The organism is Pseudomonas sp. GW821-FHT11D10 (assembly GCF_058808435.1).
This window is the reverse complement of the sequence record NZ_JBXARR010000007.1, coordinates 57,672-173,014: the sequence shown is the minus strand read 5'-3', so window position 1 is coordinate 173,014 and position 115,343 is coordinate 57,672. Positions and strand designations below refer to the sequence as shown.

88 protein-coding genes, 3 tRNA genes, 1 other RNA gene and 2 pseudogenes (2 of these 94 cut by a window edge) are annotated in these 115,343 nt (G+C 59.1%); 38 read left to right on the top strand and 56 right to left on the bottom strand.

Annotated elements, in window-relative coordinates; genetic code table 11:
- A protein-coding gene (locus AC1RT4_RS20960) for an SIMPL domain-containing protein (protein ID WP_085608062.1) crosses the window boundary here: on the top strand, positions 1-366 show its 3' portion. 351 nt of this gene lie to the left of the window's left edge; 366 of the gene's 717 nt are visible here — the last part of the coding sequence; the start codon falls outside the window, past its left edge; its stop codon occupies positions 364-366.
- Positions 367-439: 73 nt separating this feature from the next.
- On the opposite strand, the gene AC1RT4_RS20955 is transcribed toward AC1RT4_RS20960, so the two are convergent.
- A complete protein-coding gene (locus AC1RT4_RS20955; protein ID WP_493087573.1) occupies positions 440-799 on the bottom strand; it encodes a DUF6124 family protein in 360 nt (119 codons plus the stop codon).
- An 856-nt stretch (positions 800-1,655) separates the two neighbouring features.
- Between AC1RT4_RS20955 and AC1RT4_RS20950 the strand changes: the two genes are divergently transcribed.
- The 9 genes from AC1RT4_RS20950 (at position 1,656) to AC1RT4_RS20910 (ending at position 14,289) form a co-directional block, all read left to right on the top strand.
- On the top strand, positions 1,656-3,257 hold the full coding sequence (locus AC1RT4_RS20950; RefSeq protein WP_493087571.1) for an ABC transporter substrate-binding protein: 1,602 nt from the start codon (positions 1,656-1,658) through the stop codon (positions 3,255-3,257).
- A 260-nt stretch (positions 3,258-3,517) separates the two neighbouring features.
- On the top strand, positions 3,518-5,143 hold the full coding sequence (locus AC1RT4_RS20945) for an ABC transporter substrate-binding protein (protein WP_493087569.1): 1,626 nt from the start codon (positions 3,518-3,520) through the stop codon (positions 5,141-5,143).
- 299 nt (positions 5,144-5,442) lie between these two features.
- Positions 5,443-7,041 carry an ABC transporter substrate-binding protein gene (locus AC1RT4_RS20940; protein WP_493087567.1) on the top strand — a complete coding sequence of 533 codons (1,599 nt, stop codon included), beginning with the start codon at positions 5,443-5,445 and terminating at the stop codon, positions 7,039-7,041.
- Between the two features lie 177 nt (positions 7,042-7,218).
- On the top strand, positions 7,219-8,634 hold the full coding sequence (locus AC1RT4_RS20935; RefSeq protein WP_493087565.1) for an OprD family porin: 1,416 nt from the start codon (positions 7,219-7,221) through the stop codon (positions 8,632-8,634).
- Positions 8,635-8,712: 78 nt separating this feature from the next.
- A complete protein-coding gene (locus AC1RT4_RS20930) occupies positions 8,713-10,308 on the top strand; it encodes an ABC transporter substrate-binding protein (protein WP_007953664.1) in 1,596 nt (531 codons plus the stop codon).
- A gap of 73 nt (positions 10,309-10,381) precedes the next feature.
- On the top strand, positions 10,382-11,392 hold the full coding sequence (locus tag AC1RT4_RS20925) for an ABC transporter permease subunit (RefSeq protein WP_007953665.1): 1,011 nt from the start codon (positions 10,382-10,384) through the stop codon (positions 11,390-11,392).
- A gap of 11 nt (positions 11,393-11,403) precedes the next feature.
- Positions 11,404-12,330, top strand: a complete 927-nt coding sequence (locus AC1RT4_RS20920) for an ABC transporter permease subunit (RefSeq protein WP_007953666.1) — start codon at positions 11,404-11,406, stop codon at positions 12,328-12,330.
- Positions 12,331-12,340: 10 nt separating this feature from the next.
- On the top strand, positions 12,341-13,309 hold the full coding sequence (locus tag AC1RT4_RS20915; protein ID WP_007953667.1) for an ABC transporter ATP-binding protein: 969 nt from the start codon (positions 12,341-12,343) through the stop codon (positions 13,307-13,309).
- The gene (locus AC1RT4_RS20910) at positions 13,309-14,289 is read left to right on the top strand and encodes a peptide ABC transporter ATP-binding protein (RefSeq protein WP_007953682.1); all 981 of its coding nucleotides are present in this window, start codon (positions 13,309-13,311) and stop codon (positions 14,287-14,289) included. Before AC1RT4_RS20915 ends, AC1RT4_RS20910 begins: the two co-directional genes overlap by 1 nt.
- Positions 14,290-14,397: 108 nt before the next feature.
- On the opposite strand, the gene AC1RT4_RS20905 is transcribed toward AC1RT4_RS20910, so the two are convergent.
- From AC1RT4_RS20905 to AC1RT4_RS20895, 3 genes are all read right to left on the bottom strand, one after another.
- The gene (locus AC1RT4_RS20905; RefSeq protein ID WP_064384136.1) at positions 14,398-14,658 is read right to left on the bottom strand and encodes a hypothetical protein; all 261 of its coding nucleotides are present in this window, start codon (positions 14,656-14,658) and stop codon (positions 14,398-14,400) included.
- Positions 14,659-14,803: 145 nt separating this feature from the next.
- Positions 14,804-15,256, bottom strand: a complete 453-nt coding sequence (locus AC1RT4_RS20900) for a hypothetical protein (protein WP_493087561.1) — start codon at positions 15,254-15,256, stop codon at positions 14,804-14,806.
- 247 nt (positions 15,257-15,503) lie between these two features.
- Positions 15,504-17,087 carry a peptide chain release factor 3 gene (locus tag AC1RT4_RS20895; RefSeq protein ID WP_085608055.1) on the bottom strand — a complete coding sequence of 528 codons (1,584 nt, stop codon included), beginning with the start codon at positions 17,085-17,087 and terminating at the stop codon, positions 15,504-15,506.
- Positions 17,088-17,443: 356 nt separating this feature from the next.
- Between AC1RT4_RS20895 and AC1RT4_RS20890 the strand changes: the two genes are divergently transcribed.
- The 5 genes from AC1RT4_RS20890 (at position 17,444) to AC1RT4_RS20870 (ending at position 22,612) form a co-directional block, all read left to right on the top strand.
- A complete protein-coding gene (locus AC1RT4_RS20890) occupies positions 17,444-18,133 on the top strand; it encodes an ABC transporter permease (protein WP_197871818.1) in 690 nt (229 codons plus the stop codon).
- A gap of 21 nt (positions 18,134-18,154) precedes the next feature.
- Positions 18,155-19,048, top strand: coding sequence for a glycine betaine ABC transporter substrate-binding protein (locus AC1RT4_RS20885; protein ID WP_493087559.1), 894 nt, complete (start codon positions 18,155-18,157; stop codon positions 19,046-19,048).
- Between the two features lie 13 nt (positions 19,049-19,061).
- Positions 19,062-19,715 (top strand): ABC transporter permease, encoded by a 654-nt coding sequence (locus AC1RT4_RS20880; protein WP_007953690.1) that lies wholly within the window; start codon positions 19,062-19,064, stop codon positions 19,713-19,715.
- Positions 19,712-20,866 (top strand): osmoprotectant ABC transporter ATP-binding protein OsmV, encoded by a 1,155-nt coding sequence (locus tag AC1RT4_RS20875; RefSeq protein ID WP_007953692.1) that lies wholly within the window; start codon positions 19,712-19,714, stop codon positions 20,864-20,866. Before AC1RT4_RS20880 ends, AC1RT4_RS20875 begins: the two co-directional genes overlap by 4 nt.
- Positions 20,867-21,448: 582 nt before the next feature.
- The gene (locus AC1RT4_RS20870) at positions 21,449-22,612 is read left to right on the top strand and encodes a type III PLP-dependent enzyme (protein WP_007953693.1); all 1,164 of its coding nucleotides are present in this window, start codon (positions 21,449-21,451) and stop codon (positions 22,610-22,612) included.
- Between the two features lie 45 nt (positions 22,613-22,657).
- On the opposite strand, the gene AC1RT4_RS20865 is transcribed toward AC1RT4_RS20870, so the two are convergent.
- The 4 genes from AC1RT4_RS20865 to AC1RT4_RS20850 all read right to left on the bottom strand — a co-directional run bounded on the left by AC1RT4_RS20865 (position 22,658) and on the right by AC1RT4_RS20850 (position 27,470).
- Complete coding sequence (locus tag AC1RT4_RS20865) at positions 22,658-23,533, bottom strand: hypothetical protein (protein WP_493087556.1); 876 nt, start codon at positions 23,531-23,533, stop codon at positions 22,658-22,660.
- 45 nt (positions 23,534-23,578) lie between these two features.
- On the bottom strand, positions 23,579-25,789 hold the full coding sequence (locus tag AC1RT4_RS20860; RefSeq protein ID WP_493087554.1) for an alpha-xenorhabdolysin family binary toxin subunit A: 2,211 nt from the start codon (positions 25,787-25,789) through the stop codon (positions 23,579-23,581).
- A 244-nt stretch (positions 25,790-26,033) separates the two neighbouring features.
- Entirely contained in the window at positions 26,034-26,732 is a 699-nt protein-coding gene (locus AC1RT4_RS20855; protein WP_493087552.1) for a tetratricopeptide repeat protein, read from the bottom strand.
- 57 nt (positions 26,733-26,789) lie between these two features.
- Positions 26,790-27,470, bottom strand: coding sequence for a Fe2+-dependent dioxygenase (locus AC1RT4_RS20850; protein ID WP_007953697.1), 681 nt, complete (start codon positions 27,468-27,470; stop codon positions 26,790-26,792).
- Positions 27,471-27,677: 207 nt separating this feature from the next.
- Here AC1RT4_RS20850 and AC1RT4_RS20845 point away from each other — a divergent pair, with 207 nt between their 5' ends.
- Together AC1RT4_RS20845 and AC1RT4_RS20840 are read left to right on the top strand one after the other, a co-directional pair.
- On the top strand, positions 27,678-30,005 hold the full coding sequence (locus tag AC1RT4_RS20845) for a TonB-dependent receptor (RefSeq protein WP_493087549.1): 2,328 nt from the start codon (positions 27,678-27,680) through the stop codon (positions 30,003-30,005).
- Positions 30,006-30,137: 132 nt separating this feature from the next.
- Complete coding sequence (locus AC1RT4_RS20840; RefSeq protein WP_493087544.1) at positions 30,138-32,666, top strand: PepSY domain-containing protein; 2,529 nt, start codon at positions 30,138-30,140, stop codon at positions 32,664-32,666.
- Between the two features lie 54 nt (positions 32,667-32,720).
- Here AC1RT4_RS20840 and AC1RT4_RS20835 read toward each other — a convergent pair whose 3' ends face one another.
- Genes AC1RT4_RS20835 through ptsP form a run of 4 tightly spaced genes read right to left on the bottom strand, consistent with a single transcriptional unit; the run spans position 32,721 to position 39,869 of the window.
- Positions 32,721-34,262: an alkaline phosphatase D family protein gene (locus tag AC1RT4_RS20835; protein ID WP_493087541.1), complete on the bottom strand. Its 1,542-nt coding sequence runs from the start codon at positions 34,260-34,262 to the stop codon at positions 32,721-32,723.
- 59 nt (positions 34,263-34,321) lie between these two features.
- The gene (locus AC1RT4_RS20830; RefSeq protein WP_493087539.1) at positions 34,322-36,055 is read right to left on the bottom strand and encodes a PTS fructose-like transporter subunit IIB; all 1,734 of its coding nucleotides are present in this window, start codon (positions 36,053-36,055) and stop codon (positions 34,322-34,324) included.
- 11 nt (positions 36,056-36,066) lie between these two features.
- Complete coding sequence (pfkB, locus tag AC1RT4_RS20825) at positions 36,067-37,008, bottom strand: 1-phosphofructokinase (RefSeq protein WP_493087537.1); 942 nt, start codon at positions 37,006-37,008, stop codon at positions 36,067-36,069.
- The gene (gene ptsP / locus AC1RT4_RS20820; RefSeq protein ID WP_493087535.1) at positions 37,008-39,869 is read right to left on the bottom strand and encodes a phosphoenolpyruvate--protein phosphotransferase; all 2,862 of its coding nucleotides are present in this window, start codon (positions 39,867-39,869) and stop codon (positions 37,008-37,010) included. Before ptsP ends, pfkB begins: the two co-directional genes overlap by 1 nt.
- Before the next feature lie 306 nt (positions 39,870-40,175).
- Between ptsP and cra the strand changes: the two genes are divergently transcribed.
- A complete protein-coding gene (cra, locus tag AC1RT4_RS20815; protein WP_074691885.1) occupies positions 40,176-41,171 on the top strand; it encodes a catabolite repressor/activator in 996 nt (331 codons plus the stop codon).
- A 3-nt stretch (positions 41,172-41,174) separates the two neighbouring features.
- Positions 41,175-41,951, top strand: a complete 777-nt coding sequence (locus AC1RT4_RS20810) for a TatD family hydrolase (RefSeq protein ID WP_493087530.1) — start codon at positions 41,175-41,177, stop codon at positions 41,949-41,951.
- Here the strand turns inward: AC1RT4_RS20810 and AC1RT4_RS20805 are convergent, their stop codons facing one another.
- The 5 genes from AC1RT4_RS20805 to AC1RT4_RS20785 form a co-directional block, all read right to left on the bottom strand.
- Positions 41,952-42,341 carry a hypothetical protein gene (locus tag AC1RT4_RS20805; protein WP_007953715.1) on the bottom strand — a complete coding sequence of 130 codons (390 nt, stop codon included), beginning with the start codon at positions 42,339-42,341 and terminating at the stop codon, positions 41,952-41,954.
- Positions 42,342-42,495: 154 nt separating this feature from the next.
- Positions 42,496-44,526, bottom strand: coding sequence for a methyl-accepting chemotaxis protein (locus tag AC1RT4_RS20800; protein ID WP_493087527.1), 2,031 nt, complete (start codon positions 44,524-44,526; stop codon positions 42,496-42,498).
- Between the two features lie 157 nt (positions 44,527-44,683).
- On the bottom strand, positions 44,684-45,517 hold the full coding sequence (gene ampE / locus AC1RT4_RS20795) for a regulatory signaling modulator protein AmpE (protein ID WP_493087525.1): 834 nt from the start codon (positions 45,515-45,517) through the stop codon (positions 44,684-44,686).
- Positions 45,514-46,074 (bottom strand): 1,6-anhydro-N-acetylmuramyl-L-alanine amidase AmpD, encoded by a 561-nt coding sequence (ampD, locus tag AC1RT4_RS20790; RefSeq protein WP_493087523.1) that lies wholly within the window; start codon positions 46,072-46,074, stop codon positions 45,514-45,516. The genes ampE and ampD overlap by 4 nt, the downstream gene beginning before the upstream one ends.
- Before the next feature lie 64 nt (positions 46,075-46,138).
- On the bottom strand, positions 46,139-48,319 hold the full coding sequence (locus AC1RT4_RS20785) for a DUF1631 domain-containing protein (protein ID WP_493087521.1): 2,181 nt from the start codon (positions 48,317-48,319) through the stop codon (positions 46,139-46,141).
- 255 nt (positions 48,320-48,574) lie between these two features.
- Here AC1RT4_RS20785 and nadC point away from each other — a divergent pair, with 255 nt between their 5' ends.
- Entirely contained in the window at positions 48,575-49,423 is an 849-nt protein-coding gene (gene nadC / locus AC1RT4_RS20780; protein WP_007953729.1) for a carboxylating nicotinate-nucleotide diphosphorylase, read from the top strand.
- 51 nt (positions 49,424-49,474) lie between these two features.
- On the opposite strand, the gene AC1RT4_RS20775 is transcribed toward nadC, so the two are convergent.
- The 17 genes from AC1RT4_RS20775 to rlmE all read right to left on the bottom strand — a co-directional run bounded on the left by AC1RT4_RS20775 (position 49,475) and on the right by rlmE (position 65,538).
- Positions 49,475-49,774, bottom strand: coding sequence for a DUF6388 family protein (locus tag AC1RT4_RS20775; RefSeq protein ID WP_493087519.1), 300 nt, complete (start codon positions 49,772-49,774; stop codon positions 49,475-49,477).
- 248 nt (positions 49,775-50,022) lie between these two features.
- Positions 50,023-50,098: transfer RNA gene (locus tag AC1RT4_RS20770), tRNA-Thr, on the bottom strand.
- A gap of 129 nt (positions 50,099-50,227) precedes the next feature.
- The gene (gene pnp, locus AC1RT4_RS20765; protein ID WP_007953735.1) at positions 50,228-52,333 is read right to left on the bottom strand and encodes a polyribonucleotide nucleotidyltransferase; all 2,106 of its coding nucleotides are present in this window, start codon (positions 52,331-52,333) and stop codon (positions 50,228-50,230) included.
- A 194-nt stretch (positions 52,334-52,527) separates the two neighbouring features.
- Positions 52,528-52,797, bottom strand: coding sequence for a 30S ribosomal protein S15 (gene rpsO, locus AC1RT4_RS20760; protein ID WP_011332409.1), 270 nt, complete (start codon positions 52,795-52,797; stop codon positions 52,528-52,530).
- 141 nt (positions 52,798-52,938) lie between these two features.
- Positions 52,939-53,856 (bottom strand): tRNA pseudouridine(55) synthase TruB, encoded by a 918-nt coding sequence (gene truB, locus AC1RT4_RS20755; RefSeq protein ID WP_221615029.1) that lies wholly within the window; start codon positions 53,854-53,856, stop codon positions 52,939-52,941.
- A 4-nt stretch (positions 53,857-53,860) separates the two neighbouring features.
- Complete coding sequence (gene rbfA / locus AC1RT4_RS20750; protein ID WP_007953741.1) at positions 53,861-54,262, bottom strand: 30S ribosome-binding factor RbfA; 402 nt, start codon at positions 54,260-54,262, stop codon at positions 53,861-53,863.
- 158 nt (positions 54,263-54,420) lie between these two features.
- Positions 54,421-56,940 (bottom strand): translation initiation factor IF-2, encoded by a 2,520-nt coding sequence (gene infB, locus AC1RT4_RS20745; RefSeq protein ID WP_207985001.1) that lies wholly within the window; start codon positions 56,938-56,940, stop codon positions 54,421-54,423.
- A 27-nt stretch (positions 56,941-56,967) separates the two neighbouring features.
- Entirely contained in the window at positions 56,968-58,449 is a 1,482-nt protein-coding gene (gene nusA, locus AC1RT4_RS20740; RefSeq protein WP_003221546.1) for a transcription termination factor NusA, read from the bottom strand.
- Between the two features lie 47 nt (positions 58,450-58,496).
- A complete protein-coding gene (gene rimP / locus AC1RT4_RS20735; RefSeq protein ID WP_039769696.1) occupies positions 58,497-58,955 on the bottom strand; it encodes a ribosome maturation factor RimP in 459 nt (152 codons plus the stop codon).
- A 138-nt stretch (positions 58,956-59,093) separates the two neighbouring features.
- Positions 59,094-59,170, bottom strand: a tRNA-Met gene (locus AC1RT4_RS20730).
- A 97-nt stretch (positions 59,171-59,267) separates the two neighbouring features.
- Positions 59,268-59,353: transfer RNA gene (locus AC1RT4_RS20725), tRNA-Leu, on the bottom strand.
- A 22-nt stretch (positions 59,354-59,375) separates the two neighbouring features.
- Positions 59,376-59,759: a preprotein translocase subunit SecG gene (secG, locus tag AC1RT4_RS20720; protein WP_011332406.1), complete on the bottom strand. Its 384-nt coding sequence runs from the start codon at positions 59,757-59,759 to the stop codon at positions 59,376-59,378.
- A 4-nt stretch (positions 59,760-59,763) separates the two neighbouring features.
- On the bottom strand, positions 59,764-60,519 hold the full coding sequence (gene tpiA, locus AC1RT4_RS20715) for a triose-phosphate isomerase (RefSeq protein WP_007953744.1): 756 nt from the start codon (positions 60,517-60,519) through the stop codon (positions 59,764-59,766).
- A 65-nt stretch (positions 60,520-60,584) separates the two neighbouring features.
- Positions 60,585-61,922: a phosphoglucosamine mutase gene (gene glmM / locus AC1RT4_RS20710; RefSeq protein ID WP_493087509.1), complete on the bottom strand. Its 1,338-nt coding sequence runs from the start codon at positions 61,920-61,922 to the stop codon at positions 60,585-60,587.
- Between the two features lie 16 nt (positions 61,923-61,938).
- On the bottom strand, positions 61,939-62,790 hold the full coding sequence (gene folP / locus AC1RT4_RS20705) for a dihydropteroate synthase (protein ID WP_493087507.1): 852 nt from the start codon (positions 62,788-62,790) through the stop codon (positions 61,939-61,941).
- An 8-nt stretch (positions 62,791-62,798) separates the two neighbouring features.
- The gene (ftsH, locus tag AC1RT4_RS20700; RefSeq protein ID WP_011332403.1) at positions 62,799-64,706 is read right to left on the bottom strand and encodes an ATP-dependent zinc metalloprotease FtsH; all 1,908 of its coding nucleotides are present in this window, start codon (positions 64,704-64,706) and stop codon (positions 62,799-62,801) included.
- Between the two features lie 202 nt (positions 64,707-64,908).
- Positions 64,909-65,538, bottom strand: coding sequence for a 23S rRNA (uridine(2552)-2'-O)-methyltransferase RlmE (gene rlmE, locus AC1RT4_RS20695; protein ID WP_007953751.1), 630 nt, complete (start codon positions 65,536-65,538; stop codon positions 64,909-64,911).
- Between the two features lie 101 nt (positions 65,539-65,639).
- Between rlmE and AC1RT4_RS20690 the strand changes: the two genes are divergently transcribed.
- The gene (locus AC1RT4_RS20690) at positions 65,640-65,948 is read left to right on the top strand and encodes a YhbY family RNA-binding protein (protein WP_007953753.1); all 309 of its coding nucleotides are present in this window, start codon (positions 65,640-65,642) and stop codon (positions 65,946-65,948) included.
- A gap of 9 nt (positions 65,949-65,957) precedes the next feature.
- On the opposite strand, the gene AC1RT4_RS20685 is transcribed toward AC1RT4_RS20690, so the two are convergent.
- From AC1RT4_RS20685 to grpE, 8 genes are all read right to left on the bottom strand, one after another.
- Positions 65,958-66,362, bottom strand: coding sequence for a hypothetical protein (locus tag AC1RT4_RS20685; RefSeq protein WP_007953755.1), 405 nt, complete (start codon positions 66,360-66,362; stop codon positions 65,958-65,960).
- A gap of 28 nt (positions 66,363-66,390) precedes the next feature.
- The gene (gene greA / locus AC1RT4_RS20680) at positions 66,391-66,867 is read right to left on the bottom strand and encodes a transcription elongation factor GreA (RefSeq protein WP_007953757.1); all 477 of its coding nucleotides are present in this window, start codon (positions 66,865-66,867) and stop codon (positions 66,391-66,393) included.
- Positions 66,864-70,085: a carbamoyl-phosphate synthase large subunit gene (gene carB, locus AC1RT4_RS20675; protein ID WP_007953758.1), complete on the bottom strand. Its 3,222-nt coding sequence runs from the start codon at positions 70,083-70,085 to the stop codon at positions 66,864-66,866. The genes greA and carB overlap by 4 nt, the downstream gene beginning before the upstream one ends.
- A 126-nt stretch (positions 70,086-70,211) precedes the next feature.
- The gene (carA, locus tag AC1RT4_RS20670; protein WP_493087503.1) at positions 70,212-71,348 is read right to left on the bottom strand and encodes a glutamine-hydrolyzing carbamoyl-phosphate synthase small subunit; all 1,137 of its coding nucleotides are present in this window, start codon (positions 71,346-71,348) and stop codon (positions 70,212-70,214) included.
- Positions 71,349-71,604: 256 nt separating this feature from the next.
- The gene (gene dapB / locus AC1RT4_RS20665; RefSeq protein WP_493087501.1) at positions 71,605-72,411 is read right to left on the bottom strand and encodes a 4-hydroxy-tetrahydrodipicolinate reductase; all 807 of its coding nucleotides are present in this window, start codon (positions 72,409-72,411) and stop codon (positions 71,605-71,607) included.
- A 9-nt stretch (positions 72,412-72,420) separates the two neighbouring features.
- Positions 72,421-73,545 (bottom strand): molecular chaperone DnaJ, encoded by a 1,125-nt coding sequence (gene dnaJ / locus AC1RT4_RS20660; RefSeq protein WP_007953765.1) that lies wholly within the window; start codon positions 73,543-73,545, stop codon positions 72,421-72,423.
- Positions 73,546-73,842: 297 nt separating this feature from the next.
- Positions 73,843-75,759, bottom strand: a complete 1,917-nt coding sequence (gene dnaK / locus AC1RT4_RS20655) for a molecular chaperone DnaK (protein ID WP_493087499.1) — start codon at positions 75,757-75,759, stop codon at positions 73,843-73,845.
- A gap of 102 nt (positions 75,760-75,861) precedes the next feature.
- Positions 75,862-76,431 carry a nucleotide exchange factor GrpE gene (gene grpE / locus AC1RT4_RS20650; RefSeq protein WP_493087497.1) on the bottom strand — a complete coding sequence of 190 codons (570 nt, stop codon included), beginning with the start codon at positions 76,429-76,431 and terminating at the stop codon, positions 75,862-75,864.
- A gap of 240 nt (positions 76,432-76,671) precedes the next feature.
- On the opposite strand from grpE, the gene recN reads away from it, so the two are divergent.
- Positions 76,672-78,345: a DNA repair protein RecN gene (gene recN, locus AC1RT4_RS20645; protein WP_493087495.1), complete on the top strand. Its 1,674-nt coding sequence runs from the start codon at positions 76,672-76,674 to the stop codon at positions 78,343-78,345.
- Positions 78,346-78,420: 75 nt separating this feature from the next.
- Here the strand turns inward: recN and fur are convergent, their stop codons facing one another.
- Complete coding sequence (gene fur / locus AC1RT4_RS20640) at positions 78,421-78,825, bottom strand: ferric iron uptake transcriptional regulator (protein WP_007953774.1); 405 nt, start codon at positions 78,823-78,825, stop codon at positions 78,421-78,423.
- A 97-nt stretch (positions 78,826-78,922) separates the two neighbouring features.
- Here fur and AC1RT4_RS20635 point away from each other — a divergent pair, with 97 nt between their 5' ends.
- Positions 78,923-79,450: an outer membrane protein assembly factor BamE gene (locus AC1RT4_RS20635; protein WP_493087492.1), complete on the top strand. Its 528-nt coding sequence runs from the start codon at positions 78,923-78,925 to the stop codon at positions 79,448-79,450.
- Between the two features lie 62 nt (positions 79,451-79,512).
- On the opposite strand, the gene AC1RT4_RS20630 is transcribed toward AC1RT4_RS20635, so the two are convergent.
- From AC1RT4_RS20630 to AC1RT4_RS20620, 3 genes are read right to left on the bottom strand one after another with little or no spacing between them, the layout of a single operon-like run.
- On the bottom strand, positions 79,513-79,827 hold the full coding sequence (locus tag AC1RT4_RS20630) for an RnfH family protein (protein WP_085608030.1): 315 nt from the start codon (positions 79,825-79,827) through the stop codon (positions 79,513-79,515).
- Complete coding sequence (locus AC1RT4_RS20625; protein WP_003221509.1) at positions 79,820-80,254, bottom strand: type II toxin-antitoxin system RatA family toxin; 435 nt, start codon at positions 80,252-80,254, stop codon at positions 79,820-79,822. The genes AC1RT4_RS20630 and AC1RT4_RS20625 overlap by 8 nt, the downstream gene beginning before the upstream one ends.
- Positions 80,255-80,261: 7 nt before the next feature.
- Positions 80,262-81,665, bottom strand: a complete 1,404-nt coding sequence (locus AC1RT4_RS20620) for a sodium-dependent transporter (protein WP_007953780.1) — start codon at positions 81,663-81,665, stop codon at positions 80,262-80,264.
- Positions 81,666-81,784: 119 nt separating this feature from the next.
- Here AC1RT4_RS20620 and smpB point away from each other — a divergent pair, with 119 nt between their 5' ends.
- On the top strand, positions 81,785-82,267 hold the full coding sequence (gene smpB / locus AC1RT4_RS20615; protein WP_007953781.1) for an SsrA-binding protein SmpB: 483 nt from the start codon (positions 81,785-81,787) through the stop codon (positions 82,265-82,267).
- 50 nt (positions 82,268-82,317) lie between these two features.
- Here smpB and AC1RT4_RS20610 read toward each other — a convergent pair whose 3' ends face one another.
- A complete protein-coding gene (locus tag AC1RT4_RS20610; protein WP_007953782.1) occupies positions 82,318-83,085 on the bottom strand; it encodes an FCD domain-containing protein in 768 nt (255 codons plus the stop codon).
- A 262-nt stretch (positions 83,086-83,347) separates the two neighbouring features.
- Here AC1RT4_RS20610 and AC1RT4_RS20605 point away from each other — a divergent pair, with 262 nt between their 5' ends.
- From AC1RT4_RS20605 to AC1RT4_RS20570, 8 genes are all read left to right on the top strand, one after another.
- Positions 83,348-85,042, top strand: coding sequence for a lactate permease LctP family transporter (locus tag AC1RT4_RS20605; RefSeq protein WP_493087488.1), 1,695 nt, complete (start codon positions 83,348-83,350; stop codon positions 85,040-85,042).
- A gap of 150 nt (positions 85,043-85,192) precedes the next feature.
- Positions 85,193-86,017, top strand: a complete 825-nt coding sequence (locus tag AC1RT4_RS20600; protein WP_493087484.1) for a (Fe-S)-binding protein — start codon at positions 85,193-85,195, stop codon at positions 86,015-86,017.
- Positions 86,014-87,468, top strand: a complete 1,455-nt coding sequence (locus AC1RT4_RS20595) for a LutB/LldF family L-lactate oxidation iron-sulfur protein (protein ID WP_493087481.1) — start codon at positions 86,014-86,016, stop codon at positions 87,466-87,468. The genes AC1RT4_RS20600 and AC1RT4_RS20595 overlap by 4 nt, the downstream gene beginning before the upstream one ends.
- Positions 87,468-88,139, top strand: a complete 672-nt coding sequence (locus tag AC1RT4_RS20590) for a LutC/YkgG family protein (protein ID WP_493087479.1) — start codon at positions 87,468-87,470, stop codon at positions 88,137-88,139. The genes AC1RT4_RS20595 and AC1RT4_RS20590 overlap by 1 nt, the downstream gene beginning before the upstream one ends.
- A complete protein-coding gene (locus tag AC1RT4_RS20585; protein WP_493087477.1) occupies positions 88,136-90,958 on the top strand; it encodes an FAD-binding and (Fe-S)-binding domain-containing protein in 2,823 nt (940 codons plus the stop codon). Before AC1RT4_RS20590 ends, AC1RT4_RS20585 begins: the two co-directional genes overlap by 4 nt.
- Positions 90,959-91,088: 130 nt before the next feature.
- The gene (locus AC1RT4_RS20580) at positions 91,089-91,367 is read left to right on the top strand and encodes a PA2433 domain-containing protein (RefSeq protein ID WP_262158329.1); all 279 of its coding nucleotides are present in this window, start codon (positions 91,089-91,091) and stop codon (positions 91,365-91,367) included.
- 95 nt (positions 91,368-91,462) lie between these two features.
- Positions 91,463-91,852, top strand: a transfer-messenger RNA (tmRNA) gene (gene ssrA / locus AC1RT4_RS20575).
- A 169-nt stretch (positions 91,853-92,021) separates the two neighbouring features.
- A complete protein-coding gene (locus AC1RT4_RS20570; protein ID WP_493087475.1) occupies positions 92,022-93,227 on the top strand; it encodes a DNA cytosine methyltransferase in 1,206 nt (401 codons plus the stop codon).
- Here the strand turns inward: AC1RT4_RS20570 and AC1RT4_RS20565 are convergent.
- From AC1RT4_RS20565 to drmD, 6 genes are all read right to left on the bottom strand, one after another.
- A complete protein-coding gene (locus AC1RT4_RS20565; RefSeq protein WP_493087473.1) occupies positions 93,178-93,606 on the bottom strand; it encodes a very short patch repair endonuclease in 429 nt (142 codons plus the stop codon). The two genes, AC1RT4_RS20570 and AC1RT4_RS20565, sit on opposite strands and share 50 nt — an antisense overlap.
- Before the next feature lie 56 nt (positions 93,607-93,662).
- Complete coding sequence (drmC, locus tag AC1RT4_RS20560) at positions 93,663-94,427, bottom strand: DISARM system phospholipase D-like protein DrmC (protein ID WP_124434064.1); 765 nt, start codon at positions 94,425-94,427, stop codon at positions 93,663-93,665.
- A 1-nt stretch (position 94,428) separates the two neighbouring features.
- Positions 94,429-96,285 (bottom strand): DrmB family protein, encoded by a 1,857-nt coding sequence (gene drmB, locus AC1RT4_RS20555; protein ID WP_493087471.1) that lies wholly within the window; start codon positions 96,283-96,285, stop codon positions 94,429-94,431.
- A gap of 2 nt (positions 96,286-96,287) precedes the next feature.
- Positions 96,288-100,322 (bottom strand): DISARM system helicase DrmA, encoded by a 4,035-nt coding sequence (gene drmA / locus AC1RT4_RS20550; protein WP_493087469.1) that lies wholly within the window; start codon positions 100,320-100,322, stop codon positions 96,288-96,290.
- Positions 100,323-100,513: 191 nt separating this feature from the next.
- Positions 100,514-104,794 (bottom strand): Eco57I restriction-modification methylase domain-containing protein, encoded by a 4,281-nt coding sequence (locus tag AC1RT4_RS20545; RefSeq protein WP_493087467.1) that lies wholly within the window; start codon positions 104,792-104,794, stop codon positions 100,514-100,516.
- Complete coding sequence (gene drmD / locus AC1RT4_RS20540) at positions 104,791-107,916, bottom strand: DISARM system SNF2-like helicase DrmD (protein ID WP_493087465.1); 3,126 nt, start codon at positions 107,914-107,916, stop codon at positions 104,791-104,793. Before drmD ends, AC1RT4_RS20545 begins: the two co-directional genes overlap by 4 nt.
- Positions 107,917-108,546: 630 nt before the next feature.
- Here drmD and AC1RT4_RS20535 point away from each other — a divergent pair.
- Positions 108,547-108,684 (top strand): annotated as a pseudogene (locus AC1RT4_RS20535) (hydrolase); the annotation flags it as partial.
- A 138-nt stretch (positions 108,685-108,822) separates the two neighbouring features.
- Entirely contained in the window at positions 108,823-109,191 is a 369-nt protein-coding gene (locus AC1RT4_RS20530; protein ID WP_493087463.1) for a DUF6124 family protein, read from the top strand.
- Between the two features lie 94 nt (positions 109,192-109,285).
- On the opposite strand, the gene AC1RT4_RS20525 is transcribed toward AC1RT4_RS20530, so the two are convergent.
- Entirely contained in the window at positions 109,286-109,864 is a 579-nt protein-coding gene (locus AC1RT4_RS20525) for a GNAT family N-acetyltransferase (protein ID WP_493087461.1), read from the bottom strand.
- A 143-nt stretch (positions 109,865-110,007) separates the two neighbouring features.
- On the opposite strand from AC1RT4_RS20525, the gene rimJ reads away from it, so the two are divergent.
- Together rimJ and AC1RT4_RS20515 are read left to right on the top strand one after the other, a co-directional pair.
- Positions 110,008-110,595, top strand: coding sequence for a ribosomal protein S5-alanine N-acetyltransferase (gene rimJ / locus AC1RT4_RS20520; RefSeq protein ID WP_493087459.1), 588 nt, complete (start codon positions 110,008-110,010; stop codon positions 110,593-110,595).
- Positions 110,596-110,663: 68 nt separating this feature from the next.
- Positions 110,664-112,097: an ArnT family glycosyltransferase gene (locus AC1RT4_RS20515; RefSeq protein ID WP_493087457.1), complete on the top strand. Its 1,434-nt coding sequence runs from the start codon at positions 110,664-110,666 to the stop codon at positions 112,095-112,097.
- A gap of 65 nt (positions 112,098-112,162) precedes the next feature.
- Here AC1RT4_RS20515 and AC1RT4_RS20510 read toward each other — a convergent pair whose 3' ends face one another.
- Positions 112,163-112,984, bottom strand: a complete 822-nt coding sequence (locus tag AC1RT4_RS20510) for a phosphatase PAP2 family protein (RefSeq protein ID WP_493087455.1) — start codon at positions 112,982-112,984, stop codon at positions 112,163-112,165.
- On the bottom strand, positions 112,981-113,652 hold the full coding sequence (pmrG, locus tag AC1RT4_RS20505; protein ID WP_493087453.1) for a lipopolysaccharide core heptose(II)-phosphate phosphatase PmrG: 672 nt from the start codon (positions 113,650-113,652) through the stop codon (positions 112,981-112,983). The genes AC1RT4_RS20510 and pmrG overlap by 4 nt, the downstream gene beginning before the upstream one ends.
- A 243-nt stretch (positions 113,653-113,895) precedes the next feature.
- Between pmrG and AC1RT4_RS20500 the strand changes: the two are divergent.
- Positions 113,896-114,909 (top strand): annotated as a pseudogene (locus tag AC1RT4_RS20500) (methyl-accepting chemotaxis protein); the annotation flags it as partial.
- Positions 114,910-114,951: 42 nt separating this feature from the next.
- Positions 114,952-115,343: the 5' portion of a methyl-accepting chemotaxis protein gene (locus AC1RT4_RS20495; RefSeq protein WP_371321019.1), read on the top strand. Its footprint extends 472 nt past the window's final position; only the first 392 of its 864 coding nucleotides appear in the window; the start codon lies at positions 114,952-114,954; the stop codon falls past the right edge of the window.

Below are 115,343 nucleotides of genomic sequence, written 5' to 3'. Positions count from 1 at the left end.
GAAAGCGCCGACTTCGCCGCCCTGTCCAAACTCACCGGCGAACTGCTGACCGACCTGAAAATGGGCGGCATGGACTTCGCCATCGCCGACCCGACCCGCAAGGCCAGCGAAGACAAGCTGCTGAAAGAAGCCGTCACCGCCTTCAAGGCCCGCGCCCAACTGGCCACCGACGCCCTGGGCGGCAAGGGCTACAAGATCGTCAACCTGAACCTCAACAGCAACGGTTTCCCGCAACCGTACATGCGCGCCCCGATGATGATGAAAGCCGCCGGCATGGACGCAGCACCGGTCACGCCTGAAGTCGAAGCCGGCACCAGCCAGGTCAGCCTGACGGCGGATGGCTCGATTGAAGTATTGATGCAGTGATTGAGTAACGGCTGAATGAAAAACCGGCGATCAGTGATGATCGCCGGTTTTTTTATGCCCGGGATTGGGGTTATCAGGTTTGCGGATCAACCCGATCCAGAGCGCGGTTCACTGCAAGCTCGGCCAGCATGATGATCTGCTGGATACCCAGCGCCGTACTGCGTTGCGGGCCGCTGAGTTCGTTGGCGAAATTGCTCGCGATGGTACTGGCCGACGCCAGGGATTCGCAGGCGTTGGCCAGCAGGCTTTCGGTGTCGACGTTGGGAGTGACCATATACATCGTGCTCGGGCGCGGTTTGGAAGGGTTGGGGCAGAGATAAAAATCGAGGGCGCGTTTGATGGCTTCGCGGTTGCGGGCGAGGTCTTCGGCGCGCATGGCTTCTTCAAGGGGCGTAGGTGTTTCGAGGGGTGGATCGGGTATCAGCTTATCCATGTAGCAATTTCTCCAGGTTATGGAGCCACTTTTCCCGATCTCACTCGAAGAAGAGGTGGCAGCTATGTACGGGGTGAGATCACCGGTATGGATACCCGGCAGGACATTCGTCCACCCGCACACAGCCGCCATAGAGAATCGCTGACAGTCTAAGCTGGCGGCGATTATGAAGGGGCTCGAACAAGTATCCAAATGAATTGCCGGGATCTCACTCCCGGTCGCTGAATTGGCAGCGACAACCAAAGACTAGAGACCGTACTTCCGACGGACAACCTGAAAACCTTGTGGGAAGGTTCGGTGAATCCCACACATCTTTAAACGTTCGAAAATGGAACGCGGAGCGTCCCGGGCTGCATTCCCACGCGGAGCGTGGGAACGATCAAGCAGTCCGCAGTTACCTTCCGCCTTCCGCCTTCCGCTTCCCACCACTCAACACGATGAGCGTTAGCTCGAGTAAAGCTCTTGATCTTTTGGCCCCTTCGGCAGGCTGAGTGGAGGGATTTATCCGGGGGTGGGAGCGCAGCGACCGTGCGGCGCAGCCGCATGCATCGAGAGGAGGTGCAGCGAAGCAAACCGTAGGCGATGCCCCCGGATGAATCCCGGAGCGAAGGAACCCCGAGCCCCAGCGAGGGGCCGAACGCCGGGGCCCAAGACCTTTGGTTACTTTGGGGCGTTTGCCAAAGTGACCCGCCGTAAGGGCGGAACCCTAAGAAGCCGTTACCGCAGCAACGGATATACACCCAATCACCCCAGATATACCGAGATAGACGCATCCCCTCAAAAAACGATATTTCCGAACACCCCCAAATCCCCGCTAACCTCAAACAACAACCACCTAAAAACCCACGGGCCAGACATGCATAGACCCACCCTAAAACCACTCCTGATCACCCTGGCCCTGACCGCCATAACCCCAATCGCAAACGCAGCAACAACCCTGGTGTACTGCTCCGAAGCCAGCCCCGCAGGCTTCGACCCCAGCCAATACACCAGCGGCACCGACTTCGACGCCTCCGCCGAAACCGTCTTCAACCGCCTCACCCAGTTCAAACGCGGCGGCACCGAAGTCGAACCCGCTCTGGCCACAAGCTGGGACGTAACCCCGGACGGCCTCCAGTACACCTTCCACCTGCGCCAAAACGTAAAATTCCACAAAACCGACTACTTCACCCCGACCCGAACCTTCAACGCCGACGACGTCCTGTTCACCTTCCAGCGCCTGCTCGACCCGGAGAACGCCTTCCGCAAGGCCTACCCCGCCGAATCCCCGTACTTCACCGACATGGGCCTGAACACCACGATCAAATCCGTTGAAAAACTCGACGAAAACACCGTGCGCTTCAACCTGAACAACGTCGACGCCGCCTTCGTGCAAAACCTCGCCATGAGCTTCGCCTCGGTGCAATCGGCCGAATACGCCGCCCAACTGTTGAAGGAAGGCCACGCCGCCGACCTCAACCAGAAACCGGTCGGCACCGGCCCGTTCGTGTTCAAGCGCTACCAGAAGGACGCGCAGATCCGCTACGCGGCGAACAGGGACTACTGGAAGCCCGAGGACGTGAAGCTCGATAACCTGGTGTTCTCGATCACCCCGGACGCCGCCGTCCGCCTGCAAAAGCTCAAGACCGGCGAATGCCAGGTCAGCGGCTACCCGCGCCCGGCCGACATCGAAGTGATGGAAAAAGACCCGAATCTGCGGGTGTTGAAGCAGGCCGGTTTCAACCTCGGCTTCCTCGCCTACAACACCACTCATCCGCCGCTGGATCAGCTCAAAGTGCGTCAGGCACTGGACATGGCCATCGACAAACCGGCGATCATCAAGGCGGTTTACCAGAGTGCCGGGCAGCTGGCGCAAAACGCCTTGCCGCCAGCGCAATGGTCGTTCGATCCGAACATAAAAGACGCGCCGCACGACCCTGTCAAAGCCAAGGCGCTACTCAAGGAAGCCGGGGTTGCACCCGGTACAACCATCAACCTCTGGGCCATGACCGTGCAGCGCGCCTCGAACCCGAATGCGCGGATGTCGGCACAGATGATCCAGCAGGATTGGGAGAAGATCGGTATCAAAGCCAACATCGTCAGCTATGAATGGGGCGAGTACATCAAGCGCGCCAAGAATGGCGAACACGACGCGATGATCTACGGCTGGACCGGTGACAACGGCGACCCGGACAACTGGCTGGGCGTGCTTTACAGCTGCGCGGCGGTAAAGGGCAGCAACTACGCCAAATGGTGTGACCCGGCCTACGACAAGCTGGTGCAGCAGGCCAAGGTATCCACCGATAAATCGCAACGGGTAAAACTGTATCAACAGGCGCAACTCATCCTTAAACAGCAAGTGCCGATCACGCCGATCGCCAACTCCACGGTGTTCCAGCCGCTGCGCAAGGAAGTCACTGACTTCAAGATCAGCCCGTTCGGTCTAACCCCCTTCTATGGCGTGGGTATAAATAAGTAACACCCGGCCCCAATCCGGCGCGCACAACGTGACCAATGCACCGTTTTGGGGCTTCGTTTGCACCGTAAAAACCGGCCGCAAACGGTCAAATGCGTCAGAAGTTATACGGATGCGACATTAAGGTACGTTCGTGCCACGCTTTGACGCCGCCGAGCGCTCTGGATCTTGCATTGGGTATGGGCCCTGCATAAGTATCCGCAGGCACGACTCACGAGGTCGTACCTCACAACTAAAAAATGACAACAAATCATGAGGCCAACATGCTTAAACACGCGGTCATTCCGTTTTTAGTCGGCGCAGGCTTGTTAGCCTCCGCACCTTTCGCCACCGCTGCGACTAACCTGGTGTTCTGCTCCGAAGGCAGCCCGGCCGGTTTCGATCCAGGCCAATACACCACCGGAACCGACTTCGACGCCTCAGCCGAAACCATGTTCAACCGTCTGACCCAGTTCGAGCGTGGCGGTACCGCCGTGATTCCTGGTCTGGCGACCAAGTGGGACATCTCGGATGACGGCCTGACTTACACCTTCCACCTGCGTGAAGGCGTCAAGTTCCACACCACCCCGTATTTCAAGCCGACTCGTGAGTTCAACGCCGACGACGTACTGTTCACCTTCAATCGCATGATTAACAAGGATGACCCGTTCCGTAAGGCATACCCGACCGAATTCCCGTACTTCACCGACATGGGGATGGACACCAACATCACCAAGATCGATAAAGTCGACGAACACACCGTCAAGTTCACGCTGAAAGAAGTCGACGCCGCGTTCATCCAGAACATGGCCATGAGCTTCGCTTCGGTTCAGTCCGCCGAGTACGCAGCCCAGCTGCTGAAGGAAGGCAAGGCTGCCGACATCAACCAGAAGCCGATCGGCACTGGCCCGTTCGTGTTCAAGAGCTACCAGAAAGACTCCAACATCCGCTACACCGGGAACAAGGACTACTGGAAGCCTGAAGACGTGAAGATCGACAACCTGATCTTCGCCATCACCACCGACCCGTCGGTACGTATCCAGAAGCTGAAAAAGAACGAGTGCCAGGTCACCCTGTTCCCTCGTCCGGCCGACCTCAAGGCGCTGAAAGAAGACCCGGCGCTGAAGATGCCTGACCAGGCTGGTTTCAACCTGGGCTACATCGCCTACAACGTGATGGACAAGGTCAAGGGCAGCAACGAGCCGAACCCGCTGGCCGACCTGCGCGTTCGCCAGGCGCTGGACATGGCTGTGAACAAGCCACAGATCATCGACTCGGTTTACCAGGGCGCAGGCCAGTTGGCCGTGAACGCCATGCCGCCGACCCAGTGGTCCTACGACACCACCATCAAGGACGCCAAGTACGATCCTGAGAAAGCCAAGCAGCTGCTCAAGGAAGCCGGCGTCAAGGAAGGTACCGAGATCGTCCTGTGGGCGATGCCGGTTCAGCGTCCGTACAACCCGAACGCCAAGCTGATGGCCGAAATGCTTCAGTCCGACTGGGCGAAGATCGGCCTGAAAGTGAAGATTCAAAGCTACGAGTGGGGCGAGTACATCAAACGCTCCAAAGGTGGCGAGAACCAGGGCATGCTGATTGGCTGGAGCGGTGACAATGGTGATCCGGACAACTGGCTCAACGTGTTGTTTGGTTGCGACTCCCTGAGTGGCAACAACTTCTCCAAATGGTGCGACAAGAAATTCGACGGCCTCGTGAAAGAAGCCAAGCGCACCACCGACCAGGCCAAGCGCACCGAACTCTACAAAGAGGCGCAGCACGTCCTCAAAGATGCAGTCCCTATGACACCTATCGCTCACTCGACGGTGTATCAACCCATGCGCGCCAACGTGCAGGACTTCAAGATCAGCCCATTCGGCTTGAACTCCTTCTACGGCGTCAGCGTCAGCAAATAAAAGAGCCAGCGGCGACGTTTTCAGCGTCGCCGCTGTTTTTTTTGCCGAGAAGTCAGGAATCTGCCTACAGCCTTTTCTAGCCGGTCTTACCAGGTTGGGTTAGGACGTGTTGCCTTTTCCTACGAGTCTTTAGGACTCAGCGCATTTACTGCCAGACCCACGGCCCCTACCGTCGGGTTCTGACCAGTGACTGCGTGGGCTATCGGTTTTGCTGCCGTATTGGTTTGAGCTCGATGCAGCCACAACTTCCCTGGACGGGATCGCGGCGCATTGAAAAACACTAAAAAAGAGGGAGCGTCATGCGCCATACCTTGGTTTTTTCCGCATTGCTGGGCGCCGGTCTGTTGGCCGCCACGTCCGCCAGTTACGCCGCCAGCAACAGCCTGGTGTTCTGCTCCGAAGGCAGTCCGGCCGGTTTCGATACCGCGCAGTACACAACGGCGACCGATAACGACGCCGCCGAACCGCTGTACAACCGACTGGCCGAGTTCGAAAAAGGCGCGACCAATGTCGTACCGGGCCTGGCAACCAGCTGGGATATTTCCGAGGATGGTCTGAAGTACACCTTTCACCTGCGTGAAGGTGTGAAGTTTCATACAACGCCGTACTTCAAACCTACGCGCGATTTCAACGCCGACGATGTGCTGTTCACGTTTAACCGCATGCTCGATCCGCAACAGCCATTCCGTAAGGCTTATCCGACCGAGTTCCCGTATTTCAACGGGATGAGCCTCAACAAGAACATCGCCAAGGTCGAGAAGACCGGGCCGCTGACCGTGCAGTTCACGCTTAACAGCGTCGATGCCGCGTTCATCCAGAACATCGCCATGAGCTTCGCCGCCATCCTGTCTGCTGAATACGCCGACAAACTGCTGGCCGAAGGCAAGCCGAGCGACATCAACCAGAAGCCGATCGGCACTGGCCCGTTCGTGTTCAAGAGTTACCAGAAAGACTCGAACATCCGTTACACCGGCAACCCGCATTACTGGGATCAGAGCCGGGTGAAACTGAAGAACCTGATTTTCGCGATCAATACCGACGCCTCGGTACGCGTGCAGAAGCTCAAGGCCGGCGAATGCCAGATCACCCTGCACCCGCGCCCTGCCGACGTGCCGGCACTGAAGAACGACTCGAAACTGCAATTGATCGAGAAGCCGGGCTTCAACCTCGGCTACATCGCCTACAACGTCCGACACAAGCCGTTCGACCAGCTCGAAGTGCGTCAGGCGCTGGACATGGCGGTGAATAAACAGGGGATTCTCAACGCTGTTTATCAAGGCGCCGGCCAACTGGCCGTGAACGCCATGCCGCCGACCCAATGGTCCTACGACGACACCATCAAGGACGCCGCCTACAACCCGGAGAAAGCCAAAGAGCTGCTCAAGGCTGCCGGCGTCAAGGAAGGCACCGAGATCACCCTGTGGGCGATGCCGGTACAACGTCCGTACAACCCGAACGCCAAACTGATGGCCGAAATGCTCCAGGCCGACTGGGCCAAGATCGGTCTGAAAGTGAAGATCGTCAGCTACGAATGGGGCGAGTACATCAAGCGCACCAAGAATGGCGAGCATGACATCAGCCTGATCGGCTGGACCGGTGACAACGGGGATCCGGACAACTGGCTCGGCACGCTCTACAGCTGCGACGCCATCGGCGGCAACAACTACTCCATGTGGTGCGATCCGGCTTACGACAAGCTGATCAAGCAGGCCAAGGTCGTCACCGACCGTGACCAGCGCACCGTGCTCTACAAACAGGCCCAGCAACTGCTCAAGCAGCAAGTGCCGATCACGCCTGTCGCCCACTCGACGGTCAACCAGCCGCTGAGCGCCAAAGTCGAAGGGTTCAAGGTGAGCCCGTTTGGTCGCAACGTGTTTTCGGGTGTCAGCATCGATTAAACACAAAACCGATTAGCCGCAATGCTGAGGGGGCCGTCTACCCCCTCACGCAAGCGCTTTGCCGAAATTCGCCAATCAGGCCTTTTGCAAACGTTTGCGATGTGTGAATGAGTTCTAAACCAATAACCGGCCAACCCAAAAAAGCCGGCATAAAAAGAAAGTAAAGGAGCTTCACCCATGAAACTGAGCAATACCGCGATATTGGCCTTGGCCATCAGCAGCATCACCGCCACGGCTTACGCGGAAACCCAAAGCCAGGCGTTCACCCCGGTGACCGTCAACGAGAAGAGCGCCCAGGCTGAAGCCACCGGCTTCCTCGAAGGTCAGTCGATCAGCGGCTCGACCCGTAACTGGTACGCCAACGAACAACTGAAACGCGGCGGCAAGTTCACCTATCGCAAGGATGGCGTGGCCACCCCGACCGACCGCCGTATCAACTGGGTGCAGGGCACCATCGTCAAGTACAACTCGGGCTTCACCGAAGGTACCGTCGGTTTCAGCACCGAAGTGGCGGCGTACAACGCCATCGCGCTGGAGCGTGACCGCGAGAACCTGGCGTCCAACAACGGCGGCGCACCGGGCACCCGTCCGGGCGCGGGCAACAACCGTACCCTGACCCGTGAAGGCGGCGAAGCCCAGGGCCAGTGGAGCAAAGTCGGCCTGGCCAACGTCAAGGCGCGTATCTCCAACACCACCCTGACCGCCGGCCGCATGAACTTCAGCAGCCCGCAGGTCGACGTGATCGGCAACCGTCCGCTGCCATCGAGCTTCGAAGGTGTTGCGATCCACAGCGAAGAGCTGAACAACCTGTCCTTCGACCTGGCCTCGTTCGACCGCGTTTCGCCGCGTACCGAAGAAAGCCTGAGCAAGTTCCGCTCCGAATACGGCGCGATCGATGCCGAAGCCGACCACGTTCACACCGGCGGCATCTCGTACCAGCCATTCGCCAGCCTGACCACCAGCCTGTGGGGCACCCAGGCCGAAGACCTGTGGAACCAGTACTACTTCGGCGCCACCCACGTGCTGGGTGACAGCTCGGTTCTGGCTCTGACCACCGGCCTGAACTACTACAAGACCGTGGACGAAGGTAAGAAAAAACTGGGTGAAATCGACAACGACACCTACTCCCTGTCGTTCGGTCTGACTCACCAGGCGCATACCCTGACCTTCTCCTACCAGGAAGTAAACGGTAACGAGTACTTCGACTACCTGCACGAAACCAACGGCATCTACCTGGCCAACTCCCTGCTGTCGGACTTCAACGGCCCGAACGAAAAATCCTTCCAGGTGGCCTACGGTCTGAACATGGCCGAATACGGCGTGCCAGGCCTGAAGTTCAACATCTACCAGGCCCGCGGCTGGGGCATCGACGGCACTCACTACAAGGGTGGCGGCTACGATGGCGTGCAGTCGATGGACGGCGAGCACCACTATGAATACGGCATCGGCGCCTCTTATGCCGTACAGAGCGGTCCTCTGAAAGCCACCACCGTTCGTGCGACCTACACCGCGCACCGTGCGAGCGAAAACCAGGCTGACGGCAGCATCAACGAGTTCCGTCTGGTGACCACCGTTCCATTCAACATCCTGTAAAAACGCCAGCCGACGGCTGACTCAGTGACGAGTCGGCCGTTCGGCTTTTTGTCTTCAACCGATTGCAGAGGGTTCTTGATGAAAATGCTTCCCCTACGTGCGGCCATCGCGGCTGCGTTGCTGAGTGTCGCTGTCGGCGTCTCGGCCAAACCCTTGGTGGTCTGCACCGAAGCCAGCCCGGAAGGCTTCGATATGGTCCAGTACACGACTGCAGTCACTGCCGACGCGGTGGCCGAAACCATCTTCAACCGTCTGGCGGACTTCAAGCCCGGCACCACCGAAGTGATTCCGGCGCTGGCCGAGTCCTGGGACATCAGCGAAGACGGCCTGACCTACACGTTCCACCTGCGCAAAGGCGTCAAGTTTCACACCACCGAATATTTCAAGCCGACCCGCGACATGAACGCCGACGACGTGGTCTGGAGTTTCCAGCGTCAGCTGGACCCGAATCACCCGTGGCACAAGCTGTCGAGCGTGGGCTTCCCGTACTTTGAAAGCATGGGCTTCAAGGAATTGCTCAAAAGCGTCGAGAAAGTCGACGACAACACCGTCAAGTTCACCCTGACCCGTCGCGAAGCGCCGTTCCTGGCCGACATCGCCATGGCGTTCTCCTCGATCTACCCGGCCGAATACGCCGATCAGTTGCTCAAGGCCAACAAGACCGGCGACCTGAACAACAAACCGGTCGGCACCGGCCCGTTCATCTTCCAGCGTTACGCCAAGGACGCCCAGGTACGCTTCAAGGCCAACCCGGACTACTTCCGCGGCAAGGCCCCGGCTGACGCGCTGATCCTGGCGATTGCCACCGACAACAACGTGCGTTTGCAGAAGCTCAAGGCCAACGAGTGCCAGATCGCGCTGTATCCGAAACCGGATGACATCCCGAGCATCAAGAAAGACAGCAACCTGAAAGTCGATGAAATGGACGCGATGACCGTCTCGTACATCGCCATGAACACCACGCACAAGTACATCAGCGACGTGCGGGTGCGCAAAGCGATCGACATCGCCTTCGACAAGGAAGCCTACGTCAACGCCCTGTTCGGCAAAGGCAACGCCTCGGTGGCGGTCAACCCGTACCCGCCGACCCTGCTGGGCTACAACCACGACCTGAAGAACCCGCCACGCGACCTCGACGCCGCCCGCAAGCTGCTCAAGGAAGCCGGCGTACCGGAAGGTACCGTGTTTACCCTGTTTACCCGTAACGGCGGCGGCCCGACCAACCCTAACCCGATGCTCGGCGCACAGATGATGCAGGCTGACCTGGCGAAAGTCGGGATCAAGATCGACATCCGCGTGATGGAATGGGGCGAAATGCTCAAACGCGCCAAGGCCGGCGAACACGACATGGTCTCGGCCGGATGGGCGGGCGACAACGGCGACCCGGATAACTTCCTGACGCCTATGCTCAGTTGCGAAGCCGCCAAGAACGGCGAAAACTACGCTCGCTGGTGCAACGAGAAATTCCAGGCCCTGCTCGACGAAGCACGGGCTAAAGTAGATCCGGCCGAACGCGCCAAACTGTATGAAGAAGCCCAGGTGATCTTCAATCAGGACCAACCGTGGATCAGCATGGCCCACACCCGCATGTTCACCGCAATGCGCAACAACGTAGAGGGTTATCACATCAGCCCTCTGACAACCAATAACTTCGCCACCACCCAGGTGAAGTAGATAAGAAACTCCCGGCGCCCCTGACCCCAGGGTCGCCGGGCACGCCTAACCGGCTGATGAGGTACCACACACGATGTTTAGTTTTATTGCCCGCCGACTGGGGTTATTGATCCCCACGTTTTTCGGCATCACCTTGCTGACTTTCGCGTTGATTCGCATGATTCCCGGCGACCCCGTGGAAGTGATGATGGGCGAACGTCGGGTCGACCCCGAAATGCACGCTCAGGCAATGGAACGCCTCGGTCTGAACAAGCCGCTGTACGCCCAGTATCTGGACTACATCGGCAAACTGGCCCACGGCGACCTCGGCGAATCCCTGCGCACCCGTGAGAGCGTATGGACCGAGTTCACCTCCCTCTTCCCGGCGACCCTGGAACTGTCCATGGCCGCCCTGCTGTTCGCCGGCATCCTGGGCCTCCTGGCCGGGGTGATCGCGGCCCTCAAGCGAGGATCCCTGTTCGACCACGGGGTAATGGGCATCTCCCTCGCGGGTTATTCGATGCCGATTTTCTGGTGGGGCCTGATCCTCATCATGTTCTTCTCGGTGAGCCTGGGCTGGACCCCGGTGTCCGGGCGGATCGACCTGCTCTACGACATCGAGCCGCGCACCGGCTTCATGCTGATCGACACCCTGCTGGCCGATGACATGGGCGCGTTCCTCGATGCCCTGCACCACCTGATCCTGCCGGCCATCGTGCTGGGCACCATTCCGCTGGCGGTGATCGCGCGGATGACCCGTTCGTCGATGCTCGAAGTACTGCGTGAAGACTACATCCGTACCGCCAAGGCCAAAGGCCTGTCGCCGTCGCGCGTGGTGTTCGTGCACGGCCTGCGCAACGCGCTGATTCCGGTACTGACCGTGGTCGGCCTGCAAGTCGGCACCCTGCTGGCCGGTGCAGTCCTGACCGAAACCATCTTCTCCTGGCCCGGCATCGGTAAATGGCTGATCGAAGCCATCGGCGCCCGGGACTACCCGGTTGTGCAAAACGGCATCCTGTTAATCGCCTGCCTGGTGATTCTGGTCAACTTCGTGGTGGACATCCTCTACGGCTTTGCCAACCCACGCATCCGTCATCAGCGCTGAGGTCAATACCCATGAGCACTCCAACTTCCTCAGTAGCCACCGCCGCCACCGCTGTGGATCAAAGTCTGCTGTACCCGTCACCGTACAAAGAGTTCTGGCAGGCTTTCGCCAAGAACAAGGGCGCCGTCGCCGGCCTGCTGTTCATGCTGCTGGTGATTTTCTGCGCGATCTTCGCGCCGTGGGTCGCCCCGCATAACCCGAGCGAGCAATACCGCGACTTCCTGCTGACGCCGCCGGCGTGGCTCGAAGGCGGGCAGATGCAATTCCTGCTCGGCACCGACGAACTGGGTCGCGACCTGCTGTCGCGCCTGATCCAGGGTTCGCGCCTGTCGCTGCTGATCGGTCTGTCGTCGGTGGTGATGTCGCTGATCCCGGGGATCCTGCTGGGTCTGTTCGCCGGTTTCTTCCCGAAAATGATCGGCCCGACCATCATGCGTCTGATGGACATCATGCTGGCCCTGCCATCGCTGCTGCTGGCCGTGGCGATCGTCGCCATCCTCGGCCCTGGCCTGATCAACACCGTAATCGCGATTGCTGTGGTTTCGCTGCCGTCCTACGTGCGTCTGACCCGTGCCGCCGTGATGGGTGAATTGAACCGCGACTACGTGACCGCCGCGCGCCTGGCCGGTGCCGGCCTGCCGCGCCTGATGTTCATCACCGTGCTGCCGAACTGCATGGCACCGCTGATCGTTCAGGCGACCCTGAGCTTCTCCTCGGCGATCCTCGACGCCGCTGCCCTGGGCTTCCTCGGCCTCGGCGTCCAGCCGCCAACCCCTGAGTGGGGCACCATGCTGGCTTCGGCCCGCGACTACATCGAACGCGCCTGGTGGGTGGTGAGTCTGCCTGGTTTGACCATTTTGCTCAGCGTGCTGGCAATCAACTTGATGGGCGACGGCCTGCGCGATGCGCTGGACCCGAAACTCAAGAACGCCGCCTGAGGAGATTCCCATGTCACTGTTAGAAATCAAGAATCTCAACGTTCGCTTCGGCGACAAGAACGCCACCCCGGTCGTCGACGGCCTCGACCTGAAAGTCGACAAGGGCGAAGTCCTGGCGATCGTGGGCGAGTCGGGTTCCGGCAAGTCCGTGACCATGATGGCGCTGATGGGCCTGATCGAGCACCCGGGCATCGTTACCGCCGACTCGCTGAGCTTCGACGGCAAGAACATGCTCAAGCTGAACAACCGCCAGCGTCGGCAGATCGTCGGCAAAGACCTGGCCATGGTGTTCCAGGACCCGATGACCGCGCTGAACCCGAGCTACACCGTCGGTTTCCAGATCGAAGAAGTGCTGCGCCTGCACCTGAAAATGTCCGGCAAGCAAGCGCGCAAACGTGCGATCGAACTGCTGGAAAAAGTCGAAATCCCGGGCGCCGCCAGCCGTATGGACGCCTACCCGCACCAACTGTCCGGCGGCATGAGCCAGCGTGTGGCGATTGCCATGGCGATTGCCGGCGAGCCGAAACTGCTGATCGCGGACGAGCCGACCACGGCACTCGACGTGACGATTCAGGCACAGATCATGGATCTGCTGCTGGCGTTGCAGAAAGAGCAGAACATGGGTCTGGTACTGATCACCCACGACCTCGCCGTGGTGGCCGAAACCGCCCAGCGCGTCTGCGTGATGTACGCCGGTCAAGCCGTTGAAGTCGGTCAGGTGCCGCAGCTGTTCGACATCCCCGCCCACCCGTACAGCGAAGCGCTGCTCAAGGCGATTCCGGAACACAGCCAGGGTGCCGAGCGTCTGGCGACTCTGCCGGGCATCGTTCCCGGCCGTTACGACCGCCCGCAAGGCTGCCTGCTGTCGCCGCGCTGCCCGTACGTGCAGGACAGCTGCCGCGCGCAGCGTCCGACCCTTGACCCGAAAAGCAACAGCCTCGCCCGCTGCTTCTATCCGTTGAACCAGGAGGTGGCGTAATGGCCGTCGTACTTACCGCCCGCGACCTGACCCGTCACTACGAAGTCTCCCGTGGCCTGTTCAAGGGCCATGCGACCGTGCGCGCCCTCAACGGCGTGTCGTTCGAGCTGGAAGCCGGCAAGACCCTCGCCGTCGTCGGTGAATCGGGCTGCGGCAAATCCACCCTCGCCCGCGCCCTGACCCTGATCGAGGAGCCGTCGTCCGGTTCCCTGAAAATCGCCGGGCAAGAAGTGGCCGGCGCCGACAAGGCTCAGCGCAAACAACTGCGCAAAGACGTGCAGATGGTGTTCCAGAGCCCGTACGCGTCGTTGAACCCTCGGCAGAAAATCGGTGATCAACTGGCCGAACCGCTGCTGATCAACACCAACCTGTCGGCTGCCGAGCGTCGCGAGAAAGTCCAGGCGATGATGAAGCAGGTCGGCTTGCGTCCCGAGCACTACCAGCGTTATCCGCACATGTTCTCCGGCGGTCAGCGTCAGCGTATCGCGCTGGCTCGCGCCATGATGCTGCAACCGAAAGTGCTGGTGGCGGACGAACCGACCTCGGCGCTGGACGTGTCGATCCAGGCGCAGGTGCTGAACCTGTTCATGGACATGCAGCAGGAGTTCAACACCGGTTACGTGTTCATCTCGCACAACCTGGCGGTGGTGCAGCACGTGGCCGATGACGTGATGGTGATGTACCTCGGTCGCCCGGTGGAAATCGGTCCGAAGCACGACATCTACGCCCGTCCTCTGCACCCGTACACCCAGGCGCTGTTGTCGGCGACTCCAACCATCCACCCGGATCCGGACAAGCCGAAAATCAAGATCGTCGGCGAGCTGCCCAACCCGCTGAACCCGCCACCTGGCTGTGCGTTCCACAAGCGCTGCCCGTACGCCACCGCGCGTTGCAGCAGCGAAGAGCCGGCCCTGCGCCAGCTCGACACCCGTCAGGTCGCGTGCCACTACGCCGAGCAGTTCCTCGACGGCGCGGCATGAAAAAAACCCGCCCCGTTTCCCGGGGCGGGTTGTTGATGAGTTGACCAAACCCCTTCTGCCCCGATTGCGCATCGATCGGGAAAGAAGGGGTTTTCTTTTGCCCGGAATTTACGTCTGGCTGTCGCCTTCGTCCGGATCGTCGGTGTCCGGCTCATCGGTGGTCGAGTCGTCATCGTCGGCGCTGCCGCCCTGGCCCTGATCGCCCGGCTCGGACTCGGACTTGGCCAGCATCAGCGCGCTGTGCCCCACCTGCCCGCTGGAGGCTTGGGTATCGTGATCCTCGCACTCGGCCCAGGCCGTCGCGGTGCCGAGGGACAGCATCACCATCACTTTCAACAGCAGCAAAACGCGTAGCAACCTGTTTTTCATAGCCGAGTCCATCCTGTTCCAGGTGAGAAATTCATGCTGACCTGACGCTGATTGAAATCTAGTTCCGATCCGCCAGGTTCACCAGATAGGACGCTAACCCATGCCCGGAAATGCCATGAGTGGACAGACTGGTTTTGAATAGGGTTTATGCCGAATGGCAATTTGAAACAGAAGCGCCTTTCCCTGAGAGGCCATTGAATATCCCAGCCCCATAAACCTCAATGTCTGGAAGAGAACCGTTCCGGGCGAAAGCTTTGAAGTCATACAAAACCACGACCTCACCTGCCATGAGATTCAGCTTCAAGAACTTGATACTTCCTGAAACAGGCTCCCAAAATTGACCGGTGCTATCCAGATACCAGGAAGAGACAAACGCCCCTCCTTGCCCAAGTGCTACTTCCTCCCCCTCCACAACAGCGGAAATGTCGTGAACATAGTGAGTTATCTGACTCTCTCTCTCCCCATTGCCCTCCATCCTCAACGCACTGGGGGTTCCGTGATCGATGGAAAGCTCTAAGGTCACTGCAAAAAAATCGGGCGCATTATTAGCCCGCGCAAACACCATTCCAGTGGTGGCTGTGTTCGATTTTTTCGCCATTGCGGTTCACCTGCAAGCCCAAGTGTCTTAATAAATCCCTGCAGTCGGTTATAGGGTTTGCCCTCCTGCACGTCTACTGTCAAAGCCGACAGTAGACGTGCAGCAAATTTGATGGATCAAAGGCATGGGGCCATGTCCTGCATTTCGAATGCGCAGAAAAAACCCGCTGTTTTCACAGCGGGTTTCTGGCGTTTGCTGACAAGTTGGATGAAGGCTTTATCGCCCCGACCGTCCTTACACCTGCTAGTTAGTGGTGCTCACGCGTCGCACGGAATTTCACGTCCGGCCAACGCTCTTCCATCAGGGCCAGGTTGACGCGGGTCGGCGCGAGGTAGGTCAGGTGACCGCCGCCGTCCAGTGCCAGGTTTTCCACGGCCTTGTTGGAGAATTCCTCCAGCTTCTTCTTGTCGCTGCATTCGATCCAGCGCGCGGAGTACACGGTGATCGGCTCGTAGGAGCACTCGACCTTGTATTCCTCTTTCAGACGGCTGGCGACCACATCGAACTGCAGCACACCGACGGCGCCGAGGATGATGTCGTTGCTGCGCTCCGGGAAGAACACCTGGGTCGCGCCCTCTTCGGCCAGCTGTTGCAGACCCTGGCGCAGTTGCTTGGATTTCAGCGGATCGCGCAGGCGTACGCGGCGGAACAGTTCCGGGGCGAAGTGCGGGATACCGGTGAAGCCCAGGGTTTCGCCTTCGCTGAAGGTGTCGCCGATCTGGATCGTGCCGTGGTTGTGCAGGCCGATGATATCGCCGGCGTACGCTTCTTCCAGCTGTTCACGCTCGGAGGAGAAGAACGTCAGGGCGTCGCCGATGCGCACGTCCTTGCCGGTACGCACGTGGCGCATCTTCATGCCTTTCTCGTACTTGCCAGAGCAGATACGCATGAAGGCGATGCGGTCGCGGTGTTTCGGGTCCATGTTCGCCTGGATCTTGAAGATGAAGCCAGAGAACTTCTCTTCCACCGGCTCCACGGTGCGCTCGTTGGCTACGCGTGGCAGCGGGCGCGGGGCCCAGTCGACCACGGCGTCGAGTACGTGATCGACACCGAAGTTGCCCAGTGCGGTACCGAAGAACACCGGGGTCAGCTGACCGTCGATGAACTCCTGCTGGTTGAACTCGTGGCAGGCGCCCTGCACCAGTTCCAGCTGCTCGAGGAAACGATCGTACTCGTCGCCCAGATGCGCGCGGGCTTCGTCGGAGTCGAGCTTCTCGATGATCTTGGTTTCGGTGCGTTCGTGACCGTGACCGGCGGTGTAGACAATGATGTAGTCGTCGGCCAGGTGGTACACGCCCTTGAAGTCGCGGTAGCAACCGATCGGCCAGGTGATCGGCGCAGCCTTGATCTTCAGGACGGCTTCGATCTCGTCGAGCAGTTCGATCGGGTCGCGGATGTCACGGTCGAGTTTGTTGATGAAGCTGACGATCGGCGTGTCACGCAGACGGCAGACGTCCATCAGCGCAATGGTACGTGGCTCAACACCTTTACCGCCGTCGAGAACCATCAAGGCCGAGTCCACCGCAGTCAGAGTGCGGTAGGTGTCTTCGGAGAAGTCTTCGTGGCCCGGAGTGTCGAGCAGGTTGATCATGTGTTCGCGATACGGGAACTGCATGACCGACGTGGTGATCGAGATGCCCCGCTGCTTTTCCATCTCCATCCAGTCGGATGTCGCGTGGCGGTCGGATTTACGGGATTTCACCGTACCGGCCACGGCAATCGCCTTGCCCATCAGCAAGAGCTTTTCGGTGATGGTGGTTTTACCGGCATCGGGGTGGGAAATAATGGCGAAAGTGCGGCGTTTCGCGACTTCGGCGGCCTGTCTGGTCATGGGAAATCGCCTGGCGGTGATTCAAAAAAGGGCGGCGATTATAGCCCAACTCGATTCAATAACCGAACCGTTGAGCACATTAAGGGTGGCCAAATGCTGCCTCAGATGGGAACCTTTTAAAGCACGGAGACGTCCATCCCCTGTTACGACAATTCGTCAGGGGCTGAAAAATCAGCAAGTTAGCCTGACGAGGCTGCGCTCATGGCTCGCTTTCAGACCGCTTTTGCCGGGCTGAAAAAAAGCTGCTTCTCGCGAACGCTGACTTCGGCAACCAGGAATGGCATGCCACGCGGAGCTGCGTTCGCCGACTATAAAAAAGGAGTCCGCCTGTGGCTATCCGCTATGGCAAAGGGCTGATGGGAGGTGCGGTGGTGATCGCGCTCCTGGCCCTGCTGGTCCACTGGATCGGCATCAACACGATCGAACACTACCGCGACGATTTGTTGTTTTACCTGCAAGCTCATCTGATTCTCGTCCTCGCTTCAATGCTGGCTGCCCTGGTCGTGGGCATTCCCGCCGGTATCTTCCTGAGCCGCCCGCACATGGTCGGCCGCGCCGAACGCTTCATGCAGATCTTCAACATCGGCAACACCGTGCCACCGCTGGCCGTGCTCGCAATTGCCCTGGGGATTCTCGGCATCGGCAGCGGCCCGGCGATATTCGCTTTGTTCCTCGCCTCGCTTTTGCCGATTGTGCGCAACACCTATGAAGGCCTGAAAAACGTCCAGGGTTCGCTGAAAGAGGCCGCCGTCGGGATCGGCATGACGCCACGCCAGGTGCTGTGGAAAGTCGAGTTGCCCAACGCCGTGCCGATCATCGTCGGCGGTGTGCGGGTCGCGCTGGCGATCAACGTCGGTACGGCACCGCTGGCCTTCCTGATCGGCGCCAACAGCCTTGGCAGCCTGATTTTCCCCGGCATCGCCCTGAACAATCAGCCGCAACTGCTGCTCGGCGCTGCGTGCACCGCGCTGCTGGCCCTGCTGCTCGATGGCGTGGTCACCCTCGCCAGCCGTCTCTGGCTGGAACGCGGTTTGCGCCCGTCTTAAGGCTTTTGCGAAGGAATGAACATGAAACGACTTAGCTTGATCTTAGGCTGCGCCCTGCTTTTCGCAGGATTTGCCCAGGCGGCAGAAAAGCCGCTCATTCGCCTCGGCGCCCGGGTGTTCACCGAGCAGACCCTGCTCGCGGAAATCACCGCGCAATACCTGCGCAGCAAAGGCTACGACGCGCAGATCACCGGCGGTCTGGGCAGCAACCTGGCCCGCAGCGCCCACGAAAGCGGGCAACTGGACATGCTCTGGGAATACACCGGTGTGTCGCTGGTGGCCTACAACCATGTCACCGAAAAACTCGACAGCGAACAGTCCTACGCCCGGGTGAAAGAACTCGATGCGAAAAAAGGTCTGGTCTGGCTCACACCGTCGAAATTCAGCAACACCTACGCCCTCGCCCTGCCGAAAAAAGTGGCCGAGCAATACCCGCAAATCCACAACATCAGCCAGTTGAACGACGTGTTGAAGGCTGAAGCCAAGACCAATCACCTGGTGGCGCTGGACACCGAGTTCGCCAACCGCTCCGACGGTCTGGACGGCATGGTCAAGCTCTACGACATGAACCTGACCCGCAAGAACATCCGGCAGATGGACGCAGGGCTGGTCTACACCGCGCTGCGCAACGGTCAGGTGTTTGCCGGTCTGGTCTACACCACAGACGGTCGCCTCAACGCGTTCGGGCTGAAGCTGCTGGAAGACGACAAACATTACTTCCCGGACTACACCGCCGCGCCGGTCGTGCGTCAGGCCTACCTCGACGCGCACCCGAAACTCGCCGAGCAACTCAAGCCGCTGGCCGAACTGTTCGACGACGAAACCATGCGCCAGCTCAACGCGCGGGTCGACGTCGATCACGAGAGCCCGTCGAAAGTCGCTGCCGATTTCCTGCGCCAGCATCCACTGAACTAAAGGAGGAAAAGTCATGGAATTTTTGAACGCCTTTTCCCACCTCGACTGGCAGCAGGTGATGCACCTGACCTGGCAGCACATCACGCTGGTCGGCATCGCCGTCAGCCTGGCGATCCTCATCGGCGTGCCGCTGGGCATCCTGATGACGCGCTTCCCGAGCCTCGCCGGTCCCTTGCAGGCCAGCGCCACGGTGCTGCTGACCGTGCCGTCGATTGCGCTGTTCGGCCTGCTGCTGCCGTTCTACTCGAAATTCGGCCAGGGCCTTGGCCCGATGCCGGCGATCACCGCCGTGTTCCTTTATTCACTGCTGCCGATCATGCGCAACACCTACCTCGCCCTGACCGGCGTGGAACCGGGCATTCGTGAAGCCGCACGCGGCATCGGCATGACCTTCGGCCAGCGCCTGCGCATGGTCGAACTGCCGATTGCAGTGCCGGTGATCCTCGCCGGCGTACGCACCGCCGTGGTGATGAACATCGGCGTGATGACCATCGCCGCGACCATCGGCGCCGGCGGTCTCGGCGTGCTGATCCTCGCCTCCATCAGCCGCAGCGACATGTCGATGCTCATCGTCGGCGCGCTGCTGGTCAGTCTTCTGGCGATCTTCGCCGACCTCATTTTGCAGTGGCTGCAACGTTCGCTGACTCCAAAAGGACTCCTCAAATGATCGAACTTCAAAACCTCAGCAAGACCTTCCAAAGCAACGGCAAAGATGTGAAAGCCGTGGACTCGGTAAGCCTGACCGTCAATGAAGGCGAAATCTGTGTGTTCCTCGGGCCATCGGGTTGCGGCAAAAGCACCACGCTGAAAATGATCAACCGCCTGATCAAGCCGACCTCGGGCAAGATCCTGATCAACGGCGAAGACACCACCGACCTCGACGAAGTGACCCTTCGCCGCAATATCGGTTACGTGATCCAGCAGATCGGTCTGTTCCCGAACATGACCATCGAAGAGAACATCGTGGTGGTGCCGAAACTGCTCGGCTGGGACAAACAGAAATGCCACGACCGCGCCCGCGAACTGATGAGCATGATCAAGCTTGAGCCCAAGCAGTATCTGCATCGCTATCCGCGCGAACTGTCCGGCGGCCAGCAGCAACGGATCGGCGTGATCCGAGCGCTGGCGGCGGATGCGCCGCTGCTGCTGATGGACGAACCATTCGGCGCGGTCGACCCAATCAACCGCGAGATGATCCAGAACGAATTCTTCGAGATGCAGCGCGCGCTGAACAAGACCGTGATCATGGTCAGCCACGACATCGACGAAGCGATCAAGCTCGGTGACAAGATCGCGATCTTCCGTGCCGGCAAACTGTTGCAGATCGACCATCCGGACACCCTGCTCGCTCATCCGGCAGACGACTTTGTCAGCAACTTCGTCGGTCAGGACAGCACGCTCAAACGCCTGCTGCTGGTGAAAGCCGAAGACGCGGCGGACAACGCGCCGTCGGTGAGCCCGGAAACCCCGGTGGCCGATGCGCTGGAGCTGATGGACGAGCATGACCGTCGCTATGTCGTCGTCACTGACGCCGAGAACAAGGCGCTGGGTTATGTGCGCCGTCGTGACCTGCATCGTCAGACCGGCACCTGTGCGCAGTTCCTGCGCGAGTTCAACGCCACGGCTGCATACGACGAGCATTTGCGCATCCTGTTGTCGCGGATGTACGAGTTCAATCGTGCGTGGTTGCCGGTGATGGATGCCGAGCGAGTGTTCCTCGGCGAGGTCACCCAGGAGTCGATTGCGGCGTACCTGAGTTCGGGCCGATCGCGCGGAATGAAGACCAATATTGTGTCGCCGGCCGAGGCGGTGGCCTGATCAAAAGCAAAAGGGCTGTTCGACAGCCCTTTTTTTCGACCGCCGGAACCTGAGAGCCGTGATTCTTTTGCCGACGATGAGCCGGCAAGAAATATCAACACATCAGAAGGCTACCCCCGTCCGCTAATGTCAGCCTTGACCGGCAACTTCCCCCTCACCTCCCCTTCTCGCCGCCAACGTCGCCGATGTTGAAGTGATCGTACTTATCCATGACTTGGCGCGCATCCGCTTCGAACGTGCAGTTATTTTTAACACCTGAAAATTATTGCGGAACATCTGACCGTCATCTCGGTCGGCTACAAAGAGTGATATCCGCGACGCACGTCAGAAGCGTGCAAAAACGCGACATTTTTAGTTGATCTCAGGCCCCTCACGCCCTAAAGTTCGCGCCGAACGTCCATGCTGGAAACGATCCATCCGGCTCAAGTACTGACGACGAGACAGCAAGGCCAAGGGCAGCGACCCATGGCCTTTTTGCTTTCGGCGACATGCCTTGGGAAGTAGGCGAACCAAAGTGGGGATACGGAGGGCGTTCATTTGCACCCATTGATTTCACGAGTTTGCCCATAGGAGCTCCCAAGTATGTCGATCCAGGTCGAAGACTATTTCGCGCGCGAAACCTTTCAGAAAATGAAGGCGTTCGCAGACAAACAGGAAACCCCGTTCGTGGTGATCGACACCGCGATGATCGCCCAGGCTTACGATGACCTGCGCGCCGGTTTCGAATTCGCCAAGGTCTACTACGCGGTCAAGGCCAACCCGGCCGTCGAGATCATCGACCTGCTCAAAGAGAAAGGTTCGAGCTTCGACATCGCCTCGATCTATGAGCTGGACAAAGTGCTGAGCCGCGGCGTCAGCGCGGATCAGATCAGCTACGGCAACACCATCAAGAAATCCAAGGACATTCGCTACTTCTATGAGAAGGGCGTGCGTCTGTTCGCCACCGACTCGGAAGCCGACCTGCGCAACATCGCCAAGGCCGCACCGGGCGCCAAAGTCTATGTGCGCATCCTGACCGAAGGCTCGACCACGGCCGACTGGCCACTGTCGCGCAAATTCGGCTGCCAGACCGACATGGCCATGGACCTGCTGATCCTCGCCCGCGACCTGGGCCTGGTGCCATACGGCATCTCGTTCCACGTCGGTTCACAACAGCGCGACATCAGCGTCTGGGACGCCGCAATCGCCAAGGTCAAAGTGATCTTCGAGCGCCTGAAAGAAGAAGACGGCATCCACCTGAAGCTGATCAACATGGGCGGTGGCTTCCCGGCCAACTACATCACCCGCACCAACAGCCTGGAAACCTACGCCGAAGAAATCATCCGCTTCCTGAAGGAAGACTTCGGTGATGACCTGCCGGAAATCATCCTGGAGCCGGGCCGTTCGCTGATCGCCAACGCCGGCATCCTGGTCAGCGAAGTGGTGCTGGTCGCGCGTAAATCCCGCACCGCCGTCGAGCGTTGGGTTTATACCGATGTGGGCAAATTCTCGGGCCTGATCGAAACCATGGACGAAGCGATCAAGTTCCCGATCTGGACCGAGAAGAAAGGCGAGATGGAAGAAGTCGTGATCGCCGGCCCGACCTGCGACAGCGCCGACATCATGTACGAAAACTACAAGTACGGCCTGCCGCTGAACCTGGCGATCGGTGATCGTCTGTACTGGCTGTCGACCGGTGCGTACACCACCAGTTACAGCGCCGTAGAATTCAATGGCTTCCCGCCGCTGAAATCGTTCTACGTGTAAACAGTCCGCAACTACAAAAAGGCCCATCCTTGGATGGGCCTTTTTTTATTCACCAACCCATGCATCAAACTGGTTGATCATTGCAGCAAAATCCTCGGCGATCTCCACAACCAATTCCAACTTGGCATTCAACCTTCCCAAAGTTGTCACATCGGCCGTTTGAGAAAGCTCCTTCTCTACCCTCTCGACACGTTGAAAAACTCCCTCGATAAAGGCACCCATCTGGGCATACAAGGTAGAGAGCTTGTTAAATAGCAGGGTAATGTCAGATTTATATTCCCCGGCTCTGACCTGCGGATCCGTCGAAGAGTACGCAATGTCCCAGACTGGAGTAGTAGCGGCCTCTCTGAACAGCTCTTCAACGACGATTGATTGCGGATGACATTCGCAAGATCGATAGTCCAGAGCCTGAAAAAACGCCGCTTTTAGTCCAAATGAGTTCTGATAGATTGTCGGTATTGGATCTTTCATATTCTGGATCGCGCCTTTCAGGCTCCAGCATTGATTACCCAATGCATTTATCATCAGGACCACCTGTGTTGGCGGAGAACTCCAGACAGGGTCGCGAGAAAACCTGAATAAACCGCAATCGACTTGATCAAGGCGTTTACTCGTCGAAGTCTGACGGGTTATGTCCAATGCATCACCCTTGAACGCCAATAGTTTTTCAACAAGATCGCTGCAAAGCAGCCGCGCGCTTTCAGTACGCCCACCGTAATCGCGCAACATTCTTTGAGTAAAGACAGCTTGATTAATACGAGAGTCGCGGGCGAGCCCTGCACGTCGGTGACCACTCTTTTCACGACGCTCAAACACAAGGGGAATTTTGTCGCAAATCGGGAGCAAGCCATCAAGGAATCGCATATAACGATCCACTACGTGCCGCTGCTCCTGGGTAAACTCATAGGCTTCTAAACTCATATCCATATGAAGGGGTGAGCACTCAGCCCACCCCTTGACTCCTTGTCAGCGGTAGACAGACTTCACATATTCGGTAATTTCAGAAATTTTTCCGATTGCGATCTTGGCACGCTCATCGATGGGTAGGGTCTTGTCGGACACAAAATCACGATCAAGCGCTTCAACATCGTCGACCAGCTTCGAGAACTCATTGACGTACTCCCAACGCCCGTCATCCAGCGCTTCAAGAGCCTCCACCAGACTAATTTTCCCATTGGCCATGGCGAAATCGTTGTCATGTTGATCCCGCTGTGCCCGCAAGCCTGCCGCACGCTCTTGCAAGGTTTTGTAGGCGTCGAGCATATTGAGATAGGAAATGGCATGACCGATTCCCGAAATCAATTTTTTGAGAGTATCCAGAGCGAACTGCGCAATCAGAATCTGAGGTGGCGCCAGCCCGAGCGCCTTTAGATTCTCCAGAGATAACTGCACTTCCTTACCGACTTTTTCAATGCCGGCCTCCTCGATCAAATCAATCGCGTCCAATACCGATTTTAACTGGGTGGTCAGTTCGCTCAGTTTTTCTTCGGCTTTGGCCTTTTGCTCTTGTGCATAGGCCTTATCGTTTTCCAACGTCGCCACCCACTGCTTCGAAAGTGCCCTGTCGAATCGGCCACTAATATCACGCTTCCAGCCAATAAACTTTCCGCTTCGCTCAGACAAGATACCGCGCGCAGTTTGCAGCTCAGCTTCAATTTTCGCGGGAATGTCATCATCTTCCGCCGTATCGACAAGGTCCTCCAACAGCCATTCCAGGTTGTCAGCGCACCTTTCCAGTTTGATATCGATTTCCTGACACTGAACTTTCACGCCATATGTTTTTTCCCTGATAGACCCTGCCAAAGTGTGCATTGTCCCAACGGGCCCAGGCAGATAAGAGAACTTCTGAGAAAGCACCTGCGCAGTAACGTCTGCATCTTGAACCACGCCATTGTGATCCACCAACTGATCCATACTAAAATCTGAAACCGCCAACATAAAGGCACTCCTTGCCTGATACCTTGCATTATCTTCTTCATACTCCCTGTCCGCCGCCCTGAAGACTTCAAGTAGCGGATCAGTGTTTTCTTTCACATCTTCCCAAGGTTTAACTACACGCTTGATGGCATTGATAAGTCGCGACAATTGGGTCGCCTCTTCCACAAGATGAAGATCTTCGACCGACGACACGATAAAAAGACTCAGAGAGTTCCAGACCAGCATGAGATTTTGCGTCGCTACTTCCGCTTCGATAGCAACATAGTTAAGATTCTGAAGATCATCACGCACCCTGTTTAGCGAGCTCAACGTCTGGTTCTTGCTGGCCATCAACTTATTATCAACGGACTGTTCCAGGCGCAATATATTGCGATCACGCCGAATCTTTTCGGCCTTGACGCCTAAAAAAATGCCAACAATTATACCGACAGGGCTCACGATTGCTGAAGCAATTGCCTGTTTGACAAGCTCGTCATATTGTTTGTTAAGCTCATCGATTCGATCGGCACGCTCGTCAATCTGCTTCTGCAGTACTTCGATTTCCGTTGCATAACCGTTCTTGGAGATATGCCCCATACGTTGTTTTATTTCCGGCAGCACCAGAGTACGCATGTCGGCGCCGAAACTGTCCAGATTGTCCCTCACCACTTCGGCCGCCGCATGACATTTTTTAATGTCATCGAGCATGATACCCAGATAGTAACCAATATCATCAACAACACCATCCGGAACTTCGATACTTGGGATATCCGGCATCTGATCTTTGAGCTTCAAATACTCCTCAATAGTATCAATCCCGTGCTCCTTCAGAAAACCTGAAATTTCAAGCTTATTGTAAGTTTCTACAATATCGCCGCCAGTCAAAAGAATCCTTGCGGAAAATACATCCAGATCGGTGCCTGTCTGCATGATCTTTTCCCGCAGCGGCCTCCAGCGCGCAGCATGGTCAAATGTCATTCTAAAGGTCTTCTGGAAATCCTCGACTTTAAGTCCGATTCCGCCACTGTCACCCTCACCGTATCTCAGGTAATCACGGATCGAGCCTATCTCGACAGGCAACGACAAACCCAAAGTTTCATACTTTCGCAGACTGATGATTTGCTCTTTTGTAAGCTGTATCCCGAGCTCCCGATTAAAGGCCTCGCCTTCGTATTCGCCACGTCCAAGAGACGCATTCATAAATATTTGTGGCGCTACTTCAGCGACACCTGACAGCTCGCCAGTAGTTTTGAATTCCATCTGAGACTCCTTGTCTTCACTGGTTATTATTTAGGCTGACACAGCGATAAATGAGCGTTAAAACTTTCCCATCCACACCGTGCAAGCAAACATTAGTCCAGCAAGACGAGCAGCAACAAGCATTCAACTATTAGTATTCAATTCAGAAGACAAAACTAAAAAAAGCATAAACAGCCACAACTGGAAAACACCAGAAAAGTTACTGTTCACAACTTGGAAAGCCTTTAAAAGGCTACGCATTATTTTATGCGGTCAACTCAGATAAACGCTGACCATAAACGCGGGACATCGCGCGAATCTGCGGATGTTGTGAACCCAGCAAGGCTTCACTGCTGACGCGCAGAAAGTTTACGTTGCCCAGCGCCAATGCCTTGCGCAGCCAATGCAGCGAATCATCCACTTTCCCCTCATCAGCGAGAATCGCCGCATAACTGAACTGCCCGCGGAAATCCCCGCCCTCGGCTGAGCGTCGATACCACTCCCGGGCCGCTGTGGGATTTGCCGGACACACTTGCCCTTCTTCCAGATAACGACCGAGCAGATTCATCGATTTGGCATGGCCAAGTTCAGCGGCACGTTGATACAACGCCATTGCCTGAAGATGATCGACCACTGCACCGCGCCCGGTTGCGAGCAGGTTGGCCAGGTTGTACATCGCCCAGTCCAGTCCGCCATTGGTGGCGATTCGATAATGTTTCACAGCATTGGCTGCATCGACTGGGCAACCCCACCCATGCTCATGACACCGGCCGAGCATATTGCGCGCCATTAGATGACCTTGCCCGGCGGCAATTTCAAACCAGCGCAATGCCAGCGCCTGATCCTGAGCAATTCCATGGCCATCGAGCAGAATCTGCCCGAGCAGCGCCTGCGCTTCCAGCACGCCCTCTCCCGCCGCCAGCAGAATCGCCTGAGCCGCGCGGGCCGGGCTTTCTTCAAGCATGGCCGTGAGGCGTTCGCCGTCGAGGACTTCTTCGCGACGTAACCGAAAGTCCGCCACTTACACCTCGACCCAGCGACGCAGCAGGTTGTGATAAGTGCCGGTGAGGCGGATCAGCGAAGGGTGATCGGGCATGTCGTGGGTCAGTTGCTGGATCGCACCGTCCATCTCGAACAGCAACGCGCGCTGGCTGTCTTCGCGCACCAGACTTTGAGTCCAGAAGAACGAGGCATAACGCGCCCCGCGAGTGACCGCATTGACCTTGTGCAGGCTGGTGCCGGGGTACAGCACCATGTCACCGGCGGGTAGTTTTACCCGCTGGGTGCCGAAGGTGTCCTGGATTTCCAGCTCGCCGCCGTCGTAGTCCTCGGGCTCGCTGAAGAACAGCGTGGCGGACAAGTCAGTGCGTACGCGCTCGATGCTGCCCTTGGGCTGACGCACTGCGTTGTCGATGTGGAAATCGAAACTGCCGCCCGCCGTGTAGCAGTTGAGTAACGGCGGAAACACTTTGTGCGGCAGCGCGGCCGACATGAACAGCGGATTTTTCCACAGGCGTTCAAGCATCGCCGCGCCGATTTCCTTGGCCAGCGGATGGCCTTCCGGCAGCTGCAGATTGTGCTTGGCCTTGGCCGATTGATAACCGGCGGTGATCTTGCCATCGGCCCAGTCGGCCTGTTCCAGAGCCTCGCGGATGCGCTGCACTTCTTCTTTCGCGAACAGCCCGGGGATGTGCAGCAGCATGGCAATGTCACCTGATGGCAAAGAGGCGGCAATGGTATTGATTCTTATTGGCTGTGTAAAACCCGCTAGACGAATGAACTGGCAAAAACCGTAAGGTTAAATTGTAAAGAATGTAAATTCAGTGCGAATAACAATGTTTCGCAATTGATACGAATACCTGTTTACCCTATATTCCGCCGCCTCAAATCCTTGGGGAGGGGAATAAAAATGGCACGTCAACAAGCACAATTACCGGTCAGTTCACCACGTCTGCTCGCTTCCGCCATCGGCGTGGCAATCACCGCCGGCTCCGCAGGCCACATGGTGTTCGCCGCCGAAAAAACCGACAGCAAAGCCACCGGCAATGCCATCGCCCTGGACGCCACCGCCATCACCGGCGAAGCCCAGGACTCGACGTCCTACCAGGTCGAGAAAGCCTCCTCGCCCAAGTACACCGCGCCGCTGGTCGATACCCCGCGCTCGGTCACCGTTATCCCGCAACAAGTTCTGAAAGACACCGGCGCCCTGAACATGCAGGACGCGCTGCGCACCGTACCGGGCATCACTTTCGGTGCCGGTGAAGGCGGTAACCCGCAGGGCGACCGTCCGTTCATCCGTGGTTTCGACGCCCAGGGCGACACCTACCTCGACGGCGTGCGCGACACCGGCTCCCAGAGCCGCGAGATCTTCGCCGTTGAAAACATCGAAGTCAGCAAGGGCCCGAACTCCGCCATCGGCGGTCGCGGCGCAGCGGGCGGCAGCATCAACCTGGTGAGCAAGAAAGCGCACTTGGGCAACTCGTTCGACGGTGGCTTCACCTGGGGCTCCGACCAGACCCAGCGCTACACGATGGATGGCAACTACCAGTTCAGCGACACCGCTGCCGGCCGTCTGAATCTGATGAGCCACGAGAGCAACGTCGCCGGTCGCGACAAAGTCGACTACGACCGTTGGGGCATCGCGCCGTCCCTGGCCTTCGGCCTGGGCACCGACACCCGCGTCAACCTCGACTACTACCATCTCGAAAGCAACGACACGCCGGATTCGGGCATCCCTTACACGATTCCGGCCGGTGGTTCGGCTGCGCGCACCAAGTCCAACCCGGACAAGCCGTACGCCGGCGGCGATCACAGCAACTTCTACGGTCTGGATCGCGATTTCCGCAAGGGCCGCACCGACACCGCGACCTTCGCCATCGAGCATGACCTGAGCGACTCGCTGACCCTCAAGAACACCCTGCGTCACGGCACCAGCATGCAGGATTACATCCTGACCCAGCCGGACGACAGCAAGGGCAACGTCAACAACGGCAGCGTCTGGCGTCGTGCGAACACTCGCGTGAGCAACACCGAGACCACCACCAACCAGACCGACCTGTTCGGCAATTTCTACGTCGCCGGCTTCAAGAACAGCTTCTCCACCGGTGTCGAATACACCCGTGAGGAAAGCCAGAAGTCTTCGTACAACGTCAACACCGATACAACGCCGCGCACCACCAACGTGCCGTCCAGCACCAACTGCACACCAGCGATGATCGGCGCGTCGAGCGGCTACAACTGCACCTCGCTGTCGAACCCGAACCCGAACGATCCGTGGAACGGCGCAATCTCGCGCAACTACGCCGGCACCGACACCCAGTCCGATACCTACGCGCTGTATGTGTTCGACACCCTGGAGCTGTCCCAGCAATGGCTGGTGAACATGGGCCTGCGTTACGACCACTTCGAAACCGGCTACAACACTTACAACAACGCTGGCCGCACCACCTCCAAGGGTGATGACACCAGCGAGTTCGTCACCGGTCAGTTCGGCATCGTCTACAAACCGGCTGAAAACGGCAGCATCTACGCGTCTTACGCCACCTCGGCCACGCCACCGGGCAACACCTTGGGCGAAGGCATGGACGGCAACCCGCTGGGCGGCACGCCGGATCGCAATGGCAACCTGCTCAAGAGCGACATGGAGCCGGAAACCACCAAGAACTACGAAATCGGTACCAAGTGGGATCTGCTGAACGATCGCCTGTCGCTGACCGCCGATATCTTCCGCACCGAGAAAGAAAACGCGCGTGTCCAGGTTGATACCACCTCGTACGAAAACGCCGGCAAGACTCGTGTACAAGGTATCGAGTTGTCCGCCAGCGGCAAGATCACCGACAAGTGGCAAGTGTTCGCCGGTTACGCCTACATGGACAGCGAACAGGTTGACGGTGGTGACCTGCCGGCCAACAAGGCCAACAACGGCAACGAGCTGCCTAACACGCCGAAAAACAGCGCCAGCCTGTGGACCACTTACCAGGTCACGCCGAAGCTGACCATCGGTGGCGGTGCGTTTTACGTGGATGACGTGTTCGGCAGCGTGGCCAACACCACCATGGTCGATTCCTACGTTCGCTACGACGCGATGGCGGCGTACAAGCTGAGCAAGAACGTCGACCTGCAACTGAACGTGCAGAACCTGACCAACGAGACCTACTACGACAAGGCCTTCTCGACTCACTTCGCCAACCAGGCGGCGGGCCGTACGGCATTGCTGAGCACCAACTTCCACTTCTGATCGAAGAGGGAAGGACCGAGCCCCGTTCATTCATTTGAACGGGGCTTTTGTGCGTAATAAAGAACGTTTCTCGATAAGCCACGGCATAATGCACGCCGTGAACACAATTTCCGAACGGACAAGGCAAGCGACGTGTTGAAGAAAACCCTGTTCCAGTTGCACTGGTTTTTTGGCATCACTGCCGGGCTGGTGCTGGCCCTGATGGGCATCACCGGCGCTGCCTATTCGTTTCAGGACGAAATCCTCAAAGCCCTCAACCCTTCCGTGTTGCAGGTGGAGAAACAGGTCGCCGGCGTCCTCCCGCCTGCCGATCTAGTGGCGCAGATCGAAGCGGCCTCGGGCAAGAAAGTCTCGATGCTCTCGGTCGAGACCGAAAGTGGCAGCGCCGGGCGCGTCTGGTTCACCCCGCCGAAAGGTGAGCGTCGTGGCGAGATGCGCTACTTCGATCCCTACACCGCCGAGTTCAAGGGCGAGGCCACCGGCCAGGACTTCTTCGGCCTGATGCTGCAACTGCACCGGTTCCTCGCCATGGGCGACACCGGTCGCAACATCACCGGCGCCTGCACCCTGATGCTGCTGTTCTTCTGCCTGTCCGGTCTGTACCTGCGCTGGCCGCGCCAGTGGAACAGCTGGCGCGTCTGGCTGACCCTCGACTGGAAGAAAAAGGGCCGCAGCTTCAACTGGGATCTGCACTCGGTGTTCGGCACCTGGTGCATGCTGGTTTACCTGCTGCTGGCACTGACCGGACTGTCCTGGTCCTACGAGTGGTACAACAAGGGCCTGACCAAATTGCTTTCCGATGCACCGCAAAACGAACGCGTGCGCGGCGGTCGTGGCCCGGCCCCCGAAGGTCCGGCGCCGACTGCCGATTACGCCGCGATGTGGGTCAGCATCTACAGCGCCGCAGGTCCGGGCCTCGCCTCCTACAACATCCGCATGCCGCCAGTGGCCGGCCAACCGGCGACCGTGTTCTACCTGCTCGACAGCTCGCCCCATGACCGCGCGCTGAACCAGATCACCCTCGACCCGGCCACCGGCGTCGTCAAACGCGTCGACCGCTATGCCGACAAAAGCTTCAAGGCGCAATTGCTGACCAGCATTTATGCGCTGCATGTCGGCAGCTATTTCGGATTGGTCGGGCGGATCATCGTCACCGTCGCGGCGGTGTTGATGCCGCTGTTCTTCATCACCGGCTGGCTGCTGTACCTGGATCGCCGACGCAAGAAAAAGCAGATCAAGGATGCCCGCAAAGGCCTCGACCAACCGGCCGGCGATACACCGGCGTGGCTGATCGGCTTTGCCAGTCAGAGCGGTTTTGCCGAGCAACTGGCGTGGCAGACCGCCGGCCAGTTGCAGGCCGCCGGATTGCCGGTGAAGGTGCAGCCGCTGGCGAATGTCAGCGAGCAGGATTTGCGCGAATCGAACAACGCGCTGTTCGTGGTCAGCACCTTTGGCGACGGCGAAGCGCCGGACAGCGCTCGCGGTTTCGAGCGCAAGGTATTGAAGAACGCCTCGACCCTCGACAGCCTCAACTACGCCGTACTCGGACTCGGCGATCGTCAGTATCAGCACTTCTGCGGTTTCGCCCGGCGCCTGCATCAATGGCTGGGCGAACACGGCGGCAAGACCCTGTTCGCCCCGGTGGAAGTCGACAGCGGCGATCCTTACGCCCTGCGTCACTGGCAGACCCAGCTCGGGCTGATCACCGGGCAAGCGCCGGTCGATACCTGGCAGGCGCCGAGCTACGAGAACTGGACGCTGGTGCGCCGCGAGCTGATGAACCCGGACAGCAGCGGATCCCCCGTCTTCCTGCTCGGCCTGACCGCGCCGACCTCCCGCAGCTGGCTGGCCGGCGATCTGGTGGAAGTGCTGCCACGCAACTGCCCGTGGGCGATCGAGCATTTCCTCGACGGCCTCGGCATCCGTGGTGAAACCAGCGTCAAGGTCAACGGTCTGGAAGAGTCGCTGGAAGTCGCCCTCGCCACCCGCCAGTTGCCCGAGCACCGCGCGCATCTGGTGGGCCTGCACGCTCAGGCGCTGGTCGATGCGATGGTGCCGCTGGCGATGCGCGAATACTCGATCGCCTCGATTGCCGCCGACGGTGTGTTGGAGCTGATCGTGCGTCAGGAACAGCATGCCGACGGCAGCCTCGGCATCGGTTCCGGCTGGCTGACCGAGCATGCTCCGGTCGGCGGCAGCATCAGCCTGCGGGTCCGCCGCAACAGCGGTTTCCACCTGCCGAACGCTCCGGTGCCGATGATCCTGCTGGGCAACGGCACCGGTCTCGCCGGGCTGCGCAGCTTGCTCAAGGCACGGATCGCCGACAATCAACAACGTCACTGGCTGCTGTTTGGCGAGCGCAATCGCGAGCACGATTTCCTCTGTCGTGCGGAGCTGGAAGAGTGGTTGATCAATGGCGATCTGGAACGCCTCGATCTGGCGTTCTCGCGGGATCAGGCCGAGAAGATTTACGTGCAGGATCGCCTGCGCGAATCGGCCGGCGAGTTGAAGAAATGGCTGGCGGACGGTGCGGTGATCTACATCTGCGGCAGCCTTCAAGGCATGGCGTCGGGCGTGGATCAGGTGCTCAATGAAGTGCTGGGCGCCGCTGAAGTCGAACGCCTGATCGAACAGGGTCGTTACCGTCGCGACGTTTATTGATTCACCTTGGGTCACTGTGGGAGCAACCTTGCTCCCACAGGTTCAGCGCTGCATTCAGACTGGCTGCAGCTTTTGCTCGAACACCGCAACACCCTCCAGATCCCGCAACACCACGCTCATCTCCCCGCTCTGCCCGTCAATGTTCACCTCACCGAAAAACTGAAACCCGGCAAACGGCGAGGCGTTCTGTACCGCCGGCGCTTTCTCGAACACCACCTGCGGGCCAAAGGTCTTGTCCAGCGGATTGGGGCCGAAACTGCCGGCGTTCAACGGCCCTGCGACAAACTCCCAGAACGGTTCGAAATCCTGGAACGCAGCGCGATCCGGGTGGTAGTGATGCGCCGCGCAGTAATGCACGTCCGCCGTCAGGAACACGAAATTGCGCACCTGTTGCGCGCGCAAAAAGCCCAGCAGCTCGGCGATTTCCAGTTCGCGTCCCTGCGCCGGGCCAGGGTCGCCGTTGGCCACCGCTTCCCAGCGCGCAACACCGGGACTGACCTCGCCATCCGGCACGCCAAGACCGATCGGCATGTCGGCGGCGATGACTTTCCACTGGGCTTTCGAGGCCTTCAATCCGCGCTTGAGCCAGTTCAGTTGCTCACGCCCGAGGAATGGTTTTTCCGCCCCGAGATTGTCGTCGTTGGCGCCGCGATAGCTGCGCATGTCGAGCACGAACACATCGAGCATCGGCCCGTAACTCAACTTGCGATAGATCCGCCCGCCGCCATCGGCGGCCTGCAAACGCATCGGCGAATATTCGAGCCAGGCCTGACGCGCACGGCCGACCAGGGTGTGGATATTTTTTTCCTGATAACGCTCGTCGAGCTGTTTGCCCGGCGACCAGTTGTTGACCACTTCATGGTCATCCCACTGCCAGATCTGCGGCACTTCGGCATTAAAGCGACGGACGTTTTCGTCCATCAGGTTGTAGCGGTAATTGCCGCGATAATCGTCGAGGGTCTGGGCGACCTTGCTCTTGGCTTCGGTGGTGAGGTTGCGCCAGATCCGGCCACCTTCCGTGGTCAGCTGCGCCGGCACCGGGCCGTCGGCGTAGATGGTGTCGCCGCTGTGAATAAAGAAGTCCGGCAGGCGCATACGCATGGCTTCATAGATGCGCATGCCGCCGATATCGGGGTTGATGCCGAAGCCCTGGCCGACGGTGTCGCCGCTCCAGACAAAACGGATATTGCGCCGCGCCGTCGGTGCACTGCGCAAGTGACCGAGCCACGGTTCGCTGGCAACGCCGGTGCGGGCGTCTTTGAAATACACGCGGTAGAAAATCGCCTGATCGGCGGGCAACCCGGTGAGTTCGACGCGGGCGGTGAAATCGCTGCGGGCATCGGCCAGCGCGGAGACGACCCGGCGCGGATGGCGGAACTGGCTGCGGGTGTCCCACTCCACCACCATCTGCGCCGGGCGGTCGGCGCGGCTCCAGATCATCGCGCGGTCACCCTGCAAGTCGCCGGATTGCACGCCGTCAGTGAGTTGCGGTCGATCCTTGACCGACGCGATCACGGCCGGCGCCAGCCCCGGCATCAGCAGTCCGGCGCCGACGGCTTGCATCACGCGCCGGCGACCGGGATTGAAATCGCTCATGGTGTTATCCCTGAAAAAAGGAAAACTTAAGCACCGCTAGATGAAAGGGGTGTGACACCTCAGGCCTTCGCGGGCTCCAGCGCCAGTTCCACGGCCTCCGGCCGCTTGACCAGCGCGTACACAACCGCCGTCAGCAGGCTGCCCGCGACGATTGCCAGCAGGTACAGCAGCGCATGGTTGATCGCATTCGGAATCGCCAGCACGAACAGGCCACCGTGGGGCGCCATCAGTTTGCAACCGAAGTACATCGACAACGCACCGGTCAGCGCACCGCCGGCAATGCTCGCCGGGATCACTCGCAGCGGATCCTTCGCGGCAAACGGAATCGCCCCTTCAGAGATAAAGCAAAGTCCCAGCACCAGCGCCGCTTTACCCGCCTCGCGTTCAGTCTGGGCGAACTTGCGCCGGGCGATGAACGTGGCGATGCCCAGACCAATCGGCGGCACCATGCCGGCGGCCATGGTCGCGGCCATCGGTGCATAACTCTGCGAAGCCAACAGCCCCACCGAAAACGCATAAGCGGCCTTGTTGATCGGCCCGCCGAGGTCGACGCACATCATGCCGCCCAGCAACACACCGAGCAGGATCGCGTTGGTGGTGCCCATGCTATCGAGAAAATGCGTCAACGCCGCGAGCATCCCGGCCACCGGTTTGCCGACCACGTAAATCATCACCAGCCCGGTGAACAGGCTGGCGAACAACGGGATGATCAGAATCGGTTTCAGCGCTTCCAGACTTTGCGGCAGCGCCACGTACCGACTGATCGCCTTGGCCGCGTAGCCTGCGATAAACCCGGCGACGATCCCGCCGATGAAGCCGGCGCCCAGGGTGCTCGCCAGCAAACCGCCGATCATCCCCGGCGCCAGACCGGGACGGTCGGCAATCGACCAGGCGATGTAACCGGCCAGCAACGGCACCATCAATTTGAACGCGGTCTCGCCGCCGATCTGCATCAGCGCCGCCGCCAGCGTGCCCTCTTCCTTGAACGCGGTGATGCCGAACACGAACGACAAGGCGATCATCAAACCGCCCGCCACTACCATCGGCAGCATGAACGACACGCCAGTCAGCAAGTGTTTGTAGACGCCGCTTTTCTCTTGTTTGGCCGGGGCCTTGCCGTCGCTCGCAGCGCTTTCCTGCTTGCCTTCGGCCAGAGCTTTTTTCAGGGTGGCTTCGGACTGCTTCAAGGCGATCCCGGTGCCGCAGCGGTAGATTTTCTTGCCGGCGAAACGCTCGGTGGCGACTTCAATGTCGGCCGCCAGCAGCACCACGTCAGCTTCGGCGATGGCTGCCGCACTCAGCGGATTTCGCGCGCCGACCGAGCCCTGGGTTTCGACTTGCAGGTCATAGCCCAGCCGCTTGGCGGCTTGCTGCAAAGCTTCGGCGGCCATGAAGGTGTGGGCGACACCGGTCGGGCATGCAGTGATCGCGACCAGACGCGGCGCTTGAGCGCTGGTAACCACGGGCGGCGTCTCGGCAGCGACGTAAACCTCGGCCTCGACGGCGCCACGTCGCAGCACGTCTTCGACATCCTGCAGGGCTTGCGCCGGCGCAATCCGAAAGACTTTCTTGCCGATGAACCGGGTCATGTCCACAGGTCCCGTGGCCACCAGCAACACCCACTCGGCGGCTTCGATGGTCGCCGCCGACAACTCGCGCTCCGGGTGCGCAGCATCCACCACTTCGACGCTGGTGCTCCAGCCCTGACGCTGGGCCGCGGCATCCAGCAACCGGGCGCACAGCACACTGGTGACCATGCCGTTCGGGCAGGCCGTGACAATGGCTAACTTCATGACAAACCCTCTTATTGTTCTGTCAGGGGGCGCACGCGCACGCCCTGTTCGAGCTGCGCCAGTTGCGCAGCATCGTGAATACCGAAACCGATCTGGGTCACCGCCTGCGCCGCAATCGCCGTGGCCGTGCGCAGGGTTTGCTCCGGCGTATCGGCACTGAGCAGACCGTGGAGCATGCCGGCCAGCAACGAATCGCCGGCACCGACCGTACTGGCGACGCTGACCTTCGGCGGCGTCGCATGCAGCGCCGAGCCGACGCTGAACCAGTTCACACCGTCGGCGCCGTGAGAAATCACCACATGCTCGATGCCTTGGGTGTGCAACCGATTGGCTGCCTCAGCCTGAGACGCGTGGGACACCACTTCACAGCCCAGCGCATCGGCCAGCTCTTCGGTGTTCGGCTTGATCAGCCACGGGCCGGCCTTGAGCGCCGCGCGCAAAGCTTCGCCGCTGGTGTCCAGAGCGACTTTCAGGCCCAACGCCTTCAAGCGCTCGACCAGTTCGCGCAACCACTGTGCAGTGACTCCGCGCGGCAAACTGCCGGCGACCACCACCGCGTCATGCCCCGGCGCAATCTGCACCAGACGATCCAGCAACGCCTGTTGCGCCACCACGCCGACCACCGGCCCAGGGCCGTTGATGTCGGTGATGCGACCGTCCTGTTCCGCGACCTTGATGTTGCTGCGGGTCTCGCCGGGCACCCGGATAAACGCATCGGTAAAACCGCGTTTGGCGAACAGGGTTTCGAACGCCTGCAGATTGTCTTCGCCGAGAAAGCCGCTGACCGTCAGTTGATGACCGAGGTCGGCCAGCACTTGCGCGACGTTGACGCCCTTGCCGGCGGCGTGGGTGTGCATCTCGTCGCTGCGGTTGACCTGACCGGTCTCCAGGCGTGGCAACTGCACCGTGAGGTCCAGCGCCGGGTTGAGGGTCAGGGTGAGAATCTTGGCCATTACAGGGCCTCCACTAATGCGCGCACTTCGTTGGCGCTGCCCACGGCCAGGGCTTGTTGAGCAAGGGTTTGCGTCTGGGTGAGGCTGAGCTCGCGGATGCGCGCCTTGACCTCGGCGATGCTGCGCCCGGAGACGCTGAGTTCATCCACACCGAGGCCGACCAGCACCGGCACCGCCAGCGGATCCGCCGCCAGTTCGCCACAGACGCCAACCCATTTGCCGTGGGCATGGGCCGCGCGCACGGTGATATCGATCAGTTGCAGCACCGCCGGGTGCAGGCCGTCAGCCTGGGCGGACAGGGTCGGATGACCACGGTCGATGGCCAGCGTGTATTGGGTCAGGTCGTTGGTGCCGACGCTAAAGAAATCCACTTCTTTGGCCAGCACCGGTGCCAACAAGGCAGCGGACGGCACTTCGATCATGATCCCCAGTTGCAGATCGGCAACCGGGATTTCCAGGCGCAGGCGTTCGGTCATGTCGCGGGCCTGACGCCACTCTTCGACGCTGCCGACCATCGGGAACATGATCCGCAATGGACGGTTGTCCGCCGAACGCAGCAAGGCGCGCAACTGCGCTTCCATGATCTGCGGACGCTGCAATGTCAGGCGAATCCCGCGTACGCCGAGGAACGGGTTTTCTTCCTTGGCGATCGGCCAATACGGCAGCGGTTTGTCGCCGCCGACGTCGAGGGTGCGCACTACCAGCGGGCGACCGGCGAGGCCGTCGAGGACGCGGCGGTATTCGGCTTCCTGAGTCGCCTCGTCCGGCGCCTGTGGATGAGCCATGAAAATCAGTTCGGTGCGCAACAGACCGATGCCTTCGGCGCCCTGCTCCACCGCGCTGATCACACCGGCGCTTTCGCCGATGTTGGCGAACACTTCCACGGCGTGGCCGTCGGTGGTGTGCGCCGGTTGATGGCGTTGTTCGGCGGCGGCTTTCAGGCGTTGTTCGCGGGTGTCGCGTTCTTCGCTGGCGCGTTGCAGGGTCGCGGCATCCGCGTCCACATGCAGGCGACCGCGCTGGCCGTCGATCAGCAACGGCGTGCCCGGTTTCAGCAGCAACACCGCAGCGCCCGCTCCGACCAGCGCCGGAATGCCCAGCGCGCGAGCCACGATTGCACTGTGTGCGGTGGCGCCACCACGGGCGGTGAGAATCCCCGCGACCCGCGCCGGATCCAGACGCGCGACGTCGGACGGACCGACCTCGTCCATCACCAGAATGTACGGTTGCTCAGGCTCGGCGGGCGTCTGCACGCCACACAGTTGCGCCAACACCCGGCGGCCAATGTCGCGCAGGTCGGCGGCACGTTCGGCGAGCAACGCGTCCTGCAACGCTTCCTGTTGTTTCGCGGCGGCTTCGATCACGGCCATCCACGCCGCTTCGGCGCTTTCGCCCTGCTTGAGGCGGGTGTCGACTTCATCGGTGAGTTCCGGGTCGTCGAGCATTTCCTGGTGGGTGATGAAAATCTCGCGGATCGCCTTGGCCTTGCTGCGCTCGATCAGGCCCTGAATGTCCTGACGCACGTCAGCCAGCGCTTGCTTGAGACGCTCGCGCTCGATGGCAGCGGACTCGCCGCGCAACGGGTAATCGATGGTTTGCTGGACTTGAATGTGCGCCGGGCCGATGGCGATGCCGGGGGCGGCAGGAATCGCTTGCAGCAGGCTGCCGGAGGCCGGGGCGCTCAGGACTTCGGCGATGTCGGCGATCACTTCACGCTGCTGACTGACTGCTGGCAGCGGCTCGACTTCTTCGCCGAGGCCTTCTTCGATGGCGGCCAGCAAGGCCGGCAAGGCATCGGCAGCGATGCTCGGTTCGGCGATGATTTCGAGCACCTGGCCGCGACGGGCGCCGAGGCTCAACAGTTTGCTCAGGCTCTTCACCGAAACCGCGCTGTCCTGACCGTCGACGATGCGCACACGGATTTCGCCATCAAAACTTTTCGCCAGTTGCGCGAGGATTTTCGCCGGCCGCGCGTGCAGACCATGGGCGTTTGCCAGTGCGATACGTGCGCTCGGCCAGTCGGCCGGCAACTCACCGCCAAGCACTTCGAGGACTTTGCGGCTGCTGGTGGCGCGACCCAGTTCATGGCCGCGACCTTCGATCAGCAACGCGCACAAACGCTCGAGCAACGCCTGATGCGCTTCACCGAGGCTGGCCAGACAGAACAGACCGCTGAGCGGCTGGCCGAGATAGCGCATCGGTTTGTCCGGCGTGACGAACGCCAGGCCCGGACGCTTCACGGTCTGTTCGCTGTGCAGCCACCACAGGCCATCGCCCAGCGGCAGCGCTTCGACCTGCTGCAATACACCGGCGAAACCGTTGCTCACACAATCGGCCTGGCGCAGCAGACGCGCACCGCGCCAGACCAGTTCTTCGAAATCGTCGGCGGAGACCCCGAGGCCGATCATCTGTGCATCCAGCGCCAGCTCCTGCGGCGCGCCTTGCAGCAGTTTCAGCAGCGCTTCGGGCGAACTCGCGCGGCGCAGGGCCTGGCCCAGATCGGTCTCGCCGAGGGCGCGGGTCAGCAGTTGCAGAAGGCGCAGGTGTTCGTCGGATTTGGCGGCGATGCCGATGGCCAGATAAACGATCTGGCCATCACCCCAGTCCACACCATCGGGAAACTGCATCAGACGCACGCCGGTGGCGAATACCTGATCGCGGGTTTCGGGCGTGCCGTGGGGAATCGCAATGCCTTGGCCGAGGAAGGTCGAGCCCTGAGCCTCCCGGGCCTGCAGGCCGGCGAGGTATCCGTCGGCGACCAGACCATCGGCGACCAGATGACTGGCCAGCAATTGCAAAGCGGCGGTTTTATCCACAGCCGACTGGCCCATGGATATCTGCTCTACAGTGAGCTCGAGCATGCGATCTCCTTTTTGGCATTGTTCAATGCCAGGTATTGTTTTGAATGGTTGCAGCTTAGGCGCTATGGGCCATCCTTTTCAGGAGGCAGTTTTGGCGGTTTCACGGCAGAACCGGCCAAAGGCGTCTAAAACGTAGAAAATACGCTTGCTGAAACGTTTAATCTAGATTGATCGGCACGTTACTCGATAATGTCCCATCCTTGAAGTCCAACTTGTCGGATGCGCTGCGACAATGGTCGCCTGCCTGAATCGGGTAGGATTGGCGAAAATGTCGCGGCAAGCTCGAAAAAACAAGGAAATCCCGGGTTGAAACTCAGTGATATCGCGCGGTTGGCCGGAGTGTCCGTGACCACCGCCAGCTACGTCATCAACGGCAAGGCCGAACAGCAACGCATCAGCACCGCCACCGTCGAGCGGGTCCGGGCGGTGGTCGATCTGCACGGCTTTACCCCCAATCCACAGGCAGCCGGACTGCGCAGTCGGCACACCCGGACCCTGGGTTTTATCCTGCCGGATCTGGAAAACCCCAGTTACGCGCGGATCGCCAAACTGCTGGAGCAAGGCGCCCGTGCGCGGGGCTATCAGCTGCTGATCGCCAGCTCCGACGATGCACCGGACAGCGAGCGGCAACTGCTGCAACTGTTCCGCGCCCGACGCTGTGATGCGTTGATCGTCGCCAGTTGCCTGCCGGCCGGTGACGACAGTTATCGCCAGTTGCAGGCCAAGGGCCTGCCGATCATTGCCATCGACCGGGTGATGGATGCCGAACACTTCTGCTCGGTGGTCAGCGACGACCGCGAAGCCAGCCTGCACCTGACCGAAAGCCTGCTCGACCCGCAGCCGAAACAGATCGTGCTGCTGGGCGCCCGTCCGGAACTGAGCATCAGCCAGGAACGTGCGGCCGGGTTCAAGCAGGCCCTTGCCGGGTTCAAGGGCGAAGTGCTGATCGAGCACGCCGAATCCTTCAGCCGCGAGTGCGGCAAGCAGTTGATGGAAGAACTCCTGCAACGCCTCGGGCATTTGCCGGATGCGCTGGTGACCACGTCCTACGTGCTGCTGCAGGGCGTGTTCGACGCGCTGCATGACTTCCCGCTCAAAAACCGCCCGCTGCGCCTCGGTACATTCGGCGACACCCAATTGCTGGACTTCCTGCCGCTGCCGGTCAACGCCATGGCCCAGCAGCACCAGTTGATCGCCGACAAGGCGCTGGAACTGGCACTGGCGGCGGTCGAACAATCGGATTACCAGCCTGGCGTACAAGCCATCGCCCGTACCTTCAAGCAGCGTATTCACCGGGACTGAGCCGTGGAGCTGATCGACAGCCACACCCATCTGGACTTCCCCGACTTCGACGCCGATCGCACGGCGCTGCTGAGCGAAAGCCGCGCCCTCGGGGTGCGGCGAATGGTGGTGCTCGGGGTCTACGAGGGGAACTGGCAGCGGGTGTGGGATCTGGTGCAAAGCGACGCCGACTTGTACGCGGCCTTCGGATTGCACCCGGTCTATCTCGATCAGCATCGGCCTGAAGATTTACTGGTATTAGGCGATTGGCTGACACGGCTAAGGGGTCATCGGCAGCTGTGCGCGGTCGGCGAAATCGGCATGGATTACTTCATCGAAACCCTCGACCGCGAACGCCAGCAAGCGCTATTCGACGCACAACTGCAACTGGCGGCGGATTTCGAGTTGCCAGCGCTGATCCACGTGCGGCGCAGCCATGCGGCGGTGATTGCCACGCTCAAGCGCTTCAAGCTCAAGCGCGCCGGCATCATTCACGCCTTCGCCGGCAGCCGTGAAGAAGCGCGGGAATACATCAAGCTCGGTTTCAAACTGGGTCTTGGCGGCGCGCCCACCTGGCCGCAGGCGTTGCGCATGCATCGGGTGCTGGCCGACTTGCCGCTGGATTCGGTGGTATTGGAAACCGACTCACCGGACATGGCGCCTGCCATGTTCCCCGGCATTCGCAATACGCCGGCGCATCTGCCGGCGATCTGCGACTCACTGGCCGCTTTGATGAACATCAGTGCGCAACAACTCGCCGCCGCCAGTACCGCCAACAGCTGCGACGTGTTCGGCTGGTAGTCAGTCGGCGTGGGCCTTGGCCGCGTCGAGAATCAGGGTCAGGTGCTGGCGCTGCCGGGCATAACGAATCACCGCGAAGTACACGAAAATCGCGATCAGCGACGCGTTCAATTGCTCGGTGACGCTCAGCAACCCCACCCATTCCATCACCAAAGCCACCAGCAACGCGGTGCACACCGTCACCAGCGCACTGGCGCGCATCAGGCCGAGTGAATCGAGCGAACGAAAGCGTTTGATCTGCTTCGGGCAGCGCAGCTCCAGGCTTTTCTGGCAATGCGCACAGGTGAACGCTTCGTGGATCGATATGGCATTCAGCTGCCAGGGTTTGAGCACCAGCGTGGTCTGGCAGTGGGCGCAGCGGCCCTGGACGCCCAGGGTTGCGACGGACATGTGCGATCTCCTCCAAGTGGTCAATGAACTGAGCTTGGTTCATTGAAGACGAAAAACCAGCCCCCGGAGGAAAACAGGATTTTGCTTACAGATGTAAGCAAAAAAGTACTACAAACCATTCCGAAAAAACCTGCCTCACAGGAGGCAGGTCGATTCAAACCCGGAACGCGCTGATCAACTGCTTCAACTCGACCACCTGCGCCGACAACGCGCGACTGGCATCTTCGGTCTGATGCGCGCCTTCTGCGGTGCGCTCGCCGGCCCGGTTGATCTCGACGATGTTCTGGTCGATGTCGTGGGCGACGGCAGTCTGTTGTTCGACGGCGGCGGCGATCTGCTGGTTCTGGTCGACGATCATGCCGACAGCGCCGAGGATGTTTTCCAGCGCCTGCTGGACTTTTTCCGACTGCCCCACCGTGCCGTTGGCCATCTGATGGCTGACGCCCATGGCCTTCACTGCCGCGCCGACGCCGCCGTGGAGTTTGGCGATCATCTGCTCGATTTCTTCGGTCGATTGCTGGGTGCGTTTGGCCAGCGTCCGGACTTCGTCAGCGACCACGGCAAAACCGCGCCCCTGCTCACCGGCCCGCGCGGCCTCGATCGCGGCGTTGAGCGCCAGCAGATTGGTCTGTTCGGCGATGCTCTTGATCACTTCCAGAACGCGACTGATCGACTGACTGTCGCTGGCCAACTGGTTGATCACCAACACTGATTGATCGATTTCGCTCGCCAGTGCGGCGATGCTGCCCTGCTGCGATTCCACCAACCCGCGACCGCTTATGGTTTCGTCGTTCACGCTGTGGGCGCTGCTGACCGCGGCCGCCGCACTGCGTGCCACCTCCAGCGACGTCGCCGACATCTGGTTCATCGCGGTGGCCACTTGCTCGATCTGCGTGCGTTGCCCGGCGACCGCCTGATTGCTCTGCGCCGAGACGTTTTCCACTTGCCCCGCCTGTCGCTCGACCTCGCCAACGGTGTGGCCGACCCGTTCGATCAGGTCATGAATTTTGCGCACCGTGCCATTGAACACTTCGCCCAACTCGCCGAGTTCATCGCGGCTGTTGGCGCGGAAATTCACTGTCATGTCGCCTGCTGCGACTTTATCCATCATGGCGCCGAGGTTTTTCAGGGTGGCGCGGGTCGACGCGTAGAAGCCGCCATAGAGATAGAAAATCAGCACGAACACCACCGACAACGCCACGGCTTGCAGCACCATGTGCGTGCGGTTTTGCCCCAGGCGCTGCTGCAATTGGGTGTCGAGGAATTTCAGGGTGGCGTCGTTGAGCTGATAGGTCTGGTCCATCAGCCCGGTGACCTGGTCATAAAACGCCTGCCATGGGGCGTCGAGCGTTTCGGCCATCACCACTTGCTCTTCGATCAGGGTGCTGGCCTGTTTCAGCGTCGCCTTGCTGGCATCGGCTGGAGTGCTCAGGGAATCACGGGCGGCTTTGCTGGAGCCCAGCGCATCCTGCAATTTCAGGCCATATTCGGCCTGAAGTTTTTCGATCTGCACCAGCAACTCGTCGAAGCGGGTGCTCGACGAACTGTTGAGAAAACCCTGACCCAATGAATACGAGCCCATCGCCCGACCTTCGCCCAAGGCCTGGGTGACGGCCGGCGTGGTCGCGGTGATCAGCTCGCTGAGCTGGCGTATGTCGCCCTGATTGTCGCGGCTCAATCCGGCCTGACTGGCGACGATCTGGCTGAAAACCTGCGCATTGCCCAGCAGTTTGCCGATCAGCGCACTTTTGCTTTGCAGAGAGTTTTCCGCTTGCTGGGCCTTGAACGCCGCGATCATTTCATCGCGCTTGGTCTCGAAGAACTTGATCTGCTCCGGATCCTCGGTCATGGGCGTCAGCCCTTGCAGGCGCGCCAGGACGCTTTGCTCAAGGCTGGTGATCTGCGCCTCGACATTGCCGGCCTTGCCGGACTGGCCGAGGGTAACGTTGATCTGCACCAGATTGTTGAGGGTTTCCAGATCCCGGCGCAGGGTCAGGCTGCTGCCCAGCAGGTCGAGGCTCTGCAGCTCCACCCGGGTGCCCTGGAATTCACGATAGGAATCGCGCACCAGATAGAAATTGGTCACCAGCATCGGCACCAGGAACAGCACGCTGATCAGGCTGAACTTCATGCCGAAGCTCAAGCGGTTCATCAGCGAGACGGCGGGATAGAGCAAGCTCTTCACTGGAAGTCTCCCTTGGTTTTTTCTTGTTTTTATTGGCAGGCGCGGGGCGACAGCAGATAGCCACTATCGGGCGCCATCTCTGTATAGCTCAAATCGAAGGGAGGTTTTGTAACTTAAGGTTAACGAGGGGGATTGCCCCCCTCGTCACGCGAAGGGCCTACGCCAGCACTGTCCACAGGGCAAAGCCGGCATACCACAGCACCGCCGCTCGCAGCAGCAGTTCCCACAGGCAGTCGAGGGTGTTGATGCCTTCGGGGCCGACGGCTGCCGGCGGGATTTCCCCGGCAGCCAGCCCGACCTTGGTGATCAGTTGCGCAGCGCTGATGTTCCAGTTCAGCAGTTCGTGCAGCATCACCCGGCTGACCGCGACGAAATTACCGACCAGCGCAAGGCTCGCCGCCAGCAGCCGCACAGGCACCCAGTCGAAGGCGTGGCGCAGTTGTCCGGCCCTTTCGGCCACCGCCGGGTTCTGGGCGTTTTCTTCCGCCAGCGCCAGCAAGCGATAGCTGAGAGCCGCGACCGGGCCGAGCAGGAAGTACCAGAAAATCACCGCAAAGAAACTCTGATAGGCCTGCCACAACAGATGCCGTTGCACTTGCTCCAGCAATTGTTCGCCGCTTTCGGCGCAGATGTTCAGATCACGCTTGGCCACATGGGCAGCGGCCTGCAGATCCTCACGGCGCCAGGCGTCGCGAAACGGTCCGAGTTCGCCGAGCAGATCACCCCGCCCCAGGCTGTAAATCACCACCAGCAAATGCACCGGCAACGCCAGCAGACCGTAGGCCACCGGGTCCAGCACCACCAGCAGCAACCCCAGCAGCGCCACCGGCAACAGCACCAGGACGGTCAGCACCAGCCACGGCTGTTTGGCCAGCCCGCCGGTTTCAAGCTTGTGCAGTTCGCGGATCCATCCGCCATCGCGTTGAACCCGTTGGCGCAGGGCCGAGAACTTCTCGATCCATACCGCCAGCAGTAACACCAGAAAACTCATTTTCCTTCCTCTTGTGCCAGGGCGGCGCGGTAGCGTGCCCAGTCGAATGCGGGTCCGGGGTCGGTCTTGCGTCCGGGGGCTATGTCGCTGTGCCCGCAGATGCGCTCGACGGTGATCGCCGGGAACGCCGTCTGTATCTGCCGGGTCAGCACGGTCAACGCCTGATACTGCGCATCGGTGAACGGCAGATCATCGGTACCTTCCAGCTCGATGCCCACCGAAAAATCGTTACAGGTTTCCCGTCCTTCGAACACCGAAACGCCGGCATGCCAGGCACGCTCAAGACAGGAGACAAACTGGGTGACCTTGCCGTCACGTTCGATCAGAAAATGCGCAGACACGCGCAGGTCGGCTATCCCGGCAAAATAGGGATGTTCCGTGACATCCAGACGATTCTGGAAAAATTCCTGCACCTTGCCGGTGGCGAACTGCGCCGGTGGCAGGCTGATGTTGTGGATGACCAACAGGGAGACTTCGCCCGCCGGGCGTTCATTGAAGTTGGGCGAAGGGCAGACCTGCACCCCGTGACACCAACCGCTTGCGGGATCCAACTGCATACCGATTCCTTCAACGCCGACTGTGTTGGCGACCAGTATGCCGTGATCGGCCCCCGGCGCGCGATCACTTGCCGCGATTGAGCCGCCGCAGATTGCCGAGCACCGACTCCAGCGCCCGGTCGAACAGCAAGGTGTCGTCCAGCGCCCGCACCGCGCCACGACGGAACGCCAGGGCCAGTTCCGTGCGATCGCGCTCCAGCACTTTCATCCCGGTGCGGTCGACGAACACGTACTTGCCGGTGGCCTCGATGATCGCCGCCAGCTTGCAGCGCAGGGTGTGTTCTTCGTCTTCTTCGAACGCCACCCAACTGCCCAGGCGCAACTGATCGACCTGACGCAAACCTGCGTCGTCGGCCGGTAAACGCGCCGGCGTGCGCGGCTCGTCGGCCATCTGCAAGACAATCGCCTGCGACACTTCGATCATTTCCGGTAACGCGGTCTGATCCGGCTCGCTGGACGGTTCGAGCAGGCACACATGCAGCGCTTCCAGTTCACTGAAGAAGCCGCTGGTGGCAAACGGATCGAAGGCCGAACTGCTCAGGCCGTCGCGCAATGACTTGAGCAACCCCGGCACCAGCGCCAACAGCCGCAGGCCGGCTTCGGCGTCGTCGTGGCGCTGCACGCTCCAGATCAATTGCTCCATGGTCTGCACGTCGGCCTGCCATTCGGCAGACTGATCGCCATGCTTGAGGCAGGTCAGCAGCAACACCTTGCTCCAGGCCTCCTGCACGAACGTCACCACTGACGGTGGCAGGACTTTGCCCAGCAAGGCCTGATTCAACGCCTGCTCGACCCGCTGGCGGGCCAGTTCGGTTTTCGCCCGGCCCTCTTCGGCATCGCGCAAACGCTGTTCAAGCAATTCGCTACGACGGCGTTCGTCACTGGTGAAGGCGAGGAAGTCCGCCAGCAACTCGGAAAAAATCGCCGGGTCATCGACGAAATCCGTCAGCAGGCGCTGCACCACTTGCTCGATGCGCAGGTACAGGCTGTCGCGCGCATTGCCGTCGCACTCGCCCCACCCCATCGCCGCTTCGGCAATTTCATTGAGCAGGCGCCGCGCCGGGTGGCTGCTGCGGCTGAAGAAGCTTTTGTCGATCACCGCGACCTTCAACATCGGGATCTGCAACCGTGCAATCAGCGCCTTGAGCGAATCCGGCAGGTTGCGATCATCGAGGATGCAGTCGAAGACCATCGCCACCAGATTGATCACGTCCTCGTCGGCCCCGCCGACGATTCGTGATTTGCCGCTGCGCACGCTGACCCGGGTCAGCAACTGTTCAAGCTGATGGCGCAGATCGAAGTCGTCCTGCACCGCCAGCGCCGGCACGTATTGCTGCAGGTGCGAGAGCAGGCGTAGCAGGTCGCGGGTGGAAATCGGTTGGGCGGGAGCGCTGGGCTCAAGGGTCGGCGCGACCGTACCGCGCACGTGCAGCAGCAACTCCTGCAATGCGGCGAAGACCTCCTGCACGCCGGCATCCGTCTGAGGTTTGTCGGCACCCTCGAATTCGCTCTGCACGCTGGCCACGGCCTGATCGATAGCGCGACGGGCCGGTGCCGGCTTGAGCTCGGGCAACACGCCCGTGGCGATCAGCAGTTGATTGGCTTCGGCGTAGAGTTGATCGGTATCGGCCAGCACATACCGCTCGAACAGTTTGAGCAGGATCAGTTTGACCTTGATCTCCACCCCCAGATTGCGCCCCGCTTGCAGGAAGTACTCGCAAAGCATCGCCGGGCCCAGCGGGTTGTATTGATCGTCCAGGGTCTTGCCCAACAGCGCATTGAATCGCGCGGTCAGTTGGTCGAGGGCGAACCCGTCGCGATTCAGCACACGGCCGACCATGGTCTCGACCGCGACGTTGCGCTCCATGTCGTCGGTGCGCGCGGTAGTGTCCTCATGCTGCAAGGCGTGAGAGAGGACGGTGGGGACGGGATCGAATTGAGTGAGGCCGACAAAGGCTTCGAAGAATTGCTCGAGAAAACCGCGCTCGATGTTCTTGCGCTTGAGGCGCAGGTCGCGCATGGCCTCAAAAAAGATGTTCTGCTCGACGTCGTTACGCGCCCGGTCGGCCATTTCGAACAGGGTGTCGTCGGCGTTATCGAACAGTTCCTGCAAACCGTTGCGCAGGCGCTGGGCAGCCTTGTCGCGAACCTGAAGCAGAATCACAGGCAGGCGGGCGAGCGGCGAGTGAGTCGCCTGATCGGTAGTGGCCTTGTGCAGAGGCACTACATTCCCGTCGTTGTGCATCCAAGCCTCCTGAAACGGTGATTTGCCGACGTCAAAGTCATGGCGTCAAATGCAAGGCGGATTATCTTGCAAAAGATGTCTCCGGCGCCAGAGCCGTCAGGGTTTCCCCTATGCGCCGACACCTTGCAGTGACCACGACAGAAACGGGTTTGCTCAAAGAAAATCGACCGGATGCAGCGCTGCGTGGCTGTTCTCGCCTTGGGTTGGCCGACGCCATGCCCCTATAATCGGGCCACTTAGTTTGTGGAGCCCGTTATGCCGAATCTACGTCTCGCCGATTTGACCGCCGAAATCGAAGCCAACGTGCGCCGTGCGTTGCTCGAAGACATCGGCAGCGGCGACATCACCGCGCAACTGATCCCGGCCGAACGCCTGGCCAAAGCCACCATCATCACCCGCGACGCCGCCGTCATCAGTGGCACGGCCTGGGTCGATGCGGTGTTCCGCCAGCTCGATCCACGTGTGGCGGTGCATTGGCAGGTGCGCGATGGCGAACGGGTTTCGCCGAATCAGCCGCTGTTTCATCTGGAAGGCCCCGCCCGCTCGTTGCTGACCGGTGAACGCAGCGCCCTGAACTTCCTGCAGTTGCTGTCGGGTGTGGCGACTCGCGCGCAGTACCTGGCGGACTTCGTTGCCGAGACGTCGGTGAAACTGCTCGATACCCGCAAGACCCTGCCGGGCCTGCGTCTGGCGCAGAAATACGCGGTCACCTGCGGCGGTTGCCATAACCACCGCATCGGCCTGTACGACGCGTTCCTGATCAAGGAAAACCACATCGCCGCCAGCGGTGGCATCCCGCAGGCGATTGCCGCTGCACACAAGATCGCCCCGGGCAAACCGGTGGAAATCGAAGTGGAAAGTCTGGAGGAGCTGAAGGAGGCGCTGGCCGCCGGTGCCGACATCATCATGCTCGACGAACTGAGCCTCGATGACATGCGCGAAGCCGTGCGCCTGAACGGCGGCAAGGCAAAACTGGAAGCCAGTGGCGGCATCAACGAAAGTACGCTGCTGCCGATCGCTCAGACCGGGGTGGACTACATCTCGATCGGCGCGATGACCAAGGATGTGAAAGCCGTGGACCTGTCGATGCGCCTGAGCATCTGAGTCGATCACGCAATAAAAAACGCCAGCCCTTTCGAGGCTGGCGTTTTTGTTTCAGACCACCAGATTGTTCATCTCGCAGTACTCTTCCCACTCGACGCCCAACACTTCGGCCGCTTCCTTGTGCAGCTCCAGGCGCTTGGCTTCGAACTCCTCAGGCGTGCTGGTGTACTTGAGGGTCAATTCCCAAGGTTGCAGGCCCTGGGCTTCGGCTTCGTCTTCGAACGCCCACTGGATCTGGTCTTTCTGATCATCGGGACTGAGGTCCTTGATCTCGTCCATCAGCTCAGGCGCATCAAGCTTGTACTTTTCCAGCGCTTGTTCGTGGCGTTGCTCTTGAGTTAACTCGGTCATGGCGTTCTCGCTGATCGTAAGAATGGAAGATGGATGTGGATCATCAAGGATCTCTCTGACGCGGACTGTCCGGCCTTCGGAACCATTCGGGATCATCTGAAAACTGCTGGGCGATGCTCATGCAGACAACGAATATAGGACGTTTGGCGAGCGAATTACACGGGACTTTACATCTCTCCCACAAAAAGTTGACCGGGGGAACATAAAACCGGATTTCGAGGGGAAGCGAGAACGAGGGAAAAGCGAAGTGGTGCCCGAGACAGGAATCGAACCTGCGACCTTCGCGTTACGAGTGCGCTGCTCTACCGGCTGAGCTACACGGGCGGTGGGCTAAACCTAGCACTGGTCTTGAAGGTCGGCAACTTCGCCGAATGACTCGATATTTCACGGACAAAAAAATGCCCCGCCGTTTTCACGGCGGGGCATTTTCATTGCGCTAAAGCGACGGGGTGATTAAACGCCCGAAGCCTTGGCCGCTGCCACGTCTTTGATGGACAGCTTGATACGGCCGCGGTTGTCCACGTCCAGTACCAGCACTTCCACTTCCTGGCCTTCTTTCAGGATGTCGGTCACTTTCTCTACGCGAGCGTCGCTCAGCATCGAGATGTGAACCAGACCGTCCTTGCCCGGCAGGATGTTGACGAATGCGCCGAAGTCGACGATGCGCTCAACCTTGCCGACGTAGATCTTGCCGATCTCGGCCTCTGCGGTGATACCCAGAACGCGCTGACGTGCTGCTTCAGCCGCTTCCTTGGTTTCGCCGAAGATCTTGATCGAGCCGTCGTCTTCGATGTCGATCGAAGCCTTGGTCTCTTCGCAGATCGCACGGATGGTCGCGCCACCTTTACCGATAACGTCACGGATCTTGTCGGTGTCGATCTTCATCGCGATCATGGTCGGAGCGTTGGCCGACAGTTCGGTACGCGACTGGCCGATGATCTGGTTCATCTGGCCGAGGATGTTCAGGCGCGCTTCCAGGGCTTGGCCCAGAGCGATTTCCATGATCTCTTCGGTGATGCCCTTGATCTTGATGTCCATCTGCAGCGCGGTCACACCTTTGGCGGTACCGGCTACTTTGAAGTCCATGTCGCCCAGGTGGTCTTCGTCACCCAGGATGTCGGTCAGAACGGCGAACTTCTCGCCTTCTTTAACCAGACCCATGGCGATACCGGCAACCGGTGCCTTCATCGGAACACCAGCGTCCATCAGGGCCAGGGAAGCGCCGCAAACGGAAGCCATCGAGCTCGAACCGTTGGATTCGGTGATTTCCGAAACTACACGGATGGTGTACGGGAACACGTCAGCGGCTGGCAGCATGGCCGAAACCGAACGACGGGCCAGACGGCCGTGACCGATTTCGCGACGACCGGCGCCACCCATGCGACCACACTCGCCCACCGAGAACGGAGGGAAGTTGTAGTGCAGCATGAACGGGTCTTTTTTCTCGCCTTCCAGGGTGTCCAGCAGTTGTGCGTCACGGGCAGTGCCCAGAGTCGCGACTACCAGAGCCTGGGTTTCACCACGGGTGAACAGCGCCGAACCGTGAGTCTTCGGCAGAACGCCGACTTCGATGTTCAGCGGACGTACGGTGCGGGTGTCGCGACCGTCGATACGTGGCTTGCCGTTAACGATGTTCTCGCGAACGGTGCGGTATTCGATTTCGCCGAAAGCAGCTTTGACGTCGGAGGCCGAAGGCTGGCCTTCTTCACCGGACAGCTTGGCAACAACCTGGTCACGCAGCTCGCCCAGACGCGCATAACGGTCGGCTTTGATGGTGATGGTGTAAGCCTGGGAGATCGCTTCGCCGAACTCGGAACGGATAGCGGCCAGCAGCTCGGTGGCTTCTGGAGCAGGTGCCCAGGTCCAGGTTGGCTTGGCAGCTTCTGCAGCCAGTTCTTTAACGGCGTTGATCACGACCTGGAACTCGTCGTGAGCAAACAGTACCGCGCCCAGCATCTGGTCTTCGGTCAGCTCTTTGGCTTCAGATTCAACCATCAGCACGGCGTCGGAAGTACCGGCAACGACCATGTCCAGGCTCGAAGCAGCTTGCTGCTCGTAGGTCGGGTTCAGCAGGTAGCCGGTGCTTTCGTGGAAGGCAACGCGAGCGGCGCCGATCGGGCCGTCGAAAGGAATGCCGGAGATCGCCAGGGCAGCCGAGGTACCGATCATCGCAGCGATGTCCGGATCGGTCTTCTTGCTGGTGGAAACGACGGTGCAGACAACCTGCACTTCGTTCATGAAACCTTCCGGGAACAGCGGACGGATCGGACGGTCGATCAGTCGGGAAGTCAGGGTTTCTTTCTCGGAAGGACGGCCTTCACGCTTGAAGAAACCGCCAGGGATCTTACCGGCAGCGTAAGTCTTTTCCTGGTAGTGAACGGACAGAGGGAAGAAGCCCTTGCCCGGATCGGCTTGCTTGGCACCGACTACGGTCACCAATACGCTGACGTCGTCGTCAACGGTGACCAATACTGCGCCGGAGGCCTGACGGGCGATACGGCCAGTCTCGAGGGTAACGGTCGACTGACCGAACTGGAATTTTTTGATTACCGGGTTCACGGTGTCCTACCTTCTTTGTGGCTCTTGGGGGAACTGGTTTCTTGCGAAATTCTTGGGCAATGTCGGGAATCGGCCCAACGCCTGTCCAGGGTAAAACGTGTATCCAGATAAAACTTGAGGCTGGGAGCCTGCCGGACGCCGGCGGAAACCCGCTGACGTCTGACAGACAACCAACCTCATAGCGCAATCGCTGATTAGCGACGCAGACCCAGGCGAGCGATCAGAGCGCTGTAACGGCTCACGTCCTTGCCTTTCAGGTAGTCCAGCAGCTTGCGACGCTGGTTAACCATGCGGATCAGACCACGACGGGAGTGGTGGTCTTTACCGTTGGCCTTGAAGTGACCTTGCAGTTTGTTGATGTTGGCGGTCAGCAGTGCAACTTGCACTTCTGGCGAACCAGTGTCACCAACAGCTTGCTGGTAGTCGGCAACGATTTGAGCTTTTTCTTGAACGTCGAGAGCCATGAGGCAATCCTTTTATCAGGAAACTGTTTCAAAAACAGTTTCAACAGGCCAGGGACAAATCCCTGTATCTATAAATGAGTAGTGACCGTGCCTGTTGACAGCCACACTCGCCGGCCTGCTGTTACACAGACCGGTTTCCGGTCATTCTGACCGAATCAGTCGACGCGGCGCGATGCGCCCGTCTTCGCTCACTTCACCGATTCCGATGAAGCGACCGTTGTGATCCTGTACCCGCACCATGCCGAACTTCGGAGCATCCGGGGCACGTACCGGCTGGCCGTTGAGCCAGTAGAACGCGCTCGCTTCCGAGAACTGCAGCAACGGCCAATCCTGCAGGCCGCTGTCCGATGGCATCAGGAAGCGGTCGACCGCTTCGTTGCCGCCTTCGGCATGTACCGCTTCCAGCTCTTCGAGGGTCACGGTCTGCGCCAGGGTGAAAGGCCCGGCCTGGGTACGACGCAGTTCAGCGACGTACGCACCACAACCGAGTTGCTCACCGATATCCTCCACCAGGGTGCGAATATAGGTGCCCTTGCTGCAATCCACCGCAAGACGCGCAGTATCGCCTTCGAAGGCCAGCAATTCCAAGCGCGCAATAGTAACAGAACGCGGTTCGCGCTCCACTACTTCGCCTGCACGGGCCAACTTGTACAGCGGCTGGCCATCACGCTTGAGAGCGGAGTACATCGGCGGTATCTGACTGATTTGCCCGCGAAATTTCGGCAGAACCGCTTCAACGTCGGCCTGACCAACGGTCACCGGACGCTCCTGCAAAACCTCACCTTCGGCGTCCGCCGTGGTGGTGGTCTTGCCCAGTTGCGCCAGGGTTTCGTAACCCTTGTCGGAATCGAGCAGGTACTGCGAGAACTTGGTCGCCTCGCCAAAGCACAGCGGCAGAACGCCGGTGGCCAGTGGGTCGAGACTGCCGGTGTGACCGGCCTTCTCGGCGTTGAGCAACCAGCGAACCTTCTGCAACGCGGCGTTGGAGGTGAACCCCAGCGGCTTGTCGAGCAGGATGATGCCGCTGACGTTACGACGGATACGTTTGACCTGAGCCACCGAGTTACTCCTTGGTGTCTTCGGGTTCTGCCGCAGCCACGTGCTGATTGTCCTCAGCCACGGCGCGCTCGATCAGGGCCGACAGGTGCGCACCACGCACGACGCTTTCGTCGTAGTGGAAGTGCAATTGCGGCACGCTGCGCAGTTTCATTTCGCGGGCCAGCTGCATGCGCAGGAAACCGGCGGCAGCGTTGAGCACCTTGATGCTTTGCGCGATGTCTTCGGCGTTGTCCTGCCCCATCACGGTAATGAAGATCTTCGCGTGACCGACGTCACGGCTGACTTCCACAGCGGTAATGGTGACCAGGCCGACGCGCGGGTCTTTGACTTCACGACGGATCAGTTGGGCCAGCTCACGCTGCATCTGATCGCCGATACGTTGGGTACGGCTGTATTCTTTTGCCATGATTTGTTACCTGTTACTGCCCCGCGGTGAAACCCGCAAGGTCTGAAAGCGGCAAACGCCCGGCCTGACAAAAGCCAGACCGGGCGTTGCGTTTAGAGTCCTGCGCCGTGCCGCGCACTTGCATGCGGCGGCCCGACGTGGCCCTTGAAGTGCGCGAGTCAGAGGCTGCGAGCAACCTGAACCTTCTCGAAGACTTCGATCTTGTCGCCGACTTTGACGTCGTTGTAGCTCTTCACGCCGATACCGCATTCCATGCCGGCACGTACTTCGGAAGCGTCATCCTTGAAGCGGCGCAGGGATTCCAGCTCGCCTTCGAAGATAACGATGTCTTCACGCAGTACACGGATCGGACGGTTACGGTGAACAGTACCCTCGATCACCATGCAGCCGGCGATGGCGCCGAACTTAGGCGAACGGAATACGTCACGGACTTCGGCCACACCGAGGATGTTCTCGCGAACATCGCTGCCAAGCATACCGGTCAGGGCTTTCTTGACGTCTTCGATGATGTCGTAGATCACGTTGTAGTAACGCATGTCCAGACCTTCCTGCTCGACGATCTTCCGTGCGCCGGCATCGGCACGCACGTTGAAGCCGAACAGTACAGCGTTGGAAGCCAGTGCCAGGTTGGCATCGGATTCGGTGATACCACCGACGCCGCCACCGACCACGCGCACTTGCACTTCGTCGTTGCCCAGGCCGTTCAGAGCGCCCTGCAAGGCTTCCAGCGAACCACGGACGTCGGATTTGAGGACGATGTTGAGCGTCTTCTTCTCTTCCTGACCCATGCTTTCGAAGATGTTTTCCAGCTTGCCGGCGTGAGCGCGAGCCAGTTTGACTTCGCGGAACTTGCCTTGACGGAACAGAGCCACTTCACGGGCTTTCTTCTCGTCGGCAACCACGCTCATTTCGTCGCCAGCGTCAGGCGTACCGTCCAGGCCGAGGATCTCGACCGGAATGGCCGGGCCCGCTTCCTTGATCGGCTTGCCGTTCTCGTCGAGCATGGCGCGCACGCGGCCATAGTTCGAGCCAACCAGCACCATGTCGCCTTGACGCAGCGTACCGTCCTGAACCAGAACAGTCGCCACCGGGCCACGGCCCTTGTCGAGGCGCGATTCAACCACGACACCACGGCCTGGAGCCGAAGGAGTGGCGGTCAGTTCGAGAACTTCGGCCTGCAGCAATACAGCTTCAAGCAGTTCGTCGACGCCGGTACCCATCTTCGCGGAAACCGGAACGAATGGAGTGTCGCCACCCCAGTCTTCAGAGGTCACACCGTGGGCCGACAGTTCGCTACGGATGCGATCGAGATCTGCGCCCGGCTTGTCGATCTTGTTCACCGCAACTACCAGCGGAACGCCAGCAGCAACAGCGTGCTGAACGGCTTCGATGGTTTGTGGCATCACGCCGTCGTCCGCCGCAACCACCAGGATCACGATGTCGGTCGCCTTGGCACCACGGGCACGCATGGCGGTAAACGCGGCGTGACCAGGGGTGTCGAGGAAGGTGACCATGCCGCGTTCGGTTTCAACGTGGTATGCACCAATGTGCTGAGTGATACCACCGGCTTCGCCAGCAGCTACCTTGGCACGACGGATGTAGTCGAGCAGCGAGGTCTTACCGTGGTCAACGTGACCCATTACGGTCACAACCGGCGCACGAGGAACCGCTTCACCTTCGAACTTCAGGGACTCGGCCAGGGAATCTTCCAGAGCGGTGTCGCTGACCAGGGTCACTTTGTGGCCCAGTTCTTCGGCTACCAGTTGAGCAGTTTCCTGATCAAGCACCTGGTTGATGGTCGCTGGAGTACCCAGTTTGAACATGAACTTGATGATTTCGGCAGCCTTGACCGACATCTGTTGAGCGAGATCGCCAACAGTGATGGTTTCGCCGATCTTCACTTCACGCACGACAGGGCCGGTCGGGCTCTGGAAACCGTGGGCGTTGCGTTTTTTCAGCTTGGCCTTGCCGCGACCGCCGCGACGGAAGCCATCGCTTTCTTCGTCGGTAGTGCGTGGCGCCACACGTGGAGCCGGAGCCTTTTCCTTGACCGATGCGCGATGCGGAGCGTTTTTGCGCTCGCCATCACCACCGCCACGACGGTTGTTGTCGTCGGCACGTGGTTTGTCCGGACGGCGCTGTTCGTCACGCTTGCGAGTGTCGGCAGCTGGGGCAGCAGCCACAACCGGCGCGGCTTCGCGCACGGGTTCGGCCACTGGCGCAGGTGCAGCGACGGCTTCGGCAGGAGCGGACGGCGCAGCAGCAGGCTGGCGACGCGCTTCTTCTTCGGCGCGCACGCGGGCTTCTTCTTCAGCCTTCTGACGGGCAGCATTTTCTACTGCGCGACGTTCATCCAGTTCACGCTTGCGCTCGGCTTCGATTTCTTCCGGGCTACGCTGTACGAAAACTTTCTTCTTGCGGACTTCAACGCTGATGCTTTTGCTGCCAGCCACACGCAGGGTGCTGGTGGTTTTACGCTGCAGCGTGATCTTGCGTGGTTCTTCCACTTTCGCCTTGTGGCTGCTTTTCAAGTGGGTCAGCAGGGATTGCTTCTCACTGTCAGTCACATTTTCTTCGGCGGCGGTGTGCGGCAGACCTGCCTCACGCATCTGCTGCAACAGGCGCTCTACCGGTGTTTTGACCTCATCGGCCAGTTGTTTCACCGTGACTTGCGTCATGCACTTCTCTCCTCAGGCCGCGCCTAATTACTCGAACCAGTGGGCTCGGGCGGCCATGATCAACTTGCCGGCACGATCATCGTCAATGCCGTCGATGTCGAGCAGGTCGTCAATAGACTGCTCGGCCAGGTCTTCGCGGGTAATTACGCCGCGCACCGCCAGTTCCATCGCCAAATCCTTGTCCATACCCTCAAGCGAGAGCAGGTCTTCGGCCGGATGGGCGTCTGCCAGCTTTTCCTCAGTAGCGATGGCTTTGGTCAACAAGCGATCCTTGGCACGAGCGCGAAGCTCGTTGACGATGTCTTCGTCAAAGCCGTCGATGTTGAGCATTTCTTCCAACGGTACGTAGGCAATCTCTTCCAGGCTGGTGAAGCCTTCGTCTACCAGCACCTGAGCCAGTTCTTCGTCGACTTCCAGCTCGTCGATGAAGTTGCGCAAGATGTCGCCGGTTTCCGCTTGCTGCTTAGCCTGGATGTCCGATTCGGTCATCACGTTCAGGGTCCAGCCAGTCAGCTGGCTCGCCAGACGCACGTTCTGACCACCACGACCGATGGCCTGAGCCAGATTGTCTGCGCCAACGGCGATGTCCATGGCATGGGCATCTTCGTCAACGATGATGGCCGCCACTTCTGCCGGCGACATGGCATTGATCACGAACTGGGCCGGGTTGTCGTCCCACAGGACGATGTCGACACGCTCGCCACCCAACTCGCCCGACACGGCCTGGACGCGCGAACCGCGCATACCGATGCACGCGCCTTGCGGGTCGATGCGTTTGTCCTTGGAGCGGACAGCGATCTTGGCACGCGAACCCGGATCACGGGATGCGGCCATGACTTCGATCAGGCCTTCAGCGATTTCCGGCACTTCGATACGGAACAGCTCGATCAGCATTTCCGGCGCGGTACGCGACAGGATCAGCTGAGGGCCGCGGTTCTCGGTGCGGATTTCCTTGAGCAGCGCACGCAGACGCACGCCAACACGGAAGGTTTCGCGAGAGATGATGTCTTCACGGGCCAGCAACGCTTCAGCGTTATTACCCAGGTCGACGATCACGTTGTCGCGGGTCACTTTCTTCACGGTGCCGGAGATGATTTCTCCCAGGCGCTCGCGATAAGCGTCAACCACTTGCGCGCGCTCGGCTTCGCGCACTTTCTGCACGATGACCTGCTTGGCGGTCTGCGCAGCGATGCGGCCGAACTCGATGGACTCGATCTTTTCTTCAACGACGTCGCCAACCTTGGCGCCAGGGTGCGTTTCAGCAACCTTGCTCGGCCAGGTTTCGATGGCCGGATCATCGAGATCATTCTCTTCGACGACCGTCCAGCGACGGAAAGTTTCGTAAGAACCGGTGTGGCGGTTGATTTCCACACGCAGATCAACTTCGTCTTCAAAACGCTTTTTGGTAGCAGTGGCCAGAGCCAGCTCCAGCGCTTCAAAAATTACGCTTGCCGGTACACCCTTTTCATTGGATACCGACTCAACAACCAGCAGTACTTCTTTGCTCATCGTACGCCTCGCCTTTCGCAAGCCATTGGATCCGCGGGATCCGCGTCTCAGTCAAAACTGGGAATAATGTTGGCCTTGTCGATCATATCGATCGGCAACAGGAACTCATGGTCATCTACCTGCACCACGACGTCCTGCTCTTCTACACCGCGCAGAAGGCCCTGAAAGTTGCGTCGACCTTCAAAAGGCGAGCGCAGCTTGATCTTCACTTGTTCACCGACATATTTGGCAAACTGCTCAAGAGTGAACAGTGGGCGTTCCATGCCTGGCGAGGAAACTTCAAGGGTGTATTCAACGGAGATCGGATCTTCAACATCCAGCACACCGCTGATCTGACGGCTGACGATGGCGCAATCGTCCACCAGTACGCCGCCTTCCTTATCGATATAAACGCGCAACATTGAGTGGCGACCTTGAGCCGAAAACTCAATACCCCAGCATTCATAGCCTAGGGCCACGACCACCGGGGCCAGCAAGGCCTGCAACTCTTCTAGCTTGCTCGACACCTGAACCCCCTCGTGCATGTATGTGCATGCTATGCAAAATAAAAAAATGGGCGAAACGCCCATCCTTGAAACGCCGTCGAACAGCGGCGTTGAAAGTGTCCAGCTAACAAAAAGCCCCTTAAAAGGGGCTCCTTAAACTGGTTGCGGGGGCCGGATTTGAACCGACGACCTTCGGGTTATGAGCCCGACGAGCTACCAGACTGCTCCACCCCGCGACAAAGCTGGGGCGGAAGTATACGACCGATCCCTTATAGGGTCAATGTAACCTTCCACCTGCAAGAAAGCCCGCAACAGCGGGCTCTCCTGACTAATTGGTACCGAGAAGGGGACTCGAACCCCTACACCCTATGGGCACAACCACCTCAAGGTTGCGTGTCTACCAATTCCACCACCTCGGCAATACTACGTTTGAAACCCTTCTTACTTCTGCTCTTGAGCTGGAGGTACGTCAGTCGCTGGAGTAGCCGACTTTTGCTCTTGAAGCACCGGGACATCATCAGAAGCCGGTTGTTGCTTTGGAACTTCCAACACTGCCGGGTTTGGCAAACCTGCTTGAGTCAGCTGATGAGCCTTCTCTTTAGCAAAGTACCCTAACCCCAAGCTGGTTATGAAGAAACCGGCGGCAAGTATAGCAGTAAACTTACTAAGAAAGGTAGAGGAACCTTGGCTTCCGAACACAGTATTTGAAGCACCTGCTCCGAAAGACGCGCCAGCATCCGCACCTTTACCCTGCTGCAGCAAAACCAGAGCAACTACGCCCAATGCACCCAGCAGATGAAAAACGACTACGACTGTTTCCAGCATTTTTTCAGTTTCCCGCGGCGCGACAAATCGCACCGAACTCATCTGCATTCAGGGAAGCTCCACCAATGAGCCCCCCATCGATATCCGGCATGCCGAACAGTTCGACCGCATTGGCCGCCTTCACGCTGCCGCCGTATAGAAGCCGCACACCTCGTGCCACTTCAGAATTCTCTGCCGCCAACTGCTCGCGAATGGCTTTATGCACATCCTGAGCCTGTTGCGGCGTTGCAGTCAGCCCGGTACCAATCGCCCAGACCGGCTCGTAAGCGATCACTGCGTTGGCAAAAGCACCGACACCCAGCTCCTCGATGATACTGCCCAGCTGACGCCCGACAACCTCAAGAGTTTTTCCGGCTTCACGCTGCTCCAGGGTCTCCCCTACGCACAACACCGGAATCAAGCCACATGCCTGCGCCGCTGCGAACTTGCGATTCAGCATTCCGTCTCGCTCGCCCATTATCTGGCGGCGTTCGGAGTGCCCGACAAGCACCAGGGAACAACCTGCATCCACCAACTGACTCGGCGCAATCTCGCCCGTCAACGCACCTTGCATGGATTCCACCGCAGAGTTCTGCGCACCGACCGAAATCGATTTGCCTTTCAAGCCATCAATCACTTGATTGATATACAAGCAAGGCGGGAATACCGCGACATCAACACCGCTTGGCAAGGCCAGATGACGAAGGCCGTTGATCAGCTCAGCGACGCTGGCGCGGGTACCGTGCATCTTCCAGTTACCAGCTACCATAGGGCGACGCATGCTGTACCTCGTCGGTCAAAGTGGGCGCAGATGTTACCCAACACAATCATGGCTGGCAAGCCGAATCAGGCAGAAACTTCAGTTACCAGTTTTGCCAGCTCTTCGGCATAGCCACGAACCTGGGTTTCGTCCTCGCCTTCGACCATCACACGCACCAGAGGCTCTGTCCCGGACTTGCGCAAAAGCACACGACCACGCCCGGCCATTGCCTGGGTCACGCGCGCACTCGCTTCCTTGACAGCCGGGTGTTCCAGCGGGCTTTCGCCCCCACCGAAACGCACGTTGATCAGGACCTGCGGGCACTTGCGCAACGCCTGGCGAGTTTGAGCAAGCCCCTCGTTACGCGTCTTCAGCGCCATCAGCACCTGCAAAGCCGCGATGATCGCATCACCCGTGGTGGTGTGATTGAAGCACACGACATGCCCCGAGTTCTCGCCACCCACCAGCCAGTTACGCTCCAGCAGCTCAGCGATCACATAGCGGTCACCGACATTGGCGCGCACGAAAGGAACACCCAGATCTGCGAGCGCAAGCTCAAGCCCGAGGTTACTCATCAAGGTACCGACCACACCACCCTGCAACTTGCCGCGCTCATGCAGATCGCGCGCAATGATGTACAGCAGCTCATCACCATCGACAATCGCACCGGTGTGATCGACCATCAGCACCCGATCACCATCGCCATCGAAAGCGATACCCAGATCCGCATGCTCGGACAACACCGCCGCCTGCAATTGCCCCATGTGCGTGGAGCCACAGTTGTCATTGATGTTCAGACCGTTAGGCTGAGCCGACAGAACGACGACCTCGGCACCCAACTCACGGAAAACACTCGGCGCAACTTTATAGGTGGCACCGTGTGCGCAGTCGATGACGATCTTCAGGCCGGAGAAACTGGTGCCGGTCGGCACGGAGCTCTTGCAGAACTCGATATAGCGACCGGACGCATCATTGATGCGCGACACCTTGCCGATCTTGCTCGACTCGACAACGGTCATTGGCGTATCGAGCAATTCCTCGATCATCAGCTCCAGCTCATCGGGCAGCTTGGTGCCCTTGCCAGAGAAGAACTTGATGCCGTTATCGTCATGCGGATTGTGCGATGCACTGATCACGATCCCGGCTTCAGCCTGGAACGTGCGCGACAAATAGGCGATGGCCGGAGTCGGCATCGGGCCGAGCAGCATTACATCGGCGCCCGCAGATGTCAGGCCAGCCTCAAGTGCCGATTCGAACATGTAGCCGGAAATCCGCGTGTCCTTGCCGACCAGCACCTTGCAGGCGCCCATCTTGCGAAAGGCCATGCCGGCAGCCCAGCCGAGCTTGAGCATGAAGTCCGGAGTGATCGGGTATTCCCCGACACGACCACGAATGCCGTCAGTACCAAAGTATTTCTTGCTCATAAGTGCTCCATCATTCTTATTCGGCTGATTCCACGGCCGCGAGCATTCGCACCACGTCCACCGTTTCCGCCACATCATGGACGCGCAATATACGCGCACCTTTCACCGACGCCAGTGCAGCCAGTGCCAAACCACCGTACAGACGCTCACCCACCGGGCGATTCAATGCATGACCGATCATGCTTTTGCGCGAAACGCCCACCAACAGTGGCCGCCCCAGCGCATGCAGGGCTTCCATATGCTTGAACAAGCTTAGATTGTGCTGCAGGGTTTTGGCGAAACCGAAGCCCGGATCAAGAATGACCCGTTCGGCAGGAATGCCTGCCACCTCACACTGAGCCATGCGTTCGGCAAGAAACTCACCCACTTCCCGGGTGACATCCTGGTAACGCGGATCATCCTGCATATCGCCAGGTTCGCCGAGCATATGCATGAGGCAAACAGGCAGCCCGGTGGCAGCAGCAGCATCCAGCGCACCATCTCGACGCAGCGAACGAACGTCGTTGATCAAGCCGGCGCCCAACCGCGCTGTTTCGCGCATGACCGCTGGAGTGGATGTATCGACCGAAATGACCACATCCAGTTCGCGATTGATCAGCTCGACGACGGGAGCGACACGCTCCAGCTCCTCCAACGGAGAAACCACCCGCGCGCCGGGCCGGGTTGACTCCCCGCCCACATCGATCAGCGTTGCACCCGCCGCAACCATGGCTTCGGCATGACGCAAGGCCGCATCGAGCTGGCTGTATCGGCCACCGTCGGAAAAAGAATCGGGAGTGACATTGAGAATGCCCATGACATGCGTCTGGGCCAAATCAAGAACCCGGTTGCCGCAAGGCAACCGGGTCAGGGACTGTACAGAAGTCATTTCAAACCTTAAACGTCGGCAGCCGGGCCGCCAATCGGTGTTTCCGGACGCTCGCCCTGAATGACAGGAGGCGTGCCAGTACCGGTACCGCCCGACCAGTCGCGAGGCTCGCGAGGTGTACGACCGGCCATGATGTCGTCGATCTGCTCGGCATCGATCGTCTCGTACTTCATCAGGGCATCAGCCATGGCATCGAGCTTGTCGCGATTGTCCGTAAGGATCTGCTTGGCTGTGCCGTAGCACTGATCGATGATGCTGCGCACTTCGGAGTCGATCAGCTTGGCTGTCTCACCGGAGAAGCTGGCATTCTGACCGCCACCACCGCGACCAAGGAATACTTCACCCTCTTCTTCGGCGTACATCAACGGACCGAGTTTTTCCGACAGACCCCACTTGGTCACCATGTTCCGCGCAATCTGACTCGCGCGCATGATGTCGTTGGAAGCACCAGTCGTCACACCGTCAAAGCCCAAAGTCATTTCTTCGGCAATACGGCCGCCGTACAGCGAGCAGATCTGACTGATCAGCGCACGCTTGGACAGGCTGTAGCGATCTTCTTCCGGCAGGAACATGGTCACGCCCAACGCACGACCGCGCGGGATGATCGACACCTTGTAGACCGGATCATGTTCGGGCACGACGCGACCAACAATGGCGTGGCCTGCTTCGTGATAAGCGGTGTTCTGCTTTTCCTTCTCGGACATGACCATGGATTTGCGCTCGGCGCCCATCATGATCTTGTCTTTGGCCAGTTCGAATTCTTTCATTTCTACGATGCGTTTGCCGGCACGGGCAGCGAACAGCGAAGCCTCGTTGACCAGGTTCGCCAGATCAGCACCGGAGAAGCCCGGCGTACCACGTGCGATAACAGCCGGAGCAACGTCATCACCCATTGGCACTTTACGCATGTGAACCTTGAGGATCTGCTCGCGACCACGGATATCCGGCAGGCCGACCACCACTTGACGGTCGAAACGACCCGGACGCAGCAGAGCCGGGTCCAGCACATCAGGGCGGTTGGTCGCAGCAATGACGATGATGCCGTCATTCATTTCGAACCCGTCCATCTCGACCAGCAACTGGTTGAGAGTCTGTTCGCGCTCGTCGTGACCGCCACCCATGCCGGCGCCACGATGGCGACCAACGGCGTCGATCTCGTCGATGAAGATAATGCACGGAGCGTGCTTCTTGGCCTGTTCGAACATGTCACGAACGCGGCTGGCACCGACACCGACGAACATTTCAACGAAGTCGGAACCGGAAATGGTGAAGAACGGCACTTTGGCTTCGCCGGCAATCGCCTTGGCCAGCAAGGTTTTACCGGTACCTGGAGGACCCACCATCAGCACGCCGCGAGGAATGCGACCGCCCAGACGCTGGAACTTGCCCGGATCACGAAGGAACTCGACCAGTTCGCCCACTTCTTCCTTGGCTTCGTCGCAACCGGCAACGTCAGCCAGGGTGGTTTTCACCTGATCTTCGGACAGCAGACGCGCCTTGCTCTTGCCAAAGCTCATCGGCCCGCCTTTGCCGCCCGCACCGCCCTGCATCTGGCGCATGAAGAACATGAACACCGCGATGATCACCAGGATCGGGAAGCTGGCTACCAGAAGCTGGGTCCAGATGCTTTGCTGCTCAGGCTGCTTGCCTTCGACCACAACGTGGTTGTCGACCAGATCGCCGATCAGGCCATTGTCCTGGATTGCCGGACGAATGGTCTTGAAGCTGTCGCCATCGTTGCGCTTGCCGGTAATCACGTAGCCGTCGACGGCCACGCGCTCGACCTTGCCATCCTTGACCTGCTGGATGAAGTCGGAATAGTTGAGGGTCTGCGGCTCGTTAGGGCTGGAGAAGTTGTTCATCACCGTCACCAGGACAGCCGCGATGATCAACCACAGGATCAGATTCTTTGCCATATCGTTCAATTAACTACCCTCTGAAGCAAGCTCCGCTACTGGCGCGCGCTTCGCATGATATTCACCGGCCTAACTTACTACATTACCTACAGCTCTGGCAGGCGCCGTCTGTAACCCTTTGTGAAACACTTTCTACACAATATTCGCTTATGCGCGCGGGGCGAAATACGAAAAACCTATCACCCCGCCAAAAAACCTCGTTTTACTCGCTACGACCGCGGTAGCCCCAAGCCAGCATGTATTGCTCACGAGAGCTGCCACGAGAGGAGTCCGGCTTGATCATCTGGATCTTGTCGAACTTCTTGCGAGCATCCTTCAGGTAAACATCGAACCCTTCGCCCTGAAAAATCTTGATCACGAAATTGCCACCCGGCTTGAGGATCCGTTCCGCCAGATCAAGCGCCAGCTCGCAAAGGAACATGGCTTTTGGCATATCCACTTCAGGCGTACCACTCATATTGGGGGCCATATCGGAAATCACAAGGTCCACCTGCGAATTACCCACAGCCTCAAGGATCTGAGCGAGCACTGCATCCTCGGTGAAGTCACCCTGGATGAAAGTCACGTCCGGAATGCTGTCCATTTCCAGGATGTCCGAGGCGATCAGGCGACCCTGACCACCGATCAGCCGACTGGTGACCTGCGACCAGCCGCCAGGCGCCGCGCCGAGGTCGACCACGTTCATGCCCGGACGGATCAGTTTGTATTTCTCCTGGATCTCCAGAAGCTTGTAACTCGCACGCGAGCGGTAGCCATCCTTCTGCGCTTGCTTCACATAGGGATCATTGACATGTCTTTTCAGCCAACCAAGGCTTGTCTTGGAACGCGCCATTGGGCACCTCGTTGATTAGGGTCGTGATTAATTGGGCGGATCCACGAGCCCTCGGGTAAAATGGCCGCCATTTTACAGAATCCAGACGAAAGGGTCAGATTATGCCGCTCACTCCAGAGCAGAAGAAACAGTACAAATCCATTGGCCACCACCTGAAACCAGTTCTGACTGTGGCTGACAACGGTTTGACTGAGGGTGTTTTAGCCGAACTCGAACGCGCATTGGCAGATCACGAGCTGATCAAGATCAAGCTCAACATCCTCGATCGCGAGGCGCGCCTGGCGTCCGTTGCAGAGCTGTGCAAGACCGGCAAGGCCGATCTGGTTCAAGTCATCGGCAAGATGGCACTGATTTACCGCAAGAACTTCAGCGTCAACAAGCAGCTGTCGAACGTCCATCGCTTCAAGTGATGGCAAGGGTCAAGGGTGTGCTTCGCGCACCCTGCCACTCCATCCCGGCACCGGCTGCAATACCAGCACCAACCCGGAAAAACCCAACACAAGAAAGCTGAACACCTGCCAGCGCTGCGCATCCGGCCAGCCGACACGCACTGCGACAAACATCGCACACGCATACAACGCCATCAGCAATACCTGCCCGCGAAAATCCCGCCATAGACTGGCAAGGCCCTCGGCCTGTACCAGCACCAAAGCCTGAAATATCACGCACGCGACGGCAAAACCCACCACCGCCACTTCAAACGTACTTGCAACTTCATCGATCAGCAGCGGTGCCAGGCCGATTTGCCCCAGCACCGGCCGCAGACCGAGGTGTACCAGCCACAGACCACCAACCCACAACATCTGGGCCAGTTGCCAGAGCATCGCGCCCGCATGCAGCGGACGCCCACCCTCAGATGTGACGGACTTCGACAATCTCGTACTCGATATCGCCACCTGGCGTTTTCACGACGACCGTATCGCCCTCTTCCTTGGCAATCAAGGCGCGAGCGATCGGCGAGCCGACCGAAATCTTGCCGAGTTTGATGTCTGCCTCGTCCTCACCCACGATCTGGTAAGTGACGCTTTCATCGGTCTCGACGTTAGCGATTTCGACGGTAGTGCCGAAAATCACTTTGCCGGTGTGCGGAATGGTCGTCACATCGATGATCACTGCGTTCTGCAGGCGACCTTCGATATCACGGATCCGCGCCTCGACCATGCCTTGCTGTTCGCGCGCGGCATGGTATTCAGCGTTCTCTTTCAAGTCACCCAACTCGCGGGCCGTACCGATGTCCTGGCTGAGCTTCGGACGAACGACCTTGGTCAGGTGAGCATGCTCTTCTTCCAGGGCCTTGGAGCCCTGGACGGTCATTGGGTATTTATTCATGCCTTCAATCCTGCGTGTAGATCCTGCAAGCGGCGTACGGTCTTCTCGGGACCGAACTTCAGCGCTTCACAGATAGCTTCGCCAGCAGCAATGGTGGTGGTGCAGTAGATCTTGTGCTGCAAGGCGTTACGGCGAATGGAATAGGAATCGGCGATCGACTGGCGACCTTCGGTGGTGTTGATGATCAGGGTGACTTCGTCATTCTTGATCATGTCGACCACGTGCGGACGGCCCTCGGTCACCTTGTTCACGCGACGCACTTTCAGACCTGCGGCTTCGATCAGCTTGGCAGTGCCGGCAGTGGCGACGACTTCGAAGCCCAAGTTGATCAGATCACGGGCCACGCCTGCAACCAGCGGCTTGTCATCGTCGCGTACGCTGATGAATGCGGTACCGCCGGTCGGCAGCACTTCGCTGGCGCCCATCTGGGCTTTGGCAAAGGCTTCGCCGAAGGTGTCGCCGACGCCCATCACTTCACCGGTGGACTTCATCTCTGGGCCAAGGATCGGGTCAACGCCAGGGAATTTGGCGAACGGGAACACCGCCTCTTTCACGCTGTAGAAGTTCGGAATGATTTCCTTGGTGAAGCCGATTTCCTTCAGGGTTTTACCGGCCATCACGCGAGCCGCGATCATCGCCAGGGAAACACCGATGCACTTCGACACGAACGGTACGGTACGGGAAGCACGCGGGTTGACTTCGATGACGTAGATGTCTTCGCCTTGCAGCGCCAACTGAACGTTCATCAGGCCGACCACGCCCAGTTCCAGGGCCATTTTCTTGACCTGTTCGCGCATCTCGTCCTGGATGTGCGCCGGCAGCGAGTACGGCGGCAGCGAGCACGCGGAGTCACCGGAGTGAACGCCCGCCTGCTCGATGTGCTGCATGATCGCGCCGATCACTACGTCCTTGCCGTCACAGACCGCATCCACGTCCATCTCGATGGCGCAGTTGAGGAAGTGGTCGAGCAGCACCGGGCTGTCGTTCGACACTTGCACCGCGTCACGCAGGTAACGTTTGAGTTCTTCTTCCTTGTAGACGATTTCCATCGCCCGACCGCCCAGTACGTAGGACGGACGAACTACCAGCGGATAACCGATCTTGGCAGCCGCGCGAACGGCTTCGTCTTCGCTGCGCACGGTGGCGTTTGGCGGCTGACGCAGGTTCAGGCGCTCGACCATTTGCTGGAAGCGCTCACGGTCTTCGGCACGGTCGATGGCGTCAGGGCTGGTGCCGATGATCGGCACGCCGGCTGCTTCCAGGGCGCGAGCCAGTTTCAGAGGCGTCTGGCCACCGTACTGGACGATCACGCCTTTCGGCTTCTCGACGCGGCAGATTTCCAGCACGTCTTCCAGGGTCACCGGCTCGAAGTACAGACGGTCGGAAGTGTCGTAGTCAGTGGAAACGGTTTCCGGGTTGCAGTTGACCATGATGGTCTCGTAACCGTCATCGCGCAGCGCCAGTGCCGCGTGTACGCAGCAGTAGTCGAACTCGATGCCCTGACCGATACGGTTCGGGCCACCGCCGAGGATGATGATCTTGTCGCGACCGGACGGCGCTGCTTCGCACTCTTCCTCGTAGGTCGAGTACAGGTAGGCGGTGTCGGTGGCGAACTCGGCCGCGCAGGTGTCGACGCGCTTGTAGACCGGGAACACTTCCAGCTTGTGGCGGTGCGTGCGCAGGTTCTTCTCGGTGACGCCCAGCAGCTTGGCCAGACGCTGGTCGGAGAAACCTTTGCGCTTGAGCTTGTACATCAGATCGCGGTCGATAGCGGACAGACCGAGGGTCTTGACCTTCTCTTCGTCCTTGATCAGATCTTCGATCTGTACCAGGAACCACGGATCGATCATGTTCATGCCGAAGATTTCTTCGACGGTCATGCCGGCGCGGAAGGCGTCCGCCACGTACCAGATACGCTCGGCGCCCGGCACGGTCAGCTCGCGCTTGAGCACGCTCATGCTTTCCGGGTTGCTCAGGTCGACCTTCTCGTCCAGACCGCAAACGCCCACCTCCAGACCGCGCAGGGCTTTCTGCAGGGATTCCTGGAAGGTACGGCCGATGGCCATGACTTCACCGACCGACTTCATCTGAGTGGTCAGGCGCGCGTCAGCGTTGGCGAACTTCTCGAAAGCGAAGCGCGGCAGCTTGGTCACGACGTAGTCGATGGACGGCTCGAAGGACGCCGGGGTACGGCCGCCGGTGATGTCGTTCTGCAGTTCGTCGAGGGTGTAACCGACGGCCAGCTTGGCCGCGATCTTGGCGATCGGGAAACCGGTGGCCTTCGAGGCCAGAGCCGACGAACGGGATACACGCGGGTTCATTTCGATCACGACCATACGGCCGGTGTCCGGGCAGATACCGAACTGAACGTTGGAACCGCCGGTCTCGACGCCGATCTCGCGCAGTACCGCCAGCGAGGCGTTACGCAGGATCTGGTATTCCTTGTCGGTCAGGGTCTGAGCCGGGGCAACAGTGATCGAGTCACCAGTGTGCACGCCCATCGGGTCGAAGTTTTCGATCGAGCAGACGATGATGCAGTTGTCCTTTTTGTCGCGGACAACTTCCATTTCATATTCTTTCCAGCCGATCAGCGATTCGTCGATCAGCAGTTCCTTGGTCGGCGACAGGTCCAGACCACGGGCGCAGATTTCTTCGAACTCTTCGCGGTTGTAAGCGATACCGCCACCGGTGCCGCCCATGGTGAAGGACGGACGGATGATGCACGGGAAGCCCAGGCGCTCGAGCACCGCGTTGGCTTCTTCCATGCTGTGGGCGATACCGGAACGCGGGCATTCCAGGCCGATGGCTTTCATCGCCTTGTCGAAACGCGAACGGTCTTCAGCCTTGTCGATGGTGTCGGCGTTGGCACCGATCATCTCTACGCCGAACTTCTCCAGAACGCCTTCGCGCTCCAGGTCCAGGGCGCAGTTCAGAGCAGTCTGGCCGCCCATGGTTGGCAGCACGGCATCCGGACGCTCTTTCTCGATGATCTTGGCAACGGTCTGCCACTTGATCGGCTCGATGTAGGTGGCGTCGGCCATGTCCGGGTCGGTCATGATGGTGGCCGGGTTGGAGTTCACCAGGATGACGCGGTAACCCTCTTCGCGCAGGGCTTTACAGGCCTGGGCGCCGGAGTAGTCGAATTCGCAGGCCTGGCCGATAACGATCGGGCCAGCGCCGAGAATCAGGATGCTTTTAATGTCTGTACGTTTTGGCATGGGTTTGTCACTCAAATCCGCAGGTCAGTCGGCAAGCCGTCTTGATCGATTTCTGAAGTCCCGAGGGGGCCGCCGGTTCCGGGGCCGCCCTCGAGGGGCTTCTCGCTACAGTCTCAAGGCGAGCGCTTAGCGTCGCTTGGCCATCTCGTTGATGAAGCGGTCAAACAGAGGGGCCACATCGTTCGGGCCCGGGCTCGCTTCAGGGTGACCCTGGAAGCTGAACGCGCTCTTGTCGGTACGCTCGATACCTTGCAGGGTGCCGTCGAACAGCGATTTGTGGATCGCGCGGACGTTGGCTGGCAGGGTTTCTTCGTCAACCGCGAAGCCGTGGTTCTGGCTGGTGATCATCACGACGCCCGTGTCCAGATCCTGAACCGGGTGGTTGGCACCGTGGTGGCCATGGCCCATTTTCAGGGTCTTGGCGCCGGAGGCCAGAGCCAGCAGCTGGTGACCGAGGCAGATACCGAAGACCGGAATTTCGGTTTCCAGCACTTCCTTGATCGCCTTGATCGCGTAGTCGCAAGGCTCCGGATCACCAGGGCCGTTGGACAGGAACACGCCGTCCGGTTTCAGGGCCAGAACGTCGGCAGCCGGGGTTTGCGCCGGAACGACAGTGACGCGGCAGCCGCGCTCGACCAGCATGCGCAGGATGTTGACCTTGACGCCGTAGTCGTAGGCAACCACGTGGTAAGGCAGCTCGGAGGCTTCGATGATCGCGTGGCTGTCGGTTTTCAGATCCCAGACAGTGGAGCGCCATTCGTATTGGGTCTTGGTGCTGACGACTTTCGCCAGATCCATGCCCTTCAGGCCCGGGAAGCCTTGCGCCGCGGCGATGGCCACTTCTTCGGAGATGTTGTCGCCGGCCATGATGCAGCCGTTCTGTGCGCCTTTTTCACGCAGGATGCGGGTCAGGCGGCGGGTGTCGATACCGGCGATCGCCACAACGTTGTTGGCTTTCAGGTAATCGGACAGGGACATCGTGTTACGCCAGTTGCTCGCTACCAGCGGCAGGTCACGGATGACCAGGCCAGCGGACCAGACGCGATCGGACTCGGCGTCTTCCGGCGTGGTGCCGGTGTTGCCGATGTGCGGGTAAGTCAGGGTAACGATCTGTTGGGCGTAGGAAGGATCGGTAAGGATTTCCTGATAGCCGGTCATTGCGGTGTTGAACACCACCTCACCAACGGTCTGACCGTCGGCTCCAATGGCTTCGCCGCGAAAAATGCTGCCATCAGCAAGGGCGAGTATGGCTGGCTTAGTCAAGAAGACCTCCCGTAAATAACGCATGAAAGGGCAATCGCAGGTTGTAAAAAAGCGGAGTGACGTATGGACACGTCACCCCGCTTCTTCACTGAATTATTCTGCGCGCTTTTAGTGGACACACTAAAGCTGTAGCTTACAGAAAAAGGGATTTTTGGTCTACCGCCAATGAGGCCGAAAGGCCGGAGAATGCGACAGGGCGTCGCTCGGCGGAGCAAAACCGGCACAAACAGGGCGTTTGCGCCGGCTTCAGAACATCTCAATGCAGGTCGAGCACGTCCTGCATGTCGTACAAACCAGGCTCACGAGCATCCAGCCACAACGCCGCACGCACCGCACCCTTGGCGAACGTCATGCGACTCGAAGCCTTGTGCGTGATCTCCAGGCGCTCGCCCTCGCAGGCAAACAGCACGGTGTGATCGCCCACCACATCACCACCGCGAACAGTGGCGAAACCGATGGTTTCACGCTCACGGGCACCGGTGTGGCCTTCACGACCATAGACCGCGACTTTTTGCAGATCACGATCCAGCGCATTGGCGATCACTTCACCCATGCGCAGGGCCGTGCCCGACGGCGCATCGATCTTGTGCCGGTGATGGGCTTCGATGATTTCGATGTCCGCATCTTCAGCCAACACCCGCGCCGCCATGTCGAGCAGCTTCAGCGACAGGTTGACGCCGACACTGAAGTTGGCCGCGAACACGATCGGAATATCCTTGCCCGCCTCGGCCAGCAACTGCTTCTGCGCAGCGTCCAGCCCGGTCGTGCCGATCACCATCGCCTTGCCGGCCTTGCGGCAGAAGGCCAGGTTTTTCAGCATGACTTCCGGCAGGGTGAAATCGATCAGTACATCAAACTCTTCCGCCACCGACTCCAGATTACCGGTCAGCGGCACGCCGATTCGACCAAGCGAAGCCAGCTCACCGGCATCCACACCGATCAGCGTACTGCCAGGGCGGACAATCGCAGCCGTCAAACCGGTCAGCGGCGCGCGCTGCTGCACCGCCTCGACCAGAATCTTGCCCATGCGCCCGGCAGCGCCCATCACAGCTATACGTCGCATGCCGACTCCTTACAGATCGCCGAAGAAGCGTTTCACACCGTCGAACCAACCGGTGGTTTTCGGGGAGTGACTGTTGTCGTCCGCCAGGGAACTGCGGAACTCTTCCAGCAGTTCACGCTGACGACGGTTCAGATTGACCGGCGTCTCGACAGCCACACGGCACATCAGATCGCCCGCACCACCGCCCCGCACCGGCGCCACGCCCTTGCCGCGTACGCGGAACTGCTTGCCGGTCTGAGTCCCTTCCGGAATCTTCAGTTTGACGCGACCGTCGAGGGTCGGAATTTCCAGCTCGCCACCCAAGGCGGCATCGACGAAGCTGATCGGCACTTCGCAGAACAGATGCTTGCCGTCACGCTGGAAGATGTCGTGTTCGCGGACGTTGATCACCACGTACAGGTCGCCGGTCGGGCCACCCTGAGTGCCCGCTTCGCCTTCGCCGGACAGACGAATGCGGTCACCGGTGTCGACACCGGCCGGCACCTTGACGGAGAGGGTTTTGTATTCTTCGACGCGACCGTCACCGTGGCAGGAGTCGCACGGGTCGGAAATGATCTTGCCCTGGCCATGGCAGCGCGGGCAGGTCTGCTGCACCGAGAAGAAGCCTTGCTGCATGCGCACCTGACCGATGCCGCCGCAAGTCGGGCAGGTCGAAGGCGACGAGCCTTTCTTCGCGCCCGAACCATCGCAAGGCTTGCAGTTGACCAGTGTCGGAACGCGGATATTCACGGTCGTGCCGCGCACCGCTTCTTCCAGGTTCAGCTCCAGGGTGTAGCGCAAGTCGCTGCCACGCTGGGCGCCGCCACGGGAACCGCCGCGACCGCCACCGAAGAAGTCACTGAAGACATCGCCGAAGATATCGGAGAAGTTCTGACCGCCGAAGCCTGCACCGCCGCCACCCATGCTCGGATCGACGCCGGCATGACCATACTGGTCGTACGCCGCACGCTTGCTGGAATCGGACAGCACTTCGTAGGCTTCGTTGGCCTCTTTGAACAGCTCTTCCGACGCTTTGTCATCGGGATTACGGTCCGGGTGATGCTTCATCGCCAGACGGCGATAGGCCTTTTTCAGGTCCGCTTCGCTTGAGCCGCGCTCAACACCCAACACTTCGTAATAGTCACGCTTAGCCATAAGTTCTTCATACTCTTGAGGACGTTCGGCAAACCCCTCCTGAGCTTCGCCAAACTCGTTGAGCCCCAATACAGGCCCGGACCCAACTCACGTCAATTCAACGATCCTGGTCTTTGGTTCATGCGGTATTTGCGGCGCGAAAAGCAGGAGCATTCCCGGCCATACCGCCAGCATTCGAGCCTTGTCGCATGCTGTAAAAATTCGCGTATTCCAGATACGCCAACGCGGGAGCAAGCTCCCGCGCGGCGACATCCTACCAGTCAGTGCCCAAAGGCAGTCAACCGGCCGACCAACAACTTACTTGTGGTCTTTGACTTCTTCGAACTCGGCATCGACAACATCGTCAGCCTTCTCAGCCGATTCGCCTTGCGGTGCCGCGCCTTCAGCAGGCTGAGCCTGTTCGGCGTACATCTTCTGGGCAACCGGCGCAGAGACCTTCGACAGCTCTTCAACCTTGGCGTCGATGGCAGCCTTGTCGTCGCCTTTGACGGCGGCTTCCAGGGCAACCACGGCCGCTTCGATTGCAGTCTTCTCTTCTGCAGTCACTTTGTCGCCAGCGTCAGCGATCATCTTGCGAGTCGAGTGAACCAGTGCATCACCCTGGTTACGGGCAGCGGCCAGCTCTTCGAACTTGCGGTCTTCCTCGGCATTCGCCTCGGCGTCACGCACCATGCGCTCGATTTCTTCGTCGGACAGACCGGAGTTAGCCTTGATCACGATCGACTGGGTCTTGCCGGTAGCCTTGTCCTTCGCACCGACGTGCAGGATGCCGTTGGCGTCGATGTCGAAGGTCACTTCGATCTGCGGCACGCCACGTGGAGCTGGCGGAATGTCGGCCAGGTCGAACTTGCCCAGGGACTTGTTCTGTGCGGCTTGCTTGCGCTCGCCTTGCAGGACGTGAATGGTCACGGCGCCCTGGTTGTCGTCGGCAGTCGAGAACACTTGCGATTTCTTGGTAGGAATCGTGGTGTTTTTCTCGATCAGCGCGGTCATCACGCCACCCATGGTTTCGATACCCAGGGTCAGCGGGCTGACGTCGAGCAGCAGAACGTCTTTCACGTCACCGGCCAGAACGGCGCCCTGGATCGCAGCACCCATGGCAACGGCTTCGTCCGGGTTCACGTCTTTACGTGCTTCTTTACCGAAGAAATCGGTCACCAGCTTCTGAACCAGCGGCATACGGGTCTGACCGCCGACCAGGATCACGTCGTTGATCGCGCCAACATCCAGACCTGCGTCTTTCATGGCGATGCGGCAAGGTTCGATGGTGCGCTGAACCAGGTCTTCAACCAGTGCTTCGAGCTTGGCACGCGAGATCTTCACGTTCAGGTGCTTAGGACCGGTAGCGTCTGCAGTGATGTACGGCAGGTTCACGTCGGTCGACTGGCTCGAGGACAGCTCGATCTTGGCTTTTTCGGCAGCTTCTTTCAGACGCTGCATCGCCAGCGGATCACCCTTCAGGTTCATGCCGCTTTCTTTCTTGAATTCGTCGACGAGGTAGTCGATCAGACGAATATCGAAGTCTTCACCGCCCAGGAAGGTGTCACCGTTGGTGGCCAACACTTCGAACTGGTGCTCGCCGTCAACTTCAGCGATCTCGATCACGGATACGTCGAAAGTACCGCCACCCAGGTCATAAACGATCACGGTGTGATCGCCCTTGGCCTTGTCCATACCGTAAGCCAGAGCGGCTGCGGTTGGTTCGTTGATGATACGTTTTACGTCCAGACCCGCGATGCGGCCGGCGTCTTTGGTCGCCTGACGCTGACTGTCGTTGAAGTAGGCCGGAACGGTGATCACCGCTTCGGTCACTGCTTCGCCGAGGTAGTCTTCGGCGGTCTTCTTCATCTTCTTCAGAATTTCAGCCGAGATTTGTGGCGGAGCCATTTTCTGGCTGTTCACTTCAACCCAGGCGTCGTTGTTGTCAGCCTTGACGATCTTGTAAGGGACCATCTGAATGTCTTTCTGAACGACTTCTTCGTCGAAACGACGGCCGATCAGACGCTTCACCGCGTACAGGGTGTTGTGCGGGTTGGTCACAGCCTGACGCTTGGCGGACTGGCCGACCAGGATTTCGCCATCGTTGGCGTAAGCGATGATCGACGGCGTGGTACGCGCGCCTTCAGCGTTTTCAATAACTTTGGCCTTGCCGTTTTCCAGCACGGAGACGCAGGAGTTGGTAGTCCCCAGGTCGATACCGATAATTTTGCCCATGTTCACTCTCCCGAAACTTTGGATTTGGTTGCCGCAGCGGTTGTGGCCAACTGCGGTAGCACTTAAACGCTTGACTTCTAAATGGGGGCCTTGCGGCTAATTTCAAGCCTTCTCGTCAATCGAAGGCGAAACTGGCGCCGGCGCCTTGCTGACCACGACCATCGCCGGACGCAGCAGGCGACCGTTGAGCTGGTAGCCCTTCTGGAACACCTTCAGAACGCTGTTCGGCTCAAGGTCTGCACTTTCCTGCATGGCCATTGCCTGATGTTCCACGGCGTTGAACGGCTCGCCTTCCTGCGGGCTCACAGCGACAAGCTGATAGCGCGCGAGGGTGTCGTGAAACATTTTCAGGGTCAGCTCGATGCCTTCACGCATCGGACGGATGCTCTCGTCATCCGGGTTCGACAGCTCGAGGCCGCGCTCCAGGCTGTCGACGATCGGCAGCAGATCGCCGGCGAATTTTTCCAGCGCAAACTTGTGCGCCTTTTCGACATCCTGCTCGGCACGGCGGCGGACGTTCTGCAGATCGGCAGCTACGCGCAGCGATTGATCCTGCGCGGCGGCCAATTGCTCTTCGAGCACTTGTACACGGGTCGCCAGGTCATCACCCGAAGCCTCGGGCGCCTGATTGGCTTCTGGATTTTGCGTATCTACTGTCTGTTCGTCAGCCATAGAATTCTCCTTTCAATATCGTCCGCGAGTTCGATTCGCGCTTCTGCCCCGGTATATGGGGCCGCAAAATCAGGCTTCAAGGGCTGACAACGATTAACCCTACAAAAAAGTGCTGCATTGTCATTCCCGGGCGCGACAAGCATTTGATCGGATCATCCCTATCGAGCTGAGCGAGGGCATTGTCAGCCTGAAACAAAACACTGTATAAATAACCAGACCTATAGCCTGGGAGCGGCCTTTATGCTGGTGCACCTGTCCGTACACAACTACGCCATCGTTGAACATCTCGATCTCGAACTCGATCGCGGCATGAGCGTGATTACCGGGGAAACCGGCGCCGGCAAGTCGATCATGCTCGACGCCCTGGGCCTGACGCTCGGTGATCGCGCCGACAGCGGCGTGGTTCGACCGGGCGCCGACAAGGCCGACATCCTGGCGACCTTCGATCTGGCCGACATCCCCGAGGCCAGCGCCTGGCTGGCGGAACGCGACCTGGAAATCGACGGCCCGTGCATCCTGCGCCGGGTCATCACTTCCGAAGGTCGCTCACGCGGCTATATAAATGGCACGCCCTGCCCGCTTGGCGACCTCAAGGCGCTCGGCGAGCTGCTGATCGACATCCACAGCCAGCACGAACACCAATCCCTGCTCAAGACCGACACCCATCGGCGCCTGCTCGACGAGTACGTCGGGGCCACCGATCTTGCGCGGCAGGTGCATCTGGCCGCCCAACGCTGGCGCCAGACCCGCCAGGAGCTGGAACGCCTTTCCAACTCCGGCGACGAACAGCGCGCGCGCCACCAACTGCTCAGCTACCAGCTCGAAGAACTGGAAAACCTCGGCCTCGGTGAAAACGAGCTGGAAGAGCTGGAGCAGGAACACAAGAACCTGACCAACGCCGAAACCCTGCTCGGCATCTGCCGACAAGTGGTCGAGCAATGCAGCGAAAGCGATTCCGGCAACGTGCTGAATGCCCTGACGGCCAGCCTCAACCGGCTGTCGAGCGTGAACAATTCGGTGGGTGCGCTGGGTGAGGCGAGCAGTCTGCTGACCAGCGCACAGATTCAGGTCGAAGAAGCCGTCGGCGAACTCAATCGTTTTCTCGACAACTTCGATGCCGATCCGGCGCGCCTGCAATACCTGGAAGAACGTCTGGATTCCATCTACACGCTGGCACGCAAACACCGCATTCAGCCGACAGAAGTGGCAGAGATGCAGCAGAAGCTGCTCGACGAAATCGAAGCCCTCGACGCCAACGACGAATCCATCGAACGTCTTGCCGAAGAACTCGCATCCTATGCCCGCCACTATCAGGAAAAGGCCCGGGAACTCAGCGAACTGCGCCATCAGGCGGCCGGTAGCCTGGCCAGCGCGGTGGAGCAGGAGATCCAGCGTCTGGGCATGCCCGGCGGGCGCTTCACCATCGAATTGCGCGCCAACAACAGCAGCGAACTGCAACCCAATGGTCTGGAACAGGTCGAGCTGCTGGTCAGCGCCAACCCGGGCCAACCGTTGAAGGCCCTGGCCAAAGTGGCGTCCGGCGGTGAGCTGTCACGGATCAGCCTGGCCATCCAGGTGATTACCGCCCAGACCTCTCGCGTACCGACGCTGGTGTTCGACGAAGTGGACGTGGGGATTGGCGGTCCGACAGCCGAAATCGTCGGCCAGTTGCTGCGTCGCCTCGGGGATCGCGGACAGGTACTGACGGTCACGCACTTGCCGCAAGTCGCGGCTCAGGGGCATCAGCATCTGTTCGTGCACAAGGTGCGAGGCGAGCAGGCCACTCACACAGCCGTTTCGAAGCTGAGCAAGAATGACCGTATAGAAGAAGTCGCGCGGATGCTCGGCGGCATCGATCTGACCAAAGAGTCCTTGGCGCACGCGAAAAAGATGGTCGTTACCGCAAAGGTTTAAGCACCGCAGAAAGCACGAAGGCGACCCTTGGGTCGCCTTCGCTCGTTTCGCGAACCTGAAATTCGCGCGACATGCTTACTTTTTCTTGCGTACGTACAGCACCAGGTTGTGATCCACCAACTCGACACCGTGCTCCTCGGCGATTGCCTTCTGGAGTTTTTCGATTTCGGTGCTGACGAATTCGATAACCTCACCGGATTCCACGTTGACCATATGGTCGTGGTGGCCACCGTCGGCCAATTCGAATACCGCGTGGCCGCCGTCGAAGTTGTGACGGACCACGAGGCCAGCCGCTTCGAACTGGGTCAGAACACGGTAAACCGTGGCCAGACCGACGTCCTCGCCAGCTTCCATCAACGCCTTGTAGACGTCCTCGGCACTCATGTGACGCTGCTCTGTAGAGTCGAGCATTTGCAGGATCTTGACCCGTGGCAGGGTCACTTTGAGGCCGGCTTTGCGTAGTTCGCTATTTTCAACCATGGTCAGCTTTCTCGCGATGCTGCTTCGCAGCTTCTCTTAATGCGGGTATGATCGGCGTTTACGTTGTCCCAGCCAAGATAGTGGAAGTCGCCCACCGATGCAAAACACCAAGCTCTTGCTAACCAGTTTCACCTTTGTGGGACTGCTCGCACTCGCCGGTTGTTCATTCCCCGGGGTTTACAAAATCGACATCCAGCAGGGCAATGTCGTCACGCAGGACATGATAGACCAGTTACGCCCGGGAATGACCCGGCCGCAAGTACGGTTTATCATGGGCAACCCTCTGCTTGCCGACACGTTCCATGCCAACCGCTGGGATTATCTGTACAGCCTGCAACCTGGTGGCGGTGAACGCCAGCAGGAACGCATGAGTGTCATTTTCGACTCGAATGACCGCCTTGTCAGCCTGTCCGGTGACTTCATGCCGGGTGTCAGCCGTGACGAAGCCATTCTCGGCAAGGACAGTGGCACCAGCGTGACCACTCCAGCTGAAAACGTCGAGCAGCCAAAACCGGAAAAACCGGTCAAGCCAGGCTCCTTGCTGGATCAGATCCAGAAGGACGTCGATGGTGTGGAAACCGTTCCGGTTCCAACACCAGAACCGCTGGACACCTCGCCGCAATAATTTGCGACGCAATAAAAAACCCGGAAAATTCCGGGTTTTTTATTGCCTGCCGTTTGGCCAGCCTACTGATTTCGCGCCTTTGCTTCGGCGGCTTTGGCGGCACGCAGACGGCGCACCTCTTTCGGATCAGCCAACAGTGGCCGATAGATCTCGATGCGATCGCCTTCCTGAACCCTTCGAGCATCCGGATCAGCAATCACTTTGCCGAAGATCCCCAAAGGACAGCTCTTCAGATCCAGCTCCGGAAATTCAGCATCAATCCCGGACGCCATCAGCGCCGCACGCACCGTCGTACCCTCAGCAACACTGATTACACGCAAAACCTGACGATCAACGGCGGCATACACCACTTCGATTTCGATCACCGGCTCAACCATGCATCTGCTTGGCGCGCTGACAGAACGCATCCACCAGCGTATTGGCCGCCTGATTGAACAAAGGGCCTAGCGTCGCGCGGACCAGCGGCCCGGCGTAGTCGAAAGACAGATCCAGACTGATTTTGCAGGCCTTCTCGTTCAGCGCCTTGAACACCCAGACGCCGTGCAGCTGATTGAACGGCCCCTCTTCCAGGTTCATTTCAATCGACTGCCCTGGCACCAGCGTATTGCGCGTCACGAAGTGCTGACTGAGGCCGCCCTTGGCCACGCCGACACTGGCGCGCATATGTTCAGGCGAGCTTTCCAGGACTTCTGCAGACGAGCACCACGGCAGAAACTCCGGGTAACGCGCCACGTCATTGACCAGGTCGTAGAGAAATTGCGCCGGATAAGGCAGCAGCGCCGATCGTTGAATATGTGTCGTCATGTAAGCGTCACTTCCAGAGCTGGGCGGCAAACACTACAAGAATGCCGATGGGCGCCACATAGCGCATCAAGAACAGAGACAGGGCGAACAGCGCCGGGCTGCGAATCGACAATTCGTCACGCACCGCTTCACGCCCCATCACCCAACCGGCAAACAGCACGAAGCACAGTCCGCCGAGCGGCAACATGATCCGCGAGGTGAAGAAGTCGATCACACCAAAGAAGTCCAGGCCACCGGCCGCTCCCCATTGGTAGAGATGGAACACCCCGCCATCGTTCACGAAAAATTTGGCTTCCTTCCAGATATTGAAGGAAAACACCGTGCCCAGGCCGACGAACCAGCAGGTGAACGCCAACCAGAATGTCACCCAGGCACGACTGATTTTAGTCCGCTCGACCAGATAGGCGACCATCGGCTCCAGCAGGGAGATCGCCGAGCTCCAGGCCGCAATGGCCACCAGAACAAAGAACACCACGCCCATCAACTGGCCGAAAAGCACGTTACCGAACGCAAATGGCAGGCTGACGAACATCAGCCCCGGGCCTTCGCTCGGGTTCAAACCACCGGCGAACACAATCGGAAACAAGGCCAGACCGGCCACCAGCGAAACGAAGGTATCAAGCAGCGCCACTCCCACGACCGTGCCGGACAGCGAGGCTTCCTTGGTCATGTAGGCGCCGTAGATCATGATCGAGCCCACGCCCACGCTCAGGGAGAAGAACGCGTGGCCCATCGCCGGCAGCAAGCCGTCGAGGACTTTTTCCGGATGGAAGTCGAACATGAAGTGCACGCCTTCCATGAAATGCCCGGTGGTCATGCTGTAACCCAGCAGCACCAGCACCATCACGAACAGCAGCGGCATCATGATCCGCAGGCTGCGCTCGAGCCCGGCGACCACACCCTTGGCGATCACCACCGCCGACAACAGCATGAAAACCGTGTGCCACAGCGTGATGCGCCACGGATCGGCGATGACATTTCCGAAGTACGCCCCGACCTGATCGGCCGTCGCACCCTGGAAGTCCCCGCGCCCCATATCAATGATGTAATCCAGCGACCAGCCGCCGACCACACTATAGAATGACAGGATCAGCAGCGCCGTGATCATCCCGGCGAACGCACCCCACGACCATTTGCCCGAATGCCCGGCTTCCAGCGCCAGCACCTTCAAGGCATTGGCCGGACTCTGACGGGCACGGCGGCCGATCAGGGTTTCGGCGAGCATCACCGGAATGCCGATCAGCGCGATACACGCCAGAAACATCAGCACGAAGGCGCCGCCACCGTAGACCCCGACCATGTAGGGGAATTTCCAGATGCTGCCCAATCCCACGGCCGAACCGGTCGCGGCGAATATGAAAACCCAGCGGCTAGCCCAACTGCCGTGGACAGAAACCTTGTCTGTCGACATCGTTTATCACGCCCAAGCGTTAGAAAAAGAGGCCGCATTGTCCGGGATTCACTCAACCTGCTCAAGCACGCAGCATCACCGTAGCCGACAGCCGTTTATCTCCATATAATGCCGCCCCTATGGCTAAACAGAAGAAACACCCAACAGGGACCATCGCGCAGAATAAAAAGGCGCGACACGATTACTTCATCGAGCACAAGTTCGAGGCTGGTCTGGTCCTGGCCGGCTGGGAAGTAAAAAGTCTGCGGGCAAGCAAACTGCAACTGGTCGACAGTTACGTGTTGCTCAAGGATGGCGAAGCCTGGTTGCTCGGCAGCCACATCACGCCTCTGATGACCGCCAGCACCCACGTCATTGCCGACCCGGTGCGTACCCGCAAGCTGCTGCTCAACCGCCGCGAGCTGGACAAGCTCGCCGCCGCCGTGCAGCAGAAGGGTTACGCCTGCGTGTGCCTGTCCTGGTACTGGAGCAAGCACATGGTCAAGTGCGAGATCGCACTGGGCAAGGGCAAGAAGGAATACGACAAGCGTGATACCGAACGCGAACGCGACGCCGGTCGCGAGTTGCAGCGTGCGGTGCGCAACAAGGGCAAGGAAGACTGATTCTTCTGCCTGAATGACCGTTCCCGCGCCCGGCACGGGAACGGTCATGCCTACATCCCTTTGCGTCTTTCGGCGCGAGCCATGCGCTGCACTTCCTGACGTACCTCTTCCAGCACTTCCTGCACATACAGAATGTGTCGACTGGACACCTCACGCGCCTGTTCCGCGCGCCCCTCGATAATCGCCAGATACAATTCCCGATGCTGCGTGATCAGCATGTCGCGGGTTTCCGTGCGCTGTTTGTACATGCCACCGATGTTGGTCACCACGTTGCGCTTGAGCAGGTCGAACAGCCCGCGAATGGTGTGCAGCAACACCGCGTTATGACTGGCTTCGGCAATTGCCAGGTGGAATTTCGCATCCGCCGCGCCCTCTTCCGCCCGGCTCACTTCGTCATGACGCGAATAGCAGTCCTGTAATTCTTCAAATGCAGCCGTCAGCCGCTCACGATCCACATCGGTAGCGCGCAATGCTGCGTAATAGGCACACGATGCCTCCAGCGTGTGGCGAAATTCCAGCAGATCGCGCTGCGCCTCGGGATTGCTTTCCAGCAATTGCAGCAGCGGATCGCTGAACGTCGAACCGAGGCTTTCCACGACATAGTTGCCGCCGCCCTGCTTGCTGACCAGCAAACCTTTGGCCGCAAGTTTCTGAATCGCCTCGCGCAACGATGGCCGGGAAACACCGAACTGTTCCGCCAGTGCCCGCTCGGCCGGCAGACGTTCACCGGACTTCAACGTGCCCTCGAGAATCATCCCTTCCAGTCGCTCGACAATGTCGTCAGACAAACGGCGCTGACGTATCTGATCAAACCCCATCACTCAACTCTCCACCATCCCGACCGCTCGCCGGGCTCTCTATTCTGGCCTATCGACGCTGCGCCGACACCTGCCAGATGACGCCAATTCAACCGGTGCAATCCGACTCGCCGTCCGGTTGTTCGACAAAAGTTTTAGGGCGGCAAATTGACACACCGATATCAAGGCTTTTACCCTAGCCAACAGCGATTGTAAATTGGTCTTACCAATTAACCAAGAACGCTGACAGTGCCTGACCAACAACAATTAGGGGCCACCCCATATGCAAACCTGGCAACAGCTCTACAGCCCGCTCGGCAGTCTCGGCGTGTCCGCACTCGCGGCCGTCATCCCCATCGTTTTCTTCTTCCTCGCCCTGGCGGTGTTCCGCCTCAAAGGTCATGTGGCCGGCAGCATCACGCTTGCCCTGGCCATCGCCGTGGCGATCTTCGCGTTCCAGATGCCGGTCGACATGGCGTTCGCCGCCGCCGGATATGGTTTCGCCTATGGTCTGTGGCCGATTGCCTGGATCATTGTGGCGGCGGTGTTCCTGTACAAACTGACGGTCAAGAGCGGTCAGTTCGAGGTCATCCGCAGCTCGGTGCTGTCGATCACCGATGACCAGCGTCTGCAGGTGCTGTTGATCGGCTTCTGCTTCGGTGCATTCCTGGAAGGTGCCGCCGGTTTCGGCGCGCCAGTGGCGATTACCGCTGCGCTGCTGGTAGGCCTGGGCTTCAACCCGTTGTACGCCGCCGGCCTGTGCCTGATCGCCAACACCGCACCGGTAGCGTTCGGCGCGCTGGGGATTCCGATCATCGTGGCCGGTCAAGTCACCGGCATCGACGCGTTCAAGATCGGCGCCATGACCGGCCGCCAGTTGCCGCTGCTGTCGCTGTTCGTGCCGTTCTGGCTGGTGTTCATGATGGACGGCCTGCGCGGTGTGCGTGAAACCTGGCCGGCGGCGCTGGTTGCAGGCCTGAGCTTTGCCGTGACCCAATACTTCACTTCGAACTTCATCGGCCCGGAACTTCCGGACATCACGTCGGCCCTGGCCAGCCTGATTTCGCTGACCCTGTTCCTGAAGGTCTGGCAGCCGAAACGTGCCGCCGGCCAGCACATTGCCGGTGCTGTTTCCGCTTCGGTGGCGACTGCCAGCGTCGGCGGTTTCGGCCAGAAGCGCACCACCGTCGCTTCGCCTTACAGCCTTGGGGAAATTTTCAAGGCGTGGTCGCCGTTCCTGATCCTCACCGTGCTGGTGACCATCTGGACCCTCAAGCCCTTCAAGGCCATGTTCGCCGCCGGCGGTTCGATGTACGCCTGGGTGTTCAACTTCGCAATTCCGCACCTTGATCAACTGGTAATCAAGACCGCACCGATCGTTGCCGCCCCGACTGCAATCCCGGCCGTGTTCAAACTCGATCCGATTTCCGCGACCGGCACGGCGATTTTCTTCTCCGCGCTGATCTCGATGCTGGTGCTGAAGATCAACTTCAGAACTGGTCTGACCACTTTGAAAGAGACCTTCTACGAACTGCGCTGGCCGATCCTGTCGATCGGCATGGTGCTGGCGTTTGCCTTCGTCACCAACTACTCCGGCATGTCCTCGACCATGGCTCTGGTGCTGGCCGGTACTGGCGCGGCATTCCCGTTCTTCTCGCCATTCCTCGGCTGGCTCGGCGTGTTCCTGACCGGTTCCGATACCTCGTCCAACGCCCTGTTCAGTTCGCTGCAAGCGACCACCGCGCACCAGATCGGGGTCAACGACACCCTGTTGGTGGCGGCCAATACCAGCGGCGGCGTGACCGGCAAGATGATCTCCCCGCAATCGATCGCCGTGGCCTGCGCCGCGACCGGTCTGGTGGGCAAGGAATCCGATCTGTTCCGCTTCACCCTCAAGCACAGCCTATTCTTTGCCACGATCGTCGGCCTGATCACTTTGGCTCAGGCCTACTGGTTCACCGGCATGCTGGTGCATTAAGACTACAAGCGACATGGAAATAACCGACGCCGGTTCGTGATTCCGGCGTCAGCAATTCACAACCCGGTCTGTAAGGCTGCTGAAAGCAACGCGCTCTATATTCGGCAGCCTCAACAGACGGATAACCGGGCCCACCCGGAGACACGCCTGATGAGCGAGCTTTTTTACAACGCTGTGCCCAACGCCACTCGCGTCGCACCGCCACTGCCCGAACCCCGGCAATACCCCAGCGAGAAACCGTCGCGGGTCTACCTGTTCGGCACCTGCGTGGTCGACCTGTTCTACCCGGAAGCCGGGATGGACGCGATCCACTTGCTGGAACGCGAAGGCATCCGGGTCGACTACCCGCAAGGGCAGAGCTGCTGCGGACAACCGGCCTACACCTCGGGTTACACCGAGCAGGCACGGACGGTAGCGCGCTCGCAACTGGCGCTGTTTGCCGGGGACTATCCAGTGGTGGTGCCGTCGGGTTCGTGCGCCGGAATGATCCGCGAACATTACGCCGACTTGTTCAAGGACGAGCCGGAAACGTTGAAACAGGTTCAGACCCTTGCGGCGCGAACCTATGAGCTGGCCGAGTTTCTGCTGTTCGTCTGCAAGGTGCAGCTCAAGGACAGCGGCGAGCCGGTGAAAGTGGCGCTGCACACCTCGTGTTCGGCGCGACGGGAAATGAACACCCACCTGCACGGCCGCGAGTTGTTGGCGCAGTTGAGCAACGTGGAACGGGTCAACCACGATCACGAAAGCGAATGCTGTGGCTTCGGTGGGACATTCAGCGTCCGTATGCCAGACATTTCCGGCGCGATGGTGGCTGACAAGACCCGGGCGTTGAAGGAATCCGGCGCACATCAGGTACTCAGTGCCGATTGCGGCTGCCTGATGAACATCAACGGCTCGCTGGAAAAACAGAAGGCAGCGCTGCGCGGGCAACACCTGGCGAGCTTCCTCTGGCAACGAACCGGAGGTGCGCGATGAGCACTTCCACGATTATTCCTACGGTTGCCGTAGAAGAAGATTTCCGCACCCGGGCACACAACGCCCTGGGCGATTCGCAGTTGCGGAACAACTTCCGCACCGCGATGGATTCACTGATGACCAAGCGGGCAGCGGCTTTCAGCGATGCCCACGAAAGAGAACACCTGCGTGAACTGGGCAATGCAATCCGTGCCCGCGCGCTCTCCAAGTTGCCCGACCTGCTCGAGCAACTGGAACAGAACCTGACCCGCAACGGTGTGACAGTGCACTGGGCGGAAACGGTGGACGAGGCCAATGGCATAGTCCTTTCGATCATCCGCGCTCACGAGGCGCGGCAAGTGATCAAGGGCAAATCGATGGTCAGCGAAGAGATGGAGATGAACCATTTCCTCGAGGCTCAAGACATTGAATGTCTGGAGTCCGACATGGGGGAGTACATCGTCCAGCTCGACCACGAGAAGCCTTCACACATAATCATGCCGGCAATCCACAAGAATGCCGGTCAGGTCGCGTCCTTGTTCCACGACAAACTTGGCGTGGAATACACCAAGGACGTTGACCAACTCATTCAGATCGGTCGCAGGGTCCTGCGGCAGAAATTCTTCGAAGCGGACATCGGCGTTTCCGGTGTCAACTTCGCCGTGGCCGAAACCGGCACCCTGCTGCTGGTGGAAAACGAAGGCAACGGCCGCATGACCACCACCGTGCCGCCGGTGCACATCGCCGTCACCGGCATCGAAAAAGTCGTGGAAAACCTGCGCGACGTGGTGCCGCTGCTGTCATTGCTGACCCGCTCGGCGCTGGGCATTCCGATCACCACCTACGTCAACATGATCTCCGGCCCGCGCAAGGAACACGAACTCGACGGTCCGCAGGAAGTGCATCTGGTGCTGCTCGACAACGGTCGCAGCCAGGCCTTCGCCGACAGTGAACTGCGCCAGACGCTGAACTGCATCCGCTGCGGCGCGTGCATGAATCATTGCCCGGTCTACACCCGCGTCGGCGGCCATACCTACGGCGAGGTTTACCCCGGCCCGATCGGCAAAATCATCACCCCGCACATGGTCGGCCTGGCGAAAGTCCCGGATCACCCGAGCGCGTCTTCGTTGTGCGGAGCCTGCGGTGAAGTGTGCCCGGTAAAAATTCCTATCCCCGCACTGCTGCGCCGCCTACGCGAAGAGAACGTCAAAGCTCCCGACAGTCCTCATCAAGTGATGCGCGGCCAGGGCAGCAAATATTCGCGCAAGGAACGCTTCATCTGGAACGCCTGGGCGAAGCTCAACAGCTCGCCGACCCTGTATCGACTGTTTGCGTTTTTCGCCACACGCCTGCGCGCCCTGGCACCCAACAACGTCGGGCCGTGGACGCAGAATCACAGCGCACCGAAACCCGCCGCCCGCTCATTGCATGACATGGCTCGCGAACACCTGGCCAAACAAGGAGACCGTTGATGAGCGCCAAGCAAAACATCCTCGGCAAGTTAAGGAAAAGCCTGATCGGCACAACGCCGATTGCCGACAACTTCGACGTCGATCTGGTGACCCAGCCCTACACCTACAGCGCCGAACAACGCATCCCACAGTTGCGCAAATTGATGGAAGCGGTGCACACCGAAATCCATCTGACTTCCGCTGATGCTTGGCCGGCGCTGCTGGCGCAATTGCTGCGCGACCGTCAGTTGCCGAGCTTGCTGATCGCACCGACTACGCCTCACGGGCAACGGATCACACAACACTGGGCGAACAATCCTGATCTGCCGGCGCTGAAGTCCTACGACCGGCCGATGGAAGAGTGGAAAGCCGAGTTGTTCAACGACACCCCGGCCAGCCTCACCGGCACCCTCGGCGCGATTGCCGCGACCGGCAGCCTGATTCTCTGGCCGACCCGCGAAGAACCTCGGTTGATGAGCCTGGTACCGCCCGTGCATTTCGCCCTGCTCAAGGCCAGCCAGATCCGCGACAACTTCTACCAGGTGCAGCAGGAATTCGAGTGGGCGCAAGGCATGCCGACCAATGCATTGCTGGTGTCCGGCCCGTCGAAAACCGCCGACATCGAACAAGTCCTGGCTTACGGCGCCCACGGCCCGAAAGACCTGGTGGTGTTGATCCTGGAGGACCAATGACCTTACCGGCGACTTTCCTGCGCGATGCGCAGCAACTGATTCCAGCCGAGCGCCGTTTCGACGATCCGCTGTCGACCCTGGCCTTCGGCACCGACGCCAGCTTCTACCGGTTGATTCCGCAACTGGTGATCCGCGTCGAATCCGAAGATGAAGTGGTGGCGCTGCTGAAACTGGCCCAGCGCGATCAGGTTCCGGTGACCTTCCGCGCCGCCGGTACCAGCCTGTCCGGCCAGGCGATCAGTGATTCGGTGTTGATCGTGCTTGGGGATAACTGGAACGCCCGGGAGATCCGAGGGCAAGGCACGCAAATCCGCCTGCAGTCGGGGGTAATCGGTGCCCAGGCCAACGCATGGCTCGCGCCATTCGGACGCAAAATCGGTCCGGATCCCGCCTCGATCAACGCCTGCAAGATCGGCGGCATTGTCGCCAACAACGCCAGCGGCATGTGCTGCGGCACCGCGCAAAACACCTATCACACGCTGGCCGGTATTCGTCTGGTGCTGGCCGACGGCACACGTCTGGATACCGAAGATGCCGCCAGCGTCGAGGCGTTTCGAGTCAGCCACGGTGAATTGCTGGAACGTCTGGCGACTTTGGGCCGCGAGACCCGCGCCAATGCCGAACTCGCCGCGCGAATCCGCCACAAATACCGCCTGAAAAATACCACCGGCCTGTCGCTCAACGCGCTGGTGGATTTCGATGAGCCTGTGGATATCTTGAGTCACTTGCTGGTCGGCTCCGAAGGCACCCTCGGCTTCATCAGCGCGGTGACCTACGACACGGTGATCGACCACCCGAACAAGGCTTCGGCGCTGATCGTTTTCCCCGACGTGGAAACCTGCTGCAACGCCGTCACCGTGCTGAAAAGCCAACCGGTGTCCGCCGTAGAACTGCTCGACCGCCGCAGCCTGCGTTCGGTGCAGGACAAACCCGGCATGCCGGCTTTCGTACAGCAGCTGTCGAACAATGCCTGCGCGTTGCTGATCGAATCCCGCGCCGCCTCTTCCACTTTGCTGCAGGAACAACTGACGCAGATCATGGCGTCGCTCGGCGCCTTTCCCGTGGAAAAACAGGTCGACTTCACCGAAGACCCGGTCGAGAACGCCCGCCTCTGGGCGATCCGCAAAGACACCTTCCCCGCCGTCGGCGCCGTGCGCAAGACCGGCACCACGGTGATCATCGAAGACGTCACCTTCCCGGTGGAACAACTGGCCATCGGCGTGAACCGCCTGATCGAGCTATTCGACAAACATCACTACGACGAAGCGATCCTTTTCGGACACGCGCTGGAAGGCAATCTGCACTTCGTCTTCACCCAAGGCTTCAACAGCGCGGAAGAAGTCGCACGCTATCAGGCGTTCATGGACGACGTGGCGCAACTGGTGGCCGTGGAGTTCGGCGGTTCGCTGAAGGCGGAACACGGCACCGGGCGCAACATGGCGCCCTTCGTCGAACTGGAATGGGGCAGCGACGCCTATCAATTGATGTGGCAGCTCAAACGCCTGCTCGACCCCAACGGCATTCTCAATCCGGACGTGGTGCTCAGCGAAGATCCGCAGATCCACCTCAAGCACCTGAAACCGCTGCCGGCGGCCGACGAGATTGTGGATAAATGCATCGAGTGCGGTTTCTGCGAGCCAGTCTGCCCCTCGAAAGGCCTGACCCTGAGCCCGCGCCAGCGCATCGTGATCTGGCGCGACATTCAGGCAAGAAAACGTGCCGGGATCGACACCTCCGAACTGGAAAAAGCCTACGACTACCAAGGCATCGATACCTGCGCCGCGACCGGCTTGTGTGCGCAACGCTGCCCTGTAGGCATCAACACCGGCGAGCTGGTGAAAAAGCTTCGCGGCCGTCACGCCACGCATACGAAAACCGCCAACTTGATCGAAGGAAATTTCGCCACCACCCTGCAAGGTGCGCGTTTTACCCTGCATGTGGCCAACGGTGCGCGGATGTTGTTGGGGGCACCGCGCCTGGCGAAGCTTTCGGCGACCCTGACGCGGCTGTCCAAAGGTCAGGTGCCGCTGTGGACCAGCGCAATGCCGCAGCCGGAAAAAGCCGTTCGTTTCAGCCCGGCCGTGTCGGACGAACGCCCGCGCGTTGTGTATCTGGCGGCCTGTGTATCGCGAGTAATGGGACCCGCGGCGGGCGACAAGGAGCAGATGTCGCTGTACGACAAAACCCGTGGCCTGCTGGAGAAGGCCGGTTATCAGGTGGTGTTCCCGGACAATCTGGACAACCTCTGCTGCGGTCAGCCTTTCGCGTCCAAGGGCTATGCCGAACAGGCCGAACACAAGCGTCAGGAACTGATCGGCGCATTGCTCCAGGCCAGTCGCGGCGGGCTTGATCCGATCTATTGCGACACCAGCCCCTGCACGTTGCGGCTGGTGCAGGATGTGGGAAATGTTCGCCTGGATCTGTATGACCCTGTGCGATTCATCCGTACGCATCTGATGGATCGTCTCGAATTCACCCCGCAGGAAGCACCGATTGCCGTTCACGTGACCTGCAGTACTCAGCACCTTGGGGAAAGCCAGGCGCTGATCGACCTGGCGCGCAAATGCAGCAAGACGGTAGTGATCCCGGAAGGCATTCACTGCTGCGGTTTCGCCGGCGACAAAGGTTTCACCACGCCGGAGCTCAACAGCCATTCGCTACGAACGCTCAAGGATGCGGTGCAACAGTGCAGCGAGGGGATTTCCACCAGCCGCACCTGTGAGATCGGTCTGACGCAACACGGCGGAATCGACTACCACGGTCTGGTGTATCTGGTGGATCGGGTGACCCGAGCCAAAGCCCCCGCAACCGCCGTCTGAAGAAAAATAGAACCCTTGCGAGCGACCGCAGTCCACAGAACAGGCCCCGAACAATCGGGGCTTGTCCTCCATTCGGTTGCCCGTCCTGACGGCCAGCGAAGTCTGGATCCCTCAGTTCAAGGAGATTCATATGAAACGTTCTGTACTGTTAGGTCTGTTCGTTACTGCCTCGATGATGGCGTCTGCTTCGTTCGCCGCCGACAAGCCCGCCGATTTGTGCGACGCCAATCTGCAAACCATCAACAACGCCAAGGCGCAGGCAATGGCCTCACCCGACCTGAATCAACGGGTTGAAGCCAGTGTGCAGAAGGCCCAGGCACTCAAGGCCCAGGGCAAGATCGACGAATGCGTGGCTGAAACCCAGCAAACCATTCTGGAACTCCGCAAAACCAGCGGAACCAACAACTGATCGAAGCTCAGGCCAACCTTCGGGTTGGCCTTGTGAGCCGTTTGGCGTACACTGCGCAGGCTTGTTGCTCACAAGACACACAGAGCACCAGGCTCGGGGCCGTTTAGGATTCGACGCCGGTTGCGAAACTCTAGGTGCATGCCGACTTGGTAACAGAAGTCGTAAATCCACTGTTGCAACTTCTTATAGTTGCCAATGACGACCAATACGGTGCTGCTCTCGCTGCTTAATTGCAGCTGACATGCACTCCTGGTACCTTCGGGTCCAGCAATCATCAGGGGATGTCTGTAAACCCAAAATGATTGTCATATAGAACAGAATCGCCGTGCAGTACGTTGTGGACGAAGCGGCTAAAACTTACACAACTCGCCCAAAGCACCCTGCCCGTCGGGTCGCTGAGGGTTAACTTAATAGACACGGCTACGCATGTAGTACCGACAGCGGAGTACTGGCGGACGGGGGTTCAAATCCCCCCGGCTCCACCAAATACACAAAAAAGACGTCCTTGGACGTCTTTTTTTGTGCATGAAATACAGCAACAGGTCCGATGGGATCCGAGGGCTTCTGAGCCCATCCTACAAGTTGTGTATTCCACGTGCTGCTCCAAGCCCACAACTGATATTTTTTGGAATACACGCAGTATCGGAGATCACCATGGGTGCTCAAGCCACGCGGTTTCAGACGTCAAAGTCAAAGCTGCGAAACACAGCACACGATATGATAGCGGTGCCAAATATCGTGCTTGATCTTTACAAAGGTTCCCGCGAATACCTCCTGTTAAGAGGACCTATTTCAATGATTGACGCAGTTGACCTTTTCTGTGGTGCTGGCGGCCTCACCGCTGGTATGCGCAACACCGGCATTACCGTGCATGCAGGGTATGACATCGAAGGCCAATGTGCGTACGCTTATCAGGAGAACAACCAAGCTGCCTTTGTCAAAAAGGACGTGCAGGAAGTAACAGCAGAGGAGCTGCTTGCCTGGTATCGCCCGGACCGCTACAGGCTTCTAGCTGGCTGCGCGCCTTGCCAACCGTTCTCGACCTACAACCAAGGCAAAGATACTCGGAATGACCGTAAGTGGCCGCTTCTCTACCACTTTAGCCGCCTCATCGAAGAAACTGAGCCACACCTTGTAACCATGGAAAACGTTCCTGACGTCACAAAACACGAGGTGTACCACGACTTCGTACAAAGCCTCAGGGAGCAGGGTTACGAGATCTGGGACGGGCGAGTGGCTTGCGTCGAATACGGCTTGCCACAGCAACGACGTCGCCATGTTCTGCTCGCCTCTAAATTGGGAATGCCTATAAGTATCATCCCTCCCACGCATCTGGATGCCCCAGTCAATGTCGAGGACGTCATCGGTGCACTGCCTCGCCTAGCGGCCGGAGAATGCGACCCGAACGATCCACTTCACCGGGCAGCAACACTCACCCCAATAAACATGCGACGCATTATTCACTCCAGGCCGGGCGGAACCTGGAAAGATTGGCCACCAGAGCTAGTTGCCGAATGCCATCGTAAAGCGAGCGGCAAAACGTATCCGAGCGTATACGGACGTATGCGCGCAGATCGCCCCAGCCCGACAATGACCACCCTCTGCTACGGTTTCGGGAATGGCCGTTTCGGCCACCCTGATCAGGCCCGCGCTCTATCACTTCGTGAAGCAGCGATCCTACAGTCCTTTCCAAGAAACTACGTGTTCATGGAGCCAGAGCGGATCACCTTCAAAGCCGTCGGCCGCATGATCGGCAACGCAGTTCCGGTGCGCTTGGGAGAAGTAATCGGAGAAAGCCTGATGCAACACATCAGGGACTATGAGGCGGTTCGCCAAGCGGAAGATCGAATTCAAGCCTAAGGCGCGCCTCCAGCGCCTCAAGGCTCTTAGTTTCACACTCCCACATCACCAGCACGCGCCAGCCAAGTTCTCGCAATTGAGCTTCCTTCCGCGCATCACGCTCTGCATTCGCGTCGAACTTGGGTAGCCAATACTCCTGCCTACTTTTAGGGATAGTCGCGTAGCGGCAGTCAGAATGTCTGTGCCAGAAACACCCATGCACGAAGACCACCGTCTTGAATTTCGGCAGGACTATGTCTGGCGAATCGGGGAGATTTCGGCGGTGCAGACGAAACCTTAACCCTAAAGCATGTAGTGCCTGACGAACGACGATCTCCGGTCTTGTGTGGGCACGCTTGACTGCCCGCATGATGTCGCTTCGCGACGCGCCTGAACCCACGTGTACCCTGCCTCATATCGACTAGATGCATCAGCATCGCAAGTTGAATAAGCCCATCACCCACCAACAGGAACTATCACCCCTGTTATCGCTAAGGCTTCCAAATGTCGATGAAGCTGCTCGGGTAATAGATCACCAGAGACCAAGACCCCAGCCTCCATGTTCTGATCCATTGCGTAGCCGGTCAAATTGGCACTGGTGATGAAGCAATATGCCCCATCTGCTACTGCGACTTTCGCATGCACACTGCCATTAACGAACGCAGCATCTTTATCTTTCCAGACATAGAAAAGTGCATCTGGAACTATCTTCTGCAGTTTACCGATAGGGTCGATGCTAACCTTGCCACCTTGCGCACTCGAGAGCTCCATCAAGAACTGGATCTTTACACCTCGCTTTGCCGCTGATTTCAGAGCCTTGGCGATCGACTCAATGTCGTACGCAACATAACTCGTGACGAACAATCGCTGCTGAGCGGCATCAATTACCTGGATCAAAGCCTGCTCGGTTCGCCGAGCAGGAACGAGCCCGGTGGTCGGCCCAGTCCAAACGAGCTCGACCCTTTGCCGATTCTCCGCATGACGAAATGCATGAGCTGCGGCCAAGAGCATTGCAGCCAAGGTCTCTCCACTTGAGGGTGACGCCTTCCAAGCACTGATCATCACCTTGAGCGCATTGCTCGCCTTTGCAGACAACACTCCAGCTCCAAGATCCCCAGCTTTAGTTGCGTCAATTCCCCTGACCTTGGTCGCCAAAGCGGCAATACGGTCAAAGGAGACGATGGAAACCAACTCGGATATCGCGATAAGTAAATCGCGCACCTCAAGCACCCTCAAAGAATGCCGCCTTGGCATTCTCAAAAGTAGGCACAACCATCGCTCGGTCCAGATAACGGTTGCCATACTCGCACGAGGTTTCCGCGACGAAGGAACAAGCATGGCAAGCTGCTGCATGTAGACTCCGGTCTTTCTGCGGATCATGCTCAGCGCACAGTGGATCGGAGGAGCAAATACGCGCACGCCGCAAAGCCTGGACCAGTAGACGTTCCAGATTTTCTGGCTTACCCAGCTCGACCAAGCCGCCCAAGGTTCCATCGGAGTCCGCGGCTGCCGTGTAGATGATGAAGCCGCACTGATTACCCTCTTCACTCACTTCAGCATAGATCCGCTCTCTAATGCTGGCTGCGTTGTATCCGCACTCCAACGCCAGCTCTCGGATAAGCAGATGGGCCAAGGTATGCAGCATCACGTAGCGGGCACCTGGGTATCCGTCTTCAGGCGGACGTAGGTGTCGAGAGTTCCGCCAACCTTTATGTCCGCCTCGCAGACTCACATCAGCAGCCTGAACCTCGGCACCCTGCTCCCACTCAGCGATCGACTGCTCATCGAATTGAATGAAGATACCTTCTCCGTGTACCTGGTTGGCTGGCACCCAATCAGGCTTTGTGCGTGACAGCGGTGCTTGGATCGGTCCAGTTCCACTACCGCCAGAGTCATCAGGCGCCTCGACTCGCGTAAAGCCGAGCAAAGCGTTGACCTCGCGCAAGCGCTTCAGCAGCAACACCCTGAAGATCTTGCCTTTAAAACCATTGGGAACGCCTACCGCCTCGGACATGAAGTGCGGATAATCATTTACCGGTGACGGTTCAATCAGCACTCGCCATTCAGGCCCTTTGATATCAGCCTCGGTGACACCCTTATCTCCACCGGAACGATACGCCTCAATGGCAGCCCAGATAGCCTCCGCGGAATACTGATCGATTCCAGGCAACGAACCAGTCTTCTTCAACAACTTGATGGTCAGGAGCACCTCTTCTGGCTCATTCAGGTCACCAAAGAAACTCCAACCATCTTCTACCAACTGCGCCAGCCCGTCTTTCGCCTGAGGTATCGCCAATGCAGACAAAGAAATAGGAAACCAGCTGTTGGTAGCCCCCAACAGCACAGCTCGAGGTTCCGCATCGCAATCCAGCTCGAACTGATCAAGATGAGGATGTCGACCCCGGCAACCTGGCAAATTCTCATTACCAATCCGCCCGAACGCTTGGGCCATGTTACGCGCGGCACCGCAGGTATCGCACTTCACCCAAAGATTCTCGGTCTGAAGGGACGCACCGCTTTCGTAGAAACGCAATGTCCCTATGCAATCGCGAGGGCCACTGTGGACGAACCACTGCCAAGGGAAGTCATCCAGGTGGCCATTCTTGCAAGCCAAAAGGAAACGTGCCGGAACGGCATCGGCATCTTTCGCAGGTTGATCCCCTTTGGAGCCTCTGCAACCCTGATGAACGAAACGCGTCGCCTCTGGGCGGTACCGACTTTCCTTGAGCTCGAACAGACCACTGTCATAGGGAGACAGCAGCCCACACTTCACACAACGCAGCCACCGGGGGAACGGACGAACCGGCACCCCAACATTCGATTCCGCAGAAAAAGGATCGACGGGGTCGCCCTTAGTGAATGGCGGCATACGTAGCGATTCGACCTGAGGGCCAAGCACCTTCTGCACCGCTGCGAGCAAGCGATTTTCGATCAACGGCTGACAGCGGTCCTTCTCCCAGACGTCGATTCCTGAGGTTATGACCGACACGTTAGGCAAATCGATTAGGGCACCTGGGCCATAAGTCCACAGAAGCTGACTCGGTCGTACCGAGCCAACAGGGGTCTTTTCGTTTGCCATACTCATTCGTCCTTATCGGCCGCCGCAGGGCGAGGCTTCCATTGAATATCGTCTTTGATTTTTGCCGAGTTCATGACCAAACGAACTCCAGGCTCGACCTCACGCATCGACATTGGTACCGTCCAGTTATCCCAAGTCTGCGCCCCTGGTGCCTTGATCAAGGCAACAGTTCTGTCCTTATCTGGCCCCCGCTTCTCATATGCCAAAATACGGTTACCCTGCATTACTTCGTTCACCCACTGATCCGCACGCTGCTTGAGCATGTCCCCTGCGAGCTTTTTCGCAGGAGCTTCCGCAATGTTGTCGGCACGCGTTTCGAGCACCTTCATGGCATCCAGCATTTCCGCCTGATTCGGCTGTTTGAGGCTCTGTGCTCCGTCGTTCGGCGCGAACTCATCGTTTTTGGCGCGGATAAGTGAAAGCACCGCTCCAGTCAAACCGCGATCCATGGCGCGCGGCGAAAACGGTGTAACCGATTGCGCTTCAACATGCTTGTAAAAGGTCGCGTGGTAATGTTCAAAGGTCTCGTAGTGCGAGAGGTCGCGAGGTCGCGCCCATGTCAGCACGGTGCACACCAGACCAGGGAATTGACGCCCCACACGACTCGTCGCCTGGATATATTCCGCAGTCCCTTTCGGCTGACCGTTGACTGCCATAATTCCCAGCCGGTTAACGTCGACCCCGACCGACAGCATGTTGGTAGCCAATACGATATCGATGGCTCGAGAATCTCCTTCCTCCCAACGGGTCACGTATTTACCTTTTTCAGGATCCCACTCGGACTTGAACATCACCTCAAGCTGGTCGAGATACTTGGGAATGTCCTGGTTGGAAACACGAGAAGTCAGCTCACGGATATTCATAACGCTGCGCTGGGCCAGACCAGGCCGCTGCACCATGCTCATTTGCACGCGGTACGCACGAGTCTGCACGTCATCCTCGGCCAGACGCTTCATACCACCCAACTCTCGTAGCGAGTTGAAGTACCCCACCATTGTCATGTACGGATCAGCAGCCTTGCCGAAGCGATCGAACAGTGCTTGGGCAGCAGTCAGAGCAGCTGTGTAGACCCGGATCAGCATCGCTGGCCGCGAGCTACCCGGAGAACAAATGCCTAGATAACGTCTCCCTGGTTTTTGCTCAATGGGGCGCTGCACCGAGAAAAAGTTGTCCTCGACATCCAAGCCATGCGGCGGGAAAACCGAGACCTGGCGCATGAATACATTGTTGACCTGTTGCTGCGCCTTGCGCACAGTAGCCGTGGAGGCGATCACCTTCGGGCGGATCGAATCGTCACCCAACTGCCAAGTGCACAGCTCATCGACCGTACTCTCATACAGCCCAACCATGGTCCCCAAAGGCCCACTGATCAGGTGGAACTCGTCCTGAATGATCAGGTCCGGCGGCCTTACTGGAGCGATAGCTTTGACCGACGCCGCTGCTCTACCGGCTACAGCCCTATGGCCGGTATTACACTCAGAACCCGGCCAGAGCAAGCCATGACGGGAACACTCCTTCGAGACACGACCAAACAGGTTCCGTACCTGTCCACGCCACGCCATCATGGCGAACTTGTCGACGGTGGCGATCATCATGGACGGTGGGCGACGATACATCTCTTCGTCTACGACCATAACCGGCAAGCCAGGATGTGCCAGCTTGCTTGAGCGGCCGCGGGAGAAGTCGCAGACACTGAGCTTGTCGCCGCAGTAGATTGTCGTCCGTCCAACGATCTTGTCGACCTCGATATCTCTGCTCGGATCAATCTCCGTTCCGCACCATGGACACCCTGTGAGCTGTGCTGGCGATGCCATACCAGTCGGGTTTCGACCTGGGGTACGAATGGCTTCGATGTACCTGTGGCTATCCTCGGTGGTGCCCGGCGTCACCTTATTGCCGACCCAAAGGCCGATGGTGAACGCGCTATCGCCTAAGGACTTGTCACCCGTTGCAAGCGCTTCTCGGCGAATACTCTCCATCGCACAGATCAACGCGGTAGCCCGCTGGAACTGTTGCAGAGTCAGCAGGCGCAAGGTGTAGCGCATGATCACAGCCAGACCGCGAGATGCGTCGTAGCCGCCCATATTTCCTTGCAAGCGGCGAATCGCCATGGTGAAAGCAGCGACACCAAGATACGCCTCGGTCTTGCCACCACCGGTGGGAAACCAAAGCAGGTCAGCATAGGCTTGTAGAGGCTGAGTACGATCCTTATGTTTCGGATCAGCCAGTCCAGGTAAGGACAGCAGAAGGAAAGCCAACTGGAAGGGACGCCAAGATCGATTCTTCGAAATGTCGAACTCCTCCAGCCGGACAGTGCGACCGCGCCGGCGCTGCAAGGCGAACGCGCTATGCACACGCTGGATTGCCATTGCACGATTGGCAAACCGAAATGCCGCCAGGGCCTTATCGTCTGTTGCCAGCAGACTCACACCCTCGCGCAGTCGAATCAGGATCGACTCACATTGCCCCAGTGCCTCATCGGCCTGCTGGGCATAGCCGACGGCATCGGTTTCAGTACGTGCCCGCTGATCTTTTATCCAGGCAGCATAATCCTCAGTCAGTATTCTGAGCGCAGCAACCAGCTCGCCAATCTCCAGTTTCGCTAGATGCTTCATATCCAGCAGCTCTTCGTCGACTAGTCTGCGCATAGCGGGGCGATCTTGCGAATCCAAACCCGGCGTCTCCGTCACCGGCACTTCATATTGCGGCATCACCGCAGTACGTAGTTCAACTGCCCTCGCTACATCAGCACCACACAATGCATGCACTGCAACACCATGACCGACAGCGAACTCGACCCGGTCGCGATAAATCATTTCCAGCGCCAGACGCTCGCGCAAGTCGTCATCGTCCGCAGCGCCAACATTCGCTTCTAGAGCAGGACGACGGCGGAATACATCTTTTATCGAGCTTTCGTCATTTGCACGCACGCGAATTTCCGGCTGGAACACCCAGGCCGAATCACGATTCTCATCCGGCTCCGTCTGCCCATTTACAAGAAACAACGTTACCAAGCGCTCACCCTTTTCATTTGGAGAGCGAACCGTGCCTTGAACAAGTACTTCCTGGCAGGCAGCGTCCGGGGCGACGGGAGAGATCACGCCCTCCTCCAGCTCCAACGGGAAGGTTCCACCAGAGGGCTTTCGCCGCCAGACTTTGGCTTTGAGAACTTGCTCAATGGTCTTGATCACCCGGCCTTCGGCATCACGGACTGCCTTCTTGACTACCTTGGCATGGGCGGGGTCATCGGACTCGACGCGCTCATAGCGCCCCCAGCTCACAACCACCTCGAGACGCTTCACATTGCTATCGACGCAGAAGGTAAATCCTAAGCTCGAAGGTGCTAGCGATTGGTTCGAGGCTGTATCCACCTCTTCTTCGGCTTCGGAATCACCGCCACCAGATTTCTGAGGAGAATCGACTTTGTTCGACTGAGCCTTCGGTTCCAAATCAGTTGGCTCATCCTCCTCATTCATCTCAGGAGGGGCTACATCCTCACCACGCTCGGCGTTTTCCATCGGCGCGAGCTTGCCGACAAGATAACGATCGCGGACGCTCATATCGACAATGAGCTCTTCCGGTCCACCGGCTGGCCCCAAAAGATCGTCCATGATTGCGCACTGCAGTAATTCGCGAACGTAAGCCTCGTTCTCGACCAGAGGAATCTCGGCAAGGGTGATGCCGATGGCACGCGGAATTGCCTCAGCGAACTCGGTCCAAGGAACTCGCACGGCACAACCGGTGGCCGGAGGTAGCAAACCGGTGCTGCCGACCCTAACTGCAGGATCGATAGTTTTGGACTTGTCGAAATATAACGAGGTGCCACCGCCATCGACTCGAATGCGCAGTAAACGACCAATACGCACAATGCCACCAGCAGGGTTCAGAACTAGCACCCAAGCTTTCTCATGCAGTGCGGGATGGCGCCCCTTCAGGCGAACGCCTTTATCGGCCAAACAAGTGTCATGCTCTAAGCCACGATCGACTACGATCCAAGCCTCAGGGCTTCTTTCGTTGCTTTTGTCTTCCATAATCATGCCTAAATTTCTTCCTCATCGACCTGCACTTCAACGTCGACGTTAAAGTCCGGACTGCGTGCAGCGGCTGAGAATGCCTGCCACATTACCGAATAACTCTCGCGAGATTGATTCAGCGCCTCCTTCCAGGCGCAGCTCAGCAAAATCCCGGGGCGACACGACCACGTCCGAGGGATAGCGCTGGATACTCATTAATTTACCTCCCCAACGAAGCAATACCGTGCACCGTGCTTTTCGCCTTGTTGCTCGACCTTGCAGCTTGCGACTAAGTAGTCGATGACCGACGCCCATTGAGCATCGCTGATGTTTGTAGCCGCCAGGATGTCAGCTTTAGCATGCCAGCCACCATTTGACTTCAAAAACTCCAATACTTCGGTTGAGAAGCCGTTGGCACCAGGAGTTGGTGACGGAATCGCGTCGAAATCGAACGCTGGCTGAATAGGCTCGACGCTGGCGGAGCGGCCGTCGCGCGAAGAGCGTGAGGCGGTGCGTCCGGCTATGCGGCCATGCAAACCTTGCGCTGCTTCCTGCGCATAGCGCTCGTGATTAAGCTCGGAAAGTCTCCGCAGGACCTCAAGGCGAGCGCGCTCAGAAAACGTGAACCGGATACGATCATTCTCCGGCAGATAGGGGATAGGATGAAAGTCATGTCCTGGTTCTAAATCTTCCCAGCCATAAGCTTTCAGTACCGCCAGGTCGATGTCGCGATGTATTGCTCGGAGTTCTTGAACGCGCGAGTCCGTACTGAGAGGATCGTGGAAAAAATTGTAAAACTGTGTCAGTCCAATCGACTCACTCTCCATCAGCTCTTCACGGTGCACGTGATACCGTTCGCCGAGGGTTTCAAGCTCAGGAGCTCGCTCACTGTCCGGCATCGGCCATGTCTCAAGAGCGAATGACGTGGAGTAATTAATCGTTGAAGCACCTAAAGTTCCACAAGTCCAAAATGCCCATTCCTGATGGAGAGTGGACTGCAATATAGAAAACTCCCACCACGTATCAATGAAATATAGCTTCGTCTTTTTGTTGTAGACATTTCCAGTTGGAATTCTACGAAAACTCACATATTTACTATTGATAGCTGAAGCCAGTATGGTCGCTCTAGCTTCAAGCTCCGAAATCAGAAGAGGCCTGAGATCCCAGAATTTCCAAAAACAGTCTTGGTGGATCTGACCTGTGAGGGAGTCTCGATAGGGCTTGACGAGCTCGTACACTCGGCGGAATGCCGGCCCAAACTGCTTTGCTTTTTCTTCTGGCCAATCACGAAAATAGATAACCCACCGATACGGCTCCAATTTGACCATGCTATTTAGATCTTGACCTATGAAGAGCGGGAAAATCACTTCCGCGCACTTGGGCTCTTCGGCAAGGATTGCATCCCGCTCCTCAGTCGTGAGTTCAAATCCGCGGCCCATTACATTCTGGCCTTCTGAAAAGCGCCCCTTCAAAGCTTTTAGTTTCTGGGGACGCTTGATCTGAAAATCCTCCTCCAAGGCAGCATTGATGCTCACCACAGACCGATCATCAAGCAACCTATCGCCACACCAGCCATCGCGAGCCACCCAAGCGATGGATACGACGACTGCCGCATTGCCAGGCCACAGAAATCTCGAATAGGCCCGATAGACAGATCCTCCCATGCCTATAATCTGATCCAAGCAAACGACTCGTGAGCCTGTCTCAGTGATAGATTTGGTCGAGAGCAATCCGAAGTACCCACGCCTCCCAATCAGACTGAACGCACGAAGGAAGAAGTAAGCGCAAAGGTCAGGTGACCCCACGACATCGTTACGGACAAATTTCAAGTATTCCTGGTATGCCAAGCCGAAGCGCCGGCCTACCAAACGACCTCCACTGAAGGGCGGATTGCCGACAAATGCGTCGAAGCCACTTTCTTCACGCACGAACACCTCCGGGAATTCGAGCGGCCAATGGAACGGCTTTCGCACGCGACCGTTTGGAGCGTCCGTGGCGAGATCTTCTGCCGCCCTGCGGCCTAACGTGGCCAGAGTCGCCACGTCACCTTCCACTATGCGGTCAGCCTCAATTGCGAGTGCTTCCAGCCGGGCATTGCTGATTCGTTGATTGGTTAAAGCCAGCACGATGCCGACGAAAGCATCGGCAATACGCTCCGGCACTTCGAGTTTTTGGCGCGCATCGGCATCCAGCCTTGCCATCGCTTCGACGTCACGCATATCGCGAATCGGCATTGCACGCAGTTGCTTCCGTAATTCAATAGCCTCACTCATTGCGCGCTTGATGTTTTGCCCGAAAAGGCGATGTTGTCCCTTTCTGGATGAATTCATCGACAGCTCGTTGAGCTGATCCAACTTGTGGATGCCTAGCAGGCTGTCACCACTACGCAGGTTATGGTCCAGGAAGCCAAAGGGGCGGCCTTTCGCCAATGTGACCAGCCAGATCGAGAGCTTGGCGAGCTCGACTGCCAGCGGGTTGATATCCACGCCATAGAGGCAGCGCTCGGCGATAAGACGGCGTGCGATCACCGTGCGAGCTTCTGTATCGGATGGCAATGGCTCTTTATCCGCTAGGATTTCCAGAACCTCTCCATACACGCTTATTGCCCTACCGGAGGATTCAACTTGCACCCAGGCTTCGACAAGACGATCGGCCAGCCAGCGACAGGTCTGCACAAGAAAAGCACCCGAACCCATTGTAGGGTCGCATATCTTGAGCTCTAGCAATTCGGTTGGAGACTTGAGCTGCCATGCCTCACGAGGTTTACCTTCTGCCGGACCAACATAGACTAAGGGGGTGAGGGTTTCAGTGACGATCGTTTCGGTTAGCAATTTAGGGGTATAGTGAGTACCCGTCTCACGACGATCGCTGCCCGTCGTGACGATGAATGCGCCCTCCGGATAGATCAAAGGGTAATTCCAAGGATCCGTGCGAAGCAGATTAGCGAAGGGTAGTGCACGATCCCGCAATACCTCGTCGCCACCACACGCAGTGAGAAGGCGGTTGGCCTGAATGGGGTCAACCGGACGCTCGAGAGCCTTACGGATGACTCCAGCGCCTCGCTTTATCGCCTCAACACCAGACAATACATGGACCAGCGACTCACCACTCTGACGATGCAGCGCTTCCAGTTCGTCCAGGGCGTAGAGTGTTTTCCTCGCTCCTTTACCGCCGCTCAGCTCCAGCGACACCCTCTCGGTACGGCGAACAGTGCGCTCAAGCAGACCTTCATAGACGTAACCAATCTGTTCAACATCCAGAGCACGATAAGACAGCGTCCGGCCCTCGTATTGCTGGATGGCCTTCAGCAAGAGCAAAACAGTTCGGTTATCGATCGGTAGCGGTCGCGCGGGATCGACCTTCCAGTCGGAGCCTTTACCGCGACCTTCGAGGAACGGAAAACGATCGGGGTCAAATAGCGACCCCCCCAGAGCGGGAAGCCGCAGGGTTTCATGCTCAATGCCACCGTAAACCCCTCGGAAGGTCGCTAGCAACCGCGACCAGGCATCGTTGCGCCTCTCGAGGACCTCCTCAGTTTCCCGGCTCAGCTGCATACGTAGAGTGGAGATGGCGTAGTTACTTTCGTACACCCGCTCCCCCATTAGCAAGAGCCCTCGCTCCTCGGCCGACAATAGAAACACTAGACGCATCATGATAGTCAGGCCCGCTTCATAGAGCTCGGCCGGTTCGACACCTTGCAGCAGCGTCCGCGAGCGCTCGCGGTCTTCTTTGTCTAGCGCCTGGATCAACACCTCGACCGCACGGCGAACTTGCTCGCCCAAAGCATCGGTAACTTCTTCCTGGTGCTGGAGAGACTCATCCAGCATTGAGGGTAGTGTCTCATCATCAGGCCCGAAGAAGCGTCTGATACCCAGCAAGGTGAGGAAGGCCTGCAGCGTTAGCCGCTCCTGTCCCCAGAGTCGTGCGTACCAACTGGCGAAGGTCGATACCGATCCGACAGGAGCATCGATCACCATCCATCGCTCGCCATCGGTGACCATGCCGAGGCGACATCCGCTAGCCCGGCAGAGCCGCTCCATGCGCTCGGCCGGGCTGGCGATCCAGCTATCGATTTTCAGGGCGGCTTGGAGGTCCGTTCCTGCTGGGTAGATTTGGACGAGCAGCTGACTTTTACCACCAGAGACCAGGGCATAGTCAGGCGTCAAGGTGACGCCATGCTCGGGCAGGTTGACACGCAGCTCCGCAGGTATGCGCTCGTTACGCAGGAGAAGCTCTCCACTGTCGGACTCATCGTATTCCAAACCACGAGCGAGCAGCTCGTGAATCCAGGCTCGGTGCAGTTCGGCGAAACGGGGATCGTCGTTGTCACGAGCTTCGCACCATTCGTCATAGGCCTGACGTAAATACTGGCGAATCCGCGGTTCGGCTGCTGGCAGGCCGGTGGAGAAGACGCGCTTCAATACGGGGGTAGCTAGGAAGGGCCCTGATATCTCGATCAGCGACAACCATTCATCGTGGATATCGAGCGGTTTCATTGGGGGGCTCCCTGAGCGAACGATGCGGGCACGATGAAAATGAGGGCGACCGGGAAGGTGCGATCCTGTGGTTCTGCATAGCGTGCTTCGATGGCGCTGATTTCCTGCTCCCGCTCGACTGGAATGCGCGCAAGACGCGTCTGCAAGGCCAAGTTGTCACGACGGACTTGGGTGCGCTCATCTTCACTGAACAAGGAAAACTGCTCAGGCAGCTCCTCCTTACTAAGCTCTTTGCGAATGGCGCTATCCAGCTCGTCAAGCACCGCACGAATGTCTTCTTTTTCTTTGTTTTTGCGGGTTTTCAGACTGTTGCCCAAATACTCGAGTCGATTCCGCGAACGTGCCTCAAGGGATTGCTGAATGGCCTCTTCAACTTTGTCAAATCGAGAGCGCAACATGTCGAACTCCGTGTCGTCAAGCTGACAAGGCTGTGCTTCGTCCAACCAGGCTTGTACTCGAGTAACACTCTCTTCGCGTTTGAAGCCCTGCTCGCGCAGATAACCCCCTGCGAACGTCAACTCTTCATGCAGACGATGATGGTTGCCGCCAGTGATCACCAAGCGTGATACCACCACTATTGCTGGAGCTTCGAGACGATCATCGGGCAACACGCGCACGGTCACCCTATGCAGAGGCTTGTTGCCACCTTTTTCCCAAACTTTGGCACGCAGCAGGCGTAGGCATCTCTGAACCAAATGATGATTGAGGTGAATGAGCACTAGATCGTCACGCCCATTGGCGACTTCATGGTCGAAGGTTACTGGACGGGTGATACCGGTGAAGGGATGTTTTAGCCCCTCGCGGCAACGCTCCCAAGTACCACCCAAAGGTGGCAATTCGAAGACCTTACCCGATGGAATACCTGCCATCATCAATGGCTTAAGAGCAGGCCTTTCGGCCAGTGCCAACCCGGTTTCAACCGCTTTTAGAATATGCTGTGGAGATAGGTGGAAGTCCTCCCGTGTCTCGACCAGGCGCTCGTGTAATTTTGCTACTCGGCTAGCCAGGTCTTTTTCGGCTCTGACGAATCGGCGAGCCTGGGAGATCTTCGCATCCGCCAGCCGGGTATCCAGAACGCGCAGAGATCCTTCGATAAGCCCGGACATCTGCGGTGCGATCACTGGGTTCACACTGCCCATATCGGCGCGCATTGAGTCAAGTTTGCGCAGAGCACGCAGGATGTCTTCCCTGTGGCCGCCGACAGCCTCCTCGTCCACACGAGCATCGACCGGGTGCCAGATCAACACCTCTTTTTCGCGCTGGCCGTGACGGTCGATACGACCATTACGTTGCTCCATGACGTTCGGGTTGTACGGGATTTCCAAATGAATGAGGTGGTTGCAGTGGTTCTGCAGGTCAATACCTTCGGAGGCGGCATCGGTGGCCAGCAAGATGCGCACAGGAGAAACGTCTGGCGCGGCCTGGAATGCCGCCTTAACCTGTTCTCGATCGTCGTGATCCATGCCCCCGTGCAGTATCATCAGGCGATCCCCACCCAAATCATGAGTCGCCAGAATCTGGTGCAACCAATCGAGCGTGGTGCGGTACTCGGTGAAGAGAATCACACGTTTGCCGTTCCAGGCTCCATCGGACTTCAGATAGCGTTCGATCCAGGCGAGCAGAGCTTTGGCCTTGGAGTCGGTCTGATTCATCGCCTGCTGAGCCCAATGCCTGAGTTCGTCGAGCAGGATGCGCTCTTCTGAGTTCAAGGGGCGCGAGTGGCGTGTAGCTTCCTCGACAGCCTCTTGCTGCGCAATCTCAACATCCGTGTCGTTGGCGTAATCCTCTTCCGCACGCTGAATCGCCTTAAGCAAAATGCGCTCGGAGAGGTCCGTCCGCGCCTTACCATTTCCGCCGTTATCCAAAGTCGCGACATGTTTTTCAAGGGTCGACGCGAAGGCAGCGGGCGAGGAGAACAAGCGTTTGCGCATCAACTGATTGACGAAGGACGCTCCTGTCACGCCGCCCAATTCGCCATCCGCAGTTTCTCTGCTGGCACAGAACTCTTGCAGCGTGCGATGGATCTCTCTTTCTTTGGCGGTATAGTCGACAGGCAATGCTTCCAGCTTGCGCTGAGCGTAGATCAGCTGCCCATCCTTGTCGGTGATTTCACTCTTGAGGCGGCGAATCATCACTTGGGACAGTTGCTTCTGTTCCGGCATGATGTTACGTGCGAAGCGCTGGTCATCGAGCAGTTCCAGCAACGAAGTGAAGGACTCGGTGTAGCCGTTGTGCGGCGTAGCGGTCAGGAACAGATGGTGCTGAAAATGCGGGGCAATGGTGCGGATTAAACGGGTGCGCTGACTCTCGATGGCGTATTGCGCACTCGCTGCCGGCGCGACGTTGTGCGCCTCGTCGACGACCAGCATGTCGAACTTGCGTGGATAGCTGACATGTACCGGCAAGATATCGCGGAAGGCACGCAGACCATCCCCAGCTTTGGCCCAATCCATTGACGTGATCAAGCGCGGGAACGAGGCCCATGGATTGGCATGAATTCCTCGTTCACGTCGCATTTCCTTAATGTAGGTGCCGTCAACGATGCGGAACTCTAAGCCGAACTTTTCCATCATCTCCATGCGCCACTTCTCTTGCAGCGACGCTGGACAAACGATCAGCACAGTGCGGATCCGATGGCGTAACAGCATTTCCTGGATGACCAAACCTGCTTCGATCGTCTTGCCGAGACCTACATCATCGGCAATCAGCAAGTTGACGCGAGCCATGTCGATCGCACGCACCAGCGGGTCCAACTGGAAGTCCTGAAGGCTCACGCCGCTGCGAAACGGTGCCTGGAGAAAACCGCGATCGGCGTTGGTAGCAGCTCCCCAGCGCACAGCATCAAGAAAGGCCTCAAGCGTGTCGGAATCATCCTGCCCGGTGATAGCCGGCAAACCAGCCCTCTCAATGACGTGCGCCCCGGGCTCAATCTCCCAGATCACCTGGAGCTCTTCGCCCAAAGCATCTTCGTCGATCGAAGCCAGCGTGATGGCATGCTGCCGCACGCTGCCCAGTTTGGAAGCGTCCACTTCGGCCACTACCCACTGCCGACGCCTAACTTCGACGAGCTGGCCCGGTTCGGGGATATCGCGGTAGCTGCTGTCTTCCGCCATTACGGTCATTCTTAACTCCTTAGCACCGTAATCATCTAACTGATGGATACGGATGAGCAAAAGCCTATGCCCGGCGCGTTTTATGGGCGCAAAGCACTAATTCACTTAGGTACAGGCGTGGAGTTCGAGGGCTGAAACGGCAGCGTTTGTGCTCGCAGATAACGCTGTAGATCGGCCAACCCTGAGGTATCACGGCCTGCCATGATGCGATGTCCGTCACCTTATCCACTGCCTGAACATGGGTAAAGCTATACTCAATGCTTTTTGCCAGCATGGTCAGTTTGCGGGCGCGGACTTGCCGGACCCGGCGCGTTGGCTACATCGCCCCGCACTTTGCAGATCAAGGCAGATACGCATACCCTGCTGGAGCTCGGTGATTCAAAAAAAAGCTTCACACCGACTCATCAGTCGTCATAGAGCTCCGCATGGTCGATACGCTCCGTCACAGACCGTATAATCGGCCCGATATCGAGATGTGGAACGACACGAGCGATGCGTTCCGCATCCTCCGTCAAACCGATCGCGACGCTGAGCCGGCCTCCGATTTCGATACCGAAGTGCGGGAACTTCGCGCCGAACGGATCCAGTGCGAGGAATCGGAGCTGCTCGGTAAGTACATCTTTCGCTTCAGATTGAGCTCAGCCGACGTTGCTCACGGATCTGACGGTGGGCTCGTCGCTGGATCGTTCGGGCGGGCTGGGGGTGCGGTTATGGGAACATCACTTCAAGCACACGCTGACGTCGGATGAACTTCGCTCCTGTCTGCAGGCGTCCTAGGAAATTTCCCGCAACCCGCGTCGACTTCCATGAACTGGTTCAAGATGCTTCCAAACGCTAGTCTTCGCGCTCCGCTGCAACCCGGCAGATGGTTTACCAAAGGAATTCGCCGGGAGCCTGAAACCATGGAGCCTCGTCATGAAAAAAGACACCCGAAGCCTGCCTGATCAAACACCGCCTCACGAAACCGAATCGAAAGAACCGGCTGTGCGTGCCCAGCCTCAGGAATACGTGAGAAAGCCGCGTCGAACCCTGCCTTTCAACGAGATTTTCTCCGTGCGCACTGACGTGGACACGGCCACTCTGCTGACCCATGCCTGCGAAACCCTGGCGGCGCTGAACATGGTGACGGCCAACATTGCCGATGATTTCACGGGGTCTCAACGCAGCCGGTTGCTGGCGATCCGGCAGCTGTCGATCATGACCGAAATGCTGGTCAATCGTGCCGTGGAGAACCTTGATCCGGTGAATCTGGTGCCCCGTACGACGGCGCCTGTCGTGCACTGAAAACGACCGTTCGTCGATGACGCAAGTCGTTCATCGACATGAACTTTTCTTCACCCCGGCGGCGGTGATGGCCGTGTACATTGCCCTCGCTCATTCAAGAAACTACGGTTCGCCCGCGCTCCTGCGGGCTTTTTTTCGCCTGCGCTTTGCCTGGCAGACGATAGACGCAGGTGTCTTGCTCGCCGTGTCGTTCCGATTGCCGGGCCCCTAAGTGGATTCTGATCAATACGAACCCGACAGCCTCGGCCAGACGCCGGCTTCGCGCATTGGCGGATGAAGCGGTCAGGTAAAAGGTGAATTCAGAAAGGTTGTTGAGCAGATGTGTAAGGGCGGCGCGCATGTATCCCTTGCCCGATTGCTCGGTATTGGCCCAATAGCCCACGACGTAGCGGTTGCGCGTGCGGGGCTTCAATCCGATGCAACCGATCAGCGCTTGCCCGTCCTCGGTCACGATCAGCCATCGTCGCTCGCCGGTTTCACTGTTGAACTCTTTTCGGGCCTTCAGCAGGAATTCGAGCGCCTGCTCTGCGTTGGTGTACTCACGCGGCCAGGGCAGAAACTCCGAATGATCGAGGTAGCTGGCGTTCAGTGCCTGCTGAAACAACGAATAAAACGCCGGATCCGCCGGTATCAGTCGCAGCGACTGCTCCCCCGCCTTGAATGCCCATTCCATCATGTCCTCCTTGAACGACGAATCTCATAACCGGATGTGAAGTGAATCAGGGAAATTTATAGTGTTCTGCGGTCGGCTATCCAGTTGTGTTTTCCGTCCGGCCGGACAATTCTGTCTATCACTTCATGCCTCCGGAGCACCCGATGCCGCTGCTGACCCTGCCCTGTCAACGCCTGACGCTCGCGGTACTCGACCCGGATCAGGCGCCACTGGAAAGCGCGTTCTACCAGCGCAATCAACGCCATCTCGCGCCGTGGTCGCCGATTCGTACCACCGATTACTTTTCCACCGAACAGATCCGCCGGCGCCTTGAAATACAGGCCAGCGCCTTCGAAGCAGGGCTCGCGGTGCATATGGCGCTGCTGACCCCGGACGGCGAGCAGATGATCGGCGCCTGCAATTTCAGCGGGATCATCCGCGGTGCGTTTCAGGCGTGTTATCTGGGTTATCACATCGACGAGGCGCATCAGGGCAAGGGTTTGATGCAGGAAGCGCTGGAGGCGGCCATCGCCTACATGTTCGACACCCAGAACCTGCACCGGATCATGGCCAACTACATTCCCGGCAATGAACGCAGCGCCCGATTGCTGGAGCGTCTCGGGTTCGAGCGTGAAGGCTATGCCAAGGCCTATCTGAACATTGCCGGGCGCTGGCAGGATCATGTGCTGACGGCGCGGATCAATCCGCGTTTCGAAACGCCGGAGCAACGCTGGTCACGACCGCTGTCCTGACGTTCACAAATTATTAAGGATTGGCCGCGTAAGCTCGGGTTTCCGCTCACTTCCGGTTGCCTGAACCCATGTCGCGTGCCGCCTCTTCCCTGCTTCTGATTGCCGCTCTGCTGTTCTTTTTCGCCCTCGGCAACCATCAACTGCAAGGCTCCACCGAGGCCCGGGTTGCGGGCATTGCGATGGAAATGCACCTGGACAACGACTGGGTGACACCGCGTCTGTTCGGCGAGCCCTTCCTGGAAAAACCGCCCCTGAGCCTGTGGCTGGACGCCGGCGCCCTGCGCGTTTTTGGCGCCTCGCCCTGGGCGGTGCGACTGGCGTCGGCGGTGGCCGGGTTGCTCAGCGTGATGCTGCTGTACGCCATGTTGCGCCGCTTCGAACGCCCGAAGGCCATCGCCTGGACGGCGGGAATTTTGCTAGCGACCATGGCCAGTTACTGGAGCAACGTGCGCGGCGTCGGCGAGGATGCGTTGCTCGCGCTCGGCGTGACCACGGCACTGTTGGCGTTCTTCCAGGCGCAACGAGAATCAACCTTCGGCAATTCGTTGCTGTTTGCCGTCGGGATTGCCATCGCCACGCTGAGCAAAGGCGTGCTCGGCCTGGCGATGCCGGGTGTGGTGATTTTCGCTTATCTGCTGGCCGACAATCTGATGGACAAGCGCTTCAAACTGAGCGAGTGGTTGCGGCCCGGTTTGTTGACAGCGCTCGGGCTGATCCCGCTGCTGATCTGGCTCGCTGTGCTCTATCAGCGCGGCGGCGTCCAGGCGGTCAGCGAAGTGTTGCTGACCAACAGCGTAGGACGTTTCAGCGGATCGTTCGTCGAAGCCGGACACTACGAGCCGTTCTACTACTACCTCGCCAAGCTGCCGCAGGCGTTCCTGCCCTGGAATATTCTGGTGTACCTGGGCCTGTGGCATTTTCGCAAGGAACTGAAGGCCAATCGTTACCTGCTGTTTTTCAGCCTGTGGATCATCGCGCAGTTCATCCTGCTGACCCTGGCCTCCAGCAAACGCACGGTGTACCTGATGTCCATGACACCCGCAGCGGCAGTGATCGCAGCGGAATATGCGGGCGTGTTGTTCGACAGGTTGAAGGATCACAAGAATGGTTTTGTCGGACGAATCGCCCGCCATCGTCAGACAGTGGCGACGGGGATACTGACGGTGGTCATCGCCAGCTACCTTGGCGCCGCGCAATGGGCGCTGCCAAACGCCGATAAACACCTGTCGTTCCTGCCGCTGACCGAACACATCCAGTCCCTGCAAGAGAGCGGCAATCAGGTCGCGCTGTTTCAAGCCAACGAACGGGTCGGCGGCGCCAGCGTGTTCTATACCCGGAGCGTCCTCAAGGGCCTGGACACCGATGCACAGCTACGAGAATTTCTCAGCGCATCGCCATCGAACATCGCCGTGATATCGGGAGACAGCGAACCCGCCGCCCCGCTGAAAGTCCACAAGACCATGATGGTCGGGCGCCAGGCGTATTACTTCGTAGGCTATTGATGCCACGACAGCACAAACGAAAAACCCGCCGGTGATGGCGGGTTTTTCATTTCAGCGGCGAGGACTTAGAGAGAAACCTCAGGCTGTGCGCCGAACACCTTCCGCTCTCGCTTGCTCAACACCGGCAACTCCAGACGAGCCCGCCCGTAGAACGCCAGCGCCGTCAACAAACACGCCAGCCACACGAAGATCCCGGCCCAGAACGTGTGAGACATGTAATGCCAGCCCTGTAGGACCCGCGTAGTGCCGTAGACAAAACCGAGCAGCAGCGAGCCCCACAACAACGCGCTGGAGAAGCGCCACTGATAACGACGTGCCACGAAGTACAGCGCCAGCATGGTGAAACCACCGGAAGCATGACCGCCCGGCCAGCAACGCCCCTCACCCGCTTCGTGGAACAGCTGGAAATTGTTGTACCACTCGATGTGCGGCATCTTTCCGCCGTACAGCGTGGTCTCGATCGGGCAGTAAACGCTGGTGTGCGACTTGAGGAAATGGATCACCCCGGTACAGACCGCGAAAGCCACCACCACAAACAGAAAATCCCTACGGTGATCGGCGGCAAAGCGCAGCACCGGCGCGACTTTGCAGCGCTCGAGAAAACCACCCAGACGCGGATGCTTTTGCGGTTTCACCAGAGGCCAGACAAACGAAAGCATGGCGCCGATCAAGGCGATTTCCGCCGTCCAGTTCGGAATGATCCGCGCCCACTTGTGGGTCAGTTTTTCGAAGAAATGGATCTTGTCGAGCGGGAACGTCTGGCTTAGCGGATCGAACAGCAGGTTGCTGAAGGCAATGTCGATACGGGTCATGTCGAACATCAGGAACACCAGCGCGGCACACAGCAGCGGGATGCCGAAGTTGTAAGCATAAAAGCGTGATTTCATTGGGTGGTCACCGTGCGCCAGTCGGAGGCTTCAATGAAGCCGAGCATCTGTGGGGCCGCCGGGCTGGCGGCGGAAACAAACAGCGATGCGCCGTAACCGAGGGTCGAGGCCGGCACCTTGAGGTCTTTTTCCAGCTGCGCCATGCATTCGCTGTGGGTCACCAGAATCAGGTTGCGTCCCGGGACTTTGTGCGCGAGCGCGTCCTGCAGCATCCGGCCCTTGCAACTGATCAGCCAGTCTTCGCCGGTCGCGGCCTTGTTGAACATGTAACCGGCGGTCTGCACGGTGCGCATCATCGGGCTGTTGTAGACGTCGGCCTTGTCCAGGCCCAACTGCTCGAACTGCGCGCCGACGCTCACCGCGACACTGCGCGAGCGATCGGTGATGCCATCGTGGCCGCTCAGGCACGGGGCTTTCGAGTGATCGCAGCGCTCGACATGGCGCACCAGCACGATCACCTCGCCCTTGTCCCAGCCGTCCTTCAGCGCCTGTGCCCCGGCCACATTGCCGTGGGCAAGGTCAGGCACCGCCGCCGGAGCGAGCAGCCACAGGGTCAGCGGAATCACCAGCGCCGACGCTGCCAATACCACCCAGGTGTTTCGAAAACGGGCCAGACCACTCAGATCAATCGAGCGCTTGACGCCGAACAGACTCAGTCGCAATTCCACAAAAAGCCGCCATCACTTGTCATTCGATGCGGCGAGGTTAAAGAGCACGGCGTGGGCAGGCAGTGAAACCCATGTGAAAAAAGTCTTGGGGGCGCTTGTTACAAATTCCGTAGGACAAAATCCTTTCAGCTATCGGATTTGCGGCCGATACAGTCCTGCTAACACCCTTGCTGGCTCAAAAAAACAACAATCTTCCAGCCTGACCGACGATCAAGACGCACAACGTTTTCTGGAGGATTTGTGATGAATAGCTGGTTCGGCAACATCAGCGTTAACCTGAAACTGGGGCTCGGATTCGGCCTCGTCCTGGCCCTGACCTGCATCCTGGCGCTCACCGGCTGGACCAGCCTGGGCGGCCTGATTGACCGCAGCAACTGGATGAGCGACATCACCCAGCTCAACGCGGGCCTGACCAAACTGCGCGTGGTGCGCCTGCAATACATGCTGACGAATGGCGATGAAACCGCCGCGCAGAACGTGCAGACCACCCTCGACGGTTTCGCCGCGCAACAGCAAGCGCTGATCGGCAAATTCAAGAGCCCGGAAAACGTCAAGCTGCTCAAGGAGCAGGCGGCGACCATCGCCGAGTACCAGACGTCCCTGAACAAGATGCGTAACGCCTACCGCACCGGTAACACGGCGCGCGACACCATGGCCGCCAATGCCGAGACCGCGTACAACCTGATCGAATCGATCAGCGCCCGCGTCCAGCAGATGGAGATGAGCGAACAGCGTTTCGAGCAGTTCCAGGCCATCACCGCCGCCAAGGAAGCCTTCATCCTGGCGCGTTACGAAGTGCGCGGCTACACCGCCACCACCAACGCCGAGACCGAGCAGAAAGCCGTCGGCCAGCTGGACGTGGCCATCGCCAGCCTCAAACAGCTGAACGTGCATTTCGCCAGTTCGCAGCAGGACGCCCTGCGTCAGCTGGAAACCGCACTGACCAACTACCGCAGCGCCTTGCAGGCCTTCAAGAACGCCAACACCGATGCGGTGCAGGCGCGCAAGGAAATGACCGATCAGGGCGCGACCATCGTGACCCTGAGCGAGCAGCTGTATCAGATCCAGCTTGACCGTCGTGATGTGGAAAGCGCCCAGGCCCGCACCCTGCAACTGATCAGCACTTTGCTGGCCTTGTTGGTGGGTGTCATCGCCGCGTTCATCATCACCCGTCAGATCACCCGTCCGCTGCAGGAAACCATGGCCGTGGTCGACCGCATCGCCAGCGGCGACCTGAGCCACAACGTGATCGTCACCCGCCGCGACGAACTCGGCGTGCTGCAACAAGGCATCGCGCGCATGGGCGTGACCCTGCGTGACCTGATCAGCGGCATCCGCGACGGCGTCACCCAGATCGCCAGCGCCGCCGAAGAACTGTCGGCCGTGACTGAACAGACCAGCGCCGGCGTGAACAGCCAGAAGGTCGAGACCGATCAGGTCGCCACCGCGATGCACGAGATGACTGCCACCGTGCAGGAAGTCGCGCGCAACGCCGAAGAAGCCTCGCAAGCTGCAGCCGCCGCTGACGGCGAAGCCCGCGAAGGCGACAAAGTGGTGAACGAAGCCATCGCCCAGATCGAGCGTCTGGCCAGCGAAGTGGTGCGTTCTACCGAAGCCATGAGCGTGCTGCAACAGGAAAGCGACAAGATCGGCAGCGTCATGGACGTGATCAAGGCCGTGGCCGAACAGAC

What these genes read in the sequence shown, in the direction of transcription:
- AC1RT4_RS20885 (WP_493087559.1), top strand. Translation starts at nt 18,155, where the DNA reads ATGAAACGACTTAGCTTGATCTTAGGCTGCGCCCTGCTTTTCGCAGGA.
- AC1RT4_RS20510 (WP_493087455.1), bottom strand. Translation starts at nt 112,984, where the DNA reads ATGAAATCACGCTTTTATGCTTACAACTTCGGCATCCCGCTGCTGTGT.
- drmA (WP_493087469.1), bottom strand. Translation starts at nt 100,322, where the DNA reads ATGATTATGGAAGACAAAAGCAACGAAAGAAGCCCTGAGGCTTGGATC.
- tpiA (WP_007953744.1), bottom strand. Translation starts at nt 60,519, where the DNA reads ATGCGTCGCCCTATGGTAGCTGGTAACTGGAAGATGCACGGTACCCGC.
- AC1RT4_RS20935 (WP_493087565.1), top strand. Translation starts at nt 7,219, where the DNA reads ATGAAACTGAGCAATACCGCGATATTGGCCTTGGCCATCAGCAGCATC.
- AC1RT4_RS20590 (WP_493087479.1), top strand. Translation starts at nt 87,468, where the DNA reads ATGAGCGCCAAGCAAAACATCCTCGGCAAGTTAAGGAAAAGCCTGATC.
- AC1RT4_RS20600 (WP_493087484.1), top strand. Translation starts at nt 85,193, where the DNA reads ATGAGCGAGCTTTTTTACAACGCTGTGCCCAACGCCACTCGCGTCGCA.
- rbfA (WP_007953741.1), bottom strand. Translation starts at nt 54,262, where the DNA reads ATGGCAAAAGAATACAGCCGTACCCAACGTATCGGCGATCAGATGCAG.
- AC1RT4_RS20950 (WP_493087571.1), top strand. Translation starts at nt 1,656, where the DNA reads ATGCATAGACCCACCCTAAAACCACTCCTGATCACCCTGGCCCTGACC.
- AC1RT4_RS20870 (WP_007953693.1), top strand. Translation starts at nt 21,449, where the DNA reads ATGTCGATCCAGGTCGAAGACTATTTCGCGCGCGAAACCTTTCAGAAA.
- AC1RT4_RS20685 (WP_007953755.1), bottom strand. Translation starts at nt 66,362, where the DNA reads ATGCTCTGGCAACTGGCCCAGATGTTGTGGGTTGGTGGTCTGTGGCTG.
- dnaJ (WP_007953765.1), bottom strand. Translation starts at nt 73,545, where the DNA reads ATGGCTAAGCGTGACTATTACGAAGTGTTGGGTGTTGAGCGCGGCTCA.
- AC1RT4_RS20940 (WP_493087567.1), top strand. Translation starts at nt 5,443, where the DNA reads ATGCGCCATACCTTGGTTTTTTCCGCATTGCTGGGCGCCGGTCTGTTG.
- greA (WP_007953757.1), bottom strand. Translation starts at nt 66,867, where the DNA reads ATGAATAAATACCCAATGACCGTCCAGGGCTCCAAGGCCCTGGAAGAA.
- ampD (WP_493087523.1), bottom strand. Translation starts at nt 46,074, where the DNA reads ATGCAGTTGGATCCCGCAAGCGGTTGGTGTCACGGGGTGCAGGTCTGC.
- nadC (WP_007953729.1), top strand. Translation starts at nt 48,575, where the DNA reads ATGCCGAATCTACGTCTCGCCGATTTGACCGCCGAAATCGAAGCCAAC.
- ftsH (WP_011332403.1), bottom strand. Translation starts at nt 64,706, where the DNA reads ATGGCAAAGAATCTGATCCTGTGGTTGATCATCGCGGCTGTCCTGGTG.
- AC1RT4_RS20945 (WP_493087569.1), top strand. Translation starts at nt 3,518, where the DNA reads ATGCTTAAACACGCGGTCATTCCGTTTTTAGTCGGCGCAGGCTTGTTA.
- AC1RT4_RS20955 (WP_493087573.1), bottom strand. Translation starts at nt 799, where the DNA reads ATGGATAAGCTGATACCCGATCCACCCCTCGAAACACCTACGCCCCTT.
- AC1RT4_RS20925 (WP_007953665.1), top strand. Translation starts at nt 10,382, where the DNA reads ATGTTTAGTTTTATTGCCCGCCGACTGGGGTTATTGATCCCCACGTTT.
- carB (WP_007953758.1), bottom strand. Translation starts at nt 70,085, where the DNA reads ATGCCAAAACGTACAGACATTAAAAGCATCCTGATTCTCGGCGCTGGC.
- AC1RT4_RS20775 (WP_493087519.1), bottom strand. Translation starts at nt 49,774, where the DNA reads ATGACCGAGTTAACTCAAGAGCAACGCCACGAACAAGCGCTGGAAAAG.
- AC1RT4_RS20620 (WP_007953780.1), bottom strand. Translation starts at nt 81,665, where the DNA reads ATGTCGACAGACAAGGTTTCTGTCCACGGCAGTTGGGCTAGCCGCTGG.
- AC1RT4_RS20625 (WP_003221509.1), bottom strand. Translation starts at nt 80,254, where the DNA reads ATGACGACACATATTCAACGATCGGCGCTGCTGCCTTATCCGGCGCAA.
- rpsO (WP_011332409.1), bottom strand. Translation starts at nt 52,797, where the DNA reads ATGGCTCTCGACGTTCAAGAAAAAGCTCAAATCGTTGCCGACTACCAG.
- AC1RT4_RS20900 (WP_493087561.1), bottom strand. Translation starts at nt 15,256, where the DNA reads ATGGCGAAAAAATCGAACACAGCCACCACTGGAATGGTGTTTGCGCGG.
- folP (WP_493087507.1), bottom strand. Translation starts at nt 62,790, where the DNA reads ATGACTTCTGTACAGTCCCTGACCCGGTTGCCTTGCGGCAACCGGGTT.
- AC1RT4_RS20805 (WP_007953715.1), bottom strand. Translation starts at nt 42,341, where the DNA reads ATGTCCGTCGCAACCCTGGGCGTCCAGGGCCGCTGCGCCCACTGCCAG.
- AC1RT4_RS20580 (WP_262158329.1), top strand. Translation starts at nt 91,089, where the DNA reads ATGAAACGTTCTGTACTGTTAGGTCTGTTCGTTACTGCCTCGATGATG.
- recN (WP_493087495.1), top strand. Translation starts at nt 76,672, where the DNA reads ATGCTGGTGCACCTGTCCGTACACAACTACGCCATCGTTGAACATCTC.
- AC1RT4_RS20605 (WP_493087488.1), top strand. Translation starts at nt 83,348, where the DNA reads ATGCAAACCTGGCAACAGCTCTACAGCCCGCTCGGCAGTCTCGGCGTG.
- nusA (WP_003221546.1), bottom strand. Translation starts at nt 58,449, where the DNA reads ATGAGCAAAGAAGTACTGCTGGTTGTTGAGTCGGTATCCAATGAAAAG.
- AC1RT4_RS20915 (WP_007953667.1), top strand. Translation starts at nt 12,341, where the DNA reads ATGTCACTGTTAGAAATCAAGAATCTCAACGTTCGCTTCGGCGACAAG.
- AC1RT4_RS20830 (WP_493087539.1), bottom strand. Translation starts at nt 36,055, where the DNA reads ATGAAGTTAGCCATTGTCACGGCCTGCCCGAACGGCATGGTCACCAGT.
- AC1RT4_RS20855 (WP_493087552.1), bottom strand. Translation starts at nt 26,732, where the DNA reads ATGCTTGAAGAAAGCCCGGCCCGCGCGGCTCAGGCGATTCTGCTGGCG.
- drmD (WP_493087465.1), bottom strand. Translation starts at nt 107,916, where the DNA reads ATGACCGTAATGGCGGAAGACAGCAGCTACCGCGATATCCCCGAACCG.
- AC1RT4_RS20785 (WP_493087521.1), bottom strand. Translation starts at nt 48,319, where the DNA reads ATGCACAACGACGGGAATGTAGTGCCTCTGCACAAGGCCACTACCGAT.
- AC1RT4_RS20930 (WP_007953664.1), top strand. Translation starts at nt 8,713, where the DNA reads ATGAAAATGCTTCCCCTACGTGCGGCCATCGCGGCTGCGTTGCTGAGT.
- grpE (WP_493087497.1), bottom strand. Translation starts at nt 76,431, where the DNA reads ATGGCTGACGAACAGACAGTAGATACGCAAAATCCAGAAGCCAATCAG.
- AC1RT4_RS20525 (WP_493087461.1), bottom strand. Translation starts at nt 109,864, where the DNA reads ATGGAATGGGCATTCAAGGCGGGGGAGCAGTCGCTGCGACTGATACCG.
- fur (WP_007953774.1), bottom strand. Translation starts at nt 78,825, where the DNA reads ATGGTTGAAAATAGCGAACTACGCAAAGCCGGCCTCAAAGTGACCCTG.
- AC1RT4_RS20515 (WP_493087457.1), top strand. Translation starts at nt 110,664, where the DNA reads ATGTCGCGTGCCGCCTCTTCCCTGCTTCTGATTGCCGCTCTGCTGTTC.
- AC1RT4_RS20895 (WP_085608055.1), bottom strand. Translation starts at nt 17,087, where the DNA reads ATGACCAGACAGGCCGCCGAAGTCGCGAAACGCCGCACTTTCGCCATT.
- glmM (WP_493087509.1), bottom strand. Translation starts at nt 61,922, where the DNA reads ATGAGCAAGAAATACTTTGGTACTGACGGCATTCGTGGTCGTGTCGGG.
- AC1RT4_RS20910 (WP_007953682.1), top strand. Translation starts at nt 13,309, where the DNA reads ATGGCCGTCGTACTTACCGCCCGCGACCTGACCCGTCACTACGAAGTC.
- AC1RT4_RS20690 (WP_007953753.1), top strand. Translation starts at nt 65,640, where the DNA reads ATGCCGCTCACTCCAGAGCAGAAGAAACAGTACAAATCCATTGGCCAC.
- dnaK (WP_493087499.1), bottom strand. Translation starts at nt 75,759, where the DNA reads ATGGGCAAAATTATCGGTATCGACCTGGGGACTACCAACTCCTGCGTC.
- AC1RT4_RS20835 (WP_493087541.1), bottom strand. Translation starts at nt 34,262, where the DNA reads ATGAGCGATTTCAATCCCGGTCGCCGGCGCGTGATGCAAGCCGTCGGC.
- ptsP (WP_493087535.1), bottom strand. Translation starts at nt 39,869, where the DNA reads ATGCTCGAGCTCACTGTAGAGCAGATATCCATGGGCCAGTCGGCTGTG.
- AC1RT4_RS20845 (WP_493087549.1), top strand. Translation starts at nt 27,678, where the DNA reads ATGGCACGTCAACAAGCACAATTACCGGTCAGTTCACCACGTCTGCTC.
- AC1RT4_RS20530 (WP_493087463.1), top strand. Translation starts at nt 108,823, where the DNA reads ATGAAAAAAGACACCCGAAGCCTGCCTGATCAAACACCGCCTCACGAA.
- AC1RT4_RS20890 (WP_197871818.1), top strand. Translation starts at nt 17,444, where the DNA reads ATGGGAGGTGCGGTGGTGATCGCGCTCCTGGCCCTGCTGGTCCACTGG.
- AC1RT4_RS20865 (WP_493087556.1), bottom strand. Translation starts at nt 23,533, where the DNA reads ATGAGTTTAGAAGCCTATGAGTTTACCCAGGAGCAGCGGCACGTAGTG.
- AC1RT4_RS20635 (WP_493087492.1), top strand. Translation starts at nt 78,923, where the DNA reads ATGCAAAACACCAAGCTCTTGCTAACCAGTTTCACCTTTGTGGGACTG.
- AC1RT4_RS20920 (WP_007953666.1), top strand. Translation starts at nt 11,404, where the DNA reads ATGAGCACTCCAACTTCCTCAGTAGCCACCGCCGCCACCGCTGTGGAT.
- AC1RT4_RS20860 (WP_493087554.1), bottom strand. Translation starts at nt 25,789, where the DNA reads ATGGAATTCAAAACTACTGGCGAGCTGTCAGGTGTCGCTGAAGTAGCG.
- AC1RT4_RS20570 (WP_493087475.1), top strand. Translation starts at nt 92,022, where the DNA reads ATGGGTGCTCAAGCCACGCGGTTTCAGACGTCAAAGTCAAAGCTGCGA.
- AC1RT4_RS20905 (WP_064384136.1), bottom strand. Translation starts at nt 14,658, where the DNA reads ATGAAAAACAGGTTGCTACGCGTTTTGCTGCTGTTGAAAGTGATGGTG.
- AC1RT4_RS20585 (WP_493087477.1), top strand. Translation starts at nt 88,136, where the DNA reads ATGACCTTACCGGCGACTTTCCTGCGCGATGCGCAGCAACTGATTCCA.
- AC1RT4_RS20850 (WP_007953697.1), bottom strand. Translation starts at nt 27,470, where the DNA reads ATGCTGCTGCACATCCCCGGGCTGTTCGCGAAAGAAGAAGTGCAGCGC.
- secG (WP_011332406.1), bottom strand. Translation starts at nt 59,759, where the DNA reads ATGCTGGAAACAGTCGTAGTCGTTTTTCATCTGCTGGGTGCATTGGGC.
- AC1RT4_RS20545 (WP_493087467.1), bottom strand. Translation starts at nt 104,794, where the DNA reads ATGAAACCGCTCGATATCCACGATGAATGGTTGTCGCTGATCGAGATA.
- ampE (WP_493087525.1), bottom strand. Translation starts at nt 45,517, where the DNA reads ATGAGTTTTCTGGTGTTACTGCTGGCGGTATGGATCGAGAAGTTCTCG.
- AC1RT4_RS20875 (WP_007953692.1), top strand. Translation starts at nt 19,712, where the DNA reads ATGATCGAACTTCAAAACCTCAGCAAGACCTTCCAAAGCAACGGCAAA.
- rimJ (WP_493087459.1), top strand. Translation starts at nt 110,008, where the DNA reads ATGCCGCTGCTGACCCTGCCCTGTCAACGCCTGACGCTCGCGGTACTC.
- rlmE (WP_007953751.1), bottom strand. Translation starts at nt 65,538, where the DNA reads ATGGCGCGTTCCAAGACAAGCCTTGGTTGGCTGAAAAGACATGTCAAT.
- AC1RT4_RS20630 (WP_085608030.1), bottom strand. Translation starts at nt 79,827, where the DNA reads ATGGTTGAGCCGGTGATCGAAATCGAAGTGGTGTATGCCGCCGTTGAT.
- AC1RT4_RS20595 (WP_493087481.1), top strand. Translation starts at nt 86,014, where the DNA reads ATGAGCACTTCCACGATTATTCCTACGGTTGCCGTAGAAGAAGATTTC.
- drmB (WP_493087471.1), bottom strand. Translation starts at nt 96,285, where the DNA reads ATGGCAAACGAAAAGACCCCTGTTGGCTCGGTACGACCGAGTCAGCTT.
- dapB (WP_493087501.1), bottom strand. Translation starts at nt 72,411, where the DNA reads ATGCGACGTATAGCTGTGATGGGCGCTGCCGGGCGCATGGGCAAGATT.
- AC1RT4_RS20880 (WP_007953690.1), top strand. Translation starts at nt 19,062, where the DNA reads ATGGAATTTTTGAACGCCTTTTCCCACCTCGACTGGCAGCAGGTGATG.
- infB (WP_207985001.1), bottom strand. Translation starts at nt 56,940, where the DNA reads ATGACGCAAGTCACGGTGAAACAACTGGCCGATGAGGTCAAAACACCG.
- pfkB (WP_493087537.1), bottom strand. Translation starts at nt 37,008, where the DNA reads ATGGCCAAGATTCTCACCCTGACCCTCAACCCGGCGCTGGACCTCACG.
- AC1RT4_RS20610 (WP_007953782.1), bottom strand. Translation starts at nt 83,085, where the DNA reads ATGGGGTTTGATCAGATACGTCAGCGCCGTTTGTCTGACGACATTGTC.
- smpB (WP_007953781.1), top strand. Translation starts at nt 81,785, where the DNA reads ATGGCTAAACAGAAGAAACACCCAACAGGGACCATCGCGCAGAATAAA.